General features: G+C 65.4%; 109 protein-coding genes and 9 pseudogenes (1 of these 118 running past the window's edge). 71 read left to right on the top strand and 47 right to left on the bottom strand.

What is annotated here, in order from left to right:
- Nucleotides 1-524 precede the first annotated feature (524 nt).
- Complete coding sequence (locus PSR88_RS37130; RefSeq protein ID WP_011599924.1) at nt 525-1,388, top strand: hypothetical protein; 864 nt, start codon at nt 525-527, stop codon at nt 1,386-1,388.
- Nucleotides 1,389-1,828: 440 nt separating this feature from the next.
- On the opposite strand, the gene PSR88_RS37135 is transcribed toward PSR88_RS37130, so the two are convergent.
- Both PSR88_RS37135 and PSR88_RS37140 read right to left on the bottom strand, forming a co-directional pair.
- Complete coding sequence (locus PSR88_RS37135) at nt 1,829-3,841, bottom strand: hypothetical protein (protein WP_011599926.1); 2,013 nt, start codon at nt 3,839-3,841, stop codon at nt 1,829-1,831.
- A gap of 175 nt (nt 3,842-4,016) precedes the next feature.
- A complete protein-coding gene (locus PSR88_RS37140) occupies nt 4,017-5,228 on the bottom strand; it encodes an IS110 family transposase (protein ID WP_342338958.1) in 1,212 nt (403 codons plus the stop codon).
- Between the two features lie 390 nt (nt 5,229-5,618).
- Here PSR88_RS37140 and PSR88_RS37145 point away from each other — a divergent pair, with 390 nt between their 5' ends.
- Complete coding sequence (locus tag PSR88_RS37145) at nt 5,619-6,995, top strand: IS4 family transposase (RefSeq protein WP_411755686.1); 1,377 nt, start codon at nt 5,619-5,621, stop codon at nt 6,993-6,995.
- Nucleotides 6,996-7,356: 361 nt separating this feature from the next.
- Here the strand turns inward: PSR88_RS37145 and PSR88_RS37150 are convergent, their stop codons facing one another.
- The 3 genes from PSR88_RS37150 to istA form a co-directional block, all read right to left on the bottom strand.
- A complete protein-coding gene (locus tag PSR88_RS37150) occupies nt 7,357-8,397 on the bottom strand; it encodes an IS30 family transposase (RefSeq protein WP_342338959.1) in 1,041 nt (346 codons plus the stop codon).
- A 281-nt stretch (nt 8,398-8,678) separates the two neighbouring features.
- Nucleotides 8,679-9,449, bottom strand: coding sequence for an IS21-like element helper ATPase IstB (istB, locus tag PSR88_RS37155; RefSeq protein WP_342338960.1), 771 nt, complete (start codon nt 9,447-9,449; stop codon nt 8,679-8,681).
- 8 nt (nt 9,450-9,457) lie between these two features.
- The gene (gene istA / locus PSR88_RS37160) at nt 9,458-10,972 is read right to left on the bottom strand and encodes an IS21 family transposase (RefSeq protein WP_342338980.1); all 1,515 of its coding nucleotides are present in this window, start codon (nt 10,970-10,972) and stop codon (nt 9,458-9,460) included.
- 232 nt (nt 10,973-11,204) lie between these two features.
- Between istA and PSR88_RS37165 the strand changes: the two genes are divergently transcribed.
- The 8 genes from PSR88_RS37165 to PSR88_RS37200 all read left to right on the top strand — a co-directional run bounded on the left by PSR88_RS37165 (nt 11,205) and on the right by PSR88_RS37200 (nt 16,974).
- Complete coding sequence (locus PSR88_RS37165; RefSeq protein WP_342338961.1) at nt 11,205-12,104, top strand: alpha/beta hydrolase; 900 nt, start codon at nt 11,205-11,207, stop codon at nt 12,102-12,104.
- Nucleotides 12,104-12,991 (top strand): hypothetical protein, encoded by an 888-nt coding sequence (locus tag PSR88_RS37170; protein ID WP_011599928.1) that lies wholly within the window; start codon nt 12,104-12,106, stop codon nt 12,989-12,991. Before PSR88_RS37165 ends, PSR88_RS37170 begins: the two co-directional genes overlap by 1 nt.
- Before the next feature lie 56 nt (nt 12,992-13,047).
- The gene (locus PSR88_RS37175) at nt 13,048-13,242 is read left to right on the top strand and encodes a hypothetical protein (protein WP_041813591.1); all 195 of its coding nucleotides are present in this window, start codon (nt 13,048-13,050) and stop codon (nt 13,240-13,242) included.
- A 272-nt stretch (nt 13,243-13,514) separates the two neighbouring features.
- Complete coding sequence (locus PSR88_RS37180; protein WP_016880422.1) at nt 13,515-14,462, top strand: C40 family peptidase; 948 nt, start codon at nt 13,515-13,517, stop codon at nt 14,460-14,462.
- Nucleotides 14,463-14,602: 140 nt separating this feature from the next.
- Nucleotides 14,603-15,019, top strand: a complete 417-nt coding sequence (locus PSR88_RS37185) for a hypothetical protein (protein ID WP_011599930.1) — start codon at nt 14,603-14,605, stop codon at nt 15,017-15,019.
- A gap of 117 nt (nt 15,020-15,136) precedes the next feature.
- A complete protein-coding gene (locus PSR88_RS37190; protein WP_011599931.1) occupies nt 15,137-15,709 on the top strand; it encodes a 3'-5' exonuclease in 573 nt (190 codons plus the stop codon).
- A gap of 123 nt (nt 15,710-15,832) precedes the next feature.
- A complete protein-coding gene (locus PSR88_RS37195) occupies nt 15,833-16,225 on the top strand; it encodes a hypothetical protein (protein ID WP_007299950.1) in 393 nt (130 codons plus the stop codon).
- A complete protein-coding gene (locus PSR88_RS37200) occupies nt 16,222-16,974 on the top strand; it encodes an RES domain-containing protein (RefSeq protein ID WP_011599932.1) in 753 nt (250 codons plus the stop codon). The genes PSR88_RS37195 and PSR88_RS37200 overlap by 4 nt, the downstream gene beginning before the upstream one ends.
- A gap of 154 nt (nt 16,975-17,128) precedes the next feature.
- Here PSR88_RS37200 and PSR88_RS37205 read toward each other — a convergent pair whose 3' ends face one another.
- Nucleotides 17,129-17,983, bottom strand: a complete 855-nt coding sequence (locus PSR88_RS37205; RefSeq protein WP_016880421.1) for a phosphoadenosine phosphosulfate reductase family protein — start codon at nt 17,981-17,983, stop codon at nt 17,129-17,131.
- A gap of 126 nt (nt 17,984-18,109) precedes the next feature.
- Between PSR88_RS37205 and PSR88_RS37210 the strand changes: the two genes are divergently transcribed.
- Genes PSR88_RS37210 through PSR88_RS37225 form a run of 4 tightly spaced genes read left to right on the top strand, consistent with a single transcriptional unit; the run spans nt 18,110 to nt 20,788 of the window.
- Complete coding sequence (locus tag PSR88_RS37210) at nt 18,110-18,787, top strand: hypothetical protein (protein WP_016880419.1); 678 nt, start codon at nt 18,110-18,112, stop codon at nt 18,785-18,787.
- Nucleotides 18,784-19,200, top strand: a complete 417-nt coding sequence (locus tag PSR88_RS37215) for a hypothetical protein (RefSeq protein ID WP_011599935.1) — start codon at nt 18,784-18,786, stop codon at nt 19,198-19,200. Before PSR88_RS37210 ends, PSR88_RS37215 begins: the two co-directional genes overlap by 4 nt.
- Nucleotides 19,197-20,066, top strand: coding sequence for an RAMP superfamily CRISPR-associated protein (locus PSR88_RS37220; protein WP_029537850.1), 870 nt, complete (start codon nt 19,197-19,199; stop codon nt 20,064-20,066). The genes PSR88_RS37215 and PSR88_RS37220 overlap by 4 nt, the downstream gene beginning before the upstream one ends.
- On the top strand, nt 20,063-20,788 hold the full coding sequence (locus PSR88_RS37225; protein WP_016880415.1) for a hypothetical protein: 726 nt from the start codon (nt 20,063-20,065) through the stop codon (nt 20,786-20,788). Before PSR88_RS37220 ends, PSR88_RS37225 begins: the two co-directional genes overlap by 4 nt.
- 25 nt (nt 20,789-20,813) lie before the next feature.
- Here PSR88_RS37225 and PSR88_RS37230 read toward each other — a convergent pair whose 3' ends face one another.
- Nucleotides 20,814-21,164 (bottom strand): hypothetical protein, encoded by a 351-nt coding sequence (locus tag PSR88_RS37230; protein ID WP_237723812.1) that lies wholly within the window; start codon nt 21,162-21,164, stop codon nt 20,814-20,816.
- A gap of 31 nt (nt 21,165-21,195) precedes the next feature.
- Between PSR88_RS37230 and PSR88_RS37235 the strand changes: the two genes are divergently transcribed.
- From PSR88_RS37235 to PSR88_RS37250, 4 genes are all read left to right on the top strand, one after another.
- The gene (locus PSR88_RS37235) at nt 21,196-21,852 is read left to right on the top strand and encodes a hypothetical protein (protein WP_029537864.1); all 657 of its coding nucleotides are present in this window, start codon (nt 21,196-21,198) and stop codon (nt 21,850-21,852) included.
- A 54-nt stretch (nt 21,853-21,906) separates the two neighbouring features.
- A complete protein-coding gene (locus PSR88_RS37240; RefSeq protein ID WP_029537848.1) occupies nt 21,907-23,376 on the top strand; it encodes a DDE-type integrase/transposase/recombinase in 1,470 nt (489 codons plus the stop codon).
- A complete protein-coding gene (locus tag PSR88_RS37245) occupies nt 23,373-24,188 on the top strand; it encodes an ExeA family protein (protein ID WP_029537845.1) in 816 nt (271 codons plus the stop codon). The genes PSR88_RS37240 and PSR88_RS37245 overlap by 4 nt, the downstream gene beginning before the upstream one ends.
- Nucleotides 24,189-24,468: 280 nt before the next feature.
- On the top strand, nt 24,469-25,506 hold the full coding sequence (locus tag PSR88_RS37250) for an alpha/beta fold hydrolase (protein WP_072943914.1): 1,038 nt from the start codon (nt 24,469-24,471) through the stop codon (nt 25,504-25,506).
- Between the two features lie 254 nt (nt 25,507-25,760).
- Here the strand turns inward: PSR88_RS37250 and PSR88_RS37255 are convergent, their stop codons facing one another.
- Together PSR88_RS37255 and PSR88_RS37260 are read right to left on the bottom strand one after the other, a co-directional pair.
- Complete coding sequence (locus PSR88_RS37255) at nt 25,761-26,033, bottom strand: helix-turn-helix domain-containing protein (protein WP_244163527.1); 273 nt, start codon at nt 26,031-26,033, stop codon at nt 25,761-25,763.
- Nucleotides 26,014-27,465: an NF041680 family putative transposase gene (locus PSR88_RS37260; protein WP_244163528.1), complete on the bottom strand. Its 1,452-nt coding sequence runs from the start codon at nt 27,463-27,465 to the stop codon at nt 26,014-26,016. The genes PSR88_RS37255 and PSR88_RS37260 overlap by 20 nt, the downstream gene beginning before the upstream one ends.
- A 208-nt stretch (nt 27,466-27,673) precedes the next feature.
- Between PSR88_RS37260 and PSR88_RS37265 the strand changes: the two genes are divergently transcribed.
- The 3 genes from PSR88_RS37265 (at nt 27,674) to PSR88_RS37275 (ending at nt 30,687) form a co-directional block, all read left to right on the top strand.
- The gene (locus PSR88_RS37265) at nt 27,674-28,522 is read left to right on the top strand and encodes an IS5 family transposase (protein WP_029537058.1); all 849 of its coding nucleotides are present in this window, start codon (nt 27,674-27,676) and stop codon (nt 28,520-28,522) included.
- Nucleotides 28,519-28,974, top strand: coding sequence for a hypothetical protein (locus PSR88_RS37270; protein WP_016879880.1), 456 nt, complete (start codon nt 28,519-28,521; stop codon nt 28,972-28,974). The genes PSR88_RS37265 and PSR88_RS37270 overlap by 4 nt, the downstream gene beginning before the upstream one ends.
- Nucleotides 28,975-29,586: 612 nt before the next feature.
- Nucleotides 29,587-30,687: a hypothetical protein gene (locus PSR88_RS37275; RefSeq protein ID WP_016879881.1), complete on the top strand. Its 1,101-nt coding sequence runs from the start codon at nt 29,587-29,589 to the stop codon at nt 30,685-30,687.
- Between the two features lie 259 nt (nt 30,688-30,946).
- Here the strand turns inward: PSR88_RS37275 and PSR88_RS37280 are convergent, their stop codons facing one another.
- Both PSR88_RS37280 and PSR88_RS37285 read right to left on the bottom strand, forming a co-directional pair.
- Nucleotides 30,947-31,165 carry a DUF4383 domain-containing protein gene (locus tag PSR88_RS37280; RefSeq protein ID WP_081437581.1) on the bottom strand — a complete coding sequence of 73 codons (219 nt, stop codon included), beginning with the start codon at nt 31,163-31,165 and terminating at the stop codon, nt 30,947-30,949.
- Nucleotides 31,166-31,336: 171 nt separating this feature from the next.
- Nucleotides 31,337-31,459 (bottom strand): hypothetical protein, encoded by a 123-nt coding sequence (locus PSR88_RS37285; RefSeq protein ID WP_016879883.1) that lies wholly within the window; start codon nt 31,457-31,459, stop codon nt 31,337-31,339.
- A 67-nt stretch (nt 31,460-31,526) separates the two neighbouring features.
- On the opposite strand from PSR88_RS37285, the gene PSR88_RS37290 reads away from it, so the two are divergent.
- The 5 genes from PSR88_RS37290 (at nt 31,527) to PSR88_RS37310 (ending at nt 36,163) form a co-directional block, all read left to right on the top strand.
- Nucleotides 31,527-31,985: a hypothetical protein gene (locus PSR88_RS37290; RefSeq protein ID WP_016879884.1), complete on the top strand. Its 459-nt coding sequence runs from the start codon at nt 31,527-31,529 to the stop codon at nt 31,983-31,985.
- A 464-nt stretch (nt 31,986-32,449) separates the two neighbouring features.
- Complete coding sequence (locus PSR88_RS37295) at nt 32,450-32,665, top strand: hypothetical protein (RefSeq protein ID WP_007298551.1); 216 nt, start codon at nt 32,450-32,452, stop codon at nt 32,663-32,665.
- The gene (locus PSR88_RS37300) at nt 32,662-33,015 is read left to right on the top strand and encodes a hypothetical protein (protein WP_011599068.1); all 354 of its coding nucleotides are present in this window, start codon (nt 32,662-32,664) and stop codon (nt 33,013-33,015) included. Before PSR88_RS37295 ends, PSR88_RS37300 begins: the two co-directional genes overlap by 4 nt.
- 351 nt (nt 33,016-33,366) lie before the next feature.
- Entirely contained in the window at nt 33,367-34,890 is a 1,524-nt protein-coding gene (locus PSR88_RS37305) for a M15 family metallopeptidase (RefSeq protein WP_016879885.1), read from the top strand.
- A gap of 13 nt (nt 34,891-34,903) precedes the next feature.
- On the top strand, nt 34,904-36,163 hold the full coding sequence (locus PSR88_RS37310; RefSeq protein WP_011599071.1) for a DUF4185 domain-containing protein: 1,260 nt from the start codon (nt 34,904-34,906) through the stop codon (nt 36,161-36,163).
- A gap of 80 nt (nt 36,164-36,243) precedes the next feature.
- Here the strand turns inward: PSR88_RS37310 and PSR88_RS37315 are convergent, their stop codons facing one another.
- Both PSR88_RS37315 and PSR88_RS37320 read right to left on the bottom strand, forming a co-directional pair.
- Nucleotides 36,244-37,410, bottom strand: coding sequence for an alpha/beta fold hydrolase (locus PSR88_RS37315; protein WP_016879886.1), 1,167 nt, complete (start codon nt 37,408-37,410; stop codon nt 36,244-36,246).
- A gap of 232 nt (nt 37,411-37,642) precedes the next feature.
- The gene (locus tag PSR88_RS37320) at nt 37,643-38,638 is read right to left on the bottom strand and encodes an alpha/beta fold hydrolase (protein WP_016879887.1); all 996 of its coding nucleotides are present in this window, start codon (nt 38,636-38,638) and stop codon (nt 37,643-37,645) included.
- A gap of 390 nt (nt 38,639-39,028) precedes the next feature.
- On the opposite strand from PSR88_RS37320, the gene PSR88_RS37325 reads away from it, so the two are divergent.
- The 4 genes and pseudogenes from PSR88_RS37325 to PSR88_RS37340 all read left to right on the top strand — a co-directional run bounded on the left by PSR88_RS37325 (nt 39,029) and on the right by PSR88_RS37340 (nt 41,473).
- Complete coding sequence (locus PSR88_RS37325) at nt 39,029-39,388, top strand: hypothetical protein (RefSeq protein ID WP_011599074.1); 360 nt, start codon at nt 39,029-39,031, stop codon at nt 39,386-39,388.
- A gap of 101 nt (nt 39,389-39,489) precedes the next feature.
- Nucleotides 39,490-39,711, top strand: a complete 222-nt coding sequence (locus PSR88_RS37330; RefSeq protein WP_029537070.1) for a hypothetical protein — start codon at nt 39,490-39,492, stop codon at nt 39,709-39,711.
- Nucleotides 39,712-40,224: 513 nt separating this feature from the next.
- Nucleotides 40,225-40,873: pseudogene (locus PSR88_RS37335) on the top strand (ScbR family autoregulator-binding transcription factor).
- 423 nt (nt 40,874-41,296) lie between these two features.
- Nucleotides 41,297-41,473 carry a hypothetical protein gene (locus tag PSR88_RS37340; RefSeq protein ID WP_157234286.1) on the top strand — a complete coding sequence of 59 codons (177 nt, stop codon included), beginning with the start codon at nt 41,297-41,299 and terminating at the stop codon, nt 41,471-41,473.
- Nucleotides 41,474-41,513: 40 nt separating this feature from the next.
- Here PSR88_RS37340 and PSR88_RS37345 read toward each other — a convergent pair whose 3' ends face one another.
- The 6 genes from PSR88_RS37345 to PSR88_RS37370 form a co-directional block, all read right to left on the bottom strand.
- Nucleotides 41,514-43,160, bottom strand: a complete 1,647-nt coding sequence (locus PSR88_RS37345) for a flavin-containing monooxygenase (protein WP_011599078.1) — start codon at nt 43,158-43,160, stop codon at nt 41,514-41,516.
- 151 nt (nt 43,161-43,311) lie between these two features.
- Nucleotides 43,312-44,457, bottom strand: coding sequence for an acyl-CoA dehydrogenase family protein (locus PSR88_RS37350; RefSeq protein ID WP_011599079.1), 1,146 nt, complete (start codon nt 44,455-44,457; stop codon nt 43,312-43,314).
- Between the two features lie 148 nt (nt 44,458-44,605).
- Nucleotides 44,606-45,256 carry a helix-turn-helix domain-containing protein gene (locus PSR88_RS37355; protein WP_083395504.1) on the bottom strand — a complete coding sequence of 217 codons (651 nt, stop codon included), beginning with the start codon at nt 45,254-45,256 and terminating at the stop codon, nt 44,606-44,608.
- A 21-nt stretch (nt 45,257-45,277) separates the two neighbouring features.
- Nucleotides 45,278-45,670, bottom strand: coding sequence for a sigma 54-interacting transcriptional regulator (locus PSR88_RS37360; RefSeq protein WP_143051356.1), 393 nt, complete (start codon nt 45,668-45,670; stop codon nt 45,278-45,280).
- A gap of 26 nt (nt 45,671-45,696) precedes the next feature.
- Nucleotides 45,697-46,101 (bottom strand): hypothetical protein, encoded by a 405-nt coding sequence (locus PSR88_RS37365; protein WP_083395506.1) that lies wholly within the window; start codon nt 46,099-46,101, stop codon nt 45,697-45,699.
- A 373-nt stretch (nt 46,102-46,474) separates the two neighbouring features.
- On the bottom strand, nt 46,475-48,103 hold the full coding sequence (locus PSR88_RS37370) for a long-chain fatty acid--CoA ligase (RefSeq protein WP_011599080.1): 1,629 nt from the start codon (nt 48,101-48,103) through the stop codon (nt 46,475-46,477).
- A 201-nt stretch (nt 48,104-48,304) separates the two neighbouring features.
- Between PSR88_RS37370 and PSR88_RS37375 the strand changes: the two genes are divergently transcribed.
- From PSR88_RS37375 to PSR88_RS37395, 5 genes are all read left to right on the top strand, one after another.
- Nucleotides 48,305-49,204, top strand: coding sequence for an SMP-30/gluconolactonase/LRE family protein (locus PSR88_RS37375; RefSeq protein ID WP_011599081.1), 900 nt, complete (start codon nt 48,305-48,307; stop codon nt 49,202-49,204).
- Nucleotides 49,205-49,206: 2 nt separating this feature from the next.
- Nucleotides 49,207-50,181, top strand: a complete 975-nt coding sequence (locus PSR88_RS37380) for an NAD(P)H-dependent flavin oxidoreductase (RefSeq protein WP_174705516.1) — start codon at nt 49,207-49,209, stop codon at nt 50,179-50,181.
- A 20-nt stretch (nt 50,182-50,201) separates the two neighbouring features.
- Nucleotides 50,202-51,086 carry a crotonase/enoyl-CoA hydratase family protein gene (locus PSR88_RS37385; RefSeq protein WP_007298971.1) on the top strand — a complete coding sequence of 295 codons (885 nt, stop codon included), beginning with the start codon at nt 50,202-50,204 and terminating at the stop codon, nt 51,084-51,086.
- A gap of 439 nt (nt 51,087-51,525) precedes the next feature.
- Complete coding sequence (locus tag PSR88_RS37390) at nt 51,526-51,906, top strand: hypothetical protein (RefSeq protein WP_011599083.1); 381 nt, start codon at nt 51,526-51,528, stop codon at nt 51,904-51,906.
- A complete protein-coding gene (locus PSR88_RS37395) occupies nt 51,876-52,175 on the top strand; it encodes a hypothetical protein (RefSeq protein WP_016885011.1) in 300 nt (99 codons plus the stop codon). Before PSR88_RS37390 ends, PSR88_RS37395 begins: the two co-directional genes overlap by 31 nt.
- A 23-nt stretch (nt 52,176-52,198) precedes the next feature.
- Here PSR88_RS37395 and PSR88_RS37400 read toward each other — a convergent pair whose 3' ends face one another.
- The gene (locus tag PSR88_RS37400) at nt 52,199-52,690 is read right to left on the bottom strand and encodes an IS110 family transposase (protein WP_011599085.1); all 492 of its coding nucleotides are present in this window, start codon (nt 52,688-52,690) and stop codon (nt 52,199-52,201) included.
- On the bottom strand, nt 52,680-53,081 hold the full coding sequence (locus tag PSR88_RS37405) for an IS110 family transposase (RefSeq protein WP_237724236.1): 402 nt from the start codon (nt 53,079-53,081) through the stop codon (nt 52,680-52,682). Before PSR88_RS37405 ends, PSR88_RS37400 begins: the two co-directional genes overlap by 11 nt.
- Before the next feature lie 40 nt (nt 53,082-53,121).
- Between PSR88_RS37405 and PSR88_RS37410 the strand changes: the two genes are divergently transcribed.
- Entirely contained in the window at nt 53,122-53,859 is a 738-nt protein-coding gene (locus PSR88_RS37410) for an MFS transporter (RefSeq protein WP_011599087.1), read from the top strand.
- Nucleotides 53,860-54,016: 157 nt separating this feature from the next.
- On the opposite strand, the pseudogene PSR88_RS37415 reads toward PSR88_RS37410, so the two are convergent.
- A pseudogene (locus PSR88_RS37415) lies at nt 54,017-54,432 on the bottom strand (hypothetical protein); the annotation flags it as partial.
- Nucleotides 54,433-54,441: 9 nt separating this feature from the next.
- On the opposite strand from PSR88_RS37415, the pseudogene PSR88_RS37420 reads away from it, so the two are divergent.
- Nucleotides 54,442-54,989: pseudogene (locus PSR88_RS37420) on the top strand (hypothetical protein); the annotation flags it as partial.
- Nucleotides 54,990-55,212: 223 nt separating this feature from the next.
- Here PSR88_RS37420 and PSR88_RS37425 read toward each other — a convergent pair.
- On the bottom strand, nt 55,213-56,688 hold the full coding sequence (locus tag PSR88_RS37425; RefSeq protein ID WP_011599089.1) for an aldehyde dehydrogenase (NADP(+)): 1,476 nt from the start codon (nt 56,686-56,688) through the stop codon (nt 55,213-55,215).
- 162 nt (nt 56,689-56,850) lie between these two features.
- Here PSR88_RS37425 and PSR88_RS37430 point away from each other — a divergent pair, with 162 nt between their 5' ends.
- The 9 genes and pseudogenes from PSR88_RS37430 to PSR88_RS37470 all read left to right on the top strand — a co-directional run.
- A complete protein-coding gene (locus tag PSR88_RS37430; protein WP_011599090.1) occupies nt 56,851-57,987 on the top strand; it encodes a CaiB/BaiF CoA transferase family protein in 1,137 nt (378 codons plus the stop codon).
- A 49-nt stretch (nt 57,988-58,036) separates the two neighbouring features.
- Entirely contained in the window at nt 58,037-59,155 is a 1,119-nt protein-coding gene (locus PSR88_RS37435; protein WP_011599091.1) for an acyl-CoA dehydrogenase family protein, read from the top strand.
- 6 nt (nt 59,156-59,161) lie between these two features.
- Nucleotides 59,162-60,358 carry a CaiB/BaiF CoA transferase family protein gene (locus tag PSR88_RS37440; RefSeq protein WP_016885009.1) on the top strand — a complete coding sequence of 399 codons (1,197 nt, stop codon included), beginning with the start codon at nt 59,162-59,164 and terminating at the stop codon, nt 60,356-60,358.
- Nucleotides 60,355-61,509, top strand: a complete 1,155-nt coding sequence (locus tag PSR88_RS37445; RefSeq protein ID WP_011599093.1) for a zinc-binding dehydrogenase — start codon at nt 60,355-60,357, stop codon at nt 61,507-61,509. The genes PSR88_RS37440 and PSR88_RS37445 overlap by 4 nt, the downstream gene beginning before the upstream one ends.
- Nucleotides 61,506-62,630 (top strand): glycoside hydrolase family 88 protein, encoded by a 1,125-nt coding sequence (locus tag PSR88_RS37450; protein WP_011599094.1) that lies wholly within the window; start codon nt 61,506-61,508, stop codon nt 62,628-62,630. The genes PSR88_RS37445 and PSR88_RS37450 overlap by 4 nt, the downstream gene beginning before the upstream one ends.
- 58 nt (nt 62,631-62,688) lie before the next feature.
- Nucleotides 62,689-63,870, top strand: a complete 1,182-nt coding sequence (locus PSR88_RS37455) for a GAF domain-containing sensor histidine kinase (protein ID WP_016885008.1) — start codon at nt 62,689-62,691, stop codon at nt 63,868-63,870.
- On the top strand, nt 63,867-64,505 hold the full coding sequence (locus tag PSR88_RS37460) for a response regulator (RefSeq protein WP_007296717.1): 639 nt from the start codon (nt 63,867-63,869) through the stop codon (nt 64,503-64,505). Before PSR88_RS37455 ends, PSR88_RS37460 begins: the two co-directional genes overlap by 4 nt.
- A gap of 122 nt (nt 64,506-64,627) precedes the next feature.
- Nucleotides 64,628-65,947, top strand: a complete 1,320-nt coding sequence (locus PSR88_RS37465) for an MFS transporter (protein ID WP_016885007.1) — start codon at nt 64,628-64,630, stop codon at nt 65,945-65,947.
- A 128-nt stretch (nt 65,948-66,075) separates the two neighbouring features.
- Nucleotides 66,076-66,544: pseudogene (locus PSR88_RS37470) on the top strand (Hsp70 family protein); the annotation flags it as partial.
- Between the two features lie 88 nt (nt 66,545-66,632).
- On the opposite strand, the gene PSR88_RS37475 reads toward PSR88_RS37470, so the two are convergent.
- The 7 genes from PSR88_RS37475 to PSR88_RS37505 form a co-directional block, all read right to left on the bottom strand.
- On the bottom strand, nt 66,633-67,364 hold the full coding sequence (locus PSR88_RS37475) for a class II aldolase/adducin family protein (protein ID WP_342338962.1): 732 nt from the start codon (nt 67,362-67,364) through the stop codon (nt 66,633-66,635).
- Nucleotides 67,361-68,602 carry an NAD(P)/FAD-dependent oxidoreductase gene (locus PSR88_RS37480; protein ID WP_342338963.1) on the bottom strand — a complete coding sequence of 414 codons (1,242 nt, stop codon included), beginning with the start codon at nt 68,600-68,602 and terminating at the stop codon, nt 67,361-67,363. Before PSR88_RS37480 ends, PSR88_RS37475 begins: the two co-directional genes overlap by 4 nt.
- Nucleotides 68,602-68,796 carry a ferredoxin gene (locus PSR88_RS37485; RefSeq protein WP_005256000.1) on the bottom strand — a complete coding sequence of 65 codons (195 nt, stop codon included), beginning with the start codon at nt 68,794-68,796 and terminating at the stop codon, nt 68,602-68,604. Before PSR88_RS37485 ends, PSR88_RS37480 begins: the two co-directional genes overlap by 1 nt.
- 37 nt (nt 68,797-68,833) lie before the next feature.
- On the bottom strand, nt 68,834-69,640 hold the full coding sequence (gene hcaB / locus PSR88_RS37490; RefSeq protein WP_342338964.1) for a 3-(cis-5,6-dihydroxycyclohexa-1,3-dien-1-yl)propanoate dehydrogenase: 807 nt from the start codon (nt 69,638-69,640) through the stop codon (nt 68,834-68,836).
- Nucleotides 69,637-69,948 carry a hypothetical protein gene (locus PSR88_RS37495; RefSeq protein WP_342338965.1) on the bottom strand — a complete coding sequence of 104 codons (312 nt, stop codon included), beginning with the start codon at nt 69,946-69,948 and terminating at the stop codon, nt 69,637-69,639. The genes hcaB and PSR88_RS37495 overlap by 4 nt, the downstream gene beginning before the upstream one ends.
- Nucleotides 69,945-70,496: a 3-phenylpropionate/cinnamic acid dioxygenase subunit beta gene (locus tag PSR88_RS37500; protein ID WP_007297301.1), complete on the bottom strand. Its 552-nt coding sequence runs from the start codon at nt 70,494-70,496 to the stop codon at nt 69,945-69,947. The genes PSR88_RS37495 and PSR88_RS37500 overlap by 4 nt, the downstream gene beginning before the upstream one ends.
- A gap of 71 nt (nt 70,497-70,567) precedes the next feature.
- Complete coding sequence (locus tag PSR88_RS37505) at nt 70,568-72,013, bottom strand: aromatic ring-hydroxylating dioxygenase subunit alpha (RefSeq protein WP_342338966.1); 1,446 nt, start codon at nt 72,011-72,013, stop codon at nt 70,568-70,570.
- 202 nt (nt 72,014-72,215) lie between these two features.
- On the opposite strand from PSR88_RS37505, the gene PSR88_RS37510 reads away from it, so the two are divergent.
- Complete coding sequence (locus PSR88_RS37510; protein ID WP_072943894.1) at nt 72,216-73,010, top strand: IclR family transcriptional regulator; 795 nt, start codon at nt 72,216-72,218, stop codon at nt 73,008-73,010.
- Between the two features lie 47 nt (nt 73,011-73,057).
- On the opposite strand, the gene PSR88_RS37515 is transcribed toward PSR88_RS37510, so the two are convergent.
- The 6 genes from PSR88_RS37515 to PSR88_RS37540 all read right to left on the bottom strand — a co-directional run bounded on the left by PSR88_RS37515 (nt 73,058) and on the right by PSR88_RS37540 (nt 78,611).
- On the bottom strand, nt 73,058-73,723 hold the full coding sequence (locus PSR88_RS37515) for an N-carbamoylsarcosine amidohydrolase (protein WP_007297304.1): 666 nt from the start codon (nt 73,721-73,723) through the stop codon (nt 73,058-73,060).
- A 75-nt stretch (nt 73,724-73,798) separates the two neighbouring features.
- Nucleotides 73,799-74,614 (bottom strand): ABC transporter permease, encoded by an 816-nt coding sequence (locus PSR88_RS37520; protein WP_342338967.1) that lies wholly within the window; start codon nt 74,612-74,614, stop codon nt 73,799-73,801.
- Entirely contained in the window at nt 74,611-75,312 is a 702-nt protein-coding gene (locus PSR88_RS37525) for an ABC transporter permease (RefSeq protein WP_342338982.1), read from the bottom strand. Before PSR88_RS37525 ends, PSR88_RS37520 begins: the two co-directional genes overlap by 4 nt.
- A 104-nt stretch (nt 75,313-75,416) precedes the next feature.
- Nucleotides 75,417-76,229 (bottom strand): ABC transporter ATP-binding protein, encoded by an 813-nt coding sequence (locus PSR88_RS37530; RefSeq protein ID WP_072943897.1) that lies wholly within the window; start codon nt 76,227-76,229, stop codon nt 75,417-75,419.
- A gap of 14 nt (nt 76,230-76,243) precedes the next feature.
- Nucleotides 76,244-77,230, bottom strand: coding sequence for an ABC transporter substrate-binding protein (locus tag PSR88_RS37535; RefSeq protein ID WP_143169022.1), 987 nt, complete (start codon nt 77,228-77,230; stop codon nt 76,244-76,246).
- A gap of 646 nt (nt 77,231-77,876) precedes the next feature.
- Nucleotides 77,877-78,611 carry an IclR family transcriptional regulator C-terminal domain-containing protein gene (locus PSR88_RS37540; RefSeq protein WP_029539798.1) on the bottom strand — a complete coding sequence of 245 codons (735 nt, stop codon included), beginning with the start codon at nt 78,609-78,611 and terminating at the stop codon, nt 77,877-77,879.
- A 164-nt stretch (nt 78,612-78,775) separates the two neighbouring features.
- On the opposite strand from PSR88_RS37540, the gene PSR88_RS37545 reads away from it, so the two are divergent.
- Genes PSR88_RS37545 through PSR88_RS37565 form a run of 5 tightly spaced genes read left to right on the top strand, consistent with a single transcriptional unit; the run spans nt 78,776 to nt 83,965 of the window.
- On the top strand, nt 78,776-80,041 hold the full coding sequence (locus tag PSR88_RS37545; protein WP_016884995.1) for an aromatic ring-hydroxylating dioxygenase subunit alpha: 1,266 nt from the start codon (nt 78,776-78,778) through the stop codon (nt 80,039-80,041).
- Nucleotides 80,038-80,508 (top strand): aromatic-ring-hydroxylating dioxygenase subunit beta, encoded by a 471-nt coding sequence (locus tag PSR88_RS37550; protein ID WP_005256013.1) that lies wholly within the window; start codon nt 80,038-80,040, stop codon nt 80,506-80,508. The genes PSR88_RS37545 and PSR88_RS37550 overlap by 4 nt, the downstream gene beginning before the upstream one ends.
- On the top strand, nt 80,505-81,521 hold the full coding sequence (locus PSR88_RS37555) for a PdxA family protein (RefSeq protein ID WP_016884994.1): 1,017 nt from the start codon (nt 80,505-80,507) through the stop codon (nt 81,519-81,521). The genes PSR88_RS37550 and PSR88_RS37555 overlap by 4 nt, the downstream gene beginning before the upstream one ends.
- The gene (locus PSR88_RS37560) at nt 81,518-82,528 is read left to right on the top strand and encodes a 2Fe-2S iron-sulfur cluster-binding protein (RefSeq protein ID WP_016884993.1); all 1,011 of its coding nucleotides are present in this window, start codon (nt 81,518-81,520) and stop codon (nt 82,526-82,528) included. The genes PSR88_RS37555 and PSR88_RS37560 overlap by 4 nt, the downstream gene beginning before the upstream one ends.
- 57 nt (nt 82,529-82,585) lie before the next feature.
- Nucleotides 82,586-83,965: an MFS transporter gene (locus PSR88_RS37565; RefSeq protein ID WP_039951230.1), complete on the top strand. Its 1,380-nt coding sequence runs from the start codon at nt 82,586-82,588 to the stop codon at nt 83,963-83,965.
- Nucleotides 83,966-84,750: 785 nt separating this feature from the next.
- On the opposite strand, the gene PSR88_RS37570 is transcribed toward PSR88_RS37565, so the two are convergent.
- A complete protein-coding gene (locus tag PSR88_RS37570) occupies nt 84,751-84,954 on the bottom strand; it encodes a hypothetical protein (RefSeq protein WP_007297316.1) in 204 nt (67 codons plus the stop codon).
- 105 nt (nt 84,955-85,059) lie between these two features.
- On the opposite strand from PSR88_RS37570, the gene PSR88_RS37575 reads away from it, so the two are divergent.
- Together PSR88_RS37575 and PSR88_RS37580 are read left to right on the top strand one after the other, a co-directional pair.
- Nucleotides 85,060-85,296, top strand: coding sequence for a pentapeptide repeat-containing protein (locus PSR88_RS37575; protein ID WP_230990387.1), 237 nt, complete (start codon nt 85,060-85,062; stop codon nt 85,294-85,296).
- A gap of 136 nt (nt 85,297-85,432) precedes the next feature.
- Nucleotides 85,433-86,269, top strand: a complete 837-nt coding sequence (locus tag PSR88_RS37580; RefSeq protein WP_342338968.1) for an IS5 family transposase — start codon at nt 85,433-85,435, stop codon at nt 86,267-86,269.
- Between the two features lie 143 nt (nt 86,270-86,412).
- Here PSR88_RS37580 and PSR88_RS37585 read toward each other — a convergent pair whose 3' ends face one another.
- A complete protein-coding gene (locus PSR88_RS37585; protein WP_244163532.1) occupies nt 86,413-87,567 on the bottom strand; it encodes an IS30 family transposase in 1,155 nt (384 codons plus the stop codon).
- Nucleotides 87,568-87,775: 208 nt separating this feature from the next.
- On the opposite strand from PSR88_RS37585, the gene PSR88_RS37590 reads away from it, so the two are divergent.
- The 5 genes and pseudogenes from PSR88_RS37590 (at nt 87,776) to PSR88_RS37610 (ending at nt 93,876) form a co-directional block, all read left to right on the top strand.
- Entirely contained in the window at nt 87,776-89,416 is a 1,641-nt protein-coding gene (locus PSR88_RS37590; RefSeq protein ID WP_011599118.1) for a flavin-containing monooxygenase, read from the top strand.
- 37 nt (nt 89,417-89,453) lie between these two features.
- Nucleotides 89,454-90,515: an alpha/beta fold hydrolase gene (locus tag PSR88_RS37595; protein ID WP_011600043.1), complete on the top strand. Its 1,062-nt coding sequence runs from the start codon at nt 89,454-89,456 to the stop codon at nt 90,513-90,515.
- 116 nt (nt 90,516-90,631) lie between these two features.
- Nucleotides 90,632-90,943 (top strand): EthD family reductase, encoded by a 312-nt coding sequence (locus PSR88_RS37600; protein WP_005564687.1) that lies wholly within the window; start codon nt 90,632-90,634, stop codon nt 90,941-90,943.
- 93 nt (nt 90,944-91,036) lie between these two features.
- Nucleotides 91,037-91,965 (top strand): annotated as a pseudogene (locus PSR88_RS37605) (AMP-binding enzyme); the annotation flags it as partial.
- 177 nt (nt 91,966-92,142) lie between these two features.
- Complete coding sequence (locus PSR88_RS37610; protein WP_342338969.1) at nt 92,143-93,876, top strand: sigma-54-dependent Fis family transcriptional regulator; 1,734 nt, start codon at nt 92,143-92,145, stop codon at nt 93,874-93,876.
- Nucleotides 93,877-94,462: 586 nt separating this feature from the next.
- On the opposite strand, the gene PSR88_RS37615 is transcribed toward PSR88_RS37610, so the two are convergent.
- Nucleotides 94,463-95,467 carry a nucleotidyltransferase gene (locus PSR88_RS37615; protein WP_237723823.1) on the bottom strand — a complete coding sequence of 335 codons (1,005 nt, stop codon included), beginning with the start codon at nt 95,465-95,467 and terminating at the stop codon, nt 94,463-94,465.
- Nucleotides 95,468-95,989: 522 nt separating this feature from the next.
- Between PSR88_RS37615 and PSR88_RS37620 the strand changes: the two genes are divergently transcribed.
- The 5 genes and pseudogenes from PSR88_RS37620 to PSR88_RS37640 all read left to right on the top strand — a co-directional run bounded on the left by PSR88_RS37620 (nt 95,990) and on the right by PSR88_RS37640 (nt 102,690).
- Nucleotides 95,990-97,447, top strand: coding sequence for a class I adenylate-forming enzyme family protein (locus tag PSR88_RS37620; RefSeq protein ID WP_011599125.1), 1,458 nt, complete (start codon nt 95,990-95,992; stop codon nt 97,445-97,447).
- 146 nt (nt 97,448-97,593) lie between these two features.
- A complete protein-coding gene (locus PSR88_RS37625) occupies nt 97,594-99,459 on the top strand; it encodes a DUF3556 domain-containing protein (RefSeq protein ID WP_011599126.1) in 1,866 nt (621 codons plus the stop codon).
- Nucleotides 99,460-99,463: 4 nt separating this feature from the next.
- On the top strand, nt 99,464-100,879 hold the full coding sequence (locus PSR88_RS37630; RefSeq protein WP_011599127.1) for a phytoene desaturase family protein: 1,416 nt from the start codon (nt 99,464-99,466) through the stop codon (nt 100,877-100,879).
- Complete coding sequence (locus PSR88_RS37635) at nt 100,876-102,210, top strand: PucR family transcriptional regulator (protein ID WP_051004106.1); 1,335 nt, start codon at nt 100,876-100,878, stop codon at nt 102,208-102,210. The genes PSR88_RS37630 and PSR88_RS37635 overlap by 4 nt, the downstream gene beginning before the upstream one ends.
- Nucleotides 102,211-102,384: 174 nt before the next feature.
- Nucleotides 102,385-102,690: pseudogene (locus PSR88_RS37640) on the top strand (hypothetical protein).
- Nucleotides 102,691-102,754: 64 nt separating this feature from the next.
- On the opposite strand, the gene PSR88_RS37645 reads toward PSR88_RS37640, so the two are convergent.
- The gene (locus tag PSR88_RS37645) at nt 102,755-103,018 is read right to left on the bottom strand and encodes a hypothetical protein (protein ID WP_016880456.1); all 264 of its coding nucleotides are present in this window, start codon (nt 103,016-103,018) and stop codon (nt 102,755-102,757) included.
- Nucleotides 103,019-103,284: 266 nt separating this feature from the next.
- Between PSR88_RS37645 and phoU the strand changes: the two are divergent.
- Both phoU and PSR88_RS37655 read left to right on the top strand, forming a co-directional pair.
- Nucleotides 103,285-103,930: pseudogene (gene phoU / locus PSR88_RS37650) on the top strand (phosphate signaling complex protein PhoU).
- 1,073 nt (nt 103,931-105,003) lie between these two features.
- Complete coding sequence (locus PSR88_RS37655) at nt 105,004-105,543, top strand: HdeD family acid-resistance protein (protein ID WP_016880458.1); 540 nt, start codon at nt 105,004-105,006, stop codon at nt 105,541-105,543.
- Nucleotides 105,544-105,587: 44 nt separating this feature from the next.
- Here PSR88_RS37655 and PSR88_RS37660 read toward each other — a convergent pair whose 3' ends face one another.
- Complete coding sequence (locus PSR88_RS37660) at nt 105,588-105,752, bottom strand: hypothetical protein (RefSeq protein ID WP_016880459.1); 165 nt, start codon at nt 105,750-105,752, stop codon at nt 105,588-105,590.
- 258 nt (nt 105,753-106,010) lie between these two features.
- On the opposite strand from PSR88_RS37660, the pseudogene PSR88_RS37665 reads away from it, so the two are divergent.
- The 3 genes and pseudogenes from PSR88_RS37665 to PSR88_RS37675 all read left to right on the top strand — a co-directional run.
- Nucleotides 106,011-106,394, top strand: a pseudogene (locus PSR88_RS37665) (hypothetical protein); the annotation flags it as partial.
- 190 nt (nt 106,395-106,584) lie between these two features.
- Nucleotides 106,585-106,764, top strand: coding sequence for a hypothetical protein (locus tag PSR88_RS37670; RefSeq protein WP_016880461.1), 180 nt, complete (start codon nt 106,585-106,587; stop codon nt 106,762-106,764).
- 46 nt (nt 106,765-106,810) lie between these two features.
- Nucleotides 106,811-107,083, top strand: a complete 273-nt coding sequence (locus tag PSR88_RS37675; RefSeq protein ID WP_016880463.1) for a hypothetical protein — start codon at nt 106,811-106,813, stop codon at nt 107,081-107,083.
- Nucleotides 107,084-107,515: 432 nt separating this feature from the next.
- Here PSR88_RS37675 and PSR88_RS37680 read toward each other — a convergent pair.
- The 6 genes and pseudogenes from PSR88_RS37680 to PSR88_RS37705 all read right to left on the bottom strand — a co-directional run.
- A pseudogene (locus PSR88_RS37680) lies at nt 107,516-108,481 on the bottom strand (cutinase family protein); the annotation flags it as partial.
- Between the two features lie 205 nt (nt 108,482-108,686).
- The gene (locus PSR88_RS37685; RefSeq protein ID WP_016880466.1) at nt 108,687-109,484 is read right to left on the bottom strand and encodes a hypothetical protein; all 798 of its coding nucleotides are present in this window, start codon (nt 109,482-109,484) and stop codon (nt 108,687-108,689) included.
- Entirely contained in the window at nt 109,484-111,304 is a 1,821-nt protein-coding gene (locus tag PSR88_RS37690) for a hypothetical protein (protein ID WP_016880467.1), read from the bottom strand. The genes PSR88_RS37685 and PSR88_RS37690 overlap by 1 nt, the downstream gene beginning before the upstream one ends.
- Nucleotides 111,301-111,696, bottom strand: coding sequence for a hypothetical protein (locus PSR88_RS37695; RefSeq protein WP_016880468.1), 396 nt, complete (start codon nt 111,694-111,696; stop codon nt 111,301-111,303). The genes PSR88_RS37690 and PSR88_RS37695 overlap by 4 nt, the downstream gene beginning before the upstream one ends.
- A gap of 185 nt (nt 111,697-111,881) precedes the next feature.
- Nucleotides 111,882-112,070, bottom strand: a complete 189-nt coding sequence (locus tag PSR88_RS37700) for a hypothetical protein (RefSeq protein ID WP_016880469.1) — start codon at nt 112,068-112,070, stop codon at nt 111,882-111,884.
- A gap of 178 nt (nt 112,071-112,248) precedes the next feature.
- The gene (locus PSR88_RS37705) at nt 112,249-112,506 is read right to left on the bottom strand and encodes a hypothetical protein (RefSeq protein WP_007299273.1); all 258 of its coding nucleotides are present in this window, start codon (nt 112,504-112,506) and stop codon (nt 112,249-112,251) included.
- A 329-nt stretch (nt 112,507-112,835) separates the two neighbouring features.
- On the opposite strand from PSR88_RS37705, the gene PSR88_RS37710 reads away from it, so the two are divergent.
- Complete coding sequence (locus PSR88_RS37710; RefSeq protein WP_016880470.1) at nt 112,836-113,867, top strand: sensor domain-containing diguanylate cyclase; 1,032 nt, start codon at nt 112,836-112,838, stop codon at nt 113,865-113,867.
- Nucleotides 113,868-114,182: 315 nt separating this feature from the next.
- On the top strand, nt 114,183-114,184 hold a 2-nt sliver of the coding sequence (locus PSR88_RS37715; protein WP_016880471.1) for a hypothetical protein. 679 nt of this gene lie beyond the right edge of the window; just 2 of its 681 coding nucleotides fall inside the window; only part of the start codon is in view: it crosses the right edge, with 2 bases visible at nt 114,183-114,184; its stop codon lies off the right edge, out of view.

A 114,184-nucleotide genomic window follows, 5' to 3' on the forward strand; every position in this document is an offset into this window, starting at 1 on the left:
CAGGTTGTTCGTGACGGTTCCGCACTGAGCGCTTGTGGGCGGCGATTCTGCGGTAGTGGTGGCCTGCGTGGCAGTCGTCGCCGGCTGTGTCTCGGATAGCCGGGTCTGAGCGTCTGTCACTCCTGGCTGACCTTGACCCACGGCGGTGGGGTTCGCCGACCACTCGACGCGTGTGGTAGCAGCAGTTGGTTCGGCTGACGGGGATGCGGTCTCGGCTTGTGTGCTACTGCACCCGGTGAGGATGGCGGCCGTGATGAGGGACAGTGCAGCAATTTCGCTGGTGGTTCGTCGATTCATGAGTACTCGCTTCTATTCCAGTCCGACAGGGAGGACGCAATGTCGAGCCCAGTGATATGTGATGACCTGGACAGAACGACGCCCGCCGAGACCACCGCCGCACTAGCGCGTCAGGCTGCGGCTTCTCGAAGGCCCTCCCAGCTCGGTGGTGCTGAGACTGTCCAGGTGGACGGCTAGTGTCGATCCGTCCCTGATGTCTGTCGCACAGTTGCGGAGGAGTGCCCACGATGACCGAACCGACTTCCGAGCTTGCGGGCAGTGGTTCAAGTGAGGAGCCACAATCGCCGGCCGTCGGTGCTGGAACTGCGGCAGGGCAACGAAGTGACCAGCTGTCGGCGGCGGTGTATGCGCCTGCTGGGCTTGTCGTCGTCGCGAGTGTGGTGGTGTGGTTCGCGGCGCGGTGGATTGATGCCGAGTACGGCACCGCCGGGCTGTGGTGGCCGGCCGTCACCAGTGCCGCGGCTGGCGCGGCGTTGAGCGTGGCGACGGCACCGATGATGGCCAGGCTGTGTGCTGCCGTCGAGATCCCGACAGAGGGCTGCTCCCGGCGGTTCGGTCCCGCGGCTCTGACCGCAGGAATGTGGTTCGGCGCCGTGCTGTTCGTCGGCGGCGACGCGATCTTGCCTGCCTGGCTAGCACTGAGCCTGCTGTGCGTGTGGACGGCGTGGATCGATCACTTCACGCTGCGGTTTCCGCTGACCTTGATCCGGCTGACCACCGCAGTGGGCCTGATGTTGGGGGCGTTCGCGGTGGCGATGGATCAAGATCCTGCGGCAGGCGGGCGCGCACTTCTCGCCGGAGCGTTGGTCTTCACATTCAACCTTGCCTTCGCGATCATCACGCGCGGCTATCCCGGGCTCGCCGACGTGCGGCTGAGCTTCATCCTCGGTGCAGCCCTGGGGTGGGTCGGCTGGATGAATGTGCTCGCGGGCATGTTGCTACCGAACGTCCTGGCGCTCTTGGTGATGGCGGGGGTGAAGTCGATCCGGCGTCAGAAAGACCTGGGAGAGTTCGGTTTCGCACCGTTCCTCATCGCCGGAACCGCCCTGGCAATGGCCGTCCCGCCGCTGTGGTGGATCGTCTGGATCTGAACGCCTTCGACGGGAAGGTGTCTAGGATCGGTTGCATACTGGTCTCCAGAGAGCGGCGAGGTGTATTCGTATGGACGAGGTGGCTCACTCCGCTCCGATGCCGTCGATCGTTCAAACGGAGTTGCCGTGTGAGTTCTGCGCGGGTCATCCCCAGTACTTCCCGGGTGACCCCGTCGGCTTCGTGCGTGCGGCCCGCTGGGCGGCGGTGGTCAAGGACTGCTGTCACTTCGATGCTCGGGTGGACTACCTGCTGTGTGACGAGCACTGGGCAATGATCCGACACCAACAGCTACCCGGGCAGTGCCCTCGATGCGGGGCGATCGCCTACTCGGTCGAGGACATCGTGTGTGCCGAGGTCCCCCTGGGGAGGACTGTCGACCAAGTGTGGCCCATGATCGGTCGATAAGATGTCGCGGGGTGAAATGGTGTTCTGCGGCACGTCATAGGCGTCTGATCAGACCGGTGTATCCCGCTATGACAAGGGTGGCGAATGCCCATCCCAGTAGTTGGAGTATCCAGCTGAGAACCGTGATGACCTGGCCCGTTGCGGCTGTTGTATCTAATTTGCAGCGGTCACTGGCGGGTAGTTTGATCAGCGGCAATCCGATTTGAATTCCGAGTGCTAGGCGCTCAGTCTTGGTGCACGGTTGTCCTTCGTTACTGGTCAGACGCGAATGCTGAGCGACGTAGACACCGGGTCCTGGCGTGTCCGCGTGAATATTTCCGGAGGCCCAGCCGAGCCCCATCGACAGAATTACCACAATGAACAGTCCCAGTGCTGCCCTCCATGTTTGGTACCCATAGCCGGTCGTTTTACCCGTGACCCATGACAGTGCCCGGCGAAAAGCGATACCGGCCTTGTCACCCGTGCCCTGCGTCTTGAGCCATTGACGGTGATACGTCTGTTGGGCGATGAGAACTTTCCGAGCTTCCTGGTCGTGACCCGAGGCGGTGTACGTCGAGGCGAGCTGCCGCCACGGTTGCATCGCGTATTCCGCGGTGTGCCGCTGGAGGCATTCGATCCATTCGTCAGCGGACATGTCCTGTGGAACGTGCGGATACGTCAATCCATCTACATTGAGCCATAGGCCCGAGCCGGGCCCAAAACCAGTCGGAAGCAGCAGGGAATTGACTGATGCATCCCGGAGATTCAAACTGCTGACACAAGGTTTTCCATTTGCTCCGGCTCCGCATATGAGCTGGCCGCCGATGTTCGCCCCGATCAGCCGCACCGCGTCAGCGTCGGTGCTAGTGGCTGTGAATTGCTCGTCGCAGAACATGTCGGCTGCCACGCTTAGGCTATCGGCCTGTAGGGCTGTGCCGGCTTTGCTTTCCAGGTGGGCACCTTTGAAGTTCAGTTGGCCGCCGATGTTCGCCCCGAGTAGCGACACCGCATCCTTCTTGGTGCTGGTGGCTTTGAATCCTTCGTTACAGAACATGCCGGCGGTGACCCTCAGGCCGTGGGCCTGTAGGGCTGTGCCGGCTTTGCTGTCCACGTGCGCACCTTTGAAGTTCAGTTCGCTGCCGACGGTAGCTCCAGGTAGCCGCACCGCATCCTTCTTGGTGCTAGTGGCTTTGAATCCCTCGTTACAGAACATGCCGGCGGTGACCCTCAGGCCGTCGCCATCAAGGGCTGTGCCGGCTTTGCTGTCCAAGTGGGCACCTTCGAAGTTCAGTTGGGCGCCGATACTCGCACCAGATAGCGACACCGCATCCTTCTCGGTGCTGGTGGCTTTGAATCCCTCGTTACAAAGCATGTCGGCTGTTACGCTCAGGCCGTCGGCGTGGAGAGCCGTACCCATCTTGCTTTCCAGGTGCGCACCCCCAAAGGTCATTGGGCCGCCGACGGTAGCCCCAGGCAGCCGCACCGCATCACCCCCGGTGCTGGTGGCCGTGAATCCCTCATCACAGAACACGCCGGCGGCGCTCAGGCCGTCGGCCTGTAGGGCTGTACAGGTGTCGCTAACCAGGTGCGCTCCTCGGAAGTTCAGTTGTCCGCCAATGCTAGCCCCAACCAATTGCACCGCGTCCGCGCCGGTGCTGGTGGCTTCGAACCCTTCGAAGCAAGCATCATGGGTGACCTGGAGTCCGTTGGCGTTGAGCGCGCTGCCGTCGACTGTGGTCCAGTGGCAATTCTTCAGGGTCAGCGAGGTCAGGTTCGCGTCCTCCGCTGATATCGAATCGGACGACGTGCAATCCTCCAGTGACAGAGGGATTTGTGTCACCAGATAGCAAAGGTCCAACTCGCCGCAGATCTCCGCACCTACCAGACGTAACCCGTGGGGATCTGGAATCAAGTCGGGATCGACGACCCCGCGGAGCACATCACGGATAAACTGTCCGGACACCCGCCTCCGCGAACCGTCAGAAGCGCGGCAGTCTGTGGCGACCCCGGTAACAAGATCATCCAGTATCTGCTGCTCGGTCTTCGTCAGCGGGCGCGTTGTCGGCATGACGATATCTTCACCAACGCGCAACGCGGGGCGTGGCCGACACTCCCAGCTGGGTTTGGCCTTTCCGTCGCGGCAGCTTCATGCCGAAGCAGATCACGCCAAGAGACCGCGATTGTGAGTTCTCGATGGGTTAACCCCAATGCCGCGCAGTTAGACATCCCAGGGCCGTAGGACGTCAAGCCGCCCGGATGGTGCGGTGATCCCAGGCGATGTGTTCGTCGTAGTGGGTGTGGTGGCGGAGGCAGCCGTGGAGGAGGCCGACGAGGCGGTTGCCGAGGGCGCGGAGCGCTTGGTGGTGCAGATCGCCGGCGTCGCGTCGCTGGTCGTAGAACTCCCGGGCACCGGGACTGGACAATAAAGCGCAGAACGCCCACTGGTCGATAGCGTCGTAGAGACGCCGGTTGCGGACGTGGCGGGCGAGTACCGCACGTTTCTTGCCGGACGCGATCGTCAGCGGGGAGGTGCCGGCGTAGTTTCTGCGAGACTTGCTGGTGGTGTAGCGGTCGGGGTCGTCCCCGAACTCACCGAGCACCCGGGCGCCGAGCACAACACCAAGTCCTGGCAGGGAACGGTAGATGTCGGCGTCCGGGTGTGACTCAAAATGGTCGGCCAGTGTGGACTCAAGTTCGATGATCTGCCGGTTCAACTCGACGATGAGACCGACCGCCGCGCGGGTGGTGGCGGCGAACGCGGCGACGACCGGCGCCGGCGCGGCGAGCTGCTCGACCCGCAACCCGGCCCGGATTTCGCGGGCCCGGGTATCGAGATTTCGTTGCCGACCAGCCCTTTTGAGCGCGGATCGGATCGCCGGCAGGGTCAGGTGCGCGGCCTCGGCGGGAGTCGGGGCGCGACCGAGTACGGCGAGGGTGTCGCGGTCGTGCAGGTCGTCGAACACCTCCAACGCGGCCGGGTAGTACTCGCGCAGCGCCGAGCGCAGCGCGTTGGTTTGCCGGGTCCGGGCCCAGATCAGGTTCTGGTGTCCGCGGGCGAGGACCTTGATCGCCTCCACGTCCGGGCTGTCGCCGGCGATCGGGCGATGATTGTGCCGGTCCGTGCGTACCAGGTCCGCGAGCAGTTTGGCGTCACCGGCGTCGGACTTCGCGCCCGAGACGTGGTGACGGTCGCGGTAGCGGGCGACCGCGAGGGGGTTGACCGGGTACACCTGATAGCCGGCGGCGGTCAGCGCCTGTACCCACAGACCGCGGTCGGTTTCGATGCCGATCACGACCTGACCCGGCTCGTCGGCGTGGCCGGCTATCAGTTCGTGCAATGTGCGGATGCCGGCGAGTCCTTCCGGCAGCCGACGCGACGACAGTCGCCTGCCCGTGTCGTCCATCAAATGGACATCGTGATGTTGTTCGGCCCAGTCGTCTCCGACGAAGATCATCGATCGCCTCCTTTGGTCTCCTATTCTTGATGAAACCTGTTCGAGCCCAGAGGCACCCGGCATCGACCTAATGGATCAGTGCTCATACGGCACGACATCCCATCAGCGCTATAGGCGACCTCACCGACCGGCCGGGGCACAATCTAACTCTAGGAGTCAACCCTCACTCCAGGCGAGAGCAGTGCTCACCGGCCGGCGGCTCAGTGATCAGCTTGTCGTGGACGGGCAGTCACCTGTCGAAGGCTCGCCGATCGACTCCCATTAGGCGTGTGACTGTTGGGTCAAATGGGACACACGTGAGGAAAGGGCGTGTCGGTGCGTGTGGGACAGCGGAACTCCCGGTATCGAGGGCTTGTCCTCGCAAGACAACCCTTTACCTTGGGAGTTCCGCTGTCCACACAGTCTGTCATCCGCCGCCCCGTCGAGGTTGCCGTAGGCCGGTTCGCGCCCGGTCACCTCGGCGAGTTGACCCAGATCGTGCCGTTCGAGATGGTCGACGACGCGCTCGCGTCGACGTCGAGTGTGCAGAAACGGGTGCGCGATCTGCCCTCGCGGGTGGTGGTGTACCTGCTGCTCGCGGCCGGACTGTTCGCCGAGGGCGGCTACCAGCAGGTGTGGGCACGGCTGACCGCCGGACTGGACGCGCTGACGCCGGCCCGGCCGGGCAGTTCCGCGCTCGCCCAGGCTCGCCGCAGGGTCGGGGCCAAACCGTTGCGGGCGCTGTTCGAGCTGCTCGCCGGGCCGGCGGCGGGGGCGACGCGTTGGCGTGGGCTGCTGGTCTGCGCGGTCGACGGCACCACGATGTCGGTGCCCGACAGCGCGGCGAACCTGCGCTGCTTCAGTCGCCAAAGCGGCACCCACGGCGGTTCCGGATACCCGCTGATGCGGATGTTGACCATCGTCGCGTGCGGCACCCGCACCGTCATCGACGCCGTGTTCGGCTCTACCCTCATCGGCGAAACCACCTACGCACCACGCCTGTTCGGTTGCCTACGGCCGGGCATGCTGCTACTGGCCGACCGCAACTTCGCCGCACAGAACATCATCGCCGGCATCGCCGACACAGGTGCTGACCTGCTCATTCGCTGCAAGGACAACCGCAAACTCCCGCGGATCGGGCGCTGCCCGGACCGGTCCTACCTGACGGTGATCGCCGGAGTGACACTTCGAGTCATCGACGCCGAGATCGCCATCACCGGCACCGGCGATCACCAGCGCAAACGTCGAGTCGGCCGCTACCGGCTCATCACCACATTGACCGACCACCAGGCGTTTCCGGCATCGGCGATCGTCGAGCTCTACCACCAACGCTGGGAGATCGAAACCTCCTACCTGGAGCTGAAGTCCAGCATCCTCGGCGGACGGGTGCTGCGCGCACGCACCCCCGCCGGCATCGAGCAGGAGGTCTACGCCCTGCTGACCACCTACCAAGCCCTCCGTCTGGCCATCGCCGACGCCACCGCCACCGACCCGACCGCCAGCCCCGACCGGGCCAGCTTCACCGTCGCTCTCCACGCCGCCCGCGACCAGCTCATCCACGCCGCCGGCGTCATCGCCGGTACCGTCATCGACCTGGTCGGCGCCATCGGCCGCGCCGTACTCACCGATATAATGCCCACGCGCAGAACACGAGTCAGCCCCCGCGTAGTGAAGCGCGCAATCTCCAAACACCGAGCCAAGGGCGACATCGACCGCACCAACTACCACGCCGAGATCAGCATCAGCATCCTCATACCAGCACACTTGACAACAGACCCGCCGCCCTAACTGCGCGGCATTGGGGTTAACCCAAGAGGTGCTGTTCAAGCAATGTCACACAACTCCGGTGGAGTGGATCTTCCTCCAAATGAGAGGGAGTGCCGATTGCTCCGGACGGGAGGCGTACGTGATGCAGCGAAGCTGGGGAACGCTCGTAGTTCAGGCGGGGCAGTCCAGGTCCGAACTTATGGTCCTCGCAATTGCTGTGTCAGGACTGAGGAGTGGTACCGATGAATGTCGAAGTTCGCCGCATCCACCCGATGGAAGCAAAGATGATCCGCCAGTTGGGGGGTCGACGATGAGTGTCCCCACCGGTCGCACGCATTGAGTTTCGTCAAGTGATCTGGCCCCAGTGATCGGCAGGCAGAATCTAGCGAACGTCGCAACAGTTGGGCCTGTCGTGGTTTGACGGTATCTCAGTGAGGAGCGAAGCCGGAGTTGCCCACTCCAGGGTCTTGCGGGGTCGACTATTCAACTGGGAGGCAACCTCGACCAGACGCTCCGGCGTATAGATGCCGAGGTCGCTGCTCTTGGGAAAGTATTGACGCAGAAGCCCGTTGAGGTTCTCATTGCTGCCGCGCTGCCACGGCGAGTGGGCGTCACAGAAGAACACGTCCAGGCCGGTCTCGGCGGAGATCTGCTGGTGCAATGCCATCTCCTTGCCCTGATCCCAGGTCAGGGTCTTCCGAAGCTGCGGCGGCAGTGCTGCCATCGCCGCCGCGATGCCGTCACGAAGTTCCTGGGCACGGTTTCGGCCGGGAAGGTGAATCAGCATGCAGTATCGGCTTCGTCGTTCGACCAGCGTGCCGATCGCCGTCTTGTTCCCCGCTCCCATGATGCAATCACCTTCCCAATGCCCGGGCACGCTGCGGTCGGCTGCCTCGTCGGGTCGTTGGTCGATCATCGTCATATTCGTCAACCGGCCGCGACGTTCCAAGCCCGACAGGCGGCGGCGACGCCGGTATCGGCCGGTCCGCAAGGACCGTTTCGCGGGCCGTGTCAGGCCGCACCGTTGGTCATAAATCGCCTGGTAGATGCTCTCCGGGCACAGATGCCGGTTTCGTTGGCCGGGGAAATCGACGCGGAGCTGATGCGCGACTTGTTCCGGGCTGAACTTCAGGTCGCTGAGCAACTGTGCGACGTGCGCGCCCAGGACGGCGTCGGTATCGAGGCGGCGGGCGCGAGGGCGCCCGATCCGGTGCACGGCCAGCCGCTGGGCAGCGTGCGGACGGTACTCATTGTCGGTGGCGTTGTTGCGTAGCTCCCGGCTGATCGTCGACGGTGATCGGTTCAGCTCGGATGCGATCGCGCGGACACCGCAGCCGGCCCGGCGGAGATCTGCGATCATGATCCGTTCGTCCAGGGACAGGTAGCGGGGCGAGCGAGGCCGCGTGCGAACGTCAGAAGTCACTGGCGGATAGTGCACCGGCTCGCCGGCCGTGTTGGTGATTGTGCGCCCGAACCGCCATCGTGTCCCGGTCCGGCGGTTGATTCCGACACGGCGGCACGCCTCGGAGTTACCAACCCCTTGCCGGATCAGCCGAGTGAACTGTTCGCGCTTCTCCGTCAGAGCAACACCGGGGTGCCCACTGTTGGGCTGTGTCGAGTCGTGCATCGCAACCTCCGATTAGCGTCGGGTGTTGCGACGTTCACTGGAATCCGCCGCATGAATTGCGGCCCCACTGGTGGGGGTCAGGCACGTTTTCGGTGGTGGGTCTTGCTGGTGCGCAGGCGATAGGATTGGGTGCCGGTTTCGAGAATGTGCGCGTTGAAGGTGATGCGATCGACGATCGCGGCGACCAGCCGGGGATCGGGAAAGACGGTGCCCCACTCCGAAAACGGCAAATTCGATGCGATCCCAATACTCGCCCGTTCCTCCCGCTCAGTGATGATCTGGAACAGCATTTCCGCTCCACGGGGATCGATCTGGACGTAGCCGAGTTCGTCGAGCAGCAGCAGATCCAGGCGCCCGTAGCGGGCGACGACGCGGGAGAGGATCCGTTCGTCGGCGGCCTCGACGAGTTCGTTGACCAATTGGGCGCAGGTGATGTAGCGAACTCGGCGGCCTTGTTCACAGGCCGCCATGCCAAGCCCGATCAGCAGGTGCGATTTGCCGGTGCCGGAATCACCGAGCAGCACCACCGGTTCGCCGGCGTCGAGATAGCCGCCGACCGCGAGATGCCCGAGTGTGCCCGCAGAGATCCCGGGCACGGCCTCGACGTCGAAGTCGGCGAGCCGTTTGATGCGCGGGAACTTCGCGTCGTTGAGCCGGCGCGCCCGGCGTCGCTCGGTGCGGTCGTCGACCTCGGCGGCGAGCACTTCGGCGAGAAACGCCAGATGTGATTGTTGTTCTCGGACAGCGATTTCGGCGATCCGGACCGCTTCGGTTCGGATGGTCGGCAGATGCAGCTCGCGGGTGGCCGCGCCGATCGCGGCCTGGGCTGCGGCGTCGGAGGAGACCATGTGAGACCTCAGCTTCCGGTGAGCAGGGTGTCGTAGGCGGTCAACGACGGAACAGGACGGTCGTAGCGGGTGAGCACCCCGATCGGGACCGCGGGGGTGGAATCGGTGCGGGCCAGCCGACGGGCATCGATGAGGACGAGCTGGGGATCGACGCACCCGGTCTCGATGGACCGGTCGAGAGCCTGGCGGAGAACATCGGGCGCCAGGCTGCGGTGCGCGAGCAGCACCTCGATCAGCGCGCGGGTGCCGGCGCGGTCCCCGAGCAGGTTGCGGGCGCTGTCCCAGTACCGCTGGTGGCTGGCGGTGAACGCCCCGGCCGCCTTGGCCTGCGCCAACGCGGTCGCCCCGGGGAAGGCGCCGGGTTTGCGGACCAGCACCTCGAGGTAGTGATCGAGGGTCAGGACCTCGGCGAACCGGCCGAAAGCCCGATCGTGTACCGCGACCATCCGAGACCCGTCGAGCACCTCGACCCGGCCCGCGCTCAGCCGCACCGGCAGCCGTCGGCCCGCGTAGCGGGCGGGCACGGAGTAGAAGTTCTGCCGCATCGACACCCGCGCATGGGTGTCGACCCGCGCATACAACAGTCGCGCGCAGTCGAACCGCTCGGCAGGCAGCCCAAGCAACTCCGGTTGCTCGCCGGCGAACGCGGCCGCCACCGTCACAGGACGGCCCCCGATGACCCGGGTGTCGTCGAGAAGGTCCGCGGCGGCGACCTTCTCGTTGAGTTCGGTCAACGACGCCACCTTCGGCACCGGCACCATGTGCCGACGCCGGAACCGGCCGATCTCGCCTTCGACGCCGCCCTTCTCGTGCGCGCCCTTCTGTCCGGGAATGCAGAAAAACGAATCGAAGCCGTAGTGGCTGCGCAGGGCGACGAATCGGTCCGACTCGACTCGGTCACGACCCCGAAGTACCCGCACCACAGCAGGTTTGAGGTTATCGTAGCGGATGCGGTGCGGCACCCCGCCGAACCACTCGAAGGCCCGCACGTGTCCCTCGAAGAACGCCTCCTGTGCCTGGGTGCCGAACACCACGTGGCAGCCTCGTCCGGAGTGCGATAGGCGCATCACGAACATCCAGCACTTGGTCATCTCCCCGGCGACGACCGCGTAGACCTCCCCGAAATCGACCTCCGCCTCGGCGGCCGGCAGATGGGTCTGCGGCACCGTCACCTCGATCTCGACCAGCCCCAGCTCGGCGCGGCGGCGGCGCACATACCGGGTCACCGTCGCTTCCGACATCGTCGCCCCGTGCTCGGCGACCAACCGCTGCCACACCCTCCGCGCGGTATGCCGCTGCTTACGCGGTGCCTGCTGGTCGGCGATCAGCCAGGAATCGATCAGCTCGGACCAGTCGTCGATCGCCGGTCGCACCCGTCGGCGATACGGTTTGCGCGGCGGTGGCACCGCCGAGGCCAACGCCTGCCGCACCGTGCGTCGATGCACCCCGTGCCGCTGGGCCAACTCCCGAATCGACAATTTCGAATCCCGCCGATCACGGCGGATCTGCTCGAACAATTCCATCCGCGAACCCGATCTCTTCACCGGTCCTCCCTCGCTGAAACATGTCCAACGAGGAGAATCCGAACCCGGGTGGGGCCAAGATTCGTGCCGACACGCCGCACCACCCGTTCGCGACCACCAGCCACCTCAGCCGGGGCCGGAATTCGTGACGATCAGTGGCCGTACTGGGGCCTACTCAGGTGACCACACCCACACGCATTTCATCCGCACCGCTGATGGCACCTCCTTGGCTGTGAGTGAGGTCGGATCCCGGACGGCGCCGGTCACTGTGATCTTTGCGCACGGATTCTGTCTCCACATGGACGCATGGGCACCGCAACGGGCCTACCTGGCCGAGGTCTGGTGGGGGCGTGCCCGGTTGGTCTTCTTCGATCACCGCGGCCATGGCAGATCTGGCGGGGCGGACGTCGGCAGTTACACGATTGTCCAGCTTGGACGGGATCTGGATGTGGTGATTCGCACGGTGGCGCCAAAGGGGCCGATTGTCCTCGTCGGGCATTCGATGGGCGGGATGGCCGTGATGTCCTACGTCGCCCATCACCAAGAGGCCGCGGCCGCGCAAATCATCGGGGTCGGGTTGATCTCGACCGCCGTCGACAATGTCGCCGGCGCCGGCATCGGGCGCGCTCTGAGAACGCCGGCGGTGACGTTGCTGCGGACGGCATCAGCTCACGCCCCAGGGCTCGTTGGCCGCAGCTGGGATCTCTCACGTCGCATCTTGTCGCCGGTGGTCGGCGCAACTTGCCCGCTTGCTCCGAGTGCAAGTGTCCGTGCCGCCGCCACGTCCTACGGGATGGTTCACGCGACGCCGATCGCCACTGTGGCCGCCTTCCTGCGTGATCCGCGGATATACGACGCTTCCCCGGCGCTCGACGTGCTCGCGCGGGTGCCGGCGTCGATCATCTGTGGAACCCGGGACAGGGTAACCCCGATCGGACACTCACAGCGACTCGCAGCGGCTCTTCCACTCGCCGAACTCATCCCGGTGAGCGGAGCGCGACACATGGTCGGCCTCGAGCGCCCTGCCGTGGTGAGCGAGAGTCTCGATCGACTGCTCGGCCGCGCGGTGGGGCGCCGCGAACAGGCCACCACCCGCAGATCCAAATACACCCTCGTCGGGCGTGAGATCTGATGGGACGCAGCCATGACCGGATCAGCCCAGACCGCGGCAACGGTGTTTTCGATCCCGACCGGGGCGACAGCGACGTCGCCACCCGCAAGGAAGGCGCCCTGATCTCGCAGCACGCCTACGACACCCGCGCCGATCTCCGCAGCGGAGCACGAGAACTCGACACCGCCACCGAGAACCTACCCGGATTGACCCGGGCGCAGCGGGACCTCAACCGTGCCTATCCACGGCCCACGCCGGCGGCAATCGGAAACTCTCGGCTACGCCCCCGGCTGCCACCAGCGATCGAACTCCGTCGCACACTCTCGGCACGGCAACGGAACACCCGATCCGCGGCGAAGCGCCGCGTCCTCGACGCTATGCCGAAAGCCCAGTACACGGCGCTGGCGGCGTTGACGTCGGACCCGAAGACCTGGCGGGAGACGAACAACGCCCTCTCCGCGGTGGCCGGCGACGCTGTCGAGCTCGACGATGCTCGCCGCAAGCAGGTCCAACGAGTGGACAGGGCAATCCAACGATACGAACGCGAATCCGGACGAGGGCATTTGGTGTACACCTCGGTGAGCATCCCCAACGCGGTCGTGAACCCGTCAGATCTGCCCTCGACGCTATCGCCGGGGACGGTCCTGTCCTTCGACCGGTTCACTGCGGCAACCCATTCGCTGCACGAGCTGGACTTGACCGCCCGGCCCTCCGATGTCGTCTTTGAGATCCAGACCGACCGGGGCATGTACTACGGGCAATCTTCCCGCGTAGTCAACTCACACCATCTGCTGCCACGAGGAATGCAACTCCGGGTGGTGGGGGCTCATTTTGTGCCGTACGAGCGGCCCGGACAGCCGCCGGGGGAGCGCCTGGTCGTCCAACTTGTCGATCACGAGACGCCATGACGAGTCGAGGCGGGGCGTTCGAGACAGATTCAAATCACCGGAAGGATCACACAGTCATGACTGCGGACAAGCTGCGCCACCGGCGCCCCGACCTGACCTTTCATCCCGATATCTTCGCTGCGCCCGCGCAATTCAGAGTGGTGAAAGCCGCGCCACACGACGATGCGGTTCCGGCCGCGGACACAACGCAAGGGAAGGAGGGCTCCGGCGCCGACGCTTATACCGGACGACGAGATGGCAAGGGGCTGTGAGCAGAAAGAAAAGTCGGAGGCCACCTACAAGATGGTGTGCCTCCGACTCACCCGGTGCATTCTCAGTACCCACACCCTATTTGATCTTCCGCATCCGGTCCAATTCTCCACGCCCTGTTGGTCGATGTGGATGCCCGACTGGGTTGCCCCGGTTGTGAGTTCGGTCGAGTTGTACAGGTCTCTCTCTACTGTCGGTGATCGCACGACACCCTCGCGGTCATCGAGACAGTACTTCCGCCCTTGGCCGCCACACCAACGGCAAAGGAGAAATCATGGATTTCGCATCGATCATCGTCGGCGTCGCAGTGGCCGGCGCATCAGCTGCCCAGGGCGGCGGAGTGGACCCCGCGATCACCGACAGCGTCACGTCGGTCGCACAGGAACTACCGCCCGCTCTCGCCCAGTATGTCCCGGACCCGCAGCCCTATCTCGACGACGCGGCCCGGGCAGTGCAGCAGGCGCAGGAGCAGTTGCCCGCCGAGTGGCAAGCCGAGATCGAGGACGCCATTCCACCGGAAGTCCAGGATGCCGCTGCAGGCGCCAGGGAACAGCTCCCGCCCGAGGCGCAGGGCCTGATTCCCGAGGTGGTCCTGCCCGCCCCCAGTCCGGAACTCCGGCCCGCCGGCGGTGTCACCCACCCGGCAGGCCCCGCAGCTCCGGCATCGTCATCGGATCCGCAGCAGGAGACGAAGCCGGTAGTTCTGCCTCCTGTCGTCAGCGGAGCACCCACCACTGCGGCCGGCATCCCCTCCCTGACAGGAATGCTCGCCCCGACCGCAGTCAGCGAGCTGACCTTCGATCCCCGCTTTCCCCGCAACCTCGAGTTCGCGCGTGCGGTCATCGACGCGGCGATGCGTGCGATCGGATTGCCCTACCAATGGGGCGGAGGCCTTCTCACCGGACCGTCGATGGGCGACGGCACCGGAGGAGCTACCGCCGGCTACGACTGCTCCGGGCTCACGCGCTTCGCCTACTACATCGGTACCGGCGGCACGAAGGTCTTGCCGCGAACCTCACAGGAACAGTTCCGGGCAGGCCAGCAGATCAGCATGGACCAAGCCCAGCCCGGTGACCTGCTGTTCGGGAACTGGCAGGCAGACGGGGCCAACCACGTCGCGATCTACCTCGGTGGCGGAAAAATGCTCGAGGCACCGCAGACCGGGCAGCTCGTCCAGATCAGCGCCGTCCGTCCGGACATGGTGCCCGCCCGCTTCCTGTGACCCCAGTCGGCACCATCAGGGATGGTGCCCTGCGCTTGATCCCGAAGCGGAACAATACGATCGCCACTATAGACCCAGACCGGCAACAGGTCGTGTCGCGACGTGCGGCACGACCGCAGAGAAGAAGGAGACAGTGACACATGACGATTACGCCAGCAGCCCACAAGAAGGCAATCGAGGCCGCACGAAAGAATGCGGAAGCACTGGCGCAGAAGGCAATCGAAACACGAGTCGCGCTTGTCGGAGCCATCGGGGAAGCGGTGGAAGAGCTTGCCGCGCTCGATTCCGCACGCGAGGCAGCTGTAGATGCAATCAGGACGGCCCACGAGAACGCGATCGAAGGCGGATGGACGGCCAAAGAGCTCGCAGCCATGGGTTACACCGCCCCGAAGAAGCGGAAGAGCACATCCGGTAAGGCCGTGCGTGGTGGCGCCGGCAAGGACGCGACTGAGACGACCGACGTCGCAGATGCTGCTGCACCGCAGGGAGGCGATCAGCCGCCGAGCACCGACGGGCAGATCTCCAGCGAGCGCGAACCTGAGCATTCCTACAGCTAGGAAGCCCGGTGGTGTGGCCCCGAGGGCTACCAGGAACTTCGCCGGGCTGGCATGGGGGCCGGAGTCAGAGCCACATGTCAGAGGGTGCCGTCACGATGATCACGAGAAGGAGGTGGCATGACCAGTACACAGACGTCTCCGCAGCAGTGGGCACGGGGCATGCTCGTCCCCGGCCGGGCAGTGGTTCTGGACGTTGAATCGACCAATTTGGACGGCAGCATCATCGAAATCTGCGTTTTGGACGCCGCGACCGGGGATCCACTGCTCGATACCCTGGTCGATCCGGGCGAGGTTCCGATCCACCCGGACGCGTATGCCGTGCATGGAATTGCCCCGGCCGATCTGATCGGCGCACCTGGCTGGTCTACTGTCCACCAGGCTCTGATTGCGGTGACCACTGGGCGAGTGACGCTCAGCTACCACAGTGAGTTCGACAAGGGTCGCGTTCTCCATGATTGTGCTCGGCACGGTCTCGACCCTGCGCACCTCGCCGACTCCGAGATGTGGGGATGCATCATGCGGATGCGATCGCAGGCCGAGGGCACCGAGAAGAGCATTCGGCTCGATGGCGGACACCGAGCCCGCAGCGACGCTGCGGCCGCCCGCACCGTCCTGCTCGGCATCGCGGAGGGCGCCTCGGCGGCATCCACCACCGTGGACCCCGCCACTACCTCCCACTTGCCGGCGTAGTCCACCGTGCCGCACATCTCGAGGCGGGTCCGGTAGCAGTCTCCTTGTGGGTCTGCTCTCTCGGCTGGTGTCCTTGCTGGGATCATGATTGTGATTTACCCTGGGATCTGGAGGTGGTTCGTGATGACCGCAGCACATCCCCGGCCGGATCTGGAGGCGTACAACCAGGCCGCCCGTATGTCCCAGCCCGAGCTGGTCACCGCGTTGCGGGAGCTGCTGGGCGCGAAGCTGGTCGCCTATCTGGGGCGGGTCAAGGAGACCCGTGCAGTGCGCCAGTGGGCAGAGGGCACACGGACGATCGGTAGCGACTCGGATGTGGAACGGCTGCGGATCGCGTACCGGGCGGCACGGCTGATCACCGCCCGCGACACCCCGGCGGTGGCGCAGGCCTGGTTTCAGGGTTTGAATCCGATCCTCGACGACCGCGCCCCCGCCTTGTTGCTGCGCGAGGGGGAACTCGCCGATGTCGGGCCGCAGGTCCTCGCCGCGGCCCGGCAGTTCGCCGCCGTCGGATGACCCAGGTCGACCATGCCCTCGTCGCCACGGCGCAAGGGTCGATGTGGTGCGCCCACCGATATGGGTGCGAGGTCTATCGGGTCGGGTTCGCGCCGTCGCCGTGGGAATGGACACCGTGGGTGTACGCCACCGACGGCCGGTTCACCGGCCGGTGGGACGACCCGGACGGTGTGTGGCGCACCCTCTATGTGGGTGCCAGCCGATTGGCCTGCTACCTGGAGGTCCTCGCCTACGCCCGGCCGAGCGCGCAGGTGATCGCGGATCTGGACGAGATCGTCGTCGACGACGAGGATGCCGCCGCATTCCCCACTGTCGAACCCGGCCGGGTGCCGCGGTCGTGGTGCGTGCCTCGCATGGCCGCCCACGGCGCGCTGACGGGGTGGTTTGCGGTCCCCGGGCATCCCGAGACGCTGGCCACGCTGCGTGTCGGGTTTCGGTCGGCCGCGATCCGGCACGGACTCGATGATCTCGACGGCGCCGCGATTCGGGACGGCCGCCCGCGGGCGTTGACGCAGGCAATCTCCAAGTGGATCAATACCCTTGGCGGTCCGGACGGATATCCGATCACCGGAGTCGAGTTCGACTCGCGGCACGGTGACGGGCTGCGGTTGTGGGCAGTCTACGAGCGACCGGGTGACCCGGTGGTCAGCCCCCACGTCACCGCACTGGATCAGATGCCGGTGGCACCCGACGACGGTGACCTTGCCGGGGCGATGCGTCTGCTCGGACTCGAATGGGACGACACGTGAGTCCGGCCGCTGTGGGATCACGAGATTCTCCGCAGCGTCGCGGTGGAAACCACAGTCGCGACACCGGTTGTGGCTGGGTCGGCGGAGGTCCACAGCGACGTGACACCGCGCTAACTTCTCTCTCTTGTCGCGGTCCCGTGATACCCGCTCGCCATCAGACGAATTCGCGGATCCGGGGGAGGACGTGGGCGAGTTCTTCGAACAGTGCCGGCCATCCACGGCGCAGGCGGGTGATGCGGCCGTGTTCGAGGAAGGCACCGTCGAGCATGTGCGAGACCCGCAGGTGCCCCTCGGGGGTGCCGAGTCGGCGGAGTGTGTCGTAGACGGGGTTCACCGGTAGCTGGTGGTGGGCGATGTAGGCCCAGATCTCATCGACGCTCCAGTCCCACATGGGCCCGAAGACATGTGTTCCGTCGGCTCGGTCGATGAGGCCGCCGTGGTGTCGGCGTTGCTCGGTGGTGTTGGTGCAGCAGCCGTCGCAGTCGCGTGTGACGTGGCTGCTGAGTGCGTTGTAGTACAGCGACCAGCGTCCGGTGCCCTTCGGTGATTCGTCGGCGCGTACGCCCCAGATTTCTCCCGGCCCGTGGGCTGCGTGCGCCGCGCGGGAGGGTGCACCGATGAGGATGTCGCGCAGCTTCTGGCCGGTGGCTCGGGTGGGCTGTTGGTGGTCCCATTCGCCGGACTGGGCGAGGACGGTCAGCAGTGGTGGGTCGGCTCGGTGGGGTTCGAGGTTGAGGTTCCAGGTGTCGGCGAGTGCGGTGATGTAGGTGTAGGTCTCGGGGTACTCGAGGCCGGAGTCGAAGAACACGACGGGGATGTTCGGTTCGACCTGCAAGGTGAGGTGCAGTGCGACGAGTGAGTCCTTGCCGCCGGAGAAGGCGAGGTATCCGTCGTGGTCGTCGAGGTGCTGCTCGATGCGCCCGGTGAGGGCCCTGAGGTCGCGGCGGGGCCGGCGCAGTGCCCGGAGAGTGTTCAGGTCCAGGCCGTCGGGTTCGGGCTTGCCCGCCACACGTCCTCCTTCGCGGTGTCCGGTCGGTATCGAGATCTCGCAGTTTCTGTCACACAGTGTTCGCCCGGTGGATCTTCCTCCAGGCGTAGGGCGTTTGAAGTCGCCTGGGCGTGTGAGGAGTGTGGTGTGGGGAAACTGTGCGAGGTGGCGGGCCGGCAGGACGTCGTCGCGGCGGCATTCGCGTCGACGAAGACGCGTGAGGTAGTCGAGGTGGCGAGGGTGGGCCGGTGTGCGAGATGCGCGGCGTTCCCGGTTCCGGTGGAGGCGGTGACCAAGGTGGTCTCCCGAACGTTCACGGGTTTCGATTCGTGGAAAGCGCCCGCGGAGGGTGGGCTGTGCACGTCCTGCGCGTGGGCCTACCGGCACCCGGATCTGCGCAGAAGCATGCATGTGGTCACCACACGATCAGCAATGAGGGCAGTGACCGCGGCGGATCTCGAACGGATCTTGTCGCGGCCGCTCGAGCCGGATACCGCCGTGGTGGTGCCCTTGCGGCCCGGCCGAAAGCACATCCTGCCGCATGCGCGGTGGGGCGGGATTGCGGTCGAGGACATGTGCCTGCCCTGGACGTCGCGTGATGTCGTGGCGGTGACAGCGATGCGCCGACTGCGGGCGCTGGGGTTCGGTGCCCGCATGCTCGCCGAGCCTGCGGCCCCGTATCCGGTGCTCACCACGATCGCCCCCAGGCGGTGGCCGGCGGTCTTCGCGGACTGGGACCGTCTCGCCCCGTACCGCCAGATCGGGCAGTGGTGGGAGCTCGCACTGCGAGCCACCGTGTCGGCGAGTGCGAAAGGAACGAAATGACCAGCCCGACCGATCGATGGCTCGCGGCCGCACCGGCGGGGCTGCCGCCGCTCAAGGGGCCGGCGGCAACAGCAGAACGCCTGCTGCTGTTGCTGCACTACGGGATCGACTGGGATTCGGGATGGGTCGGCCGGCGACGGGAAACGTACTGGACCCAGCACCTGCCGAACCGTGTTCGGGTTGCCACCTATATCGGTGGCGGCGATCTCGACCGGTGGTGGTCGGTGGTCTCACGGTCCCTCGAATCGGAACCGACGAACACCGACCAACGGCTGGAGCTGGCGACGTTGCTGCGTGAGGAGTCCGAGCCGGTGCTGACGTTGCTGCGAGAGCGTCCAACGTCGTACGTGCTGCGCACACGGATCGTCGCCGAAGCCGTGGCCGCCGCTCGCACTTCGGGAAGGAAGAAATGATGAGGTCGACGGTGCGCTGGGATGTCGAGCTGACCGCGCTGTCCTCGATCTCCCAGAAGGGGGAGGACTCCGGAACGACGACGACACTGTTCCGGCGCGAGCCGGTGATCCAGCCGGATGGCAAGCCGGTGCTGGTGCCGATCGTGTCCGGGAACTCCCTGCGCGGCGGGTTGCGCAGGATCGCCGAGGAGCTGTTCCGCGATGTCATCGGCTACGAACAGCAGATCCCGCTCTCGGCGGCGCACGCGCTACGCAACGGTGGCTCTCTGACGAAGGTCACCGGCGACGGTCTGACCGGTCGTCGGCGGCAGCGACTGCGGGAGCTGGTTCCCCCGATCGGGGTGTTCGGCGGCAACGGCGGAGGTCAGCCACCGATCGATGGCTGCCTGAAGGTGGGCAAGGTGGTCCCGCGGGTGCGTGAGACCGAGACGATCATGACCCGGGCGTATGACGGCCGGCTGATGAGTCAGTTCGAGTTGGTCTCCCTGGAGAGCTACAGCCGGTTCGACGACACCGACACCCGGGCGTTCCCCGAATCCTCCGCGGGGGGCGGAGCCGGCAAGGATGTCGGCTCGTCGATGCTGATGCGATTCGAGGTCGAAACACTCCCTGCGGGAACCCGTTTCGAAACCTTCTTGCGGCTGGACCGGGCCACCGAACTCGAAATCTCGTTCTTCACCGATGTGTGGGGCAGATTCGCGCGTGACGGATTCCTTGGAGGGCGCAGCGCGATAGGTCACGGGCGGGTTCGCGCCGAATCGGATCGGGTGGTGTTGGCCGGTCCGGACCCGCGGTCAGTGGACTGGCGTGTCGAGCTGACGCCACTGCGCGATGAGGTCATCGAAGCATTGTGCTGGCTGACATGACGGGCACCGAGGAGATGGCACCGTTCCTGGTGCGGGCGCACCTGTCGTCGGGACTGGCGCACGCGACGCCGTGGGGAATCAGTCTCGACGGGATCCTCGCCGCCGAACTGTGGGCCGATCACAAAGCCGCGGCATGGGGCCGAGGCGAGTATGTGCCGGCGCTGACACCCGGGAGCGCCCCGCCGGATCTCAAGCTGCCACTGGCGCGATGCGAGCTCGCCGGCGAGGACTGGCATTGGTGTGCGACGTGCTCGTTCCCCGAGGACCCGGCCGGTGATCCCGTGGTGCGGCACTGGGCGTCGCGGGCCGATCACCGCGGGCTCGAGCAACTCAGTCACACGCTGCCGGCGGTGATCTCGGATCGGCAGGGCCGCTACCGGGCTCGTTACATGCCCCTGATGATCACCAGCACTCGCACGGTCACCTGGCGCGGAGTTGGAGATCTCGACGCCGTCGCCACGATCCTGGGTGGCCTGGATGTCATCGGTAAGAAGCGGGCCCATGGTGAGGGCAGGGTCCTGCGGTGGGAGTTCGAACACTGCCCCGCCGCCGACCGGTGGGCGTCGGCGCACCTGCATAGCGACGGCACTCTCGGGCGCACCACACCACCGGCCTGTCTGCCCGATCTACTCGAACCGGAATCGGCCGGCTTCGGGTTGGCCGGTCTGCGGCCGCCGTACATGCACCCGACCCGAATGCGGCAACTCCACCTACCTCGATGAGCCGCCGCGTGGTGCGGCTCGCCGACTATTCGGAACGCGGGAGGTCGGGCACAGCGACCGGTTCGGGCAACGTCCAGCGAGCAAGTGGGGTTTTCGATCCGTTCGGAGGATAGAGCGCGACCTCGGCGATCGACACGTCGTCGGTCAGCTTGTCCCCGATTCCGGGGAACAGGACGAGGCCTTCGGCATGGCCGTCGAGGGCGTTGTCCTGTTGAGCGTCGCTCGGGGTGCCGAGCAGCGGGTGGGTGTTCGTCAGTGAGGTTGCCGATCGGGTTGTCGGCGTCAGTGTGGGGTTGATATTGGTGGTCTGCACCGTCAGTGTGACGAGGAACTGACGGGTGCACGGCGCCCCCGCTGAATTCTTGGCGGAGCTCACGGGGGCACCGTGCGTAGTGCGGAAGGCACTGATGGTCACGGTAGAGGTCGATCCTGCGTGCGTCGAGTCCCGGCTGTCGAGCGGAGAGATGTCCTGCCCGTCGTGCTCGGACGGGGTGTTGGCGGGGTGGGGTTTCGCCCGGTCCCGCCCGGTGGCGGGCCTGGTCGCTCCGGTGCGCCCGCGACGGGCCCGTTGCCGGGGGTGTGCGGTGACGCACGTGCTGCTGCCGGTGACGTTGTTGCTGCGCAGGGCGTATCTGGCGGAGGTGATCTGGGCGGCGTTGGCGGCGAAGGCCCGCGGGAGCGGGCATCGCCCGATCGCGCAGCGGTTGGGCATCCCGGGGTCGACGGTGCGCGGCTGGTTGCGGGCGGCGGCGGCCCGCGCGGATGCGGTGCGCAGCTGGTTCCTCACGGTCGCGGTCACGGCGGGTGTCGATGTCATGGTGCCGAGGGCAGCGGAGTCGGTGTGGGGCGACGTCCTCGCCGCGGTGGACGCGGCACGGACCGCGATCACCGGGCGCTTCGGGAGTGCCGCGGTCCTCGGCGCGGTGACGGCCGCGCAGGTCGCGGTCGCGGCCAGTGCTGGTCTGCTTCTCTCACCGGGATGGCCGCCGGCCTCGAGTTCGGATTCTGCAACACCAGTTGACCCTGCCGCCGAAGAGGGTAATGCGTCATCGTCGCGGGTGTGACTGCCCGGCAACAGGTTCGGGCAGCGCGAGCACCGGACGAAGGGGAGAAACTCGTTGCCTACCGACGATGAGAAACGACGTGAGCGAAGCCAGGCGGTCGGGTTGTTCCGCTACCAACTGATCTGCCCGGCGCTCGATGCCGGGTTGTCGACGAAGGCCCGGGGCCGGCTGGTGCGCGAGATCGCGAGCCGCGAACACACCGACCCGTTCGGGGCGCGGGTGCGGTATTCGCGGGACACGTTCGACCGCTGGATCCGCCGCTACCGGGCCGGCGGGTTCGAAGAGCTGATTCCCTCCCCGCGGGCGCGGTCACCGCGGACCGACACCGCGACCCTCGAGTTGGCGGCCGCACTGAAACGCGAGAACCCGGCCCGCACCGCCGCCCAGGTCGGGCGGATTATGCGGGCCTCGTCCGGCTGGGCGCCGTCGGAGTCGACGCTGCTGCGCCACTTTCACCGGCTGGAGTTGATCGGCCCCGCCGCCGGGGACGCCCCGACGGTGTTCGGGCGCTTCGAAGCGGAAAACCCGAACGATCGGTGGACCGGGGACGCCCTGCACGGGCCGAGGATCGGTGGCCGCAAAACGTATCTGTTCGCCTTCTTGGATGATCATTCCCGGTTGATCACCGGCTACCGGTTCGGGTTCTCCGAGGACACCGTCCGTCTCGGGGTCGCGTTGGAGCCGGCGCTGGCGGCGCGCGGTGTCCCGGGATCGGTCTACGTCGACAACGGTTCGGCGTTCGTCGATGCGTGGCTGCTGCGGGCCTGCGCGAAACTCGGTATCCGGCTGGTGCATTCGACCCCGCACCGCCCGCAGGGCCGCGGGAAGATCGAACGGTTCTTCCGCACGGTGCGGGAGCAGTTCCTCGTCGAGGTCGCCGACTCCACCGCCGAGGACCTCACCGCCGCGGGTCTCGATCACCGTGCCGCATTGTTGGAGCTCAACCGGTTGCTGACGGGATGGATCGAGACCGAATACCACCGGCGGGCGCACTCGGAAACCGGGCAGCGTCCACTCGATCGGTGGGAGGCCGGCTGGTCCCGGCTGGGGCGGACACCGGCGATGCCGACGGCCGCCGATCTGACCGAGGCGTTCCTGTGGTCGGAGTATCGGACGGTGACCAAGACGGCGACGGTGTCGTTGCACGGCAACACCTACCAGGTCGATCAGGCCCTGGCAGGGAGGAAGGTGGAGTTGGTGTTCTCCCCGTTCGACATGGAGACCGTCGAGGTCCGCTACCGCGACGCCTCGCACGGGCGGGCGGTGCCGCACACCATCACCCGGCACGTGCACCCGAAAGCCCGGCCCGAAACACCGGCGCCGCCGACGCCGGTTGCGACCGGTATCGACTATCTGGCATTGACCGCGCACCTGCACCATGAGCAGGTGCGCAGCGATCGGCGGATCGGGTATCACGCCCTCTACGGACCCACCGACGACGACGGTGATGGGCAGGTTCCCGGGCAGCTGAGCATCGACGACATCATCGACGGGTGCACCGATCACCGCGGGCGGCCGGCATGAGTATCCAACGTCTGCAGTCGTACTACGGGTTCACGAAGATGCCGTTCGGTCGCGGTCTGGCACCGTCGATGTTGCACCGGCACCCCGGCCACGCCGAAGCCGTCGCCCGGATCTCCTGGTGCGTGGACCAGCACGCGCTCGGGGTGATCACCGGCGAGGTCGGCGCCGGGAAAACCGTCGCCATCCGCGCCGCGACCTCCGCGTTGGACCCGGCCCGGCACGTGGTGATCTACCTGCCGAACCCCTCGGTCGGAGTGCGTGGAATGTTGCATCACATCGTCACCGCGCTGGGCCGGGTGCCGAGTTTCTACACCGCGACATTGGCGCCGCAAGCCGCCGAAGCGCTGGCCGCCGAATACGCCGAGCGAGGTCGCACCCCGGTCGTGGTGATCGACGAGGCGCATCTGCTCGACAATGCACAGATGGAAGCGATCCGGATGCTGACCAACCACGACATGGATTCGGGGTCGCCGTTCGCGGCACTTTTGGTCGGGCAGCCGACGTTGCGGCACCGACTGCGGCTCGGAGTGCTCGCCGCGTTGGATCAGCGGATCGCGGTGCGTTACGCGCTGGCCGGGATGAGTCCGCCGGATTCGGCGGACTACATCACCCATCACTGCAAGATCGCCGGCCGGACGGATCCGTTGTTCTCCGATGATGCGGTCACCCTGATTCACAATGCGGCGCGGGGGTATCCGCGGGCGGTGAACAACCTGGCGGTACAGGCATTGACGGCGGCGTTCGCCGCGAAAGTGTCCATCGTCGACGAGAAGTCCGCACGGGTGGCCGTCACCGAAAGTGGCCACGACTGAGTCACTGATCGCGCGACGTCACCACGCCGACGATGCCGTCAACAGTCCGACGAAGGCCCTCCCCGCAACCGCGGGAAGGGCCCTTCTCATATCCGCATCATCGGCATCGACAGTGACGCCATCATCGGCACGTTCAGCGACGGACAACAACCTACTACGGGGCACGGGAGGAGGCAACAACCCTCCAGATGTCGACACCCTCGGGTGGGGCGTGTCGCCACGTGTGTCGACGGTGCGCAGCGAAGAATCGACGAGGAACGCGACAGTCGAGGAGGGTGCGATGAACCCCAGTCGCATGCGCAAACTCAGGCCGGTGCCCGACGCCGAGCCGCAGATGATGTTTCGCACCATCCACGGGTACCGGCGCGCCTTCCGCATGGCCGGTGACGGCCCCGCGCTGCTGCTGTTGCACGGCATCGGCGACAACTCGTCGACATGGACCGAGATCATCCCGCACCTCGCCGAGAACTACACGGTGATCGCACCCGATCTACTCGGCCACGGTCGCTCCGACAAACCCCGTGCCGACTATTCCGTCGCCGCCTACGCCAACGGCATGCGCGATCTACTCTCGACCCTGGGAATCGACCACGCCACCGTGATCGGACATTCGCTCGGCGGCGGCATCGCGATGCAGTTCGCCTACCAGTTCCCGCAGATGGTGGATCGGCTCATCCTGGTTTCCGCCGGCGGTATCACCACCGACGTTCACCCACTCCTGCGCCTCGCGGCGACACCGAGCGTCAACGAGGCACTGAAATTGCTGCGCCTGCCCGGAGCGGTGCCCGCGGTGCGCTGGGTGGGAACGGTGTTGACTCGGCTGCACGGCACCGCCCTGCGCCCCGGTGCGGCGCTGCACGACACACCGGATCTGGTGCGGATCTTGACCGAACTTCCCGAGCCCACCGCGTACGAGGCCTACCTACGCACCCTGCGGGCGGTGGTCGACTGGCGCGGACAGACGGTGACCATGCTCGACCGCTGCTATCTGACGGCAAGTCTCCCTGTTCAACTCATCTGGGGAGATCGGGATACGGTCATCCCCGTCAGCCACGCCCACACCGCGCACGCGGCAATGCCGGATTCGCGGCTGGAGATCTTCGAGGGCGCCGGTCACTTCCCCTTCCGGGACGACCCCATGCGCTTTGTCCACACCGTCGAGAAGTTCCTGTCCGCTACGCGCCCATCGCCGTTCAACGAGGCCCGCTGGCGGCAACTGCTCAACATCGGAACCGTCGAGAAGGCCCTCACCCCCGACGCTTCGGCGCGTGCCGCCGTGCTCGATGCGGTGGGATCCGCCGAACGCAGCGCCACCTGATTCGGGCTCAGGTGACCGACGCCGGGCACAACACCTGCCCGGTACCTGGGGTAGGTTCCACGCCCGCACGGTAACCGGTCGCGGGCAGGCGCCACTGTGGCGCCGACAGCGGCTCGAGCATGGCGCGGTCGGCACGGACTTACGGCGCGGCACCGGAATCTGAAGTCCGTGCGCTTTCTGCAAGGCGAGTAGGCATATCCAGTCTCGAAGTGTCCTCGAATAGAGGATGTTTGCGTCCGTCAGAACCCCTGCGCTCACCCGACGAGGAAAGACGCAGGGTCCTTGTGGACTCCGAGCACCGGTCGGTACGTCATGCCTTCTGCGTCTTCGAAAGCGCGAAGGTCGTCGAACGCTGCTCGCTGTTCGGCACGCAGCCGCTCTTGGTACACAATCACATCACTACTCTTCAAACGGGTGTGGGTGCCGACTTTGTAGGCGAGGATCTCCCCCTCGCCGATCAGCTTCATCAGTGTCGGGCGGGATATGTCCAGCATCTGAGCTTGTTGTTTAACCTGGTTGGGTTTCACTTTCTGGCTCCGTCATGTCGATTTTGGTGCGTTTCCCGACGTGATGGTGCTGGGCGGGGCGGCGGTTCCTCGTGCCGGGTGGGCGTCCGGGACCGGGTCGAACGGGTTTCGGTGCGCCGGCCGGATTGGGCATGGTCGCGCGGATGCGCCGAAACCCCCGACGGACCCGGGCCGGCGTCAACCGTCGCGGTGGGGCGGGTCGTTCCCACGGTCGGCGTAGGTCTTCGGCGAGCGGCCGGGCGAGTCGGAGTTGGGTGTGCGCAATCAGGACGATCCACGTCCATCGGTCGGCCGCCTCGGGGTTGCGGATCTTCGGGGCGGTCCAACCCAACGTCTGCTTGAAGAGCCGGAACGTGTGCTCGATGTCGAAGCGCCGCAGAAACATCTGCCACAATCGGTCGACGTCGTCGGCGCCGACGTCCGGGTCCGAGTACCAGAGCCACACCGGTTTGGGGTGCCGGTTGCCGGGCAGGTGATCGACCGTCAGTCGGATCACCGTGCCTTCGACGATCGGCGGCGGACCCGGGTGGTCCGCCCACGATCCACGGTGAGTGATCCTCGGGTGCAACCGATTCCACGCCGCAGTGACGGCTGTTCCGTAGCGGTCGGTGTCGGTATCGGCGGCGCTGTCGGGTTCGGGCCAGGTCAGGGGGTCGGCGAATTTGAATTCGGCACCGTGCCGGGGCGGGCGCCCGGTTCGACCCGGCGGCGGCGCGGGGAAGTGCAGCACCCGATCCGAACGCATCCGACCCAACACCTGAACCGGTAGATCAGCGAGTAGGAACGCCACCCGTGCCAGTTCGTACCCGGCATCGAAGACGAGCACGATGTCCGGGTCGCCGTCTCTCCAGTGCCCGGCCGATTGCAATCGCCCGACTACTTCGCGGACTTGTGTCGTGGTGACCGTAGTTTCGTCGTCGTCGGGCCGCAGGCGCACCGCATCGAGTACCGCCGTCCACGACGTGCGTCCCACCTCCAGCGCGGCGACGAAGGAATACGGCCACCCGGGGATCAACTGTGCTTGATTCCTACCGCGACCGTAGACGTGACAGAACGCTCGCTGGGAGCTGGTTGGCGCATCCGGGCGCAGCCACGGGCTGATATCGATGGCCAGGACGATCCGGCCATCGCCGCTTCGCGGCAGGGGAAGTGCTCCGACTGCGCGTCGCAGTCGATCGATATCAACCCGGCCGCAGTTCAATCCGTCGTACAAGGCGCCGTGACCGCGCCGATGCTCAGGGGTCAGCGACAAGTCGACCAGTGTGGTGACCGGGTCCCCGGAACACAGCAACGCATCGGTCAGCTCGAACACCGCATCGCTGCGCGCCGACAAACACCGGTAGAACTCTTCGCGGAACGACACCAGCTCGACCCGGTCATCCGCGTACGACCCTTCCCCGACCACCTGCGTGTAGGGCACACTGACACTCACGACCACCGCTTGCCTTTGTCTCGAAAGTTCTGTGAGAGGAACCTCAAGATGATCAGGCGGTCGTCGCCCCATGCCGCGGCGACACGCCGAACAACATCATCACCAACTGCCCCACGCGACGGCAAAGGTTAAAAGTCAAGCTGAGAGAGTGTTTTGAAAGTGTTCGATTCGGGTGCGGCGGACCGGCCGGTGGCGGCATGATGGGTTTGTGGTTGCTCGCAAGAAACGTCGCAAGCCGACGCCATATCAATCCGATCTGACCGACGCCCAATGGGAGTTGGTCGCACCGATGGTGCCCACGGCGCTGCCGGGCGGTCGCCCGGCGATCCACGATCGCCGGCGGATCGTGGAAGCGATCCTCTACGTCAACCGCACCGGTTGCTCGTGGCGGCAGCTCCCGCACGACTTCCCGCCCTGGCAGACCGTTTTCGGGTACTTCCAACGATGGAACGAGTCCGGGGTAACCGACCGCATCCACGACGCGCTGCGGGCAAAGCTCCGTGACCGCAGCGGCCGGGATCCGATGGCGTCAGCGGGGATGGTCGACGCGCAGGCGGTCAAGGGCGCCGACACGGTCGGCACAGAAACCCGCGGATGGGACGGCGCGAAACGGGTCAACGGCAGGAAGCGACACGTGGTCACGGACTCGCTGGGCCTGTTGGTGGTCGTGCTGGTCACCGCGGCGAGCGTGCAAGACCGCGACGGCGGGCGCCTGGCGTTGTCCCGGGCGAAGACAGAAATGCCGTCGATGGTGATGGTGTGGGCAGACGGCGGCTACGCCGGACGCCTCGTCGCGTGGGTCGCGGAGCATTGCCGGATGACGCTCGATATCGTTCGGAAACCGAAGGGGCAACAAGGATTCAGTGTACTTCCACACCGCTGGCTGATCGAACGGACCCTGGCGTGGATCGTGCGTTGCCGTCGACTCGACCACGACTACGAACGCCTCCCGGCGCACTCGGAAGCGATGATCAAATGGGCAATGATCGGATTGATGACCCGACGAGTCGCCCCCGCACGCGGACGACGACCCTGGCAGTCGACCCGCGCAGCGTGACACTTTCAAAACACCTTCTCAGCCTCGCCCTGTTGCAGGCCGCCTTCTCCCACAACGGACTCGCCCAACGATTCGACGGACAACACGACGGCGCGTTCCGTGCCGTCCTCGCCGAACACCACGTCAACGGGCCCGTCCTCGTCACACACACCAAGAACGACCTCGCCGTCGGCGTCGCCTACCCCCTCGCCTCCCGCATCGCCCACGACAACGCCGCCGCGCTCGGCGACCACAACGACCCCTACGGCGGCATGGGCCGCAACGGCGCCCAACACACACCCGAAACCGACCCCACCGAACAACTCCTGCGGAAGGTGACCCCCACCCACCAGTACACGTTCGTGCCCGGCAAGGTCTTCAACCTGAAGGCCGACGCGACGATCACCGACCACGGCGACGTCGCCAACCACGCCGTCGCACAAGCCCTGCGCGACGTACTCCGATCGCGCTGACCCACGCCCGTGTCACGACATCTCCCAGAAGCTGGCGCACCGACATGGTGTGTCCTTGGCCGCGAATCCGAAGCACCCGCAGCCTCGGAATCCGACACCGGCGTACCGCGGCCGATTCCTCACTACGAGCGGCGGGCACCGCGTGCGGTTCCAGGGCTCAGGCCGAGCGGGCCATCGGGCCGCGGCGCGAGGTCCGACCGAGCCCCGACGTGCTCGGCAAGGGCGAGCCAACAGACAGCGCGACAACCGAAGACAGGTAGTGGCCTACGCGTGATCGAGGGACTCGTCGGCGGCAGCGTCGGAATACAAGAGCGATACATGAGCGGAGAGTTCCGGGGTTGGGAGTTCCGATGCGAGCGACAAGTCACGTTCCGGCAGGAACCGCAAGGCCGATTCCGTTCGCTGCGATCGCCGCGGCGCTCGCCGTGGCGGTGGCAACACTCGGCGCCTGCAGATCCGACCCCGCACACCCGCCGAGCCAACCGGCCCCACCTGCGGCGCCCGCTCCAACACCCACTGCGTCGGCCCCGACGAGCATGTTCTTCCCTACCGTCGAACAGCACCGCACCCGGCCGGTAGGGACCCAACCGACGACACCGGAGAACAAGCTCGGTGTTCCGAGCGCACCAACACAACCGACGCTGCCCGGCCCACCACCCGGTACCAACCCGGATACCGATACTCCCGTACCGTCGCCTCCGGTCCCGACGACCGCGCCGCCCACCGACGGCGGCACACCGCCCGACGAGTGAGAACTCGACGCCAACGACACCGATCCACACCTGGATCGGTGTCGTCACCACGATTCTCGCCCCGACCACCCTGATCACGGCGCTGTGCTACTACTTCGGATACATCTACACCCGCAAGAAGCTCGCCTTCTTCGGCGTCGACTGCGATGCTCTCGGATTCACCTCCAGCGATTACGTGCGAGGCAGCGTCACTGTGCTGTACGCGCCGCTCCTTTTTCTCCTCGTCGGGTGGTTCGCGGCGGTCTGGGTCGGGGACTACGCGCGCCGCTCGATCAGAACCGGACAGCGGCCGCACCTTGTTCGCACCATCGGACGAACCGCACTCGCCGTCGGGACAGCTTTCATGCTCACCGGGATCGTCGGCGTCGTGGCGGCCGGGTACACGGCCTCTCTCGCACTCATCTCCTGGGTGTTCTCGCCGATCGCGCTCGGGGTGGGTGGTCTTCTCGCGGTGGGAGGTTACTGGGCACTGACCATCTCCACCACCACACCGAGCACGCACGACACCACTCCGACCGCACGAGTCAGCCAAGTCCTCGTGATTTCGGTGATAGTGCTGGCACTCTTCTCCGTCATGCACTCCTTCGCGTCCTGGCTCGGCGACAACGACGCGCAGACCATCGCCCACAACCTCTGGGCGAAGGAATCCGTGGTCTCCGTCGTCAGAGCAGAACGCTTGGATGTGCCAGCGAATCTGATCGCGGAGACTCTGGTCGAGACCCCGCCAGGGCAACCACCTCTCTTCCGGTATGAGTGTTTCCGAACTCTCGTTGCACGAAGCGATCTGTGGGTCCTTGTTCCAGCAAAGTGGTCAACTGACAACGGATACGCGGTGATTCTTCCCGCCGACTCCTCGCTCGTCAGCCTGTCCCGGTCGACCGATTTCAAGGACATCGCCGAAGCCCACACCGACATCGTGACCACGCCCTGGCAGTGCCCTGAACGCGCGCCGATCCCCTAACCGAATCAGCAGAACCGTACAGCGGTTGCACACCGCCTTCGCATCCAAAGGGCACCCCGATCCGGTCACGGGTCGAGGTGCCTTCCGTGTCATGCCGTTCGCCCGCGGTAGGCGCCGGTCGGTCGAATAGTCCTCCCCGAGAATGCGGCACGGTGCTGCGTCCCGCCTCCTTCGCCGGCATCGGGGGCGAAGTCGTCATCCCCACCGACGACGAGGCGGTGTCCCGGCTCGACCAGAGGGCCATCGACGCCCTGCGCGCCTACGAGAAGGCCGAGAAGGCCACCGGATTCGACCCGGCTCCTGGCCCGTCCCGCAGCCGCGGCAGCAGGAGGCCGAGGACAACCATCCCCAGCCCGAGGGCGAAGTGCAGCCAGTTGTCCGCAGTGTTGACCGGCACAAAATTCGCGCAGCTGTCCTGGTCGGTGGTCACCGCGGGGATGAACCCGAGCACCCCGACCATCAGGAACACCGCACCCATGAGCAGGACCGCTGCCTGGACCGGGGTGGCGAACAGGGAACCACGTTGGGCAGGCTGTGCGGCATCGCCGAAACCCTCTGTCTCACTCAAAAGCTGTACACATCAGAGAGCCACTGAACGGAATACCCGAGAGCCCGACCCCGAACCCGAGTCCATGACGGATCGGGGACCCTATTCCGGTCGCGGATCGGGGAACTCCGGGGTGGGAGCGTCGACCAACGAGTTGGGCCAGGTCAGCGCCTCGATGAGGGCGGTGACCCGCACCTCGGAGTCAGGTTCACGTTCGGCGGGCACTCAGGTGCACCCCGGGCGGCGCCGGGATCACCGGCCAGCAGGGAAGCACCGACCGCGCCACCCGGCTTTGCCGCGCAGGCAACTGTCGGGCATCGACGACCTGCCCGGCGCCCGTGCGGACCTCGAGGACGAACGACTCCCCCTCCCCGCGACACCCCGTCCGAGTCGGCGCCCCGCCCCGTCAAGGACCGAGTGTTCGTCATCGGGCGCCGATGACCACCTGCAGTCGGCTGGTGGCCAGGCCTGCGGTTTCGACCTCCAGACCGTCTACAACGACGTCGGCGGGCGACTCGAGGGTTTCGTGCACACCGCGGACTTGGGCCCGTACGCCGACCGGATCGGAGTCGCCGCCTCGGCGAAGCTCTCCCTGCGGGCCTGTGTGCTGGCTCGGACCTCCGGAAGAACGTTCCTCGAATTCGTCGACGTCAGCCAACCCGCCCACCCCGACGCCGGCAGTCCGGAACTGTTCCCGTTCTGGAACCGTGCGCGTGAGGAACTGTGCCCCCTGTATCGGCACGGCTGGTGACGAACCGGCGTACGGCGGTGTCGCGACGCTTCCAGGCCAGGGACCGGCCACGACCACGATGGACCATCCTTACCCTGATCTCACGCCCATTCGCCAGTTCCGGCACGCTGCAAGGGGTTCAGCAGACCGGGCCGCTGACGATCGGTACCGGTCAGCCGTGATCAACGCAGATCCGTTCCGGTGACACCCCGAGCTCGAGCCCGAGCTGAGCGTGCTGTGCGGTCAGGCCTTGGTGATCGGTGGACACTCGTGCATACCTGATGTACATCGCTGATTACCGGTCGCGCAGCGGCTCGGCCGGTCCGGAGCGCGGGCCATCGCAGTCGGCATCGAGGGTGCGGACGTGTTGCCGCCCGTCCTGACCGGTTCTCAGCCCTACCCGGAGACCGATGCGTATCTGAGCCGTACCTGGTACGGCTTTCGAGGTAGACTGAACGGGCCGAGATCACCCTCAGGAGGACATCATGAGTAAGGACGACGTTTCCAAGGTCACCGCGAACCTGCCCAACGACGACATCAAGACGCTCGACGAGATCGCCAAGCGGCACGCCTCGACCAAGACCAGCGCCCTGGTCCGGGCCATCCGCACCACCGCCTACATCGACGAGGCCGCCGCCAACGGTGCCAAGGTCTTCATCGAAGAGCCCGACGGCACCAAACGGGAGGTCGTCTTCAAGTGACCGAACCCGACGGGCCCACCGTGCCCGCTGAGGACGATGTCACCGCCCGGGACGCCACGACCGTCGACGAGGTCAACGTCGGCAGCACCGACCCCCAGGTGACCGAACAGCCCGAGGTCACCATCCGGCGCCTCGACGAACGCCAGGAGGACACCCGTAAGGCCCTGGCGATCGGCCTGTCCGTGGCCACCTTCCTCGTCGGCCTGATCTACCTGCTGGTGCCGCTGTGGGCCGGCGCCGACAAGTGGGATCGCGCCAGCAGCCCATTCCAGGTGGTCTTCACCGCGATGGTGGGCCTGACCGGCAGCGCGATCGGCTACTACTTCTCCTCGCGCAATCCCCCGTCGTAACCGATTGGGGAACACGGAGCAGCCCCGCGCCGGGGTCCCGTCCCCATCGATCTCGATCCCCCCTGCTCACTGCTACGCCGACCCTCAGAGGCGTTCCACAGCACCGCGGTCATCCGGCTCGGCCCGCCGGGGCAACGCGCCGACCGACTCCGACCGGGCCCCGGGGAACGCGTACGGCACGCCTCGCCAAATTTTCCCGGCTCGGGCGTCACACTGAAACTCGGCAGAACCGGGCGAGGCGTTGGTGTCGGTATGTGGTCCTATCGTCCGGGATGCACGAAGCGACACACAGCCGCGGCGGAAGCGGAAGCAGTGCAGCCAGGACCGTGGTAGCGACGGAGGGTGAGCGCGATGGGATTTCGCAGCTACAAGGGGAACACAATCTCCGAGAACGGCTGGCGCATCTGCGATACCGGCGAAATCGTCAAGCCGCTGGTGCCCGGCACCGACAACGTGCGGCCGGAGGTGCGCCGGGGCGCGGCGGCGACGATCCTGATTGCCTGGGCGGCGCTCTGGCACCGGCGGGTCTGGCGAATCGACAGCTACCGGCCCCGCGACTACTGGGGATTCAGCTGGGACAACGATATAGCCAACAGCAACCACCTGAGCGGGACGGCCGTGGATCTCAACGCCACCCGGTTGCCCTGGAAGGTGCGGGCGTCGGTGAACATGCCGGCCGACAAGATCGCCGCGGTCCGGCAGATGCTCACCGAGTTCGAGGGCACGGTATTTTGGGGTGAGGACTGGGCCACCAAGGACCCGATGCACACCCAGATCAACCTCCCCGAGGGTGACACCCGCCTGGATGCCTTCGCGACCCGGCTCGAAAACGGCTACCTCTGGGTGTATGGGCCACCCGACCTGGACGCGTTCCCCCTCCCGGCGGGGTACTACTACGGCCCGCTCGACGGACCCGCCGAATCGATCAGCGGCCTGTTCCCCACCGACCCGCAATCCTGGAAGGACGGCCTCAGGCGCTGGCAGAAAACCTGCGGCATACCGGAAACCGGAATCTGGGACACCGGCACCGCCCGCGCGGCAACGGCGCTGCAGATCGCGAACGGATGGCCGGTGACCGGCTATGTGTTCGAGGGCGAATGGAATGTCGTGATCCGCCACGGGCAACGCCCGGATCTCGGCGGACCGGTCACCCCGCCGACACCGCCGGTGGTGCGCGGCAAGACCTGGGCGGATGTGTCGCAGTATCAGATCACCCCGGTCACCGACGCGTACCCGTACGACATCTTCTGTTTCCGGTCCAACAGCGGGAACATGCGGGATACGAAGTTCGCGGCGAACCACGACTGGGCGGTGCGTGCGTGTCAGGACGGCCGGCTGCGGTTCTTCATCGTGTACTGGTTCTTCCGGCCCGGTCAGGCGAACATCGACTTGCTGATGCAGATGGTCACCGAGCAGGGCGGGCCGCATCCGCGGATGGTCGTCATGGCCGACGTCGAGGACGCGGCCGGGGCGATCACCGGGGACCAGTCGGCGGAGGTCAACGACGAGATCCGGCGGGCACGCGAATGGCTCGGCGAGCGGCGGGTGATCGGCTACTGGAACCCGGTGTCGAACGCGGACCTGTGGCGCACCCGCCCACCAGGTCTCCGGTTGGTCACCCCCAGCTACGGCCGGGAGCCCGGATCGCCGAAGATCAAGCCGGACGGCTATTTCGCGCACCAGTACACCGACAACGGCCCGTGCCCACCGTTCGGCCGCTGCGACCTCAACTACACCCACCTGAGTACCGACGAACTCGACGCGATGCTCGGCCTGGGGCAAAGCCCCCCGCCCCCGCCTTCGGTTCCGGAACCGTTCCCGATCGACGACGCGGCGCTGTGGGACTACATCGCCGGGGAGGTTCTCGGCCGATGACACTGGTGCGGTCATGAAAATCAGGGATCTCACTCCGGTGCCGCAGTTCGGTGTCGGCGGGACCGACCTGGGCATCCCGGTCCGGGTGCCCACGGGAGAGATCGGATTCTTTTTCGGTGACACCTTCGCCGAGAACCGGGTCGGCGGCCCCGGCTGGCGCAGCCCGGTACTGCTCTACAGCCACACCCACGACCTCGATGACGGGGTGCGGTTTCACCGCGCCGCCGGGGGCAACCCCGCGAAACAGCTCTGGGACTACCCGCACAACAACCCGGAGTTCAGCACCGTGCTCCCCACCGACGCGATCGTGATCGGCACCCGGATCTACCTGCACGTCCTCGTGGTCCGGGGCCTGCCCGACACGCGGTGGACCGAGATCCAATACTCCGACGACAACGGCGAGACCTGGACCCACGGCGGACCCAAGGCCCGGTGGGAAGGATGGGAATTCGGCGGTCACCGCCGGATGCTGACCTGGGAACGCGGCGGGGACGGGTTCGTCTACGTAATGACCACCGGCGGCCTCGAACGTGACAAGAACGTGCTGCTATTCCGCTGCCCCGAGGACCAGCTGCTGAACCGAGACTTCTACGAGCCCTGGGGATTTCGCAACGGTGCCTGGGCATGGGGCAATCCACCCACCCCGATCCTGCCGGTCGGCTCCAAGGTCGGGGAGCTGTGCCTGCGCCGAATGCAGAACAACTGGGTGCTCAGCTACTTCAATGAAGCCGAATACAACATCACCATCCGCGTCGTCGGGCAGATCACCGACAACTGGCACACCGCTCCCACGTTCCGGCCGGTGAGGGGACCGTCGGGGAATGGCGGCCCGGACGTCGTGGCCCGCCTGTACGGCGGATACGTGCACCCGGACAGCACATTCGACAACTTTCACATCATCGTGTCCGAATGGGCCGAATCCGGATGGCCGTACCGGGCCATGCAGTTTCGGGTACAGGTACAACCCGCAGTACCGATCGAGGAGGACGAACACATGAGTGCACGCGAAGTCGCCGCCGCGTTCCGGGACGACCACCCGGTCGCCCTCTACGACGGATCCGGCCGCAAGCTCGATCTGCGAGAGGCCATCGCCGAGATCTTATGGAAGGAGGTCACCAACCTCGGTCTCGAAGGCCGCCCGGTGCCGGCGGACCGCAAGGACGATCAGTTCGGCCACATCCTGTCCACTCACGCCCTGGCCGAGCAGAACAACAAACTACTCCGGGCACTGTGTGAGAAGGCGGGCATCGACGTCGACGAGGTCCTCACCTGAACGGTCCGGATCAGACCTGGAATCGCCTTGCTGCTAGCGACATTCGTTCACAGGGGGACTCGGCCGCGCCGGGATCGGGGTCAGCACCGTGTCGGGGCGGGCTCACCCCGGAATCGTGCCGCGATGAACTCGTACGCATCCGGGAAACCGACCACCGCGGTGGTCATGTGCTCGGAGATGTCGTACGGCACGAACGTCAGCCTCGCACCCGCCGCGCAGTACCGGTGCGCCACCTCCGCCACCGAATCGAACGGGGTGAGCCCATCGAGCGTGCCGTGCCACATGTACACCGGCGCCGTGGGCACCCCCTCGAAATAGCGGAGGCTGTTCTCCCGCAACACCTGACGCGCCGCCGAACTCGCCATCAGACTCCTCGACGCGGCCAACTGCCCGGCGTTGCGGAACGCGCCGTGGAACAGCAGGAACCGCCGGCACTCGTTGCTCATCCAGTCCCGCAACCACAGACCGGTCTCGTTGAGTTGCGAGGACACCGGCAACCGATCCGGGTACTCCCGCTCGAGGCCGATCGCCGCCGCGAAGGCCAGCCCGAACCCCGGGTGCGGGTTGAACCCCAGCCTCTCGGCCATCTGCTCGAGATCGGCCGGAACTCCGCCCTGCACCACCGCCGCCAGCGTCAGCTCCGGCGCGTAGGTCGGGGCGAGCGCCGCCGCCCAGGCACTGGCCATTCCCCCACCCGAGTAACCCGCCAGGGCGACGGGACTGTTCGTCAGGCCCAGTTCGGTCACCCGCTGCACCGCACGGACACTGTCCAGGGTGATCATGCCGCCGAGCTTGGCGGCACCGTACGCACCGGTCGGGCCGAGGTGATCGGGCACCGAGACCGCCCACCCCCGCTGCAGACCCAGCAACATTCCCGGCGATTCCTGCATCTCCAGGTTGAACAGCGCCCGCGAGGGCGCGCACTTGGTTCCCAACGAGTTCACGATCGCCTGATACGACACCAACGGCGGATTCGCCACACCCCGGGGCAGGAGCACCGTGGTGACCGCCAGAATCGGGTTGCCGGCCGAGTTCGTCGACCGGAACGCGACCTGCCACCCGTCGGAGTTGGCGTACATCCAGGTGTCGATCCGCCGCGTCCGCACCACATCACCCGGCGCCGTGGCCCCGAGATCGGCGGGAGCGAGGTAGAACGGATCCGGGTCCGGCCACGGATACAGCGGTTCCGCGCTCGCCGGCACCGGAACCATCATTGCGAGGAAGAGGACACCGAGCACCGCCGCCATCAAGACCCTGAAACCTCGCCGCACCACGTCCTGCTCCCTCTGCGCCCCCTCGTCAGGACACGGTGACTGTATCCGCGCGGGCACCCGCACCGTTACCGGCTCGATCCGCGGCGACCTCAGCGACAGGGCCTAGCGAACACCCGCGTGCAGGTTTCCGCATCCCGCTTCATGCCAACGCTCACCAGCCGCGTCGCCGTGGTGCGGCGACCCGTCAGCCCTGACACCGTCCCCATCAGAACTTCTCGGTGAGGATCATCTCCAATACCCCCGTGCCCGCCGGGACCACGGTGCAGGGCGGCGGTGTCGCCGCCTGTGCGGGATCGAGCACACCCATCACCAGTTGCAGGGTGTACTCGTCGTAGGGCATCCGGAAATGCCCGGACTGATTGGACGGGCACAGGTCCCCGATCATCAGGTTCGTCGCCGACCCGTCGCGCAACGCGATATTGGTCGCCGGCTGAATGACCTCGTCGAGCCGCGAGCCGATCGTCGTGTACCGGGTCCCCGGCACGGTGTCACCCCCGCCGTTGAGGTCGGCCAGGAACGATGATCCCTGGGCCTGCTGCTCCAACGCGGGCGACACCAAGTCCGGGGGGATTGCCCTTCTCGCCCACTGCATGCCGCCGGGCGTCTGCTCGAGGACCGGAACGAGACCGAACAGGGTGCCCCCGTATGTCGGTGAGGCGAGACCGATCCACTGATCGACTATGGCTGCACCACCGAGCCGGTTGACGTAATAGCGGGCCACCGTCGCTCCTTGCGAGTAGCCGACGATATTGACCTCGGCGGCGGCGGTCGCGGCGCGGACGGCAGCCACGAACTGTGCCAGCTGGCCGGCGCTGACCGTCATGTCCTCGGTTCCGTAGTTGTCGCCCCCGGGCTCGCCGCCGTAATTGAGCGCGAACACGCAGTACCCCGCGGCGGCCAGTCGCGGACCGAGAGCTGCCCAGTCCGAGTACGCGTTCGAGTCCGTGCCGTGCACCAGCACCACCGGCCTCGGATGGTCGTCGGTGGGGATACAGGTGAAGTCGTTGACGCCGGGCGGCACCGATCCCGGGTGCTGCCGCGCGTACCGGGCGGCATCGGGATGCTCGCTCTGGGCGGGACCGGCTCGGTCCGGGACCTGCCATACCGAGCTCGCCCCGGGTAGGTCCGGAACCTCCTCCGCCGCCGCGACCGGCGCCCAAAGAAGGCCCGCGGCCAACCCGAGACACCCGCGGCCGCCCACCTCATCTGTCGATATGCCCGCATCCTGCCGCTCCCTGCCCTGCCTCCACGGCCCGAACATTCGTGCCGACACCACTACCCGAGCACCCCGGAACCGGGTCGGCTCCGGGGACAGTGTGGAATACATTGAGCGCAAACGCTATTAGGTCAACCGTCCAGTTACGCTGGGTCGCATGCCATCCGGGAACACTCCAACAGTGCAACCATTGGCGCATCCGACGAGGCCATCCTGCGGGTTCGATCACTACCGCCCAGTAATGTGACGTATGCCACAGCTAGCGTTGCGGAGATGCCTTACCCTGCTGAGAAACACACACCCCATAAGGCTTCCCCAAGAATCGACACACAGAGTGAGTCGGAACCCGCGCCCACTCGATGAGGTGCGGTCGCCATGACCACAGAACAGCTGGTCCGCAACCCCATCGTCACGGGCCGGGTCACCGCCGATATCGCCAGCCAGTCGCCCCGAGACGTTGTCGCGGCAATGTTCTCGTTCGACCTCGACGACGGGAAGGTCGACCTCGACGCAGTCGAACGGATCCGAGAGCGCGAATTCGACGACTGGATTTCCGCCACCGCCCAGTCCGGCCTCTTCTCCCCGCAGGAGATCGAGGCCCTGGCCCGGTCATGGCACGCCGACCCCCGGTCGCTGTTCGAGGCGCTCCTCACCGACGCCGACGACATGACCCGCAAGCGCTACGAGATCGCCTGGGACTCGCTCGACGAGGCCGACTCACTCGAATACGCCTGACGGTGGCGACAACCGACGATGGAACGCCTGATAGCCAACACACCCACCCACAATGAGCGACGAAAAACGTTGAGGTGAACGGCAAGGGAGGACGGAACCCGATGACGAACTCGACCGTTCCAGACCAGTTGCTGCACGCCGTACAGGACCGCACCACCGAGATGCGCCGATGGTTGGAAACCGACAACAACAGCGAAACGCTGATGGCGCACCTCCAACACGAGCCGGTCGACGCAGCGTGGCTGCGCACCTATCAGCGCCTGGGTCGCGACCTCATGTCGGCCGTCGGAAACGCGCAGGAGCAGTTGCCGCGCCGTCGATGAACGCCGACCAGGCCTGTGCGCTCGAACGGGTACGGGACACGCGCGCGGTCTGTCGAACTGTCACGCCCGCCGAGCACACAACGGTTTTCAGTTGGGCCGACTGACAACCACCCCTCAGCAACGGCCGAGACCTGAAGTCCCGTTCATCAATCCATCGGGAGTCGGGCGACCACTGCTCAAACTCTGTCAAGGCGAGGGTGTCGTGTTCGTCGTAGTCGGCGAGCAGTGTGATGAAGTCCCACTCCCGGCCCTCGCGTCTCCCGGAACTAGCGGGGCGGGTCATCGGTGAGCCCTCCGATGTCGGGGCGCCGACACCTTGCGCCTGAATCCCCCGTTCCTGGGGTGCGCTGGGGACGACGTCCTGGGGCCAGTCGGCCTCAGAGGGGGCCACGCCGAACATCATGCGACGAACCTCCACATCGGGTATGCATATGCAGGGCGTCGTTCAATCCCATTCAGGACGGTTCACGACAGCCGTCCCGTCGATGATCTCGGTACTCGAAGGGCAGGCGAATGGCCACCCAGAAGCGGGCGGAAGTCACTCGTCGCGCATTGCTGTACGCCGCGGCCGAGGTGTTCACCCGCCACGGCTACGCAGACACGAAGCTGAGCGAGATCCTCACCCAGGCCGTGGCCACCAAGGGGGCGCTGTACTTTCACTACGCCTCCAAGGAAGAACTGGCCCGCGCCGTCATCGAGGAAGGCACGAGGCGGTTCACTGCCGTGTGCACCCCGTATCTCGACTCCGCCACGCCGGCATTCGAGGCCATGCTCGGGATCTCCTTCGTCACGGTCGACGCCGCCCTCAACGACGCGGTGATGGGGGCAACCTTCCGCCTCATCACCGAAATGGGCGACTACCGCAGTTCCGAGACGGACACCTTCGCGACCTGGATATCCACCTACCAACTCCTGGCCCGCCGAGCAATCGACGAGGGTGACCTGCGCGAGGACACTGATCCGGACGCTGTCGGTCAGCTCCTGGTGGAACTCTTCGCCCGGGGCACGCCTGCTGGCGACGGCCACCGACAACCCCGCCGCCCTGCCGACGCGGACGGCGATGGCGTGGGATCTGCTGCTCCCGGTGCTGGTGACCACCCCGAAAGTCGACTACTTCCGACAATTCCTCACCCGGAGGCTGCCCACGGTAGGCCTGCCATGAAGGGTGCTGCGGCAGGAAGCTTCGTCTGAAATGCGGCCTGACCGCCACCGAACGCAGCCACGGCAACCGCAGACCGGACCTCGCGCACTGGTCCGCGCCACCCGACGCGGGGTCAGTGGCCGCGTTCGCATTGACCCGATTTTCTCCCCACCGCGATCACTCGGATATTCCTGTGGCACACCACCGTCTAACAAAGTCCTACTGGGAAGGCACGCCGGGTCCCGCATGTGGTCGGCTACATCCCGAACCGGCCTGCCGGCAAACTAGTGGAATTGGATCGCTTCCACGACATCGCCGAACTGTTCTTCGACATCGTCGAAGGTGAAGAACAGGCCTGGATTTCCGAGCCCTGGACAACCTCCCTCGCTTCCGATGCGCATTACCTACTCGCCGTGGACAAGGGCGGTCCCCCATCGTCGACTCGTGGTCACGTCCGTCCGCGACGGCCGGCAGCTCGACTATCGTGTGGTCGCCTTCGGGGACAATCCCCAGAATCTTCCGGAGCGGACCGGTTCGGCATCGGTCCGACACCCGGCAGAGGCCGCGGCGATCCTCGTCGACCCGCCGCTCCCAACGCACGGTCGGGACGACGCCGCGTGAGCCACGGAGATGCACCGTGACCCACGCGCCCACACTTCGGTCAGTTCGTCTCGAAGGCGGCGTAGCCGTTGGCCTTGATCTTGTCCCACCGCGCGAAGTACTGGGGAACACCGCCCGAGTAGTTGAGCATCTGCGCAGGCTTACCGGGCACATTCGCGCCCCAGTACCACGAGCGGGCTTTCGTGAACATCGAGTTGACGAACAGTTCGTCGACGTGTGCACGCCACTGCTTCTCCGATTCTTCGGTGTTCTCGAATCGTGTAATGCCGTTGTCGCGCAGGTGCTGGAGGAACTCGACGACGATCTCACCTTGGTACTCGGCGGAGGTCGGGCCGTTGCAGAAGCCGGATGGACTCTGGGGGCCGTAGAGGAACATCATGTTCGGGAACCCGCGGGTGGACAGGCCCATGCAGGTGTCGACGCCGGACTTCCACTTGTCCTGGATACTCAATCCGTCGACGCCGGTGATGTCGATGGCCATGATGCCGCCGCTGTTGTTGTCGAAGCCCGTGGCCAGTACGAGCAGGTCGCATTCGATGACGCCGTCGTCGGTCTCGATCCCGTGGGGCAGCACCCGGCGGATCGGGGTCAGGTTGGAGTCGATTACCTCGACGTTGCTCTGGTTGATGACGTCGAAGTAGTCCTGCTCGAGGGAGGGGCGCTTGACGCCGTAGGGGTGCGGCGGTGTCTCGGGCGCCACGATCGCGGCCTTCTTCGGATCGGTGACCCGCTCGAGGACCTTGTTGCGCCAGAAGTCGTAGAACGTGCGGTTGGCGTCCTCGTCGACGAGGATGTCCTGGAAGTTTCCGAGCCACATCTCGAAACCACCCTCCGCCCACATCTTCTCGTAGATCGCGTCGCGTTCCTCCATGCTCAGGTCGGCGGCGTTCTGCGGCAGAAAGTCGAAGTCGAATCCAGCAAAGGCCTTGTAACGTGCCTCGAACCGCTCGGGCAGTCCCTTCCGGAACTGTTCGTTGTCGTCGTGCGTGAGTGCACGTTGTTGCATAGGAATCGCCAGGTTCGGGGTGCGTTGGAACACCGTGACGTGTTCGGCGACGTGACCGGCTTCCTGGACGACCTGCACGCCGCTGGACCCGGTGCCCATGACGACGACCTTGCGGCCCGTCATGTCGACGCCTTCCTGCGGCCAGCGAGCGGTGTGGTAGCAGTCGCCGGCGAACAAGTCGAGCCCCTCGAGGTTCGGATACAGCGGCTTGGCACCGAATCCGGTCGCGACGATCACCTGACGCGCATTCTGCACCTTGCCGTCCGCGGACCGCGCGGTCCACTGCCGGGTCTCCTCGTCCCATGTGCAGGACTCGGCGAAGGTGTCGAACACGACGTCGCGGGTGAGATCCAGTTGTGAGTCGACATATTCGAAGTAATTTCGGACTCCGTCGTGCCCTGGATACAGTTCAGCGAAGTCGTACTTCTTCCACAGGTCTTTGTGCGAGAACTGGTAGATCTGCCCTGTGCTGTCGGTGCGCGCGCCGGGATAGCAGTTCCACCACCAGATTCCGCCGAGTCCGCCAGCGGCGTCCCAGACCTTGGCGGTGAAGCCGAGGTCGCGAATCCGGTCCAGCGCATACAGGCCGGAGAAGCCTCCACCGATGATCAGGACGTCGAGCACGTCGTTGTTCGAGTGTTTGCCGGTGCGGGTGGCCGTGTCGGCCTGGGATGCCGTCATGTCGTTCCTCCTCGAGATTTCCCGGGACGTGTATTCCCGCCCGGACACTTAAGACGTTAGAAGCGATCGTGTGATGTGAAGTGTCCGAAATCGAATCACGGACACACGCCAGGTTGCATCCACATATTCAGTGCCAGAACGTTATCCGGGTTCAGAATCCGAGATCGCGGCCGATCAGTTCCTTCATGATCTCGTTCGAACCCGCCCAGATCCTCGAGACGCGCGCATCCCGCCACGCCCGCGCCACCCGGTACTCATTCATGTAGCCATAGCCACCGTGCAGCTGCACGCAGTGGTCAATCACCCGGTTCTGCACGTCGGCGGTCCACCACTTCGCCTTCGCCGCATCGACGGAGGTGAGCTCACCGGCCGCGTGCGCCGCGACGCACTGATCGACATACGCCTGCGTGACCTCGATCTGCGTCACCAGGTCGGCGATCAGGAACTTGTTGTGCTGGAAGGTTCCAATCGATTGGCCGAACGCCGTTCTCTCCCGGCAGTAGTCGACGGTCTCGACGAGGATCTGCGCAGCATGTGCGAGGTTGGAGACGGCACATCCCAATCGTTCCTGGGGTAGGAACGACATCATGTGAATGAACCCGCGATCGAGCTCACCGATCACGTGGGCGTCGGTGACCCGCACGTTGTCGAGGAACAATTCTGCGGTGTCCGCTTCGTCCTGGCCGACCTTGTCGAGTTTACGGCCACGCTCGAATCCGGGCAGGGACGTCTCAACGCCGAAGAGAGTGATGCCCTTGGCCTTCTTCTCCGGCGAGGTCCGCGCCGCGATCACCACCAGATCCGCCGAATACCCATTGGTGATGAACGTCTTCGCACCCGACAGCAACCAGCCGTCGCCGTCGCGAACTGCAGTGGTCTTGAGCGCAGCCAGGTCCGAACCTCCGGCGGGCTCGGTCATGCCGATTGCAGTGAGCACCTCACCCGAGCACACTCCCGGCAGCCACCGAACCTTCTGCTCGTCGGTGGTCAGCTGCACCAGATATGGCGCCACGACGTCACAGTGGATACTGACACTCGACGCCAGAGCTGCGTTGACCTTGGCCAACTCCTCGATGAGCACCGCGTTGAAGCGGTAGTCGCCCGCGTCGCCACCTGTGTACTCGGCCGGGACTTCGAGACCGAGCAGATCGTGTTTGCCGGCTTCGAGCCAGAAGTCCCGGGGCAGCGCTTTATCGGCCCGGATGTGCTCGGCGCGCGGTTCGAAATACCGCACCAGGAACTGACGGACGGAGTCCCGGTAGGCCTCGTGGTCGTCGCCGTAGACTGTGCGTTTCATCGTTGATCATCCCTTCGGGTCGGTCCGACGTCACCGCCTGATGAGGTGGCGCGAGGAGCCGGGTAACCGAGGGTCGCCCGTCCTGCGCCCATCGTGTCCGCTCCGAGCCGGACTGGGATGTCCCGATATGCGACAGGGGCTCCCGAGGTCAGGATCCGAAGCGTTCGTTCTCCAGACCGAGCGCGCGAATCTCGCGGTACAGCGTCGACCGCGCGACCCCGAGCCGATCTGCGGCGAGGGACTTGTTGCCGTCGGCTTCGTCGAGGGCACGCACGATCGTTTCCCGCTCGCTGCGTTCGAGGGAGGTGAGCTGTCGACCCGACCCGAGTGCGCGATAGTCGTCAGGGAGGTGCTCGAGTCTGATGTCGAACCCCATCGACCTCGAGACAGCCGTCGACAGCACGGCATCGAGCTCGCGGACGTTGCCCGGCCAGTGGTGGGCGATCAGCGCTCGATGCGCGGCCGGCTGCAGTTGCGGCGTGGGACGCTCTGGGAGCTGGGCGGTGAGGAGCTCCCGCGCGAGGTCGTCGAGGTCCTCGATCCGCTGCCGCAATGGCAGCACGGACACGCTCCGGCGCACGTGGGTGTCGAGCTGGTGGCCACCGCCCGGTGCGGTCGCGGTCGCAGTCGCGACCAGCGGCGCGGCCATCTCGGCGGCGGCGTCCAGCAGCCGGCGCGTGGGAGCGACCGCGTCGCCCGATACCTCGTCCACGTGCTCGACGATCCACGGGGCATTGTTTGACAGGCGTGCGCGCAGGTCCGCGACAGCGGTCGGAGTCAACGTGGAACCGTCGATCACGAAGACATCGCCACCGCGCCCCTACCGCTGCTGGATGTGCCGGGCGACATGCGACTTGCCGACCCCGGACTCGCCGGTCACCAGGACCGGACCCACCGTGCCCGCGATCTCGCCGATGCGGCTTTGCAGCCGGTACGTGGCCAGACTACGGCCGACGATCCGCCCCACGGGCTCGACGGAAGGACCCCGATGCGACGCGGGAGCTACGGCCGTCCGAGGGCGGAAGTGCGCGGAGGAAGCCATCGGACGCAGTTCGAGAATCGCACTGAGCGAATCTCCCGATTCGCCTACCCGACGGGCATGAACCCGCACGTCGATGCCCTCAGCGAAGCGCAGTGGGCCCTCCCATTCCTGCCTGGTGCCCAGGTGGCTGCTGATCCAGTCCCAGATCATCATCTGGTCGGTCGAGTTCATCAGCCGCGACGCCGTCGGAGTCGCGATCACGGTGTCGCGGCCATCGCCACCACCGCGGCGTTGCCGCGGCGCTTGCTGCGCATGTATTCGCGCAGCAGAACCTGCTCGCTTCTCGCGGACTGAGCGAAGAGCCGCTCTTCGACGTCCCGGACAGCGGAGAGGATCAGCGGGGCCATCAGGTCGCTGACCTGGTCGATGTTGCACGTGATGTCGAGGATGCCCGTTACCATGCGTGAGACCGGGTCGACGATCGGCGAGCCGACGCACACTAGCGACTGCAGGGACTCGAGCATGTGCTCGTCGCCGCGCACCCGGAAGGCTTTGCGTTCCTCGAGCGCGGTGCCGATGCCGTTGGTACCCGCGTACTGTTCGGAGAACATGAAACCCGGCGCGACCTGGGCGCGGTCGAGACGCCCGAGCAGGGATCTCACCCCCCGTGCGCCGGTCGACGATGGTGGCGTCCTGATCGGCCAACAGAATCGTCACCGGCACATCCGCGAGCTGCTCGGCCAACCGATCCACCACGGGGCGTGCAGCACGGACGAGCTTCGAGTCGGTGCGCGTGTCGTCGACGAACCGCAACCGAGAGCCGTCCGCCGCCGCCCCGATCGCACGGCACCGGCGCCACGACTGCTCGATCTCCGGCCGCAACCCCAATGGAGCACCCTCGTGCGCGTCGATGTCACGATCATCCACCAGCGCGCGGATCCAGTCGGTCACCACACATCACCATCTCGGAACACATCGCAGCCAGTACCCCCATTATGTAACCGAGGTCACATCAGCTGTGAGTGTCCCAGAACGCTACACCTCGACGCCCGCGCGCCACCGCTGCCGCATCCGCGCCTTGTCGAGCTTGCCCACCGACGTCTTGGGGACCTCGTCCACCCGCACGAACGTGTCCGGAAGCCAGAATTTCGGCAGGGTCGCCGCCAGATGCGCCCGCAGTCCGTCGTCGGAGACGTCGTCGGTCAGCCGGACCCACGCGACGGGGCGTTCCTGCCACGTCTCGTGCGGCACCGCGATGACAGCGGCCTCGAGCACGGCCGGGTGCAGCAGCAGCGTGTTCTCCAACTCGACGGAGGAGATCCACTCCCCGCCGCTCTTGATGAGGTCCTTGACCCGATCGCGGATCTCGACCTGACCGTCGGGGTGGATCACCGCGACGTCGCCGGTCCGCAACCAACCGTCGTCGAACGCGTCGCCGGTACGGTCGTCGTCGAGGTACGTGCCGGTCACCCACGGTGAGCGAGCTTCGAGCTCACCGGTGGTGAACCCGTTCCACGGTAGACTTCGCCCGTCCTCGTCGACGATGCGCACCTGGAACAGCGGCAGGGGCCGCCCCTGGCTCGCCGGGACGTGACTGAAGGTCCCCATCGGCGAGGTCTCGGTCATACCCCACCCGTTGACGGTCGAGACTCCGTGCGCGGCCCACCAGTTCACCAGCCCCGACGGCGGTACCTGACCGCCCAGCCACAGGGTGTGCACGCTCCCGAGGTCGTAGCGGGCGGGCTCGGCGTCGAACCGCTCGCGCATGAGCGCGGCAACGGCCGGTGCACCGACGACCACGTCCGGGGTCTGCTCCGTCGTGATCCGCAGCAGCTCGGCCGGCGAGGGGTGCGGCCCGGGAAGGACGAGACGGGCGCCCTGCAGCACCCCCGCGTGTGGAACACCCCAGCTGTGGACGTGGGACATCTGCGTGGCCAGCAGATACGAGCGTGACCCCTCGATCGCGACACCACCGGACGCACTGATCGCCAGGGCATGCAGCACGGTGCTGCGGTGGCTGTACACCACTCCCTTGGGCAACCCGGTGGTACCGGAAGTGAAGCAGATCGACGCAGCGGTGGTCTCGTCGAACTCCGGAAACTCCTCGATCGGTTCGGCATCGTGCAGGAGCCGATCAAACGACCACCACGTCACCGTCGCAGACAGTGCGCGATCGATGCCGTCGAGAGTGCCGAAAACGACCACGTGCCGGATGCGCGGCAGGCGCGGGAGGACTTCGGTGAGCACCGGCAGCAGGTCGGCGTCGATCAGGACCACCTCGTCCTCGGCCTTGTCCATCGTATAGGCGATGTGGTCGGGCGACACCCGGTGGTTGACAGTGTGCAGGATCGCCCCGGACGCCGGAACGGCATAGTAGGCAACCAGGTGTCCGAAGGTGTTCCACGCCAGCGTCGCAACCCTCGTCCCGAACCCGATTCCCAGGTCGTCGAACGCACCGGCGAACCGGCGGGTGGCCGCGCCGAGATCGCGGTAGGTGAACTCCCGGTCGCCGCGGCCGGCGTCGCATGAAACCCCGACCCGGTCGGCGAAGACGTTCTCGGCGTGCCACAGCAGCGAGCTGATCAGCAGTGGACGATCCATCATCGTGGCGAGCATGGCGGTATTCCTCCGGATCCGGTGGGTGAGCGTGCGACCAGCGTCCATGCCGAACCGCCCTGCAGACCGTCCGAATTCGCGACAGCACCCGGATCCACACGCCGCTCTGCAACGCACTGTTGCGTTGTGGGACACCCACACCACAGCGCACGTCGCGAGACTGGGCTCACACCACCCGTACGTGTCAATCGACCTTCGACGGATGGCACGGCACGTGGCACGAGCAGAACCCAGGAAAGAGGTACCGACATGTCCGATCCTCAGCTCACCGAGATCGCGGCGGGCTTCACCTACACCGAGGGACCCCGCTGGCATGAGGGCCGGCTGTGGTTCGTGGACTTCTACACCCACTCGGTCAACGTCGTGAACGCCGACGGATCCATCGAACGGGTCTGTACCGTCGACCACCAGCCCTCCGGTCTCGGCTGGCTCCCCGACGGACGCATGCTCGTCGTCTCGATGAAGGACCGCAAAATCCTCCGCAGAGAACCCGACGGCTCGCTCGTCGAACACGCCGACATCTCCGTCCACTGCCGCGGCTACGCCAACGACATGGTGGTCGCCGCGAACGGACAGGCATACGTCGGCGAATTCGGGTTCGACCTCATGGGCGGCGCCGACCACGAGCACGGCGTCGTCGTCCTCGTCGACACCGACGGCACCTCCCGCGTGGCCGCCGACGGGCTGTCCTTCCCGAACGGCATGTGCATCTCCCCGGACGGAAAGACGCTCTACGTCAACGAACTGTTCGGCAACCGCATCTCCAGGTTCGACATCGCAAGTGGCGGAACACTCGGCCACCGAGAAGATTTCGCCTCCTTCGGAGACCTCGGCGACGAACCGAACGTCGAGAAGCGGCTCGCGGCATGCACGATCGCCCCCGACGGCCAGGCCCTCGACGCCGAGGGCGCTATCTGGATCGCCGACTGCGTCAACCAACGCGCGGTCCGATTGGGTGAGGGCGGAGTCGTCCTCGACGAGGTGAGCACCGCACCGCTCGGCGTGTTCGCGGTCGCCCTCGGCGGAGACGACGGACGAACCCTGTTCCTCTCCGTCGCACCGGATTTCGACGAGGCCAAGCGCAGTGCCGCACGGGAGGCCAAGGTCTTCTCGACGACCGTCGACGTTCCGCACGCAGGAAGGCCGTGACCATGCTGAATACACGTTTCACCGAGATTTTCGGTGTCGAACACCCCGTTGTGTGCGGGGGTATGACCGGCGTGGGCACCGCGGAGCTGATCTCCGCCGTCGCCGAGGCCGGCGGACTCGGGTTCCTCACCGCATTGACCCAACCCACACCCGAAGCACTCACCGCCGAGATCGCCCGGTGCCGCGAGATGACCGACAAGTCGTTCGGCGTCAACCTCACTCTTCTCCCGACGGTCAATCCCGTCCCCTACGACGAGTACCGCGCTGCAATTATCGACAGCGGCATAACTATCGTCGAGACCGCCGGCAGCAATCCCCAGGAGCACGTCGCCGCGTTCAAGGCCGCAGGAATCAAGGTCATCCACAAGGCGGTGGCAGTTCGGCACGCCGTGAAGGCCCAATCAATGGGCGCCGACGCGGTGAGCATCGACGGGTTCGAGTGCGCCGGCCACCCCGGCAACGAGGACATCCCGGGGCTCATCCTCATCCCCGCCGCGGCCCGCGTCCTCGACATCCCGATCATCGCCAGCGGCGGGTTCGCCACCGGGGACGGGCTCGTAGCAGCACTCGCCCTCGGGGCTTCCGCGATCAATATGGGCACCCGGTTCGTCGCGAGCGACGAAGCGCCCGTGCATCCGAACGTCAAGGCCCAGATCGTCGCCAACGACGAACGCCAGACCATCCTCGTGTTCCGGGAGTTCCGCAACACCGCTCGTGTGGCCCGGAATTCGATTTCCGAGGAGATCGCAACCCTTTCGGCCCGGCCGGGCGCAGAATTCGCCGATGTCGCGCACCTCGCATCCGGGGTACGCGGACGCACCGAGGTGTTGCAGAACGGCGACATGGACGGCGGAATGTGGTGGGCTGGCCAGTCCCAGGGCCTCATCGAGACCGTCCTGCCCTGTAAGACGATCATCTCGGACATCGTGAGCGACGCCGAAGCCGCCATCCGCAGGATCGCCGCCGACCTCACCTGACATGTAGGCAAGGAACAATCATGGAATACACCACCATCCGCCACGAGATCGAGGACGGCATCCTCACTGTCGTGCTCGACCGTTCCGACCACCTCAACGCATTCACCGTCGAGATGGCCGACGAACTCGAGCACACCTTCGTGTCGGTGAACGATAACGACGAGGTCCGAGCGGTGATTGTCACCGGGGAGGGACGCGCGTTCTGCGCCGGCATGGACCTGTCGAGCGAAGGAAACGTGTTCGGTCTCGACGAGTCGAAGACGCCGTCCCTCGCCGACATGCACGATCTCGGCGACCCGGGGCTGCACCGAATCCGCGATACCGGTGGCCGTGTCACTCTTGCGATCCACGCCTGCCGGAAACCGGTGATCGCCGCGATCAACGGTGCGGCCGTCGGGATCGGAGCGACCATGACGTTGGCGATGGACGCGCGCCTGTTGTCGAACAGGGCGCGGTTCGGGCTGGTGTTCGGCAAACTCGGGATCGTGCCGGAAGCGTGCTCGACGTGGTTTCTGCCCCGGCTCGTCGGCATGCCCGCGGCACTCGATCTGGTGTACCGGGCCGACATCCTCGACGCCGACGCCGCACACGCAGTCGGGCTGGCGCAGGCCGTTTACGAACCCGATGCGCTGCTCGGTGCGGCACGAGCGCTGGCGGACGCGTGGACACGCGACCGGTCGCCGGTGTCGGTGGCACTCATGCGCCAGATGATGCTGCGCAATTCCGCAGCGCCGCACCCGGTAGAAGCTCATCGCGTCGATTCCCTGGCCATGTTCTACACCAGCATCGCCGACGGGGCCGACGGCGTGCGCGCCTTCCTCGACAAGCGCCCACCCAGCTTCCGTGGAAAGGCATCCGAGATGCCGCCGTTCTACCGGGAATGGGTCGATGCCCCAGTCCCGTGAACACCCCACACTGGCCAGCCGGACGGTGGGGATGATGCGATCGTGACGTTATGGGTGCACGCGGGCATCGCAGCATCGGAGGTCATCTGTTGCCACGGCGAAGCACCTCAGTGTGCTGACACTGCGCGGGCTCAAGACCCGATCCGGTTACGCCGATACGCGCCGACGAGCCGTACCGAATCGAAGCGCGCTGAGCGTGCCGCAGAAGCTCTGATCGAGGCGGCCCGTCGCGCGCACGCTCAGGCCGGAACACGCTCAGGCCGGAAACTGAACATGAGGCTCGATACTGGCGGCACTTGCAACGGCGCCCCCGTAAATCCAGGACGATATGTGCGTGCCCGGCTCCGGGTCGTGACATTTCCAGCCGCCTGCCGCCGCCACACCGAGGGCCCAGGTAGAAAAACCAGGTGTGGCGGAACGCTCGGATCAGGAGACCCCGATGCCACGACCATCATCATGGGTGAGGACGACGGCCTCCGCCCTCGGTGAGGAGCTGGCACGCATCGGTCTGACCGTCCCCACCGACCGACTCGAGGACCTGCTCACCGACCGAGTCGCCGCCGCCGTAGCCGAGCAGATGCACATCACCGAACGCACCGCCCGCCGGTACTTCGATCCTCACGCACTGCGCACCCTCGCCCGCGAACTGGCCCTGTGCATCAAGGAAGAGGCACCCGGCGCCGACCTGCTGACCCTGCCCCGCACCATCGCCATGCCCCTGCCCACCTCGGTGCGACGATCGCCGCCCTCGCCGGCACCAACAACGGTCCCGACAAGCCGGCACCAGCGATGGCACTGTTCTCCACCCTCGATGTCCTGACCCGAGACCACGACGGCGACCTCCCCACCGTCCGGCTGCCGAAACCGCTCCTCATGCGAACGGTCCGGCTCGTCGAGAACACCGCCGACCTCGTACACCGGGGCTGCACACTGCCACCAGACGTCGCCGAGGACGTCCGACCCGTTACCGTCTTCGTGGTCCCGTTCCGCGGGACTGCGGTCGCCATGTTCCGTATGACTTCTTGCCCCTGTCTCTCGAATGATCCGGGGGTGGTGTCGCCGAACCTGGTGGCGTCGATGGACCGCTGATAGGGATCCGATCAGCGTAGGAGTCAAGCGGCGGTGGGTTCGACTGGGTGGGCCGAGCCGGGGAACGCCTTCGATTCCTCGTAAGTTTGGCCGGTTCGAAGACAGTGGTAGAGCTGGCCCAGAAGTCGGTTGAAGAGATTGCGCAGTGCGGCGGCGTGCCGATCGCCCTGCGTTCGGCGTCGGTCGTAATGGTCGTTGATCGGGCCTGGTCGCGGGATCGCAGCGAAAGCCCATACGAAGCCCACGGCAGCGAGCCTGTTGTTCTTCACGTGCCGGTGAATCACGCAGATGCTGCGCCCAGACGCCCTGGTCACCGGTGCAGAGCCGGCGAAGGCCTTGAGCCCACGGGCATCGGCGAACCGGCCGCGGTCGTCACCGATCTCGGCCAGTACCCGGGCGCCGGTCGCCTCCCCCAGTCCCGGGAAGCTGGTGCTGACCCGGTGGTCCGGCTCTTGCCGAAACGCCTCGGACGCCGCCCCATTGAGGTCGTCGGCGTTCGCGCATTCAGTATTCAAGGTGCCGAGCAGGGCCCGAGCCTGCCGGCCGAGTGCCTGCTCGACCAGTGCCGGTTGCCGCAACTGCGGGCGGCGGAGCGCGCCGAAGGATGCGGGTGGCGGTGTCGTCGAGCCGACGGCGTCGGCCCGCCCGACGCAGCGCGGTGACGATGCGGGCCTTGGTCAACCGTGCGCCCTGCGCCGGGGTCGGTGTGATGGCGAGTATCGCGCGGGCGTCGGGCGTTGCGAGGTTGGTGTGCCCGCTGCCGGCGAATGCCGCCAGGAAGCCCGGGTAGTACTCGCGCAGGAGTGCCCGCAGCTCCTGCGTGGCCTTGGTTCGCCGCCAGATCGCATCCTGGGCGGCGCGCGCGAGGACCGCGATCGACCGCGCGAGGTCGCTGTCAGCAGGCAATTTTGCAAGTTGGTTCAAGCCCAAATAACTCGGCAAAGTCATGGGACTGTTCACCTCCGCCACCTCACTCGGCACCGTCATCGCCAACACCGTCGTCCCATGGATGATCAACCACTACAGCTGGCACGCCTCCTACCATCTTTTCGGTGCCATCTCGGTCGTGACCGCAGTCGCCTGCTATGTAATCATCCGACCGGGACCGGTCGTCAACCAACGCGCCACGAACCGTGACGGCAAACGCCCCTCCGCCTGGAAGACACTGACCACCAACCGTGACCTGATGCTGCTCTCACTCGCGGGGTTCGGCGGCTTCTGGGGCACATACGGATTCGTCACCTGGTCTGACGCCCTCCTCATCAAAGGACATGGAGTCTCCAGCACCACCGCCGGATTCATCGTGGCCATCTTCGCGGGCGTGGCGGTGTTCAGCAAGCCCCTCATCGGAATGCTCGGCGACAAAGTCGGCAGCGCCCGAAAGCCCGCAATCGTCATCCTCGCGCTGTTCGCCGTGATCCTGATCTTCTTCGGCACCCTGGACAACGTCCCGGCGCTCCTGATTGCGGCACCCGTCCTCGGCCTGGTCGGATACGGATACCTGCCGCTGATCGTCGCGATGATTCCGCGTCTGGTTTCGAGCGGGGTCACGGTACCGCCGCCGGCGCCTCCAACGCCTTCTGGCAGATCGCCAGCACTCTCGTCCCTCTCGCGATCGGCGCGGTCTTCTCCGCCACCGGCTCGTTCCTGGCGGCGTTCTCCGCCCTCGCCGTCGGACCGATGATCGGCGCAGTCGTCCTGTACTTCGTCGACGAGGACGGCGGAAGGATCACGGTCGCCGACCCGGCACCGGAACCTCCCGACACCACCACACACTGATACCCACTTCCCAACGACACGAAGGACTCCCGAGGGAGGCCGTCGTATTGTTGGTTGCAGCGCACTCGGGCGTGATCGTCGTTAGCCAGCGCGGCGGCAAGTTCGCGGGACTCGTCGCTGGTGACGGTGTGTCCGAGTTTCGCGAAATCCAAGGTGCGGACCCAGTAGTCATATCCCTCGTCGGCGTGTTGCGGAACATGACTCCGCCCAAGTCCCGGACGACCGCTGTCTTCGGTGTTCCGTCCGGACGCAGCACGCCCGCGCGCTTCATGATGTCCTGGGCCGTGACGTTCTCGAGCTTCTTGCTGGCTTCGGCCCCCAACTCGTTCGTCTCCCCGGACCGGTATCGGGACGCAGCGGAGCGGGACCGCCCGATCCTGGCAGCAACGACATCGACACCGCCCATGCGTTCGATCGCCGCACCTCGCTGCGCATGCCGGACGACGTCAGCGTGTGGAATGCGACCCTGCTGCGGCAAGCCTCGACGATGCGCCAACGCACCCGCGGTCCACGGCCGAACGCCGCGATCACCTACCTGGCGAGGATGCACCCACTCTGCTGCCGAGGCGTGCAGGTGACACCCTCGTCGTGTACACCTTCCGCGACGCGGTGCGCGCACGTGACCTCGCCGATTGCGCTCGCGTACTATGTCTAGGCCGGTGTCCGGGTCCTATCGTCGCCGAACCTGCACACAGACGTGATCGCCACCAGTAAGCGGTCGGTCATCGGCTCCGCGAATGCTTCCCACGGCTCGACCATCGCCGATGAGGCCGTGGTCATCACCGATGATCCTGACACCGCCGCCGACAACGTGGGTCTACCCGCCGGCAGACGTGGACTCAGACGCCATCGCGATCCCCCATACCCACAGAACCTTCGGCCACCTCCGGCTAGCCCGAACAGACATACAGCCGATTTCGTTGCGGACGCCGAGCACCAGCTCGCCGACCTCGCGCACCCCAATCCCCGAGTCACCACCGATCACGAAATCGTCTCCGCCAGCTGCGCGCCGCACTGCTCCAACTTTGGAACCTTCGAAATACTGCAACCATTACCCGTGTTGAGCAGTGGGAACGACATGTCCCCCAGCAGCGGCTCACCGACATCGCGCCCGGACCTGACCACCCCGCCGCTGCATCCTCGCATTCCGGAAGGGGCTTCCTCGCCGTGGCCGGGCCGTCAGATGGCAGCGGTGAATCGGCAGAGCTCTCTCTTGGGGGCAGCTTGGTGCACCCAGAAAATGCACGGGCCGTGGGCCCTACGACAGATGGCCGTTCACCCGGCGTGGGATACCCCACGGGTTCGCGTCGACGAGTGCGGGAGGCAGATGCGCTTCGTGCACCGATTGGTATGCGACCGGCCGCAGGAACCTCCGAATTGCGGTAGCTCCGACTGACGTGTGAACAGAGTTGGTGGCGGGGTACGGACCACCGTGGTGCTGGGCCCAACTGACGGCGACACCGGTGGGCCATCCGTTCCAGATGACGCGCCCCGCGTAGCGCGCAAGCGCGTCGAGCAGTGCTGCGGCATCGTGGTCATCGTCGGTGCCGTGGACGGTCGCCGTCAGCGTGCCCGGCAGGACAGCCATCGTCGCGTGAAGTTCCGCGACCGATGTGTAAGTCACGATCAATCCGAATGGACCGAAGCACTCTTTGATCAGGGCCTGTGAGTTTCGATGCAACGCCCGAGCGTCGGTCACGCCGATCACCGGGCGGACCGACAGATCGTCCAGATCGCTCTGCTCGGGCGATGACACCGGCCGGACGTCCGGGTGCTCGAGGATCTCCCGGGACACATCGAGGAACGATTGGCGAATTCCTCTGTGCAGCAGACGGAAAGAATCGTCCGCGACCGCAGTTCGGACGAGCCACTCGATCGAACTCTGGTCGGGGACGAACAGAATCCCCGGTTTGGTACAGAACTGACCGGCGCCGAGGAGTAATGATTCGAGGAATTGGCCCGCAATCTTTCCCGACCGTTCCGCAGCCGCAGCAGGTGTCACGAACACCGGGTTGATACTGCCGAGCTCGCCGTAAAACGGGATAGGGTACGGCCGACCGGCTGCCAGGTCTGCAAGAGCCCGGCCACCCGATGTCGAACCGGTGAATCCGACGGCCGTGATGCGCGGATCCTGAACGAGCAGACGTCCGACGTCCGCGCCCTGCACTACCCCGAACGTGCCGTCCGGGGCGCCGCCCGCACGAAGTCCCTCGTCGATCGCCCGCGCGTAGGCGGCGGTCAATCGCGGCTGAGCGGGATGCGCTTTCGCGACGACGGGACAGCCGGCGGCCAATGCGGACGCGGTATCTCCGCCCCCGAGCCCGAACGCGAACGGAAAGTTACTCGCACCGAACACCGCGGCGGGTCCGGTGGGTACAAGCATCCGCCGCAGATCGGGGCGCGGAGCGGGATGCGCGTCCGGATCGGCTGTGTCGATGATGGCCTCCAGCCAGGAGCCCTCTTCGACGACATCGGCGAACATTCGAAGCTGCATCGTGGTTCGCGAGACTTCGCCGCGAAGGCGAGCCTCGGGGAGCGAACTGTCGGCGGCCGCCAGCGGCACCAATTCCGCGCCGTTTGCGTCGAGTGTGTCGGCCATCGACCGCAGAATCTGTGCCCGTCGGCTCGGGTCCGTTCGGGCGAGTGACGTCGCGGCGGTCTCCGCGGCCGAGAGAATCCGCTCGTAATCCTCTGTGGTGGTGTCTGGAAGGGTCTCTATCGCAGTGGTTTCCATTGCTATTCCTGTCGAGTTCGGAGCGTCCCGTGCTGAGGATGTGGGCTTCAGTGTGCGGGAGAACGGGTGTGACGCCATACCTCCACATGGAGATGGTGTGAGTGCAGTCACGACGCCAGGATTGACATCACACGAGGTACCGAATGACTTTGGAGGACGACGATGACCGCAACGACGGGCCCACTTGCGGGGGTTCGGGTACTGGACATGACACGTCTGGCACCCGGACCGTACGCGAGCATGCTGCTCGCGGATCTCGGTGCAGACGTGATCGCGATCGGTGGTGGTCGTTCCGGGCTTCCGGTGCCGGCACTGTCCCGAGGCAAGGAATTCATATCGCTGGATCTCAAGACCGAGGACGGCCGCCAGGCCCTGCGAACGCTCGTCTCGGAAGCTGACGTTTTCATGGAGGGATTCCGGCCCGGTGTTGCGGACAGGCTGGGCGCCGGCTACGCGGAACTGTCGGCCCTCAATCCGGGACTCGTCTACTGCAGCGTAACGGGCTACGGCCAGGGCGGACCGATGGCGCAACGCGCCGGTCACGACATCAACTACCTCGCGATCGGAGGCGCCCTCGGGGTCTTCGGCCCATCGGATCAGCCGCCGGTCCCGCCTTTGAACCTGGTCGCCGACTTCGCGGGGGGTGGGTTGCTGTCGGCTTTCGGCATTCTGGGCGCGTTGTACGACAGGACTCGAACAGGTAAGGGCCGGTATATCGATTCCGCCATGGTCGACGGCGTCCTGTCGATGATGGGAATGAACTTCGTCGATTGGCAGACGCCGACGCTGCCCGGCCGTGGACGTGGCGTACTGGTCGGGTCGATGCCGTTCTATCGGTGCTATCGCTGTTCCGACGGTCGATACGTCGCGGTCGGCGCCCTGGAGGTGGCATTTTTCGAGCGGTTGTGGACCACCCTCAACCTCGGAGCCGTACCGAATCATTTCGACGAGTCCACCTGGGACCTCATCGAGAAGTCGCTGACCGCCGAGTTCGAGAAGAAGACGATGGTGGAGTGGACCGCGGTGTTCGCCGACGTGGATGCGTGCGTAACACCGGTGCTCGAACCGCACGAGCTGTCCACGTTCGACCAGATCGTGGCCAGGGATCCGGGATTCGCACTGGATTCGGTCCCGGTGGTCCCAGTGTTCTCCGGCGGACCGAAACGGCGCATCACCGACACCCGCATCAAGACCGAAGAAGTCCTGCGCCGCGCCGGACTTCCCGAAGATGTCGCCGGCCGTGCCGCCGCGGACGGCGTCCCACCCTCCGTGACGGGTCTGAGCTGGCCACCACTGTGACCGCCGACCCCCGAATCATCACATTCCCCGCAGAAACCAGGAGCAATTCATGAGTATCGAACACCGCGAGTTCCGCGCGAGCGTCCGCAAACTCGCGCAGACCAAGATCGCACCGCATGCCGCCGACGTGGATGACAAGGAGCGATTCCCGTCGGAATCGTGGGCGGCCCTGTGCAGCAACGACCTTCCCGGACTTGCACATCCCGAGAGCCTCGGTGGGAGTGGAGCCGATCTCCTCTCCCAGGTCATCGCAGTGGAGGAAGTCGCAGCATCCTGCGCAAGCTCGGCGCTGGTGATGCTGGTCAACTGGGCGGGCACGTCCACAGTGCTGAGTCAGGGCTCCAACGAGTTGAAGCAACTGGTGGTACCGGGTGTCGCGTCGGGCTCCGCCGGCGCTGCGTGGTGCATGACCGAGCCGCGCGTGGGTTCGGACCTGTCGGCCATCGCGACGACCGCAGTACAGGATGGTTCCGACTGGATTCTGAATGGGCAGAAGCGATTTATCAGTAATGCGCCGTGGGCCGACTGGTACGCGGTCCTGGCGAAGACCGGCGACAAGTCGCTCGGTGTCTTCATCGTGCACAAGGACGATGACGGCGTCAGCTTCGGTGCGCCCGAGAAGAAGATGGGAATGCGCGGCAGTCCGACGGCCGATGTCGTCCTCGACGGATGTCGGCTCCCCGCCGTTCGTGTCGTCAATGATCCCTATAGGGGGTTCCGGTACATCTCCGCGGAACTGAACGTCAGCCGCGCACTCATCGCGGCGCAGGCCCTCGGAATTGCGCAAGGCGCTTTCGATGCCGCCGTCTCGTACACGACGAACCGCGACCAGTTCGGCCAGCCCATTTCGCGCTTCCAGCTTCTGCGGGGCATGGTCGCCGATATGGCCGTCAAGATCGAGTCGGCTCGTTCGCTGCTTTACGACGCGGTCCATCTCATTCAGGACGGGGATCCGGCGGCGCGTGCGAAGGTGGCCATGGCGAAGCTGCTGTGCAGCGACAATGCCATGTCGGTGGCCACCGATGCGCTACAACTGCACGGCGGCTACGGCTATGTTCGTGACTATCCGGTGGAGCGGATGATGCGCGACGCCAAGATCACTCAGATCTATGAGGGCACCAATCAGATTCAGCGACTTCTCATCGCCAAATCGGTTTACGGAAAGTAGGGCGTCGTGCAACACATTCAACAGCAAGCGCTGAGCGGCATCCGAGTACTCGATCTCGGCGAGATCATGCAGGCCCCCATTGCGGCACAGGTTCTCGGCGACCTTGGCGCCGAAGTGATCAAGGTCGAGCGAGGTGTCAATGGAGACATGCTGAGGGGCCTGGATCGCGATTCACTCGAGGCAGGTCGCCCAGGCGCCTACTTCGCCGCGGTCAACCGCAACAAGCGCAGCATCGCACTCAATCTGAAATCTGCTGAGGGGAAAGATATTCTGCATCAGCTGCTCGCGGAGACGGATGTTCTCATCCACAGCTACCGGACCGCGGCGGTCGAACGGCTCGGGTTGACATACGACGACCTGCAGGAGCGTTACCCCAGGCTTGTCTACGGTACCGCGACCGGATTCGGGGAAACCGGACCGTATGCCCACAAGGCCGGCCAGGACATGCTCGCGCAGGCGCTCAGCGGGATGGCGAGGTCGTGCGGCGACCCGTCGATCTCGGCGTACGTGCATCCGGTACCGACGGTCGATTATGCATCGGGTATGGCTCTGGCGCAAGGGATTTTGGCCGCACTGTTCGAACGCGAGCGTTCCGGCCGTGGCCAGAAGGTCAGCGTCAACCTCTTCGATACGGCACTGTCGCTGCAGACCCTCGAAAGTGCCTCGCTGCTCATGGACCGGCGTGAGACCAACTGGGTGACGGATTGGTACAGCGGCATCTTCGAGACGACGGATGGTCTGCTGCTGGTGCTCGGCCTGTTCCGCGACAACCCCCTGCAGCTGGCGTGCAAAGCACTCGGCATCGACGATCTGTCCGTCCAGCCGTCCTTCGCGTCGCCACAGCTCCAGGCTGAGAACAAGGAGGCCGCCAACGCGGTCCTGCGTCCACTGATCGCGCGGCTGAGCACCACCGGGGCGGCGGAACAGTTCGACGGGGTCGACCTGCTGTGCGCACCGCTGCTCACCCTGCAGGAGGCGCTCGATCATCCCCAGACGCGCCACAACGGCACGCTCGTCGACGTCGAGGTCGAGGGTGTGCGGACGACCCGCCTGATCGGCAGTCCCGTCACTTTGTCCCGTACGCCCGCACAGGTACGCCGAGGGGTGCCCTCGGTGGGTGAACATTCCGACGAAATCCTTCGCGAGCTCGGGGTATCCGAGTCACGTGTCCAGACATTGCGCAGCAAGGAAGTGATCCGATGAGTAATGCGACGCAGACGGACCCGGCGAGCCGGACCACCGGCACGGCCACAGCGATGGTGCTCGAAGGGTTCGGGCGGGCCATGGCGCCGAGGACGTTCCCACGCGTGGATCCCGACGCCGGCGCGGTCGTCGTCGACGTGACGCACGCGGGAATCTGTGGAACGGACATCCACCTGCAACAGGGTCGCCTGGCCATTCCGGTGCCGGTCATCCTGGGGCACGAGGCGGTCGGTCGAGTGCACGCCCTCGGCGAGGGTGTCACGACGGACGCGCGTGGCGAGGAGCTTCGCGTCGGAGATGCGGTGTCGTGGGCATCCAACATCCCGTGCGGGCACTGCTACTACTGCGAGGATCAGCAGGAACCGTCACTGTGTGAGACCCGCAAGGTGTACGGCATCAATCAGTCTTCGGCTGACTGGCCCCACCTGTCGGGTGGGTGGTCCGAGCAGATCTACCTCCAGCCCGGCTCGACGATCGTCCGCATCCCGTCCTCGGTGACACCGCAGCAGGTGATCGCTCTCGGCTGTGCCGGACCGACTGCCGTCCACGCGGTGAACAGGATCGCCAAGCCTGACGCAGGCAATGTCGTCGTGGTACAGGGCAGCGGACCGGTCGGACTGGCGTGCGCCATGTACGCCACGCTCGCCGGGGCGGCGAAGGTGATCATCGTCGGCGGACCGGCCAACCGTCTGGAGGTCGCGCGGACGGCCGGCATCGGCGACATCCACATCGACATCTTCGCTGAGACGGATCGAGCGGCCCGCCTGGATCGAATTCTCGCGGAAACGACGGGCGGGCGCGGTGCCGACGTCGTCATCGAGGCCGCCGGTGTACCGACGGCGGTGTCCGAGGGAATCGACATCGCCCGGCGCGGCGGCAAGTACCTCGTCGTCGGCCAGTACACGGACCACGGCACCACGCCGATCAACCCCCACTACATCACGAAGAAGCAGCTGCAGGTGCTGGGAAGCTGGGCGTTCTCCCCGCACAACCACCTCGAATACGTCGAATCGCTACCCCGACTCGCAGCACGGTTCGACCTCGCCTCGATGGTCACCGAGTACCCGCTCGGGAAGGCGGAAGAGGCTATGGGTGACATGCGGGACGGGCGCTCGCTCAAGTCGGTTCTGGTGACCGGAGGTCAGTCGTGACCGGCTCCCGGTACACCGCCGCCATCGAATCGATGCTCGAGCGTATCGACTCGACCGCCAAGCAGAGCAGCGGCAAGTTCCCGCACTACGGTGACCCTGAATCCGGCGAATGGACCACCACTGCCGATGGAAACTGGACGGGCGGATTCTGGGGCGGACTGGCCGCACTCGGCTTCGTGGCGTCCGGTGAGGACCGCCTGTCGCGACTCGCCGACGAGATCACCGAGCAGGTCCTGCCCCGGGAGAGCTCCGATACCGCCTTCCGCGGCTTCCTCTTCTGGTATGGCGCGGCGGTCAACCACCTCGTCACCGGAAGCGCGAGCGCATCCGAGATCGCGCTGGCGGGTGCCCGCGGGCTGCTCGCCAGCTTCAACGATCGAGCGGGCGTGATCCCGCTCGGCGCGGAAGCGGAGGAAGCGGAAGCGGTCGGCGAGGGCGCCGCGAACATCGACGCCGTCCCGGGCACCGTCGCCCTGCTGTCGTGGGCGTCGGCGCAGACCAGCGACCCGCGGTTCCTCGACGCCGCGATCCGCCACGCGGAGCGGCACATCGAGCTCTGCATCCGGGCGGATGGTTCGGTCTGTCAGTCGGCACTGTTCGACACGACCAACGGTGCACTCTTGCGCCGCTACACCCACAAGGGCATGAACGACGACACCACCTGGGGTCGGGCGCAGGCGTGGGCGATGGTGGCGTACGCCCAGGCCGCGCAGTGGGCGTCGCCGTCCTTCCTGCCGACCGCCGTCCGGCTGGCCGACTGGTGGCTGGACCGCACGCCGACTGCCGGAATCGTGTCATGGGACTTCGACGCCGGCACCGGACCGCACGTCCCGATCGACACGTCCGCCACTGCCATCGCCGCTGCCGCGCTGCTCAAGCTCGCCCGACTGGTTCCCGACCGGACCGACTTCCGGGACAGGGCCGTCGCCCACGTGAATGCGCTCCTCGACCACCTCACCCCGACCGGACCGCACGACAGCAGACTGGCAGGGATCCTCATGGACGGTTGCTTCGACAAACGCCGGGACTTCGCTACCCGGAACGAGTTGATCTGGGGCGACTACTTCCTGCTCGAGTGCCTGATCAGCCTGGACGGCCGGTCCGATACTCTGACACTGTGACCCAGCCGACATGAACGGGTTGTCCAACGCCGGGGGGAAGAAAGATCGAGGAAAGCCGGTGTCGGAAAGTACGCATACCGCAGCTCACGAGTTCAAACACTCGGACGTCAGGACGTCCATCCTCGACGACCTCGCGCTCTCGCGTGCCGAACTGCTCGTCCTGACCGACGAAGCATCGGCCATGACCACGGCAGGTCAGCGCATCCGGGAGATCGACGCCTTCGACATGTCGCTCGTCGGGCGCATCGAGGTCGACGGCGCGATGGTTCACCGCAGTTGGCAGGGGACGCAGAGCAACGCTCTGCACCGACTGGTGGTGCCGGAGGGGGTCGGACTCGGCGGAAAGAGCATCATGCTGCAGAAACCTGTTTGGGTCCGGGACTACCTGTCCGACGCCGGAATCACTCACGACTTCGACGCGCTCGTGGCGCAGGAGTCACTGCGAGGAATGCTCGCAGTGCCCATGGTGTACGAAGGTCGTGTCCTCGGTGCCGTGTACGTCGGCACCCGCGAATATTCGTCATTCGGTGATCGAGTCATCGCGGAGATCCAATCGACCGCCGCGACTGCCGCCGTCACTCTCGTCAGCGCGCAGAGGGCCGCAGCCCAGACGGAGCTCGCGATCGAGGCCGAACGGAATCGGCTTGCCGAATCCCTGCACGATTCCGTGAGCCCGGTCCTCTTCCGGATCGGTGCCGAACTGCAGAGTCTGCGTGCACTGGGCGACGCTCAGGCGATCCACGATCGGCTGCAGGAGATCACTGATCAGGTACACGCCGTCAATGCGTCGATTCGCAGGTCGCTGACCGACCTCAGCGCGCGACCCCCCGAGCGGGAACTCCCAGTCGGCATCGAGGAGGACTGCCAGTCGTTCGCGCTTCGGACCGGTATCCCGGCCCGTTTCGTACCGCTGACCGAATCTCCGGATCTCGACGCGAGCCGCGTCGAGGCCCTCCAGCGACTGGTCCGGGAGGCGCTCGTCAACGTCGAAAAGCACGCCGACGCATCCACCGTGGTGGTCAGCCTGTCGGTTCGGTCGGGCAGAGTGACGGTCGTCATCAGCGACGACGGCCGGGGCGTGGACGGGGCCGACGACCCGGCGAGAGGAAGCCAATTGGGGCTCGGGCTGGCCGCAGGACGGCTCGAGCGGCTCGGTGGCGGCATGTCCGTAGTCAGCGACGACGAAAACGGCACCACCGTGCGCGGCTGGGTAGACGCAATCGACGGGTCGGGTGCATGACCGAGCCGTCGAAGACGATCCGCATCCTCGTCGTCGACGATCATCCGATCGTGCGCGGGGGGGTCGAACTTCTCGCGCGAGAGGACGAGAACCTCGAAGTCGTAGGAGGTGCACTGACCGGCGCCGCGGCGGTCGAGCTGGCCCGCACCCTCCCCGTCGACGTCATCCTCCTCGATCTGCGACTTCCCGATATCCCTGCACCCGAACTCATTCCGCGACTACGGCGGGTCGCGCCGCACGCGCGGATACTGCTGTTCACCGCATTCGCCGATCACGGCGCCATCGATCTGTTGATGGAGGCGGGTGCGGACGGATGCCTCGTCAAGGACATCAGCGGGCAGGACTTCGCCACGGCCATTCACCGCGTGTCCGGCGGAATCCGGGTTGTCGACCCAAGACTGGCCGGATCGCGAAGAGTCGTGACATCCGAAGCTCTGTACCGGGCCGGCCTGACTCGCCGCGAGTACGAGGTGCTGCGTTTCGCGGCAATGGGTAACAGCAACCCCGAAATCGCTCAGGAACTGTCCCTTGCGCGGAACACCGTAAAAACCTATTTGCAGAGCGCCATGCAGAAACTGAACGCGCGCAATCGCGTCGAAGCCATTGCGCGTGCCCACGAACTTCGCTTGCTCTGAACGTAATTCGTTCACCAGGCAACATATCCCCACCTCTCCACCTGGAGATGTTGTGTGTCCTGGATCACCCATACATTCGAGCCACAGGAATCATTCCGCAATCGTGGCAACGGAGGCCATACATGTTCACAATGTCCCAAACCTCGAAAGTCGGATTTGCCAGCGGTGTCGGTACGACAGTCGAATGGTACGACTTCTTCATCTACGGCACCGCGGCCGGACTCGTGTTCAACAAGATCTTCTTCCCCGAGTTCGACTCCCTGATCGGCACTTTGCTCGCCTTCGCCACGTTCTCCGCCGCCTTCGTTGCGCGTCCGATCGGCGGAGTGGTGTTCGGCCACTTCGGTGACCGGATCGGACGGAAGTCGATGCTCGTCATCACCCTGACCATCATGGGCTTCACCACCCTCGGAGTCGGGCTGCTCCCGAGCTACCAGTCCATCGGCGTCGCCGCGCCGATCATTCTCGTGACCCTGCGCTTCGTGCAGGGCCTCGCGCTCGGTGGCGAGATCGGCGGGGCGATTCTCATGGCCGTCGAACACGCGCCCGCCGGCAAACGCGGCTACTACGGCAGCTGGGTGCAGATGGGGGTGCCGGCGGGATTGATGTTGGGCAACACAGTCTTCCTGTTTATGGCCGGACTTTCCCCCGAAGCGTTCGAATCCTGGGGTTGGCGAATTCCCTTCCTGATCGGGGGTGCGTTCGTCGCGATCGGCCTCTTCGTCCGACTGCACGTCGGCGAAAGCCCGAACTTCGATCGCGTCAAGAAGAACGCAAAGTTGGAGAAGCTGCCCATCGGGGTGGTCCTTCGCCACTACCCCAAGCAGGTCCTCCTGACCTGTGGTGCTTACTTCGCCATCGGGGTCACCTTCTACGGCACCACGGTATTCGGTCTCAGCTACGGCGTCGCGCAGGTCGGCTACACGCGGAACCAGATGCTGACACTCGTCCTCGTCGCCATGGCGGTCACGTTCGTCGCGCTGCCGTTCTTCGGCAAACTGTCTGACTCCTACGGCAGGAAGCCGGTGTTCCTGGCAGGAGTCGTCGCAATGCTGCTGTTCACCTTTCCGTGGTTCTGGCTGGTGAACAGCGGATCCTTCCTGCTGGCGATGGTCGGGTTCGTGTCGTTCTGTCTCGCCTTCTCGACCTCCTACGGCCCGCTCGCAGCCTTCTTCGCCGAAGCCTTCGACACCCGCATCCGCTACACCGGAATCTCCTTCGGATACACGATCGGCACCCTTGCCTCGAGCGCTCCCGCGCCAATCGTCGCCACGTACCTGCTGGATCGCACCGGATCCTACGGCGCCGTCGCGCTGTTCATGGTCGCAATGTGCGCCATCTCCGTCGTCTGCGTGATCGCCATGCGGGAGACCTACCAGCAAGATCTGTCCGACAACGACGAAGCCGCGGGACAGGAGCGGTTGTCACCGACTTCCACGTAGGCGGCTTCGCCGCCCGTGCGCCCCTTTTACTGACTTCTCCGTGGGTCGGGTCGAGTAACTGTGGTCACCCCCGAGGCTGAGTGTCGCGAGCGCGATAACCGGTCTCGGGGGCGTGGGGCCCGCAGTGTCAGCAGACCCATCAACCCGTACTGGTCTTCGACCTCGGCGGCGGCACCTTCGATGTGGGCCTGCTCGACGTCGGCGAGGGAGTGGTCGAGGTCCGTTCCACGGCCGGCGACTCCCACCTCGGCGGCGACGACTTCGACCGACGCCTGGTGGACTACCTCGCCGACGAATTCCAGCGTGCGGAGAATATCGATCTGCGCAAGGATGCGCGGGCGTTGCAGCGCCTCTTCGAGGCCGCGGAGAAAGCCAAGGTCGAGTTGTCCTCGGTGACACAGGCCCAGGTCAACTTGCCCTTCGTCACCGCTGACGCGAACGGTCCAAGCACCTCACCACCACGATCATGCGACGAAGTTCGAGGATCTGACGGCGGATCTGGTGGAACGCTGCCTCGACCCCGTGAAGCAGGCGATGAGTGACGCCAAGGTCACCGCCAACGACATCGACGAGGTGATCCTGGTCGGTGGTTCGACGCCCCCGTGTTTAGACGCCGCACTCGTAGGGAATCAACACGCACGTGTCTCAAGTAGGTTGACAATTACCGTCGGTACCCACGATTGGCCTATACCGTCGCTGCGCGTGCGACCTCGTGTCGCCAGACTGCGCCGGTGTTGAAGTTGGCGCCCAGGTCGGGAAGATCCTCCCAATCGGCGTCGTCGATGTCGACGAGCGTGCCACCCGCGCTCACGACAGCCAAGGACATGCGCGCCAGCTCTTCCAGGCTGGCGGCCTGCAGAACCGACTGTTGCACCGACGACGCGACGGAGGTGATGCCATGTCCGCGGCAGATGACGACGGGTCGATCGCCCATCGCCGTCACCATTTCCTTGCCGAGTTGGGTGCTATGAATCAACACTGCGCGGCGGTACACCGGCACCCCACCCCGCGCGAGAACTGCACCGGGGATGTCGTAGGCCCCGTAGATGGGCCGCAGCGAGATACCCGCTAGGTCGGCTGCAACAATCGACGGGGGGTGCAGGTGCGCTACAGCTCGGATGTCCGGCGAGGCCCGCATCGATTCGACGTGAACGGGCAACTCCTTGGGTACCTGATAGCCGTTGTCGAGTTCACCTGGAGCGCCGGCTGTTCCGTCGAACCGTACGAGTCGAATGTCGGACGGGCGTGTATAGGCCACGCCGGTGTCGTCTGCACTGCGACACCTGATGAGCAGAAGGTCAGGGGAGACTCTGAAGCTGATGTGGCCCAGGATGCCCTCCATCAAACCCCGGGCAGCGGCAACCCTGCACGCCTCGGCTACGACGACCCGTGCACCCTCGATATCTTTCTCGTTCACGTGGTTTCCTTGACCGTGGTGCGGGCTGATACCGTCATTGCCTCGAGACGTGCCGCAAACTCGGCATATTCGACCCCGAGTGCGATCGCTTTGCGGGCGGTGACAAGCGCTTTCGGCCAGTTGACGACGACGACCCCGGTCAGTTTGCCGTTCTCGTCGGGGTAGCAGACCGCGAATCGAGCCTTGTTCGTCACCTCGCCGATGACAGTGTGCGTCGACGAGCCCGCCAGTCCGACCGTCTGTATCTTCCAGTCGTACTGATCACTCCAGACGTATTCGACCGGTTCGTGGCGTATCTTCTCGTCCGGGCGAGCGATGTTCCGGGCGACCACGACGGCTTGCTCCACCGCGTTCGTCCAGTGCTCGAGCCGGGTCGAGCCGCCGCGTCGGGTGTTGTCGAACCGGCACACGTCGCCGACTGCGTAGATGTTGTCGTGACCGATTGCACGGCAGTACACGTCACACACCACACCATTGCTCACCTCGAGACCGGAGGACTCGAGCCAGTCGTCGTTCGGTATCGCCCCGATTCCGACGACCACCGTGTCGGCGGCGAGCGTCGACCCGTCGGACAAGCCGATCGCGAAGGACCTGTGCTCACCGTGCACGGACTCGACACCGACCCCGAATCTGGTGTCGACGCCGCGACACCGATGGAGGTCGATGAACAGCTCGCCGATCTCCGCACCCATCACGCGTGCCATGGGCACGGGTTCTGGATCCACCAGCGTCACGCGTATCCCGAGTTCGACCGCGGTTGCCGCGGTCTCCGCGCCGATGAAGCCGCCGCCGATAATGACGAGGTGGTCGGTGGTGCCGAGATGGCGTCGTAGTGCGCGGGCGTCCGCGGCTGTTCGTATCACGTGTAGGCCGTTCGGCGTTCCCCATGGTGACGGTCGGGCGCGAGCGCCGGTGGCGAGCACCAGGTTGTCGAATGCGACCCTCGTACCGTCTGCGAGTTCGACATCCTGGTTTGCCGTGCTCAGCCGTATGGCTGGTTGGCCCAACCGAAGCTCGAGATCGAGTTCCCGAGCCTGTTCGGTGGTCAACAACGTAATCTCGGCCATCGTAGAGTCACCTGCCAGGATCGACTTCGACAATGGCGGCTTGTCATAGGGCAGTTCGCCTTCGGCACCGATGAGAACGATGGCGCCCGGATACCCTTCCGACCGCAGTGCCTGTGCAGTTCGGACACCACCGATCGATGCGCCGACGATGACCGTGGTCGATTCCGGCATCAGTCTTCGATCCAGAGCGCGGAGACCGGGCAGGAGCGGGCAGCACTGTCGACGCGTCCCCGTTCCGATTCGGGGACCTCCACACTCAACAGTTCGACGACACCGTCGTCGTCGATGTCGAAGTAGTCGTCGGCAGCGACGACGCAATTGGCATATCCCTGACATGCACCAAGATTCGCTTTGACGACAGCCATCGCGGTTTCCTCTCTTTCCGAACTGGTCGAACTCGTATCAGCGGGTCGAAGGTTTGGGGGCTCCGATTCCGAAGCCGCCGTCGGGATGCGTCGCGCCTGCGGTGATTCCTCGGGATCTGTCGGAAGCGAAGAAGACGAAGCTCCACGCGTGGTCCTCACCTGAGAGGGCCACGTTGAGCGGTGTCCGCGCCGCCAACTCGCGTGCACGATTCGGATTGTCGTCGAGTCGATCGGCGTCGCGGCCCAGGCTCGCCAACCCGCGCAGGTCGGTGTTCAACGTGCCGCCTGGGGCGACTCCGTTGACGCGAATATCTGGGGCGAGCTCGTAGGCCAGGGTGGTGACCAGCCCGCGTACGGCAAATTTGGATGACACGTAGAGCACTCCGCCTCGTCCGGGATAGAACGACGAGGCCGACTCCGCCAGCACGATCGACGATCCGCGGTGCTTGCGGAGCTCCGGTACGGCGGCCTTGACCGAGTGCATGTGGCTGAGCACGTTGGTTCGGAAGATCTCGTCGAACGCCACGTCGAGTGTGTCCGTGGGGATGTCCTCTATGCCCTGGTAGAAGTCGAAGATCCCGACACAGTTGACCAGTGTGTCGAGCCCTCCGAACTCGGCGACCGCAGCCGCGACGGCAGCGTCGTTGTCCGCCGCGCGTGTGGCGTCACCTTCGATGACCGGTACCTGGGGTAGGTGTTCGCGCAGCACTCGACACTTGTTCGGGTCACGCTCGAGTACCGCGACGCACGCGCCTTCGGCGAGGAACGCATCGACGACTGCTCGCCCGATCCCCGATCCCCCGCCAACGACGAGTGCCCGCTTGCCGTCGAGCCAGCCAGTCATTCGTTGTCTCCCTCTGCGATCAACGGAGCAAACATGTTTCCCACCATCGCGGCGAAGGTGGCCGGGTTCTGCCAGGTCAGCGCCTCGAGTTCCAGCGGGTCCACACAGACCCACTGTCCGGACTTCGGGGCGTGCACCAGCAGACGTACGCCGTTGCGGGTCGCCACCTTGTGCACGTTGACCTCGGCGAATTCGTTGGCGATGGTCAGCGGATCACCGACGGCACCAGCCAGGAGCTGCGCGAACTCGTCTGTGGCACGGCGCGCGGCGCGTGCGTCCTGCTCCTCGCCTTCCCACTGCAAGCTCATAGGAACACCGCGAGATTCTGCATCCGCATCACGGACTCGTCGACAAAGATGGTGCGTCGTGCGAGCTTCCATTCGTCACCGACGCGCCTGAGCAGATCCTCGCGTCCACACGAGACGAGTGCCGACTCATTGACATCGCCTCTGCTGCGGAACAGCAATTCGGCGCTTTCGACGACGAGGTGGTCCTCGGCGTCGGTGAGGAAGGTCCGGATGTTGGTGATGTAGTGGCGCAGTCGTGACGGGGGATCCTCGGTCCACGCGTGCTCGGTGACGAACCGCGCGACCCGCCGGCTGAGCGAATACTTGTTCTCATCGAAATGTGCCATTCCTGGTGAGGTGTCGAATCCCGAGTTGAGCGCCGTGGTTACCCGAACCGGCATGAGGTAGTGGATATCGTCGGTGATGTTGTCGAGCCAGGTTTGGTATTCCTGTGCGTCGAGCAGATATGCCTCGTCGATCAAGAATTGGTGCGCGTCCAGGTGCCGTCGATCGTCGAATCGCAGCGGAGTTCCGGTGCGCGTGACGCGCGATGCATGGTCGCCCAGCACGGCTTGTTCCGAATAGGTCGAGCCTTCACCGACGCGGCTGTAACCGGTATTGGTAGCGCGCACAGAGGTGGTCATGCCAGCACCGCCCCGTTGACAGTCGCGTCCTTGCTGTGGGTGCCGGCGGCGTGGTCGCAGCTGCCGTTCGTCGGAGTCAGCGGCCTGATTCCGTCGGGATTGTCGGTTCCCACCGATGTCGGCCCCACCTCCAGTGCCGGCTTTTCGAGGTAGTCCGCCCACATTTCGAGAAGTTTGCGCTGATTGGCCTCGTTGTATCCGACCTGCGCCGTCCCGGGGCCGTGGAACTCGTCGGCGGTGAGCTCATCGGAGACGCGTGTCCCGTCCTCGAGCAGACCCATGCGACTGTTGAGTAGCAGGCGCCGCGCCATCGATCCTGCGGAGGTGTTCGTCAGCGATACCCAGTTCTCGACATCGTCCTGTTCGAACATGCCGGTGGATCCGAAGCACATCAGGTATGCCTTGTACGACTTCTTCTTGAATTCTTCCGGCGCGCTCCGGTCGACCGCGAAGAAGGACAACACCTCGGTCTCGTTCTCACTGATCGGTTGCCAGAGTCGAATGGAGATGAACGGCAGAACGTCGTCGCCGTCCTCGACCTTCGGCCAGTTGTGCACGAAGCTCAGGTTCGGAAACACCGATGCTGCCGAGATCATGAAGCCGTCTGCGCCGATTACTCGCTGCTGCTCGTCCGACCACACCTCCTTGGCCCGGTCGGTCATCTCCGCGGTGTATCCCACGTACTGCATGCGCTCGTCGAAGGTGCCGTCGGGCAACTTGTACGTCGTTCCCCCACCTGGTCCTGCCCAGTAGGTTGCTCCGTCCTTGCGCTTCTCCGCTTTGGGTTCGCGGAACAGGCCGATCTCGACGACCGAGGTGTGTGTCTGCGGCGTGTGGTACATGTCGCCCGCGAAATTCTCGGCTCCGATCTTCCAGTTCGCTTTGACCCTCCAACGCTGCGGGCCCCGTACCTCGAGCCCCGACTCGCTCTGCTTGGTGTAGTAGTCGAGGTAGAACTTGAAGTCACCCAGATAGTCCGACAGCGAATCCGCGTTCGGATCCATATTGATGAAGATCATTCCGTTGTAGCTGTCGAGATTGGGTGCAGGGAGGAGTGTCTGGCCCTTCTTCTTGAAGCCCTCCTCGCTCCCGTACGCCTCCTCGTGGAACGGCAGTCCGATGATGCGGCCGTCGTTTCGGTACGACCAACCGTGATAGGGGCAGCGAAAGTTCGACGCGTTTCCCATTTCCGCGCGACACACCTGCATCCCGCGGTGCAGACACATGTTGAACATCGCCCGAATCCCCCCTTTGGAGTCGCGGGAGATGATGAACGAATCCTCGAGCACCCGGCGGACAACGTAGTCCCCCGCCTGCGGTACCTCGGATTCGTGCGCGACGAACAACCACGATCGACTGAAGACGGTCACCTTCTCACGCTCGAAAATCTCTTTGTCGTTGTAGATGTGCGCCGGGATCATGCCGCGGCGAATGTCTTCCATCGCTTGTGTGTGGTGGGTCGTCCGGGGTTCCAAGGTTCATTCCTCTTCGATCGACGATGGCGGTCTCTCTGCTATGCAGAAGCGCCTTCTGTTAGCTAGATGTTGCTCTCTTCAGCCCGACGAGTCAACCCCCTGCGCGTACGCGGATTCCACCCGCTGGCAGGTCGACCGCACACCCGACCTGACACGTATGCTCTCTGCTATGCAGAACCACGGTCCACGGCAACAGGCGCCGGAGGCGACACCACCGCAGTACCCGATCGAATCCGTCGACAACGCACTTCGTCTGCTGTTGCTGCTCGGTGAACAGACCGAAATTCGGCTGACCGAGGCGAGCCAGTACCTCGGAGTTGCGTCGTCGACGGCTCACCGACTTCTGGCGATGCTCCAGTACCGGGGCTTCATTCGGCAGGATCCGACCAGCAAGGCCTATCGTCCGGGCCCAGCGCTGACGGGGGTCGCGTTTGCGATTTTTGCCAGGCTCGACATTCCTCAGACGGCGGCACCGATCCTGCGCACCCTCAGCGAGGAACTGCGTGAAACTGTCCATATCGGGGCACTCGACGGTCGAACCGTGCGCTTCATCGCCGCCCTGGAGAGCCCATCGGCAGTCCGGGTTGCGTCCCGGTTGGGCAAGGTCATGCCAGCGCACTGCACGTCCACCGGGAAGGCCATGCTGGCGGAACTTTCCCTCGACGAACTGCATCAGCTGTACCCGACCGAGGAACTGGAACAGGTGACTCCCCAGTCCATCAGCACGCGGACCGAGCTCGAAGCCCAACTGGAAGAGGTCAGAAGGAAAGGGTACGCGGTCAACCGGGAGGAATCCGAGGAAGGCGTTGCCTCCGTGGCCGTCTCGGTCCCGACGAACGCCCCCGGCATGCGCCTGGCAATGAATGTTTCAGCGCCCAAGCACCGCCTGCGCCCGGCACAGGTACGCAGCATCGGCCGCGCCCTGACGGACGCGGCTGATCAGCTAGCGGCAGCGCTCGGGTGAGTGTCCGGTCCACCCGGCGAGGTACGTTCTCGCGGGCACTGTGACCGTCAGCTCGACGACCGAACGCTCTCGAGGTAGGCGCTGGCCTCGTCGAGTCCGACGACGTCACCGTATTTGGCGTCGATATCGAAGAGGCTGGCAGTGTGCGGTAGTGCCGCCCGGTCCCCCACTGCGTCCTCGACCACTATGGTGTGGAACCCGTACGAGCAGGCGTCTACCGCGGTGGCACGAACACATCCGCTCGTGGTGCAGCCCACGATGATCACGGTGTCGATCCGGCGGCTGATCAACCGAGCGGCCAGGTCGGTGCCGAAGAAGCACGATGCGTACTTCTTCACCAATGTCGTCTCACCTGGCTGTTGTTCGAGCCGCTCATCGATCTCGACCCATTGACTGCCCTCGACCAGATACTTGTTCGAGGGGATCTTGCCGATCCAGGCGCCGGCCTCTTGGAGTTCCGCGTCGTAGGCCACTGTGGAGAAGATGATCGGCACCTGGGCCTTTCGCGCGAGCGCGAGGAGAATCTTCGTTGCGTCGACTTGGGTATCGAGGTCACCTGCGAGCGGTGAACGGCGATCGGTGAAGCCCGTGATCAAGTCGACCACCACCACTGCCGGCCGCACGCCGAAGCCGATGCGGCCGCCCAGACCTTTCTCCCGGAATTCGGTGCGCAACCGCTGGTATTCCTCTGCTGCGGCAGTCAGGGCGCTCATCAGTGTCCTCCGGAAAATGGGTGTGGGTATGGGCCGGAAAGGCCCACTGTCGATTCGGATAGTTGCGTGCGGCGATCAGTTGACCGCGTCGGTGATCTTCCGTTCGATGGCCCACAGGGCGATGTTGCCCATCAGCGCCATCGAGACCAGCAGCATGATCACTCCGTACATCGTCGGTAGATCCAACTTGCCGTACGCAAGCATCGCCATCTGCCCCAATCCTGCTCTGGTGGCGAAGAACTCGGCGATCAGTACATTGATGAAGGCAATGCTGAAGCCGATTCGGATACCGACCATGAGAGAGGGCGCCATCGCGGGCACCACGATCTTGCTCATTGTCTGAAGCGGACTTGCACCGGTGGCCCGGCCGAGTTTCAGCAGGATGGGGTTGATGGCGCGCACTCCCGCCGCCGTCGAGACGATGATGGGGAACACCGCCGCCAATGCGGCCATTGCCGACTGTGCTCCGAGTCCCAGGCCGAAGATCTGCAGCAGGATCGGAAAGAAGATTACGCGCGGTATGGCGAAGGCACCCGCGATGATCGGATCGAACACATCACCGAGAAACTTGCTTCGCCCGATGATGTATCCAGTCGGGAAACCCACCGCTGTTGCGATGACGAATCCGAGTCCGACAGCACTCATCGTGGCATTGAGATTCCTGTAGATGAAACCGTCTGCGAACAGTCCCCATACCGCCGACATCGACGCGCCCGGGGACGGCACAAGTTCGCTGGTCGCTGCAATAAGCGCCCAGACACCGATCAACCCGATGACGATGAGTATTCGCAGGAGGTTGTCAGTCCACCGCTGTGACAGGCGGAACCGCTGTTCCGTATTCTGTTTGCCTGCTTCGACTTCGGATCCGGCGCTGAGCGTGGTGGCGTTCACAACATGTCCCTTCGAATGGCTCGTTCAGCCAGGCCGAGTGCACTGTTCACTGCGATGCTGAAGACCACGACAATGGCGATGTAGGCCCACATGTCCGCGACGTAGAGTTCGCGGTACATAAAGCCCGCACGAAACCCCAGGCCTTTCGAGGCCAGAATGAACTCCATCGCGATGGTGCCGATGACTGCATAGATGAATCCGAGCTTGATCCCGGGAAAAATGAGCGGCGTGGCGGCCGGGAACAGCACCTTGAAATATTGCTGCCGGCGCGAGGCATCGACCGATCGCGCCAGCTTGTGCAGCACCGGTTTGACGTCTCCGAGCGCCACCATCGTGGTCAGCGCTATTGGAATGAGGGCCATCGTGCTCGCGATGACGATGATTGGTCCCGCGTTGAGTCCGAGCACCGCGACCAGAATCGGGTAGAACAGCAATGTCGGCATCGCGTACCCGGTGACGATGAATGGCTCGAGGACTCGGCCGATGACCCGGACCCTCCAGAGCAATACCCCCAGGGGCACCCCGCCGAGCACGCCCAGTGCGAACGCCGCCAGTATGGTCATGCTCGTCCGCGTCAGATCGGTGACGAAGTGGGTGCTCGGGATGATTGCCGCGACGTGGGCGAGTATCTCGGACGGCGCGACCATCTGATTGCGGTCGATCCAGCCGGTTCGCGTTGCCGCCTCGAGCAACAACACCAGAGCAACCAGCAAAGTCCAACGTACGACGCGTGCCCGATGTTTCGCTCGTCGGAATCCCGACCTTGGCGTTTCGTGGAGGGCCGCCTGCGGCGAGGTCACAGTCATGCGGCATCCGTCCCGTGCCCCAGTGTCTTAGCGGCCTCTTCCTTGATGATCGACCACAGGTGATCCTCGAGTTCCTTGAATCTGGCCATGGCGTGTGTGCCGCTCGGGCGTGGACGAGGGAGCCCGACGTCGATCACCTCTCGGACCACCGATGGACGTGCCGACATCACCCAGATCTGATCCGACAGATAGATCGCCTCTTGGATGTCGTGGGTAACGAAGAGCACCCGATTGTGGGTCTGCTCCCAGATCTTCAAGAGCTCGCGCCCGATGAACTGTCGCGTCTGCTGATCCAGAGCGCCGAACGGTTCGTCCATCAACAGAATTCGAGGATCCGTGGCGAGTGCACGGGCAATCGCCACGCGTTGACGCATACCTCCGGAAAGCTGCCCGGGCCGGTGCTTCTCGAAACCCTTCAACCCGACCAGTTCGATCATCGCACGCGCTTTTTCCAGGCGCTCGTCCTTGTCGACGTGCTTGATCTCCAACCCGAAAGCCACATTGTCGAGAACACTCCGCCAGTGCAGCGTCGAATCTTCCTGAAACACCATGGCGGTGTCCTTACGGGGCCCTGTGACAATCTCCCCATCGATGGTCACCCGTCCACGTGAGGGAACAAGTAAGCCACAGGCCATGTCCAGCAAGGTGCTCTTTCCGCATCCACTCGGACCGATGACCGATACGAACTGGCCCTCCGCGATCGATGCCGTGACGTTACGCACGGCCTCGGTCCGCCCGGTGTCGGAATCGAAAGTCATACCGATACCGTCGAAAGAGACGTTCTTCGATTCGACTTGTGTAGTGGTCATGTTCTCTTCCCGCCTTATAGTTCGACTACAACTGAGTCAATATCGACCTTGCCGCCGAGTCGTCCGGCCTCGACGCCCGAGGCCACGACCGCTTCGAGTTGCGGGCGCGCGAAGTCGAGACTGAAGAAGCCTCGCGAATTCTCCAACGCCGCCAGGGCGATCTCGGGCTTGTACTTGATTGCGCGGCCATAGATTTCGGCCGCCCGCTCGAGATCCGTATCGATCATCTCGATACCGCGACCCACGGCACGCATCCACCCCGCCAAGACGTCCCGATTCTTTTCGATGAACGGGGTGGTGGCACATAGGCAGGTGTCCGACCAGTCCTGGACGTAGTCCCGGGATCGCCAGATCACCTTCGCGCCGGTTTCGGCGATGATGCGCTCGGACAGCGGGGACGCAGTCCAGGCGACATCGACAACGCCCTGGGAGGCGACGGTCCACGAATCGCTCGCGGATCCGACGCTGAGCAGCTCGACGTCGACGCCGGGTGTCAAACCCGCCAATCGAAGCGTCTTCTCGGCGAAGTCGGTCGAGTTCGATCCCGGGCTGCTCACACCGATGGTGCGGCCCCGAACATCTTCGATCGTGTTGATCGGGGAGTCAGCGGGGGCGATGAAGTCCACAGATGCCGCGGTGTAGACGTTCCCGAACGCCTTGACATCGAGTCCGCGCTCCACGGCGATGAACACCGGAATCGTCGCCGAAGTGCCGAACCCGATCCCGGAGCCGATTCCACGCACGGTGTCCAGCCCACCCGGGAACTGAACGTTCTCCAGCGCCAGCATCTCTTCTTCGTAGTAGCCCTCGGACGCTGCGATCAGAAACGGGGCCGAATGGATCAGGCTCGCCAACCCGGTGATGGCGACGTCACCTCGATAGACGCCGTCCCTACCTCGCGACTGGGTAGCACACCCGGCACCGGCTCCCACAGCGAGGAGACCCCCCAGAGCCGCCGTCACTCTCATGAAATCCCGCCGACTCAGCGAACTACTGCCCATATCGACCCGATTCCTTCTGTAGTCCCGTCACACCTGGCCCCGAAAGTGAAGCACATCACGCGACTGTTGTACAGAAGCTAACTCTGGTCTGCAGAGAGACAGTGTTGCGGGTGTCCCTAAATTCCACACTGCACCGTGGGTGCGCAGAACCTCGCGCTTTCACGATGATTGAGCAGAAGTCCGCCCCTGCGACACAGCCCCGTTCCCAGCCAGACCCAACGGGTCACGGCTCCATCCCCGAGGTCTGGTGGCGGAAAGGCTGACCGTGGTGTTCGTGACGGCGTCGGCCGACTCGATGTACCCGATCGGCAAGTCCCGCGAACATCCGAAGCACGTGGGGTCCTGGCGCTGCTCGGTCTCCCGGTTCCGATCGCCGTCGATCATCGCACTCGGCTCCGTCATGTCGCCTCCGTACCCGCATAGGTCCTGAAAGGCTCGGCCCTCCTGTGCGCGCTCATGGCCGCGTCGCTGTTGCCCGCGTCGGTTTCGCCGCCCTCATGACGTCATCAGCCACGACAGACAATGACTCCAGCACAACCGAAGTCACCTCCCGCAGGGGAGCCCCGCATGCGTCGACACAGACACGCTGGGAGCGTCGCATCCTTCTCCGTAACGCGGGGGTGTGAGTTGCCGTCGGGGTGGGATCTCACAGAAGCCGGCCGAGTCTTGCTGCGTACTTGTTCAGTACGGGCACGGCTGCCTCACGGATGTCGTGCAGGGTGGTTCTGGCTGTGGACGCACTGACACTCATTGCCGCCACGGTTTCGCCCCGGGCAGTCCGCACCGGTACGGCTATCGACAGCATGCCGAGTTCGATTTCTTCGTCGGTGCAGGCCACGCCGCTCTCCCTCGCGGTCAGGATTCGCTCGCTGATGGCATCGACATCGGTCAGTGTCTTGGGTGTGCGCGGCTGCGGGTGGCATTCTCGGAGGTAGTCGTCGAGTTGCGTATCGGGCAGTCCGGCCAGCAGTACTCGACCGGTCGCGGAGCTGTGGGCGGGCAGTTTGGCGCCGACCCGGACTCCGGTCGCGACGATCCGTGCGGCCTCGGCGCGGGCGACGAACAGGGACCACCCGTCTTCGAGAACCGCGAGCGACACCGACTCGCCCAGCGCATCGCGGGCCTCGACCAACTGCGGCTGGGCAAGTTGCGGCAGTGGCGCGGTGTCCAGATAGGCGCCGCCGAGCCGAAGCATCCTGGGTGTCGGTCGGAAGTTTCCGTTGTCGTGGGTCAGGTAACCGAGCTCGACGAGAGTGAGCAGGCAGCGGCGCGCCGCGGCGCGGGAGGTGTTCGTCCGCTGAGCGGCGTCGGTGACGGTCAGTTGCGGGTGGCGGATGCCGAAGGCCTCGATGACCGCCAGGCCCTTCGCCAGTCCGGCCATTCCCTCGGGAGCGCGGGCGGCACCCTTGACACTTCCCTCATCGTCCGGCTTAATTGTTCGAGAATTGCTCATATGTTCGTTATACGAACAGCCGCGGGGCTTGTCAAGTCCCGCCGAGCGAGTTCTCTGATGTCCCGACTGGTTGTCCAGACTGAGGAGAAATTATGGAAAGCAGCGTTGTCGACACGGTCCGCGAGACCCCGGCGGATTGGACCGACGACCTCACCCGGGTGCCGTATCGGGTGTTCCAGGGCGAAGACGTCTACGCGGCCGAGCAGACCAAGTTGTTCCACGGCCCGTACTGGAGCTACCTGTGCTTGGAAGCCGAGGTAGCCGGCCCGGGAGACTACTGCTCCACCTTCGTCGGCGAGACACCGGTGATCGTGGCGCGCGACCGAGACGGTGAGCTCTACGGCTTCGAGAACCGGTGCGCCCATCGCGGCGCCCTACTCGCCCTGGACGACCGCGGAAACACGAAGGACTTTACGTGCGTCTACCACGCGTGGAGCTACAACCTGCAGGGCGATCTGACCGGAGTAGCATTCCAGGACGGAGTCAAAGGCAAAGGCGGAATGCCTGATTCGTTCTGTATGGAGGACCACGGACCGCGCAAGATGCGCATCGCCGTACTTCACGGCCTGGTTTTCGGTAGTTTCTCCGATGACGTGCCTGACATCGAGGACTATCTCGGCGAAGAGATCACGAGTCGGATCGCCCGTGTCCTCGCGGGACGCACACCCGAGATCATCGGACGCTTCACACAAATCCTTCCCAACAACTGGAAGCTGTACGTAGAGAACGTCAAGGACTCCTACCACGCCAGCATCCTGCACCTGTTCTTCACGACCTTCGAGCTCAACCGACTGTCGCAGCGCGGTGGGATCATCGTCGACGAGAGCGGCGGTCACCACGTCAGTTACTCAGCGATCGACCGAGACGCCGAGAAGGACGTCGCGTACTCGGATCAGAACATCCGGTCCGAAAGCGCCTACACACTGGCCGATCCAACCTTGCTCGAGGGGTTCAGCGAGGTCGGTGACGATACGACGCTGCAGATCCTCTCCGTCTTCCCGGGCTTCGTGTTGCAGCAGATCCAGAACTCCGTGGCTGTGCGCCAGATCCTGCCGACCGGGGTCGAACGAACACGGCTGAACTGGACGTACCTCGGCTTCGAAGAAGACACGCCCGAGCAGCGGGAAGTACGACTCAAGCAGGCCAACCTCGTGGGCCCCGCAGGCTACATCTCGATGGAGGACGGCTGTGTCGGAGGGTTCGTGCAACGCGGAATCGCAGGTGCGGCAAGCCAATCTGCCGTGCTCGAAATGGGAGGCAGTCTCGCCGAATCCAGCGAAAGCCGTGTCACCGAAGCATCGGTCCGCGGCTTCTGGAAGGCATACCGGGCCGCGATGAACCGACAGGAAGAGGCATGAGCGTGAACGACTTCCAGCGAATCGGCCGCGTGCAGGCCGACTACTCCCGCTGCATCGACGAGGGGCCGCTCGAGCAGTGGCCGGACTTCTTCGTCGAAAACTGCATGTACCGGATCACCACCGCACAGAACTACAGCGAAGGCCTGCCCGCCGGACTGGTGTGGGCCAACACTCGCCGGATGCTGGTCGACCGCGTATCGGCGCTGCGTGAAGCCAACATCTACGAGCAACACACCTACCGTCACATCCTGGGCCAGCCCTCGGTCCTGGAAGAGAACGGTGACGGTATCCATGCCGAGACCAGCTTCCTGGTGGTACGGGTGATGCGCGACGGCCAATCCGACATCTTCGCCAGCGGGCGGTATGTCGACCGGTATGTCGACGTGGACGATCAGTTGAAGATTGCCGAACGAGTCGTGGTGTGCGACAGCACCAACATCGATACCCTGTTGGCGCTCCCGCTATGAGTGGGTCCCCCCCACGGGTCCTGCTCACGATCGGCGATCCGAATGGAATCGGCCCCGAGCTCGCGGTGAAGGCCGTCATGGCAGCGCAGGAGCATCCCGCATTCAATCCGGTCCTGGTGGGCGATCGATGTGTCGTCGAGCCGCTCGCCCACCGGGCAGGCATGACGGTCCGCGAGACAGCCGACGGCTTGGCCACGCCCATGGCCGATGTCGTCGACCTGCTTCCGGTGCCCTCGCTGCCCGCCGGGGCCTTCGCCCCGGGCCGGGTGACAGCCGAAGCCGGGAAGGCGACGGTGGCGTACCTGGAACGGGCCGTGCGCTGCCTGCAGGGCGGCGGAGCCCGCGGCATCGTCGCGTGCCCACACTCGGAAACCGCGGTCAACGCCGCCGGCATCTCCTTCGACGGATATCCGAGCTTGCTGGCCGAACTCGTCGGCGCGCGGCCCGATCAGGTGTTCTTGATGTTGATCGGTGCCGGTTTGCGCATCGTGCACGCAACGTTGCACGAATCGCTGCGGGATGCGCTTCGGCGCCTCACGCCCGAGCTGGTGCACGGGGCGGCACATGCCGCGGTGGAGACGTTACAGGCGCAGGGCATCCCGTCCCCGCGCATCGGCGTCTTCGGCATCAATCCACACGCCGGCGAGGGCGGTTTGTTCGGTGACGAGGACCTGCGGGTGACAACGCCAGCGGTGGAGCGGCTGCGCGCCGCAGGGATCGACGCCTCGGGACCGGTCGGGGCCGACCTCATGCTGGCAGACCCCGGCTTCGACGCGTTCGTCGCCATGTACCACGATCAGGGCCATATTCCCGTCAAACTCCTCGCTGGGCGCAGCGCAGCCGCGATGACGATCGGCGCCGGAGTGCGGTTCTCCAGTGTCGGCCACGGCGCGGGGTTCGACATTGCCGGCAAGGGCACAGCCGACCCGGATGCGGTAGTCGGGGCGTTGCGACTCGTCGGCGCCGCCGAAACCCATATGTCCGCACCCGGCCCCTTTGGAGCTACCTCGTGACCTACACAGTAACTGTCACCGGAACGGACATCAGCTTTCCGTGCGAGCCCGATGAGAGCGTGCTCGACGCGGCGGAACGTTCCGGATACGCGATCCCGTACTCGTGCCGCAAAGGCGTGTGCTCGAGTTGCGAAGGCGCACTCGATGCCGGCCGCCTCGATGTGCGCGGCTGGGGGATGTCGCAAGGCCCTCAGAGTGGAGTGCTGTTCTGCCAGGCCCGGCCGAGCACCGACACCTCGATCACGCCCAAGCGGATCACCAAGCAGGACACGGTGATACGCAAGACCCTGACCGCAAAGGTCCATCGGATCACCCGTCCGGCGCCCGATGTCACGGTGGTGCAGCTGCGTCTCCCCACCGGGGTGCGTGCGAAGTTCGCTGCCGGGCAGTACCTGAAAGTCTTTCTCGACGACGGTGACAGCCGGAGCTATTCGATGGCGAATCCGCCGCACGAGAACGACGGAGTGCAGCTGCACATTCGTCGGGTGCAGGGTGGACGCTTCTCCGATGAGATGCTCGGCGGGCTCGAAAGGGGAACCAGACTGAGGATCGAGCTGCCCTACGGCGAGTTCTCACTGAACCCCGACTCGGACAGGCCGGTCATCTTCGTCGCCAGCGGCACCGGCTTCGCCCCGGTCAAATCGATCATCGAGGACCACCTCAAACGTGGTGGAGAACGGTCCGTGCACCTCTACTGGGGCGCACGAGGACAGGGCGACATCTACCTACCCGAGTTGCCCGCGAAGTGGGCCTCGGATCCGGGTCGTGTCTCCTTCACTCCCGTCCTGTCACATCCCGCGGAGGACTGGACCGGACGCACCGGGCTCGTTCATCGAGCGGTGCTCGAGGACTACGCGAACCTCAGCGACCACGAGGTCTATGCATGCGGAAGCCCCGCAATGACCTCGGCGGCACGCGAGGATTTTGTCCACGAGGCCGGTTTGGCGCCAGACAATTTCTATTGCGACGCCTTCGTACCGTCGGGCGAGCCCGTTGTCACCGCGTGATCCGCTACCACGACCACATCATCCGGGCAACCGGGCATCAGATATTGTGAGGCAATCATGTCCTTAGCACCATCGCGCGTGACACTGCCGGATTTCATCGATTCGCGGCCAGTGAGTCGATACCAGTACATCGTGATCGCCCTGTGTGGGGTGGTCATGTTCATCGACGGCTTCGACACCCAGAGCATCAGCTACATGGCGCCCCACATCGCCGAGGAGTGGGGCCTGTCGAAACAGGTGCTCGGGCCCATCTTCTCCGCCGCTCTCGCCGGTCTCATGGTCGGCTATCTGGCGCTCTCGCCGCTGTCCGAGCGGTTCGGCCACCGCCGGATGATCCTCACGAGCACGGTCATCTTCGCGCTCGGCACGTTGGCGGCGGCCTGGTCACAGAACGTCACCGAACTGATGGCGTTGCGCTTCATCACCGGAATGGGGCTCGGTGCCGCCGCGCCGAGTGCCATCGCACTGACGGGCGAATTCAGCCCCAAGCGTCTTCGAGCAACCTTCGTCCTGGTGATCTATTGCGGCTTCTCCCTCGGATTCGTCGCGGCAGGGCTGGTCTCCGGTTGGCTGATCCCGATCCTCGGCTGGCGGTCGGTACTCGTCGTCGGCGCAGTAGCACCGCTGCTCCTGCTCCCGGCGTTGCTGCGCTACCTGCCGGACTCACTCACCTCAATGATCAACCGAGGCGCGGAGCCCAACAGAATCCAGGCGATCTTCCGCAAAATGGATCCCGCCCTCGCCGTCGGCCCCGACATCACCTACGAGGCCGAGAAGCGGACCGACGGACAACGCACTGCACTGAGGAGCCTGTTCACCCGTGACCGGGTCTTGGGAACCCTGCTGCTGTGGCTGGTCTTCGTCATCAACCTCGGCGAGTTTTACGCGCTGCAGAGCTGGCTACCGTCGATCATGACGAGCCTGGACTACAACATGGGTACCGTGGTCACCGCCACCACCCTCACGACTGTCGGCGGCATCGCCGCTGCATTTGTCACCGGGCCCTGTATGGACCGACTCGGCGCGTACGTCACCCTCGGAACCGTTTATGTCGTCGGATTCGCATTCGTTGCGCTGACCGGTGTCGCCTTTACGGCGCCGTTGTGGGTCCTATTGACGGCCAATTTTTTTGCGGGGGTCTGCATCAGCGGTGGACAGAAGAGCCTCATCGCGCTGTCCGCGGTGTTCTATCCGACACCGATGCGGTCCACCGGGGTTGGATGGGCGTTGGGTGTTGGCCGCCTCGGCGGCATCGTCGGGCCGATCGCGGTCGGAGCGGCACTCGGCATGGGCTGGTCCGCCAGTGCAGTCTTCTACGCAATGTCAGTCCCCATGCTCGTCGCCGGAGCTGCGGTCTTCCTCCTCGGCCGCTGGGTCCGAAGCGACAATCACCCCGATCGCAAGTCGGCAGAAAGTCATTCGCTCGCCCGCAAGTAGTGTGGATCGGCAACACCGGCCGGGTGATCTCAAGGCCTGCGATCTCCAGCTGGGTCGGCTACCACGACCGCGGTGCACAGGCAACGCGCTGCCACCCCGCCTGGGCGATGTCACCCCCTTCGTGATCTCGCGGCCGTCCAGTCCGAGACCGAGCTCGCCGAACCGTGGGACGGCGGTACCGTGGATACCGAGGACATTCTGGGCCGAAACCCAAAGACCCGGCCTCGGCGTCGAACCTCGGATTTCGCGTTCACCGCCACACCCCAAGGGCGAAGATCTGCAAACTGTTCGGCCGCCCGGCCTGGACGGCACCCGGCGCTGTTCCAGGCCCTCGACGGCCCGAGTTCTGGTGGGTCATCGCAAAAGTACAAGACGTCAACCTTTTGAAAAAGTGGAGTCGGCGGACGAACTCCATGGAACCCGCAGTTCGTCAAGTCAAATGAGCACCCAGTTCCGTTCCCGGGACGCCTCGCAGGCCTGAAAATGGGGTCGGGTCGCCCGCCGACGCCGACGTTTTCTTGGGAGTGTAAGCCCGTAAATAAGCCTGGCGCCGGGGCCCGACCTTGGAAGGGTCACGCACTGTTGCTTCGAGCACGCCGGTCAGAATTTCGGATTCCCTCGACCGAGGCCCCCAGGCGGCCCGCCCGTGGAGAGTTCCGACGCGACTGGAGGACAAACAAAGTGGAGCCGGAACTGGAAGAGATTCCCGACGATGATCACGAGTTGGTGATCGATCGGGTTGCTGCGATCGATGTGGCCAAGGCGGCGGGCAAGGTGGTGGGACGTCAGCGCCGCCCGATCCCCGTCGCCGGCGCACACGTGACGGTCGCTTCAGCGCGTCGAGGACGGCGACGTCCTCGATGGTGGAGGGCACGGTATTCCTCGTGGTCGGCGATCTGCCGCATCGTCTTGCGCAGGATCTTGCCCGAGCGGGTCTTGAGCAGCGCCTGCACTACCGTCAGCGACGCGTCCGGGAACCACCGGTACATTCGCCTCCCCCTCGTATGTCGCTTGCCAGGGTGATGGGACCACCTCGTTGCCACGAGCATTGGACCATCCGTAGGTGTCATCGAGCATCGCCTTCTGAACTGCCAATGGGACTGCCCCGGCTCTGGTTGACACCCGCGCAACCACCGAAGCCAGATCCACAAGAGCAAAAAGCGCGCATTGCAATATTGAGTGCGATCCGGAAGCGCCCTCGGGGAGACCAAAATCGCTGGGCGGGTTGCCGATTCGACTTGTCATCTGCAGACCTACCATCTGCAGACCTGTCCGGCGCGGACCTGCTCAAGGCAACTTTGACCCACGCGGACCTGACTGACGTGTTTTAGAGCGCATCTGAAAACTCGGGGTGATCGGCGTGTGACTGGTGAGGAATGGGTGAACTCCTGGTAGGTCAGTAGGTGCTTACGCCACGACCCGACCAGGAGTTCACTTGCCATCATCGCTCATCGCACTGTGTCCGTCATGCCTACCCCGGATCCGGGGATCGGGCATCGGTGCGCGGTCTACTCGTCATCCTCGGTGACCGATGCTCAATGGGCGATTCTCGAACCACTGCTTCCTCCACCCGGCAACACCACCGGCAGCGGTGGTCGTCCCGAAAAGCACTGCCGCCGTCTGCTACTCGATGCGATCTTCTATGTCGTTCGAGGTGGGATCGCCTGGCGGCAGTTGCCGGCGGAGTTTCCTCCCGCGACCACGGTGTACGCGATCTTCGTCCGCTGGGTCCGCGCGGGAGTATGGCAGCGGATCCACGACGCGCTGCGCGATCGAGTGCGGGTCCAGGGCGGCGGCCACCCGTTGCCGTCCGCGGCGATCGTCGACGCCCAATCGGTGCAGGGCGCCGACACCGTGCCCCGGTCGAGTCGTGGATACGATGCGGGAAAGAAGACGAACGGCCGTAAACGGCACATCGCTGTGGACTCGAACGGGCTGCTGCTGGCGGTCGTGGTGACGATGGCCGGGATTCAGGACCGTGACGGCGCGTTCCGGCTGCTGGCTGCGTTGCGCGCCCAGTTCTCGACAATCAGCCTGGTCTGGGCGGACGGTGGCTATGCCGGACGGCTGATCGACTGGTCGAAACGAGTTGTGTCACTGACGGTTCAGGTCGTCAAGCGCACCGACGATGTCAAAGGGTTCAGGGTTCTTCCCCGTCGGTGGGTGGTCGAGCGGACCTTCGCCTGGATCTGCAAACACCGCCGATGCGTCCGCGACTACGAGACTCGACCCGACCACCACGAAGCCATCGTCTACATCGCCATGATCGCGACCATGTCACGCCGACTCGCCCGCACAGCGTGACCCGAGCCAGAGTTTTCAGATGCACTCTTACACCGACGAAACGGTATAGCCAGCCGGTTTCACTCCTCCACCGAGCCGCGTAGCACCGACCGAACGTTGGGGCGATCGGTTCCCGGTAGCGGAACGGCGGATTCTGGCGGTCATCACAACAGCAGTCGTTCCATCTCTTCGATGGGTGTGCGAAATTCTAACCGTTTCCGGGGACGCTCATTGAGTTGCCGTGAGACCCACTCCAGGTCCGCTTTCGAGTGCACACTCAGGTCCGAACCTTTGGGGAAGTACTGACGGAGAATGCCGTTCGTATTCTGGTTGGTCCCGCGCTGCCAGGGTGCGTGTGGATCACAGAAGTAGATGTCGATCCCGGTGGCCGCGCTGACGCTCTTCCAGTCCCGCATCTCCGAACCCTGGTCCCACGTCAAGGTCCGGCGCAGGCTCGTGGGCAGCGTCTCGAGCTGTTCGGTCAACGCGGGCGCGGTCTGCTCGGGCTTGTATCCGTCGGGCAGATGAACGAGCATGACGGTGCCGGTCGAACGTTCGACGAGTGTGCCGATCGCGCTCAGATTCCGTTTGCCGACAATGAGATCACCCTCCCAATGTCCCGGTACTGCACGGTTTTTCACGTCTTTGGGGCGGTCCGCGATGTTGGCCATGTCGGGGATCCGATTCTTGCGCTGGCCGGCCTTCCGACTGGGCCGGCGCAGCCCACGTCCGGTCCGCAGCGATCGGGTGAGGGTGTGTTCGAGTCCGCCGCGGGCGGGTTGGTAGAGCGATTGGTAGATGGTCTCGGTGCTCACCCGCATCTGTGGATCGTCGGGGAAATCGAGTCGGAGGCGGCCCGCGATCTGCTCGGGTGAATGGCGCTCGGTCAGGGATTTCTCCACCGTCTCACGTAGCGACGGATTGGTGGCGAGCTTGGACGGCTTGGGCCGCGAGGCCCGATGGTAGGCGGCTGCGTGAGCCGATCTGGCTCGGTACCGCCCGGACGGCTCACGATTGCGGGCGATCTCGCGTGAGATCGTCGAGGGACTCCGGTTCAGGGTTTTCGCAATGTCACGAAGCGTGTGACCTGCGGCGATGCCGATGGCGATCTCTTCCCGTTCCGCGAACGTCAAACACCGGCCCTTGAGGTTGCGGCCACGCCGGGGACGCACCCCACCGCATGCCGCAAGCCACCGAGCACCCTGCTTGCGATACGAGCCGGCCGCCTCGGCCGCGTCCGTGATGAACTCACCCGCAGCCATCCCGGCCCAGAACGTCTGAAAGATCTCCGGAACCATCCGATGAGAATATTTCGCCATGTGCAACACCCTTTGATCAGTGGTGTTGCGATCACCGCACGAACCCAAGGAACGCCTACCGGGGCACCGTCCCGGAAAGGGGCGTTCACCGGCATAGGCAGTAGCTTCCGAACACGGGCCTACCGAACTGTCCGAAGCTGGGACAGTTGGCGGTGGCGGTTGTCACAAAAATGACTTCTCAGTGACCTGAACCACAGAAAGGTATGAGATGTCGACTACGGCTTCTGCGCCCACGGAAACTTCGGCAACGGAATCGCTCGAACTGGATGCGCTGATCATCGGCGCGGGGGTTGCCGGTCTGTACCAGCTGCACCAGCTCCGCGAACAGGGTCTGCGAGTGCGGGCCTACGACACCGCCGGCGACGTCGGCGGCACGTGGTACTGGAACCGCTATCCCGGTGCGCGCTTCGATTCCGAGGCGTACATCTACCAGTACCTGTTCTCGGAAGAGCTGTACAAGAACTGGAGTTGGAGCCAGCGTTTCCCCGGCCAACCGGAGATCGAGCGCTGGATGCATTACGTCGCAGACACCCTCGACCTTCGCCGCGACATCCAACTGTCCACCATGATCACCAGTGCGCACTACGACGAGCGGGCCGACAAGTGGATCGTGCGGACCGATCGCGGCGAGACGATCACCACCCGGTTCCTGGTCACCTGCAGCGGAATGCTCTCGGCTCCGATGTCGTACGTGTTCGAGGGCCAGGAAGAATTCAGCGGGCCGATCTTCCACACCTCCCGCTGGCCGAAAGAGGGCGCCGATCTCGACGGCAAACGTGTCGCCGTCATCGGCGTCGGTGCCACCGGCATCCAGGTGATCCAGACCGTGGCCGACAAGGTCGAACATCTGAAGGTCTTCATCCGCACACCTCAGTACGCCCTCCCGATGAAGAACCCCACCTTCGACGAGTCGGACGTGGCGGCGTACAAGAGCCGGTTCGCCGAGCTGAAAGAAACATTGCCGAATACGTTCAGCGGCTTCGAGTACGACTTCGAGCACGTGTGGGCGGATCTGACACCGGAGCAGCGCAACGATGTACTCGAGGAGATCTACGAGAACGGCTCGTTGAAGCTGTGGCTCGCCTCGTTCGGTGAGATGTTCTACGACGAGGAGATCAGCGAAGAGATCTCGGAGTTCGTTCGGCGCAAGATGCGCGCACGGCTCCAGGATCCCCACCTGTGCGACCTGCTCATCCCCACCGACTACGGCTTCGGAACACATCGTGTGCCGTTGGAAACGAACTACCTCGAGACCTATCACCGCCCGAACGTCGAGGCCATCGGAGTCCGCGACAACCCGATCACCCGGATCGTGCCCCAGGGCTTGGTCCTGGCCGACGGAACGCTGCACGAGGTCGATGTCATCGTGATGGCCACGGGCTTCGACGCCGGCACCGGATCTTTGACGCGGATCGACATCCGCGGGCGCGGCGGCCGGGCACTGAAGGACGACTGGAATCGCGACATCCGCACGACCATGGGCTTGATGGTGCACGGCTACCCCAACATGCTCACGACCGGTGCCCCTCTGGCGCCTTCCGCGGCACTGTGCAATATGACCACCTGCCTGCAGCAACAGACCGAGTGGATCGCCGAATGCATCCGGTACATGCGGGCGCACGACCACACCGTCATCGAGCCGACGCGGGCCGGTGAAGACGAGTGGGTTGCCCATCACGACGAGACCGCGAATGCCACGCTGGTCTCGAAAACCGACTCTTGGTACAACGGCGCCAACGTCCCGGGCAAGCCTCGGCGAGTGTTGTCCTACATCGGCGGAGTCGGCACCTATCGGGAGAAGACCCTCGCCGCAGCGGCCGCCGGGTACAAGGGTTTTCAACTGAGCTGATCCGACATCCATTTCATCGGCCCAAAGGAGGACGACAATGATCGAGAACCCGTACTACACAAACGAATTTCATGGCGATTACGAACTGATCGGCATCGGACAGCTCGACTTGGAGGAAGGCGGTTCCATCCCCGACTGCCAGTTGGCGGTGGCAACCTTCGGCGTATTGAACGAGGCCAAGGACAACGCGATCCTCATCCCGACGTGGTATTCGGGTACACACCAGATCTGGCGGGATGTCTACATCGGCCCCGACCACGCGCTCAACCCGGAGAAATACTTCATCGTCTGCATCGACCAGATCGGCAGCGGGCTGTCGGTCTCCCCACATAATGCCGCCGGCGCCAACGCCGGTATTGCGATGTCGAAGTTCCCGCACGTCCGCATCGGCGACAACGTGGTCGCGCAGGAGCGACTGCTGCGTGAGCACTTCGGCATCGAACGCCTCGCCCTGGTGACCGGCGGGTCGATGGGCGCCCAGCAGACCTACGAGTGGGCGGTGCGCTTCCCCGACAAGGTGCTGCGCGCCGCGCCGATTGCGGGCACAGCACAGAACACGCCGGGCGACTTCCTCATCGCCGAGGCGATGCGCGAAGCGATCCAGTCGAGTCCGGGCTGGAACGGCGGGGAATACACCTCCAACGAACAGGTCGTCGACGGGCTCATCCGGCAGGCCCACATCTGGGCCATCGTCGGATTCTCCACCGAGTTCTGGAAGCATGAGGTGTGGCGGGCGATGGAGTTCGACTCCAAGGAGGCGTTCCTGAGCGGATTCCTCGAGCCCTACTTCACTGCGATGGACCCCAACGCGCTCCTCACGCAGTCGTGGGCGTGGCAGCGCGGTGACGTCGCCCGCCATACCGGCGGTGACCTGGCGGCAGCACTCGGCCGCATCACCGCCAAGACCTTCGTCATGCCCATCGACGAGGATCAACTGTTCCCGGTCCGGGACTGTGTCCCGGAGCAGGAATTGATCAAGAACAGCGAACTGCGGGTCGTCGAGGACACCCTTGGTCACTTGGGTCTGTTCGGTGTTTCACCGACCTACATGCCCCAGATCGACCGGCACCTCGGGGACCTCCTCGACATCGAGGTCTGAAGCCGGGCCGGGCGCGGCGTCGAGCTTGATCGACACAGCCAGCTCATCCGCCGCGAACCACCCGGTCGCCCGAGTCCAATAATCCTGCTGTCTGACAACCCTTTCGGAGAAAATCGATGCATCATCTGATCGTCTGTTACGGCCACCCGGACGAACCCGCGTCCTTCGACCAGTACTACAGCACCACCCATCGCCCACTGGCCGACAAGATCCCCGGTGTTCGCACCTGGCACGCCGGCAAGGTCAGCGCCCTCGACCAGTCGCAGGCGCCCTACCACCTCGTTGCCGTCTTGAGCTTCGACTCCCGGCAGGCACTCGACGACGGACTCGCCTCACCCGAAGGGCAGGCCGCCGCCGCCGACATCGGAAACTTCGCCACCGGCGGAGCCACCCTGTTCGTCACCGACGACTTCATCCCCTCCGCCTGACCTGAGGCCGCGCACATCCCGGACCGTGAACGCCCCGCGGTCCGGGATGCGCCGTTCGGTGGCTCCGCCAACCACCCGTCACACGCAATGTCCGCTCTCTGGCGGGTCATTTCCGAATACGGAGCGAAAGCCCTGTTCACCGCCCTACCGCGCTGCGCGCGGTCAGAAAGGTGGATCCCGAGGCGGCCGAGGTGGCGCACTACGATCTGTCGAAGTTCCGGTCGTTGTTCCTGGCCGGTGAGCGGCTGGACCCGGAGACCTACCGGTGGGAGCAGGCCAAGTTGGGTGTACCGGTGGTCGACCCCTGGTGGCAGACCGAGACCGGATGGCCGATCGCGGCGAACCTGCGCGGGTTGGCACCGATGCCGATCAGGCCGGTTCGCCGTCGGTGCCGGTGCCCGGGTACGACGTGCGGATTCTGGACGAGGACGGCACCGAGATGGGGCCCGGTCAGGAAGGCGCGGTCTGCCTGAAGCTGCCGATGCCGCCGGGCACCTTGCCCACCCTGTGGGGCGCCGACGAACGGGTATGTCGCGTCCTACCTGACGCGGTTCCCTGGCTACTACCTCACCGGTGACGGCGGATACCTCGATGAGGACGGCTACCTGTTCGTGATGGGACGTACCGACGACGTGATCAACGTCGCCGGGCACCGGCTCTCCCCTGGGTTGATGAAGGCGGTGCTGGCGGCGCACCCGGCAGTGGCCGAGTGCGCGGTGATCGGCGTGGCCGACCGGTTGAAGGGTCAACTGCCGCGCGGGTTCGTGGTGCTCAAAGATGGAATCGACATCGATCACGACACGCTGCAGGGCGAGTTGATCGCCGCGACGCGTCGAGACATCGGCGCCGCGGCAGCCTTCCGGCAGGTGACCATCGTGGAGCCACTGCCGAAAACGCGATCGGGCAAGATCCTCCGCAAGTCGATGCGGGCCATCGCCGACGGCCACGACGAGCCGGTCCCCTCCACCATCGAGGACCCTGCGGTGCTCGACGCGCTGAGACCGGCGCTCCGCGGCGAATAGCTCGGCGCTGCGAATCCGCAGTGCCGGCATCCGCCCGGACGGTCGGTCGCGGGTCGACGCAGGTTTCCGATGTCCTATTCTGGGACACTCAGGGAAAGTGACCTGCGACACAGTAGTGGGGTGAGCCGGAGACACCAGGACGGAGATTTGATGGACAGCGACCCTAGGCGGCGGCGAGTGACTACCGATCGTCGCCCCGCTTCATCCCTGTCCGCAACGGACGAGGTCTCCAGCTTCATCGCCCAGTCGTGGCAGCGATCTCGTCAGGCGGGCGTGGTGCCGGACGGTTCGAGCCCTCCTCGTCTCCAGTTCGTCGAAGACCTCGACCTGCGTCGCCGGCTGGTGCAATGCGCCTCACCGATCCTCGATCGCCTGCACGACGACCTGTCCGGAATGTCACTCAGCGTCGCGCTGACCGACGAGCATGCCCAAGTCATGCTGCGGCGCGACAATGATCCTGTCCTTGCCGCCAAGCTCGACAGCGTCTATTTCGCGCCCGGGTTCAACTACTCCGAGGAACTCATCGGCACCAATGGCGTCGGCACCGCCCTCGAGACCGGCATGGCCGTCTACGTCGACGGCCGCGAGCACTTTCACGAGGCAATCCACGATTTCACCTGCGCCGGCGCGCCCATCCACAATCCGATCCTCGGACGTGTCGAAGGATTGATCGATATCAGCGGTCTCGCCCGAGAGGCGAACCCGCTGATGCGTCAACTCGCGCTCGGGGCTGCACGGGACGTCGAGTCGGCACTGCGTTCGACAGGATCGGCGAAACAACAGCTCGTGCTGGGAGAGTTCCTCGCAGCCTGTCGACGTCGACAGGTCGCGGTGTACTCACTGAGCTGCGGCGTCTTCATGTCGAACACCATCGGTTCTCGCCTGCTCGATCCGATCGACGAGGCGTTCCTCCGCGAGGAAGCACATTCGCTGCTCGGCCCCTCGCGGATCACCCAGCTCGCCCTTCACCTCCCCTCGGGCGGCACCATCACGGTCAAGCGCAACATCATCGAGGACGGTGCCGAGGTCGCGGGAGTGATCCTCGAAGTCGAACGGCCTCCGCACCCCAGGTCCTCGACCACGCACCACCGCAGCCTTCCTGCGCTGCCCGGATCGACCGGATCCTCACCGCAATGGACCCGGTGCAGCAGGGAGCTGATCTCCCTGGCATCCACCGATGCCAACACGATCCTGCGGGGAGAAGGTGGAAGCGGCAGGCTCACCCTTGCGCGCGGGGCACATCTGTACAAGAACCCCCAAGCACCGATTGCCGTCGTGGACTGTAACCCCACGGAATCCGTCGAGGAACGCCTGAGAAGCGCGCTGGATTCCGCCGCCACCACCGTCGTTCTCCGCGATATCGACCTGCTCGACGCACGCCTGGACCGGGCCGTCTCCGATGTGGTGTCCGCCGATCAGCGCAGCTATCCGGCACGGTGGATCGTTGCCACCTCGTCCACCGACGGAGATCGGCTCCTGCACTCCGCCCTTGCTCGCAACTTCACCACGACAATCGATGTCCCCGCGTTGCGACACCATCCCGGCGACGTACCGGCAATCATTCGAATGTGCTTGGGGCAGCTCGCACCTCACCGCGACGCCGACATCCCCGACGACGTGTTACGGGTGCTGAAGAAATACCACTGGCCGGGCAACATCACCGAACTCGTGGACACGCTCAAGCACGCTCTGCGCGCCAAGCCGGCGGGGGTGATCACCGCAGTCGACCTGCCACCCGCACTCAGTTCGGCGCCTCGGCGAACGATGACGGCGATGGAGAGCGCCGAACGCGATGCCATCGTGGTGGCGCTCCGCGAATGCGGCGGCAACCGCGTGGCAGCCGCGAAATCACTGGGGATCGCCCGGTCGTCGCTCTATCGAAAGATCGACACCTTCGGCATTCACCTGTGACCTCCTCGGCGCAGGCTCATCGGTCCAGACATCCGATGTCTCGACGCCGGAAGTCGACGATCACGACCGAGGGTGTCGTGAATCTTCATAAACCTGTCCCGCTGGTTCTAGTTTCGCCGCACCGCCGGGCAGAGAGGCCGCACCGCCGGGCAGAGAGTGTGACAGCAGCGCTCAGCAGATCGCAGACCGCGACGGCAGGGCAGTACCGTGGATCACCTGATCCCGGGTGGGCAATGCGGCCCGCGGAATGGAGAAGACGATGACAGCACGAGACGACGAATACCGGCTCCTGAACTGGCGGACCACGAAGCCGCAGGCGAGAGGGTGCAGCGGTGGGAGCAGATGCTGTCCACGACCCACCTGCCGTGGTCGGTGACCGTTCCCGACGACACCTCGCGGCCGTTCGACGCCTACGTTCGGCGCTGCGCTGCCGATGCTTGTACCGAATCCCTATTGTGTAGTGCACGCTCATCGGCGTTGGTTGCAGAGTGACTGGCCAGACCAGAGTCCCGGACTTCACGGCAGGTGCAGGCTCGTCGGGAAACTGCTGCCGTAGACGAATAGCTGTTGAGTGATGCTCAGCTGCCTACCGTGCGGTTTCGCCACCAAAGAACCTATGTGCCGGGACGGCGGTTGCCGTCGATGCTGTCGTGAGGAGCCCCCCGGTTGAGAAGTGGACGTTCCCGTTTTCCCGGGCGGTGTTGGTCCGTGCGCCGAGCGTTTTCAGGGCCTCTTCGACCGGGGCGTTGCCGAAAGCCTTCGCGATCCGCTGGTGGAGCGCGACGACTCTCTTGGTCTCCAGGAGGAATTCGTTGAGATCGCGCTCGACAGTCGCTCGCCAGTCTTCGAACTTCAGGCGTCGAGTCTCGTACTCGTTCCACTTGTCGGCGAAGTTTTCACCGTCACAGGCGGGGTTTTCCACCCAGTACCGCCCGCTGCGCTTTTCGATGTGCTCGGGCATTCGCTGTACTGCGCTCATGGTCGCGTCGACGAGGTCCGTTTCGCCCTCGTATCCCTTGCCGGCGAGGGTCGTGATGAGGCTGGACGGGGGGCGGTCGTCGAGGTCGTTGGCGAAGTAGATGTCTCTGTGTCGCTTGAGGATTTGTACGACGCGGTGGAGTGGGGTGCGTACGCGGTGATTGGGCACCGCGTCGACCGAGCCGTACGAACTGGCCAGTATGGCGCGTTCTTCCTCGAACTGCTTGGCGCACTGGGTGCGGAACCACTCGACGTAGGCCAGCGGGTTGGATTTCTGCCAGTTCCGTAGGTTGCGGTCCGTGAGCTCGATCGCGGTCGCCGATGGGGAATCGGCATCCGGAATGGCGGGAAGCACGTCCATGTGGAAGTTGTCGTAGTGCAGGCACCAGGAGCGTCGGCCTTCGGAGACTTTGCCGGGGCTCTCGCACGCCTGACCGTCATGATCCTTGCGGTAGTCGTCAAGCAGTGCGCCTACCCTGTTTTTGAGTTCCTGCTGCGTGGTAGAGGTCTTTGCGACGTCGAGTTGGGACACGAGGTCCAGGTCGTACTCGTTTCGCTCTCCCACACACCCCAGGCAGCCTCCAGGATCGACCACAACCGGCGCAACGACCACCCCGATAGGGAAGACCGACCCGGCGGCACCCGTCCCGGTCGACAACCGCAGGGAGCTACCGCCCCGACCCCGGGGTCGCAAACGAAAAGACGTGTTTGCAGCACCCCCGGACCCGGCACGGTCCTGACGCACCCAGCCGACGGGACGCCCACCACCTCCACACCCGCCCTTGCAGGCACCCTGCAAACCTGCAAAACGACCCGCAACCTGCAAACGCCCCCCTTCGGACCTAGGAGTTCGTCGTAGATACTGCGGCGCGGGGCCGGCTTTTTCGCGCTGAGTGCGACGAGGTTCGCCGTGGTTGCGACGAACTATGGATGCCGGCGAGCCGCCAGGGCAGTAATGGCTGCTATCGCGACCACAGGTGCACACCGGCGGGGCGGAGGCGTTCGGGGGTCTCGCCTTAATTGTGCACCGTGCACTACTGCTCCTATGAAGTTCGTCATCGCAGCCAATGTATTGCGCAGTAGCCCGCCGTAGTGTTCCAAGTCACATACATCCATCTACTGCACAGGAGTGCACATGGCACCGGCTTACCTCCCTTGGCTGCTGGCTGAGCCGTTCGGGTCTGCACCCGCGATCCGAGACGACCTCCGCGAGTTCTCATTCGAGCAACTCGACGCGAGGGTGGCCGCCGTTGCCGCCCAGTTCGCCGGACGAGATGTGGGTCGTGGCGACGTTGTGGCCGTGATGCTGCCCAACCGCAGCGAGCTTGTCGTCGCCATCTTTGCCGCCTGGCGCCTTGGCGCCGCCGTGACTCCGGTCAACCCAAATTTCACCGAACAGGAGGCCACCCATCAGATCGCCGATGCCGGCGCCACGCTGGTCGTGAACGCCGGTCCCGGCGCCCCCACCGGCGGCAAGCCAACAATCGCCGTGGACGACCTCGCCGAACATTCCACCGGGGAGGTGCCTGCACCGGTCGTACTCGCAGACAGCGACATGGCCCTGGTGATCTACACGAGCGGCTCCACCGGCCGACCCAAGGGCGTCATGATCACACATGGCAACGCCGACGCCATGACGGCTTCGATCGTCGAGGTGATGGCGCTCACCACCAGTGACCACTGCCTTCTCATCCTCCCGCTGTTCCACGCAAATGCGCTCATGGTGAGCCTCCTCGCGTCCCTGCGCGTGGGCGCCCAACTGACCGTGGTGGGCAAGTTTTCTCCAGACACCTTCTTCCACGCCGTCGAGAAGCACCGCCCCTCCTACTTCTCGGGCGTCCCCACCATCTTCGCGCTCCTGGTGACCAAGGCCGCCGAACGCGACACCGACCTGTCCTCGCTGCGCTTCGCCATCTGCGGCGCCGCCCCCGCCACCCGCGAACTGCTCCAGGCCTCCGAGGAGATGCTCGGAGCCCCGCTGCTGGAGGGCTACGGCCTCACCGAAGCCACCTGCGCGTCCGCCATCAACCCCCTCGTCGGCCTCCGCAAGATCGGCACGGTCGGCCCATCCCTTCCCGGTCAAAGCATCCGGGTGGTCGACGACGAGCTGCGCGACGTGCCCACCGGCGAGACCGGCGAGGTGCTGATCACCGGACCCGTCGTGATGGCCGGCTACCTCGGGAACCCCGAGGCTACCGAGAAGACCATCGTCGACGGCTGGGTCCGCACCGGCGACGTGGGCGTGCTCGACTCCGACGGCTACCTGACCCTGGTGGACCGCATCAAGGACATGATCATCCGCGGGGGAGAGAACCTCTACCCCAAGGAGATCGAGAACGCGATCGGCAGTCTGCCCGGTGTGCTCGAAGTGGCCGTGATCGGCAGACCTGACGACGTGATGGGAGAAGTGCCTGTCGCGTTTGTGGTCCCGTACCCGGACGCCTCACTGACTCCCGAGACCGTGATCGAGCACTGTCGCAACCTGCTCACACGGGTCAAGGTGCCCGTCGCCGTGGACATCGTGACCGAACTCCCCAAGAACCCCGTGGGGAAGATCGACAAGCCCGGACTGCGCAAGGCGCTCGTCGGCTGACCTCGCGCGAGGGCGAGGCCACTCCGTCGTCGTACGACCTCCCCGTGTCCCTTCCGTCCCTTCTTTTCTCATATCGACAGTCGACGATCGTCGATTTTCGTTTCTTCGTGCCCAAACGCACCACTCAACTCGCCCCAGGAGGAGTCATGGGTTTTCGCCAAGCCGACGTTCCCGACGTGGACCCGGCAGAATTCGAAAAGATACCGACCATGGAGCGGATGAAGCTGCTCTGCCTGCACTGGGTGGACTATGGCTTCGGCGCCCCCAAGATCATGCACTCGTTGTACCTGGTCAAGGGCCTGTTCTTCATCATCGCCGGCTGGCTTCTCATCGGCCTCACCACTCCCGGCTTGCCGCTGCTCGACCTGGGCGCCTGGTGGGGCGAGATGATCGTCCTACAGAAGTCCATGCTGTGGGTGGTGCTCTGGTCTGCCACCGGCTTCAACGAATCGTGGGGCCCGCTGGCGTTCAAGTTCACACCCAACACTGCCGGGTACCGCTACTGGATCCGCACCGGTACCCTGCGGCTCCCGCCCTGGCCCGGCAAGATCCCGCTGACCGGCGGTGACGAGCGCAAGGCCATCGACGTGTGGCTGTACCTCGGGATGCTCGCCTCCCTCGTCGCGGGCCTGGTGTTGCCCGGCCAGCAGACCGCCGCCGCCTACAGTGAGCCCGGCCTCCTGCCGATGTGGCCCTTCATCGCCTTTATCGCCTTTCAGCTGGTCATGGGACTGCGGGACAAGGTCGCCTTCCTGGCCTCCCGCCCCGAGCAGTACTCCGTGATGCTGCTCGCCTTTGGTGTCCTGACCAACTACGCCGCCGGGCACGTGGACATGATCGTGGTAGCCAAGATCGCGATCTTCGCCGTCTGGTGGGGCGCGTTCCTGTCCAAGATCGGGCATCACTTCACGCCCACCGTGCAGACTATGCTCACCAATTCGCCGATCAACAAGTCCAAGACCCTGCGACGCGCGCTCTACCGCAACGTGCCCGAGGACCTGCTGCCCTCCCGTCTCGCCTGGTTCTGCGCACACGTCCTCGGCACGGTCGTCGAGTTCCTGGTGCCGATAGTCCTGCTCTTCACCACCAACTGGGTGGTGGCAGTGCTCGCCGCAGCGTTCATGACGTGCTTCCACGCCTTCATCTACTCGATGTTCGCCGTGGCCATGCCGCAGGAATGGAACCTCTACTTCGGCTTCCTCTCCCCGTTCGTGTTCCTCGGCTTCTTCGCCGGCGACGGCTACGCCGTGTGGGACGCGAGCAATCCCTGGATCGTGGTGGCGGCCGCGGTCTTGACCCTCACCCTGCCGATCGTAGGCAACTTCCGACCCGACCTGATCTCGTTCCTGCTGTCCATGCGTCAGTACGCCGGCAACTGGTCGTCCGCCACCATGGCGTTCCGGAACAACGGCTGCGAGGCCAAGCTGGACAGCCCCGACTTCATCACCGAGATCACCTCGCACAAGCACCAGCTGTCCAGCCTGTTCGGGCCTGAAGCCGCCGAGATCTTCCTCCAGAAGACCGCCGCCTTCCGGCTCTTGAATTCTCAAGGACGGGGCCATATGTCGCTGATGATGGATCACCTCGACGACCTGGACAATTACCGGTTTCGCGAGGGCGAGATGATGTGCACGTTCTTCGTGGGCTGGCAGTTCGGCGACGGGCACCTGTTCAACCCCTTCACCATCGCCGCCATCCAGAAGCGGTGCCACTTCGAGCCCGGCGAGTTCATCACCGTCTGGACCGAGTCGCAGCCACTGCACAAGAAAACCCTCGAGTACAAGGTGATCGACGCGGCGCTCGGTGTGGTCGAGACCGGCTACTACGTGGTGAAGGACGCGCTCGCAGAGCAGCCGTGGCTGCCCAACGGGCCGATCAACTACACCGTCACCTGGCGCGATCCCGACTATGTTCCCGCAGGGGCCAGTCCCGACTATGTTCCCGCAGGGGCCAGTCCCGACTATGTTCCCGCAGGGGCCAGTAGGGATCCCATACCAGAGGTGGCAGGCTGAACTGATGACCACCGCCGTCGTCGTCGGTAGCGGGCCCAACGGCCTAGCCGCCGCCCTGACACTCGCCGCCGAGGGAGTGGACGTGACCGTTCTGGAAGCGTCCGACTCCCCCGGCGGCGGCACCCGGTCCGGCGAGGTGACGTTGCCCGGACTCCTCCACGACCACTGCTCCGGCTTCCACCCGCTCGCGTTGGATACCGGATTCAGCCGACAGTTCGACCTCGCCGCGCACGGTCTCGAGTGGCTGTGGCCCGAGGTCCAGTACGCGCACCCGCTCCACGGCGGGCGGGGGGCCGCGGTGGTGCGGTCCGTCGAAGAGACCGCCGCGGGGCTCGGCGGTGACGGTTCCTCGTACCGCCGGATGTTCGGCCCCCTCTCCGCGCATTTCCACGACATCGTGGGCGAATTCCTCCAACCGATGGTGCACGTGCCCCGCCACCCCTTCGCCCTGGGCTGGTTCGGTGTGCATGCAGCGTTGCCGGCCACCGTGCTCGCGCGGCGCTGGCGGACCGATGGGGCGCGGGCCCTGTTCGGCGGGGTGGCAGCGCACGCGTTTCGGCCGTTCGGTTCGGTGATGTCGTCGGCGATCGGCGTGGCGCTGGGGACCGCGGCGCACCGCTACGGTTGGCCGGTCGCGCGCGGGGGCTCGGCTGCGATCTCGCGGGCGATGGTCTCGGCGCTCGAGTCGTACGGCGGACGGGTGGAGACCGGAGCCCTGGTGCGCGACCACCGCGAGCTGGGCCGGCCCGACATCCTCATGCTCAACACCGCGCCCGCCGCAGCTGCATCGGTGTTGGGCTCTGCGCAGCCCCCGCGGATCGCCCGCGCCTACAGCCGGTTCCGGCACGGGCCCGGCGCGTTCCAGGTGTCGTATGCCGTCGAGGGCGGCATCCCATGGGAGTACGAACCCTCCCGGCGTGCGGGGACCGTGCACGTGGGCGGGAACTTCGAAGAGATCGCCGCCGCCGAACGCGACGTGGTGCGCGGCGTGATGCCCGATCGGCCATTCGTGTTGGTGGGGCAGCAGTCCGTCGCGGACACTGGGCGTGCATCGGACGGGGTGCATCCCGTCGACGTCTACGCCCATGTGCCGTCGGGTTGGAGCGGCGACGCCACCGAGATCATCACCGCGCAGATCGAGCGGTACGCTCCGGGCTTCCGAGCGCGGATCCTGTCGACGCGTTCGCGGTCGGTGGCGCAGATCGAGCAAGCCAATCCCAACTACGTGGGCGGCGACATTATCACCGGTGCGAATACGGCCCGGCAGTTGGTGTTCCGTCCGCGCGTGACTCTGCAGCCGTATGCCACCGGCGTCCCCGGCGCCTACCTCTGCTCGGCCGCCGCCCCACCCGGAGCAGGCGCGCACGGCATGGCCGGCTGGAACGCCGCCCGCGCCGCGCTGGCAGACCTGGCGCGATGACTGAGTCTTGGAGCCTTCCAGGCAAGCTCAGCGTGGATCCGCAGAATCTCGAGCGGCTCCGTGAACTCACCAGGAAGATCGGGGAGCGCCTCCAGCGAGAGACCGATGCGATCAGTCACGGGATGACCGCCGAGATCGCGGCTGCGGTCGGTGAGCTCGACGACCGGGCGATGCGTGACGCTCTCCACTCCAGCGTCACGGACAATGTCGAGGTCATGATCGATCAGCTTGCGCACTCCAAAGCGGTGTCCGACCTGCCTTCGTTGCCGCATGCGCACCGGTACGCCGAGGAGCTCGCGCGGCAGGACGTTCCCGAGTCTTCATTGCGTCGTGCCTATCACGTGGGATCCCACTACTTGCTGGCTCGCATCTTCGACCAGGTGCAGGAGATTGACTGTCCGCCTCACGAGCAGCCGCCGCTCTACCGTCACCTGGCGGGCTGGCTGTACCAATACATCGACGCGATCACGCGCCAGGTGATTGCCACATATCAGGAGGAGCAGCGGTCCTCCCACGAGCGGGCTGCGCGCACCACTTTCACCTGGGTCAATCGTGTCCTCGAGGCCGAGGACGTGTCCCCTAGAGAGTTCTCCGCTGCCACCAAATACCGGCTCGACCAGGTACACGTGGCATGCCGAGTGTGGGTCGACGATCGCGCCGACCAGCCCGCGCATACCCCCGCGCTCGCCCCTCTCATCGACCAGGTCCGCGCGATGCTTGGAGGTCGCGACGATCCACTCGTGGTAGTGACCGGTCGGCGCGAGGCGGACGTGTGGTTTGGTGGCGTGCACCGCGTCGACACCCGTGCTTTTGACTCGGTGGTAGCTTCTGCAGGTGGGTCCCGCCTCGCATTCGGTTCACCTGGGTTCGGACCGGACGGATTCCGCGCAAGCCGGTCCCAGGCGCACCAGGCGTCGCGGATCGCGCACGTCGCAAGTGACCCGACCGCGCGCGTGACCTCCTATGCGGACGAGGGGATCCCGGTGATCTCCCGACTCATCGACGACCTCCCCGCCACCCGCGCCTGGGTTCACGATGTGCTGGGGGAGTTGGCGGTCGACTCCGACGCCGCCGCTCGTCAGCGTGACACCGTACGCGTGTTCCTCGAGTCCGCGTTCAGCTACTCAGCGACGGCGTCGCAGCTCATGCTCCACCGCAACTCGATCCGCTACCGGCTGGAGAAAGCCTCGCTGCAACTGGGCCGCGGCGTCGCCGACAAGCCACTCGACACGCAACTCGCGCTGGCCCTGTGCCGCGTCCTCGGCTCAGTCGTACTCGTGCCCGAGAGCCGGCCCGGGACAGCCGGCGCATCATCTCCCGCGCGGGAATGAGAGCCACCGGCTATAGCGCATGTCCGGAAGGGATGGGGCTTGACCTGCGATGCCCTGCGGCGGGATTGCAGGACATCACAGGTCAGGGAGGTCAGTCGAGCCTGAGTGCCGCCGGTCAGATCGAGTTGACGATACGGGTCCCGCCGGTGAGGTGGTCGGCACCGTCCCGCCACCATTTGTGTTGCGTTCCGCACCGCCATCGCGTCGGCCAGTCATCGCGCCCGCGATGATCTTCGCGGGCGGTACCGCCGCCGCGGTACCGGCACTGAGCGCCGGGGCGTCCGGCAATGTGGTGGTGACGGTACCCGCGGGCGAGAACTGGACCGCTTCGGATTCGACTCGGGCTTCAACTTCAAGACCGGTGCGTTCGGACCGGGGGTTGCGGGAAAGCTCAGCGGTTTCGCGAAGGGAAACGCGACCGTCTTCTGCTTCGGCGCCGCGGCGCCGTTCTTCTTCACCGGCAGCGTGGCGGTGACGTAACCCAGCTCGGTCCGGTCGCCGGGGGCACGGTCTCTGACTGGTTCTTCCACCGGCCAGGTCCGGTCTACCCGGTGGATCCTTCCGTGCTCGGGTCGGCGGTGAGGTCGTCGGTGTCGGCGAAGACCAGACGCCCGTCGTCGAGGGCGACAGCCCACCGGTGCACCGGCGCCCAGGCGTGCCCGCGCTCCTCGGTGTCGGTCAGCTCTGCGTAGTCCTCGATGATCCGACCGGTCTGCGCCGGTTCGGACGGCCGGTGCACCAGCACCCGCGCGCCCGCGCCGAGTGGACCGGGTTCGGGTCTCGGACTGTGATCCTTCTTCTCGGGCATCGGTCTGCGCCTTCCGCTCGGCCTACCCCCGGATCGTAAGCACCTCGCCGACGAAACCTCATGCTCGACGCCGCCAGTGCCTAGCGATCGACAACGATCCGACCGGGCTCCGGTGGTTGCGCCTCGGCCAACGTCGGTTCCCATTGCTCGCTCGAGCACCAGCTCACTACCTGCCAGCGGACGGGGAACGCGGTCAGGCCCGACGCGAAGCGCTCGGGAGGAGCCTGAAACCCCGGCGCCCGGCGGAGTGCACGATGATGATGCGCATGCGGACGAAGTTTCACGACCAACTCGACGCGCTAACAGACCGATTGGCGCTGATGTGCCACTTGGCCGGTGAGGCCATAGGAGTTGCCACAGATGCCCTCGTCCAGGCCGACCTGCCGCTGGCGGAGCGGGTGTTCGACCTCAATGAGCAAATCGAGGGGGCGCGGGGCCCGTGCGAGGAGCAGGCGCTGGCGCTGTTGGCGTTGCAGGCACCGGTGGCCCGGGACCTGCGGCAGGTCGTCACCGGTGTGCATCTGGTGACGGATCTGAGCCGGATGGGTGGGCTTGCGCAGCATGGCCGAGAGCCTGCGCCGCCGGCACCCCGACCACGTCACCTCCGGGGAGGCGAAGGAACTGCTCGCCCGGATGGGGCGGGTGGCGGGCGAGTTGGCCACAGTCGCCGAACAGGTCCTCCGCAAGCATGATCCCGAGCTGGCCGCCGAGCTCGGCAGGCGCGACGACGAGCTCGATGAACTGCACCGACGACTGCTCACCCTGATCCAGGACCCGGCCTGGACCGGCAGCATCCCGGCCGCTGTCGATGTGACCTTGCTCGGCCGCTTCTACGAACGCTTCGGCGACCACACCGTCGTGGTCGGGCGCCGGGTGATCTTCCTCGTTGCCGGCGAACAGTTGAACCCATAGATCACCGGCGACTGGAGGCGGCGGCGGTGATCTTCGGCAGAGGCTGTCGCCGCTTACCGACCCGGGACTCGCCGCATCGACTTGGTCTCGTGCGGAACTGGAGTCGCGACGAAGCCCTCCGGCAGTTGAAACCGGCCCTAAATTGCATATTCGAACCGACACTCAAGGCTCATCGCACTCCGCGGCGGTACCGACGATGAACCCAACCACACGACCCACACCCACCGCATCTCCTAGAGCGGGGGTGTTGAGAATCGATGGTTATCCGACACTCGATCTGAACGGGCGGATCTTGTGACCGTCGTCGGTAAGTGGCGGGCCTCCGACACCACTATGTGGGACACGCGGCACGCCAGGCTGCGCCTGGTGGTAGGACAAGTTCCCTCGATTGTGGTTCTGCTGTGCCGCAACCCGGCTGGCCACCATAGGCGGCGCGCAGCGCGGCCGCATCGGTGGCGAGAAGACGTCTACACCCGTCGCGGCAGGTCCTGGAGGGCAACTCTTTTGATGGACGGGGGACTTCGGACCCACGTACCAATTACGGCGCAGTATTCACATTTGGGACAAATATCTCTCGGCGAGTTTGGTTTAGAAAACATCTCCGCGGATGTGGATGATCAATTTTCAGTCGGAGCTCATTCCTCATGTGGATCGTACGAAAGATTCATGGACATGCGTCCACAAACGTGCCCTGAACTGGTCATTTGTTCATTTGACCCCCGGGTCTCGCCGATCCCGGTAGGTGGGTCGATTTTCTCGACGTCGGCGGATCAGTGAAACATATTTTCGGTTGCGGCCGATAAAGAGAATAGGTCGGGACATCAAATGATGAAGAGGTGAGTGTCAATGGGTTCCGCCGGAATCGACTTCAACGTGGCGTTCGGTGCGTTTTTGCACTGGCTCAGCGTCATGTTCGGCCTCAACGGGGGCGTCGGACTCTGATCCGAGGGCGCCGCGATCGACTCCTCGCCGTTGTCGGTGAGGAGTCGATCCTGTGTTCCCGGGACCGCCTCCGGTGGGCGCCGTCTCACCCGACATCAGCATTCCGGCAACGACAGCACTGAAGGAACATCGTGGTTACTGACACCCTGCCCGCCGACCTCGCCAGCACCATCCGGTGGATGACGTTGCCGCGCGGAATCCTGGCGGTCCTGTTCGGCGCCGGCGCGCTGGTCTGGCCCGGCATCACCGTGTGGGGCCTGACCATGGTCTTCGGCATCTACGCGATCACCGACGGGGTGACCTCCGTCGTCTCGGCGATGAAGTGCCGCCGTGACGGGCCGTGGACATGGTGGGTTGCCGGTGGCGTGGCCGCCGTCGTGGCCGGTGCGATGGCCCTGGCCTGGCCCGGCATCACCGCGCTCGTGTTGCTCTACGTGATCGCCTGCTACGCCATCGTTTCCGGGCTGTTCGGAGCTGTCGGCGCGCTCGAGGTCCGCACTCTTACCGGTCGACGGTGGATGCTCGCGGCCTGCCTTCTCGCCGTCCTGTGCGGCGTTTTCCTGTTGCTCGCCCCGGGTGCCGGCATCTTGGGCATCGTGACGGCGGTCGGCGGATACGCCATCGTGGTCGGCGCGGTGCTGATCGTCGGAGCAGTGCAGCTCCACAGCTGAAAGACCCCCACCCAGGTTGACTACGCAGCGCGCGGGACCGTCGCCTACTTCGGCTGCGGGGCGCGGTGGTAGACGGTGAGCACCCAGTGGTCGAACCGGGCACGTAGGCCGGCGTCGGGTTCGAGCTCGCCGAATCCGATGCTGACCTCGCAGTGATGTGGCTCCAACCGGACCCCGATCACCGCGGAACGCTGATCGGTCGCCAGCACTGCCCTCATTGTGAACCCGGCCAGCCAGCATTCGACATCGCCTGCAGCATCTGCGGCGACGGCCCCATCCTTGCCGGCAGACTCGCTGAGCTGGCCGAACAGGGAGATCTGACCAAGCCGGTCCAGCGATGGCTCACCGCAGCCGGATGGACCGTCACGCCTGATCTGCTATGCCCGGACCACGCGTGAGACGGGAACCGGCGCCGCTGCGGTGGGGGATGGAATCCGACACCTTTCGAATATCGCACCCCACCAGTCTTCCGGGCCGCCAGCCTGCCCGGCCCGTCCCGCCGCGGCACCGTTCCCGCGCACCTGTTCGCCTACCAACTCGATTACGGCGTCATCCCCCGGCTGGGGTGGTCCGGCGCCGACGACGCCGTGCTGTGTCATCAGTGCGACTTCGCCGGCTGCGTCAACCTACATCACATGCGCCTGGGCACCAACGCCGTCAACCGCAGTGAATACCACCTGCGGCGGCGTAACCTCGCCAGTCCCCTCGCCGACGTCCGCGGCCAGGCCGGGCGCACCCATGCCATCGCCACCGCGATCCGGACAGGCCTTGCCAGCGGCGACAATGCGGACGGCATCGAACAGCGGATCAGAAGCGCCAAAGCGGCGGGATTGCCCCTCACCCTCTGGTGACTGACCGGCACACCACGACGAACCTGAGGCAGCCCCGCTCCGGATCCCCACGACCGGCTGAAGGCCTGTCGGCTATCCGGCGAAGGACTCGTGGATCTGGGTACCGAGGCAGGGCGAGGCGCCGGGTGCAGTCAGCATCAAGACGGCAAGTTAGCTTGCAGTCCGTCGAGCGGCAAAGTAACTTGGAATAATGCAGTCGGAGCCGGTCATCGCCGAGAGCGCCTACAAGCACGGGATCGACTCCGCAGACATGGTGCATGCATTCAACAATGCGATCACCGCGTTCGATCTCGGCGAGGGGTTCATAATGCTCGTCGGACCAGCGCTCGACGCGACGTTGCTGGGGATCGGTTACGTCACGCCCACGTGATCGTCCACGCCATGAAGGCCCGACCAAGCTACCTGAGGTGATGACTATGCCACGCACAACGAAGGACATCCTCGCGCACGCCGACGAACTCGCGAAGCGGTTCGAGGACTACGAAACCCGAGAGGGGGACCGCCGGGACCCGGCCGCGCTCGCCGAGCTTCGCGCCGCCGTAGTCGCCCGCGCCGAAGCCGAGCGTCAGCTCGTCGACCACATCGTCGCGGCCCGAAAGCACGGCCTGCCCTGGTCTACGATCGGCGCCGAGGTCGGCACGTCCGGGGAAGCAGCCCGCCAGAAGTACGGTCCGCTGCTCGCCTCCTGAACGGGCACTTCGATCCCCGGGTGGGACGGCGGTCAGCCACCGCCGCGCCGCGGCGGCAGCGTGTGCGCGGGCGATGGCGCCCCGGATTGCGCCGGAACCGGGTCTGCACCACGAGAACCCTCAGCGCCGACGGGCATTCGTCGTATTTGGGCACGCAAGGCTGGAAACCGCGGGGTGGGGCTGCCTACAGGGGTGCTTACGCCCCGGAGACCTCCTACACGAACACTTCCCTCGGCTACTGCGTCGGGCACCCGAATTATGTCGGTGCCGGATCTGTCGATGCAACCGCGACCGTGGGCCAGCCGAAGACGGGGCCCACCCGGGCGATCCGAGCCGACGCGACGCGAGCCACAGGCCTCGTCGTCCGGCGAGTAATCCTGCAGCTCACTTCCAATCCCACCGCAATGAGATGGCTACACCAGGACCATTACAACCCACCGGGGCTCCGGCCAAGGTGCTGGTGACGGCGGCGTTCCCGGCGCCGGACTGCAACAGGTCGGCCAGTGGGCTGAGCGCCTTACTCAGCGAGGTCGCAATGTCGACGACCTGGTGCACATCAACCGAGCCGCCGGTGCCGGAGAGTTGTTTTCCGAGCGCGTCGACATTCGATCCGAGACCGGGCAGGTCGGCGTCGGTGAAATCCGAAGTCAGCGCGGCGGCGACCGCCGCATTACCACCCCCACCCTGATCGGCACCGGTGGTGCCGGGGGTCTTCGACAGGATCGACCCGAGCGATCCGAGGAACGGGTTGGCGCCCTTGCGGATCGAGCAGTACAGGTCTTTCGGATCGCAGATCGAGGCGACCCGCCCCGACAGTGTGCCCATGCCCTGCGACCGGGGACCGGCGATCCCCTCCCCGGAGGTCTTCGGCCCCACCGGTGCGGCGCCCTTCGTGCCGGCACTCGGGTCGGCGATCAGCGCCACACCGAGGACCTGGTCCGCCTCGACCGGCCCTTGATCGTTACCGATCGCCGACGCGAGATCGCCTGCAGCGTCTGCACCCTGGGAGTATCCGGTGATCGTGAACTTCGTGTTCGTGCACTTGCGCGAGACGTCGGTAAGGACCGCTGTCGCCTTGGTGAGGGCGTCGGTCTTGCTGTCGGCGTAGGTGTGGCCATTATCGAACGCGGACGCCATGTACGGCAGCGTGTAAATCTGCGCGCGGGCACCGTTCTGTGCCTCGATTGCCGCCGCGACCGGGGCGAGCATGCCTACGGGCTGGTTCGGGTCGGCGTTCTCGTTGGTCTCCCACGTGCCGGGGATGAGCAGGTTAAACGTCGCCGCGCAGCCCACCGGGGCGTTGGCGATCGCGGGTGCGGTAAGAGCGACGCCGACGACGACGGTCGCAGTGGCGGTCAGTGCGACCGTGCGACGGGTTCTCGAACGTCTGGCGGGCATTGGCACCTCGATTACCGGAAGGGACACTGATGCCTACCTTCACCCATTTCGGTGTTTCCCCTCAACGGGGTGTCGGGGTGCCCCCGCTCCTCTTTTGGGCGCTGACCGGCGAGAACGGGCCAGAATCGGGGGTTTTCACATGCGATGCAACAAGGGCCACCCGACCCGACCCGCGGCGGGCTGCCGGGGCGTTGTTCCCAGCGTTTTAGATCCAGTCGATGTGGACCGAATCGATGTGGTCGAAGTGGAATCCGAACTGGTCGCTGTACTTGTCGAAGCCCTTGTTCTCCGGGTAATCGAGGGTGGCGTGCCGCTCGAGCAACGCCACGACCCGGGCGTGATCGTCATTCGCCAACGCGGCGGCCAGTTCGCGGGACTCTTCACTTGTGAACGGGGTATCCGAGTTCGCGAAATCGAGTGTCCGGACCCGGTAGTCGTAGCCCTCGTCGGCGCCGTTGCGGACCATGACACCACCTTTGACCCGGATGACGGCCTTCTTCGGGGTTCCGTCGGGCCGTAACACTCCGGCGCGTTTCATGATGTCCTGGGCCTTCACGTTTTTGAGTTTCTTGCTGGCGTCCGCCCGTAACTCGTTCGTTTCCCCGGACCGGTACCGGGAGACTGCGGAGCGGGATCGCCCGATCTTGGCTGCCACCGCCTCGATGCCGCCGAGGCGTTCGATCGCTGCACGCCGCTGGGCACGCTCGAGAACATCCGGGTGCGGGATGCGGCCCTGCTGCGCCCACCGGCGCAGTGTGCGTGCGGAGGGGGGTGTGCGGCCGGCATCGATCGCGGCCTGCCGCAACCCCTCGTTGCCGAGTTCCTTGCGCAGTTGTTTGACCGAGACCTTGCTGGTCAGCCCCGCCAGACCCCCGGACTTGACCTGCTTCGACTTCTCGACACCGCTGGTCGCGGCGTTGGCGACGGAGACCTTGAGGCCGTCGAGACCGACCGCCTCCTGCGCGGGCTTCTTGGTGCGCGGCTTCGGGAGATGCAGGGCCATCAGTCGTCTTCTTCCTCGGCGAACGCCGCCTTGATCGCGAGGTTCACGTCGTGCACGTCCTGCGCCGAGGTGAAGGCGGACCGGAGTGTGTTGGTGAGGACCACGTCCTTCTCCACCGACATCTTGCCCAGCGCCTCGCTCGCGTCGGCGATGTCCTCGCTGTCAGCGAGGAGGTACATCCAGGAGTCGGTGACGGTGCGGACCGGCCAGCGGCCGTGTTCGCGGGCGATCCGCATCGCCACCCGGCGGCCGCGCCACCGGCAGTGCGCGATGATCGACGCGCGCCAGAGCGGTTGGTGGTGATGTTGCATCCGGGTCGCGGTCCACATGTCCGGGTTGACCATTCGCCCGATATAGCCCTTGTAGCAGGAGCCGATGAACCGTTTCGTCGCTTCGTCGTCGGTGTCCACCGAGGCCTTCCGGGCCTCGCGCAGGATCTTCGCCCACTTGTCCAACACCCGCCCCTGCTGTGGGTACACCCAGGCCTCGGTGATGTCCAGGTCGTCGAGTTCGGCGCCGATCCCGCCGTCCGCCACCGGTGAGCACAGCCCGTCGAGGCTGACCGTGCTCACCCACGTCTGGACCGGTTGGTCCGCGAGCATGTGGGGGTGCGGCAACGGGAGTTTCTCGGGCAGCGACAGTGTCTGCCCGGGTGGGAGGGTGATCCGCCACAGCCCGAACGGGGCACCCTTGTCCCCCACCGCCGCCACGGCCGCCGCCTGACCGGTCAGATGTTGGGGTTGCCCGTACCCGAATTCGAGCATCCCGGCCGAGGCCAGGTAGGCGGCGCGTTGGTCGATGGACACCAACCGGCTCGTCCCCTCGAGGTCCTGTTCGTCGGGGACCCGGGTCCAGCCGACCGCGGGTTCGAGGTCTCCGCGCGGGGCGCCGTCCAGCGGTGGCACCGGGCCGGCGGTCGCCACCACAATGCCCTTGCCGGATCGGGTGCGTTCGCGCTTGATCTTGTCGACGATCGCAGCGCCGGTGCGCGCCGGCGTCGGCCCCGGGAGCACCCCGAGGTGTTTCGCGGACCACGCCAACCGTCGACCCAACTCACGCGCGGCCCGCAGGTCGTCGTCGGGGAGATACGTTCCCGCGGTGGGTGAGCCGAGGATGCCCATCTCGCCGACCCGGTTGTTCCAGCCGAAGTCCTTGTTCCAGTACGTCCACACGTACGGCTCGATCACCACATCGACCATGGAGGTGAACTTGCCGATGCTGCGGGACAGGTGCACCACATGCCCCGGATCGCCGCGCAGCTCCCACCCCGCGCTCAGCATCGGCGTCAACGTCGCCTGCAGGACCCCGGTCAGGTCGGCGGCGGCGCGGGTGCGCAGCGCCTCCATGTCGTCGAAGTCGTCTTCACTGCCCGGGTCGATCACCCACCCCAACGCCTCACACGCGCCCTGCCCCACGATCCACACCTGAGGTGGGGCACCCAACGGCGTCAAGGCAGCCCAGCGAACCAGTTTGTCGAGCTTCTCCACCGAATCGACCGGACCGGTCAACTCACGACCGGACGGCGTGTACGTTCCCGCGGCGGTCACGATCAGGGCATGCCCGTCGGCGTCCTCCCCCACCGGCAACGTCTCCCACACCGGCGTCGGCGTTGCGACCGACTCGGCGGCATCGTCGGCAACGCTGGTCTCCGTTGCGCCATAGTCCGATGCTGTTTCATCGTCGAGTTCCTGGGGTGCATCGTCGGCTTCTGTTGCGTCCGCAACGGGTGAGTGTTGCACCGCAACGGCGGAATCGGGAGAGGTCGGCGGGGTCGCCTCGGGCAGTCCGAACAGAGGAATCTGCTCCCACGGCCCGCTCATGCGTCCTGCTCGGCGATCCGGCCGTCGAGATCTGCCGGAGGGACGCGGTAGCGGTCGAAGAACTCCTGCAGGGCCACGTCCACGACGTTGGTCACGGTGGATTGGCGATTGTTCACCAGCCAGTTCAGCCGGGCCTCCGTCGAGGCCAGTACCCGGGTATTGAGCGGAACCTTGGTCGGTCCCTTCCGCGGTTCCAGCTTGGCCGTCAACTCCGGGCTCGGCGTGCCCGCGTCGGGGAAGCCTTCCGCACCTGGACCGCGTTCCCCCGGCCCCGCGGCGCCTCTGCGTCCGCCCCCGCTCGGGCGGCGGGTGCCGCCTTCGGACTTTCGCACGTTCGCCATACCCACCCACTCGTGTTCCGCGTACTGCCGGTGTACTTCCGCGGAGATCACCCTACCCACTACGTGCCTTCTTGCGCGTATCTTCGCATGCAAATTTGCTCGCACAGTTGCCGCAGTGTGCGGTGCCGAGTGTGTTGCGGACGGTTCCGATGGGTGGCCGTCGCGCCGATCCATGATCTCGCAGCGCCGCCGCGGCGCGAAGACGGCGATCCCGCCGGGGTATCCAGCCGAACTCGTCACTCCACCAGCGTGATGGGCACCCCGGGCGTGATGTACAGGTGGTGTCGAGCGCCGCCATGGGTGAGGGACATGGCCACTCCCCTGGTGTGTCCCTCGGCGAACCGGGCGAGCAGCTCGCGGGTAGCCTCGAATCTGGTCTGGCTGATGTCATAGGTGACACCGTTGAAAATGAGGCTGGCCACCATACCCTCCTTTGCTGACGGTGGATCGTTGCCGAAAGTCTCGCTGACATCCCGTCCTCGACGAGACGGACACACCGCCGCGGCCCGAGGGGTATCGGCTGACGGCGGGGCTCCCAGCGGTGGAGAACGCTCGGGTTCGGCTCGTCGCTGCCCCGAATCACGACCGGAGTCGCCGGCGGAATCAGCAGGCCCACCGCCGAGTTCTGGCCGACGAAACCGCCGTTGCCGTTGTCTGCGAAGATGCCCCGGCGTCTTCGAATCCGTGTGCGCCGGCCGCATCGGCGATGCGGACAACCGTCGTCGATGCACCACCGGGAGACCAGGAATGCCTCGGTCGCCCCAGCGCTGCGGCGTGCTCGCGCAGGTACGCACTCAGATACGGCATGGTGACGTCGAGCATCTCGTGACCGACCGACGCGATCAGCTCCGCGTCGATCACGCGCAACCGGTACTGGCTGGCCTAGGTTCGCGATCTGGCCGATCCGGCTCGGGGGTGTGGTGCTTAAGGCTAGGCAACCTGTCAAGGGGGGTGGTTGGTGATGATCAAAACTGGAGACGACTGCACGCCCGGGAGAGGCTCCTTCCGCAGGACGCACCCCTCGTGGGGAGTCGATCCTCCAGCCGGATGACCCAGGATCTGGGCGCATCGCCCATCGACTGATCGAACCCGTCGGTGTTCACTCGAATCACAAGCACTACGAAGGCTCGACCCGAACTGCTCGACACAATGGAGGCGCCCGTCATCGACGCAGGGGAAGGACGACCGGGATGAAACCGGATGCGGCGGAAGCCCGCATATTGCTGTCGGTGATCGAGCATGCCCAGAACCTGGTCGCCATCGCCGACTACGACACCGGTCGTCTGCTCCATCTCAACCCCGCCGGAATGCACCTGATGGGACTGACCGACGAGGCCGCCGTCGCGTTGATGGGGGTCAACTGCGCCTCGGTGGCCCGGGCCGAAAAGCCGGGCGGGGTGTTGCGGGTACTCGCCTACCGCGGTCAACCACCCGCCCCGGACACCTTCACCCCCGGTACCGAGTCCCAACCCGGCTACGCGGCCGCCACCGAGGAGATCATCATCTGCCCCGACCGGTACGGGGAGCGCCGGTTCTCCACCGAAGCCATGAACGCCCGGGGGCTGCGGTCCGGGGTGTGCGTTCCCATCGGTGCCGAGCCGGTGTGGGGTGTGTTGACCGCACACAGTGCCCGCCCCCGTGACTACTCCGACCGGGAGGTGATGTTCCTGCGCTCGGTGACCGCGGTGCTGACGGCGGCGATCCGGCGCATCGAGGCCGAGGAGGCGCTGCGGTATCAGAGCCTGCACGATCAGCTGACCGGGCTACCGAACCGTGCCCTGGTGCATCAGCAGATCGATGCCGCCCTGGACGCGGCAGCAGGGAGCGAACACCGGGTCGCGGCGTTGCTGATCGACGTCGACGAGTTCAAGAGCCTCAACGACCGGCTCGGCCACGCGGTTGGGGATGACGCCCTCATCCGGTTGGCCGAACAGCTGCGGTCGGTGGTGCGGCCCGCCGACACGGTGGCCCGGATCGGTGGCGACGAATTCCTCATCGTGTGCCCCGGCACCGCCTCGGTCGAGGAGGCCATCGCCCTCGCCACCCGGATCACCGACCTGCAAGTCGGGGCCGATTCCGCCGGGCGCCCACTTCGGTTCACCGCCAGCGTCGGCATCGCACTCGCCGGACCGCAGGAAACCCGGCAGACGCTCATCCGACGCGCAGACGCCGCCATGTACCACGCCAAAGCCACCGGCAGCGGCTACGCCCTCGCCCCCTGACCCGAACAGCCGCACCCTGCAGGTTCTCAACGTCGTGGCGGCGGGTGATTGTCCCGAACGTGTCGGAATCCCCGGCCCCGGCCGCTGTCGCGTCAGCGGATCCCTGACCGGACACCACCGGCGCCGAGGGAACACTGCGTACCGCATGCCCGGACACGTGCGATTCCCGCCGCTCGCCCACCCCAGCAGCACCGATCTACGCCGCTCGTGTCCCCACTTCCTGTCGGACTGCGACCGGGCCCCCGAAGGGGGCCCCGCACAACCCCGTGACGTTGGTCCCTTGCGAGGCGGTGCAAGGCCTCTAATGCTTGTCGTAT

Source organism: Rhodococcus sp. DK176, assembly GCF_038447315.2.
Taxonomy (GTDB): Bacteria; Actinomycetota; Actinomycetes; order Mycobacteriales; family Mycobacteriaceae; genus Rhodococcus_F; species Rhodococcus_F jostii_A.

What these genes read in the sequence shown, in the direction of transcription:
- PSR88_RS37130 (WP_011599924.1), top strand. Translation starts at nt 525, where the DNA reads ATGACCGAACCGACTTCCGAGCTTGCGGGCAGTGGTTCAAGTGAGGAG.
- PSR88_RS37135 (WP_011599926.1), bottom strand. Translation starts at nt 3,841, where the DNA reads ATGCCGACAACGCGCCCGCTGACGAAGACCGAGCAGCAGATACTGGAT.
- PSR88_RS37140 (WP_342338958.1), bottom strand. Translation starts at nt 5,228, where the DNA reads ATGATCTTCGTCGGAGACGACTGGGCCGAACAACATCACGATGTCCAT.
- istB (WP_342338960.1), bottom strand. Translation starts at nt 9,449, where the DNA reads ATGGTCTCCTCCGACGCCGCAGCCCAGGCCGCGATCGGCGCGGCCACC.
- istA (WP_342338980.1), bottom strand. Translation starts at nt 10,972, where the DNA reads ATGGAATTGTTCGAGCAGATCCGCCGTGATCGGCGGGATTCGAAATTG.
- PSR88_RS37170 (WP_011599928.1), top strand. Translation starts at nt 12,104, where the DNA reads ATGGGACGCAGCCATGACCGGATCAGCCCAGACCGCGGCAACGGTGTT.
- PSR88_RS37175 (WP_041813591.1), top strand. Translation starts at nt 13,048, where the DNA reads ATGACTGCGGACAAGCTGCGCCACCGGCGCCCCGACCTGACCTTTCAT.
- PSR88_RS37180 (WP_016880422.1), top strand. Translation starts at nt 13,515, where the DNA reads ATGGATTTCGCATCGATCATCGTCGGCGTCGCAGTGGCCGGCGCATCA.
- PSR88_RS37185 (WP_011599930.1), top strand. Translation starts at nt 14,603, where the DNA reads ATGACGATTACGCCAGCAGCCCACAAGAAGGCAATCGAGGCCGCACGA.
- PSR88_RS37190 (WP_011599931.1), top strand. Translation starts at nt 15,137, where the DNA reads ATGACCAGTACACAGACGTCTCCGCAGCAGTGGGCACGGGGCATGCTC.
- PSR88_RS37195 (WP_007299950.1), top strand. Translation starts at nt 15,833, where the DNA reads ATGACCGCAGCACATCCCCGGCCGGATCTGGAGGCGTACAACCAGGCC.
- PSR88_RS37200 (WP_011599932.1), top strand. Translation starts at nt 16,222, where the DNA reads ATGACCCAGGTCGACCATGCCCTCGTCGCCACGGCGCAAGGGTCGATG.
- PSR88_RS37215 (WP_011599935.1), top strand. Translation starts at nt 18,784, where the DNA reads ATGACCAGCCCGACCGATCGATGGCTCGCGGCCGCACCGGCGGGGCTG.
- PSR88_RS37220 (WP_029537850.1), top strand. Translation starts at nt 19,197, where the DNA reads ATGATGAGGTCGACGGTGCGCTGGGATGTCGAGCTGACCGCGCTGTCC.
- PSR88_RS37225 (WP_016880415.1), top strand. Translation starts at nt 20,063, where the DNA reads ATGACGGGCACCGAGGAGATGGCACCGTTCCTGGTGCGGGCGCACCTG.
- PSR88_RS37235 (WP_029537864.1), top strand. Translation starts at nt 21,196, where the DNA reads ATGGTCACGGTAGAGGTCGATCCTGCGTGCGTCGAGTCCCGGCTGTCG.
- PSR88_RS37245 (WP_029537845.1), top strand. Translation starts at nt 23,373, where the DNA reads ATGAGTATCCAACGTCTGCAGTCGTACTACGGGTTCACGAAGATGCCG.
- PSR88_RS37250 (WP_072943914.1), top strand. Translation starts at nt 24,469, where the DNA reads ATGAACCCCAGTCGCATGCGCAAACTCAGGCCGGTGCCCGACGCCGAG.
- PSR88_RS37280 (WP_081437581.1), bottom strand. Translation starts at nt 31,165, where the DNA reads ATGGGTGCGGTGTTCCTGATGGTCGGGGTGCTCGGGTTCATCCCCGCG.
- PSR88_RS37295 (WP_007298551.1), top strand. Translation starts at nt 32,450, where the DNA reads ATGAGTAAGGACGACGTTTCCAAGGTCACCGCGAACCTGCCCAACGAC.
- PSR88_RS37305 (WP_016879885.1), top strand. Translation starts at nt 33,367, where the DNA reads ATGGGATTTCGCAGCTACAAGGGGAACACAATCTCCGAGAACGGCTGG.
- PSR88_RS37310 (WP_011599071.1), top strand. Translation starts at nt 34,904, where the DNA reads ATGAAAATCAGGGATCTCACTCCGGTGCCGCAGTTCGGTGTCGGCGGG.
- PSR88_RS37315 (WP_016879886.1), bottom strand. Translation starts at nt 37,410, where the DNA reads ATGGCGGCGGTGCTCGGTGTCCTCTTCCTCGCAATGATGGTTCCGGTG.
- PSR88_RS37325 (WP_011599074.1), top strand. Translation starts at nt 39,029, where the DNA reads ATGACCACAGAACAGCTGGTCCGCAACCCCATCGTCACGGGCCGGGTC.
- PSR88_RS37330 (WP_029537070.1), top strand. Translation starts at nt 39,490, where the DNA reads ATGACGAACTCGACCGTTCCAGACCAGTTGCTGCACGCCGTACAGGAC.
- PSR88_RS37345 (WP_011599078.1), bottom strand. Translation starts at nt 43,160, where the DNA reads ATGACGGCATCCCAGGCCGACACGGCCACCCGCACCGGCAAACACTCG.
- PSR88_RS37350 (WP_011599079.1), bottom strand. Translation starts at nt 44,457, where the DNA reads ATGAAACGCACAGTCTACGGCGACGACCACGAGGCCTACCGGGACTCC.
- PSR88_RS37360 (WP_143051356.1), bottom strand. Translation starts at nt 45,670, where the DNA reads ATGAACTCGACCGACCAGATGATGATCTGGGACTGGATCAGCAGCCAC.
- PSR88_RS37370 (WP_011599080.1), bottom strand. Translation starts at nt 48,103, where the DNA reads ATGGACGCTGGTCGCACGCTCACCCACCGGATCCGGAGGAATACCGCC.
- PSR88_RS37375 (WP_011599081.1), top strand. Translation starts at nt 48,305, where the DNA reads ATGTCCGATCCTCAGCTCACCGAGATCGCGGCGGGCTTCACCTACACC.
- PSR88_RS37380 (WP_174705516.1), top strand. Translation starts at nt 49,207, where the DNA reads ATGCTGAATACACGTTTCACCGAGATTTTCGGTGTCGAACACCCCGTT.
- PSR88_RS37385 (WP_007298971.1), top strand. Translation starts at nt 50,202, where the DNA reads ATGGAATACACCACCATCCGCCACGAGATCGAGGACGGCATCCTCACT.
- PSR88_RS37390 (WP_011599083.1), top strand. Translation starts at nt 51,526, where the DNA reads ATGCCACGACCATCATCATGGGTGAGGACGACGGCCTCCGCCCTCGGT.
- PSR88_RS37395 (WP_016885011.1), top strand. Translation starts at nt 51,876, where the DNA reads ATGGCACTGTTCTCCACCCTCGATGTCCTGACCCGAGACCACGACGGC.
- PSR88_RS37410 (WP_011599087.1), top strand. Translation starts at nt 53,122, where the DNA reads ATGGGACTGTTCACCTCCGCCACCTCACTCGGCACCGTCATCGCCAAC.
- PSR88_RS37425 (WP_011599089.1), bottom strand. Translation starts at nt 56,688, where the DNA reads ATGGAAACCACTGCGATAGAGACCCTTCCAGACACCACCACAGAGGAT.
- PSR88_RS37430 (WP_011599090.1), top strand. Translation starts at nt 56,851, where the DNA reads ATGACCGCAACGACGGGCCCACTTGCGGGGGTTCGGGTACTGGACATG.
- PSR88_RS37435 (WP_011599091.1), top strand. Translation starts at nt 58,037, where the DNA reads ATGAGTATCGAACACCGCGAGTTCCGCGCGAGCGTCCGCAAACTCGCG.
- PSR88_RS37445 (WP_011599093.1), top strand. Translation starts at nt 60,355, where the DNA reads ATGAGTAATGCGACGCAGACGGACCCGGCGAGCCGGACCACCGGCACG.
- PSR88_RS37460 (WP_007296717.1), top strand. Translation starts at nt 63,867, where the DNA reads ATGACCGAGCCGTCGAAGACGATCCGCATCCTCGTCGTCGACGATCAT.
- PSR88_RS37465 (WP_016885007.1), top strand. Translation starts at nt 64,628, where the DNA reads ATGTTCACAATGTCCCAAACCTCGAAAGTCGGATTTGCCAGCGGTGTC.
- PSR88_RS37480 (WP_342338963.1), bottom strand. Translation starts at nt 68,602, where the DNA reads ATGCCGGAATCGACCACGGTCATCGTCGGCGCATCGATCGGTGGTGTC.
- PSR88_RS37485 (WP_005256000.1), bottom strand. Translation starts at nt 68,796, where the DNA reads ATGGCTGTCGTCAAAGCGAATCTTGGTGCATGTCAGGGATATGCCAAT.
- hcaB (WP_342338964.1), bottom strand. Translation starts at nt 69,640, where the DNA reads ATGACTGGCTGGCTCGACGGCAAGCGGGCACTCGTCGTTGGCGGGGGA.
- PSR88_RS37495 (WP_342338965.1), bottom strand. Translation starts at nt 69,948, where the DNA reads ATGAGCTTGCAGTGGGAAGGCGAGGAGCAGGACGCACGCGCCGCGCGC.
- PSR88_RS37505 (WP_342338966.1), bottom strand. Translation starts at nt 72,013, where the DNA reads ATGGAAGACATTCGCCGCGGCATGATCCCGGCGCACATCTACAACGAC.
- PSR88_RS37510 (WP_072943894.1), top strand. Translation starts at nt 72,216, where the DNA reads ATGCAGAACCACGGTCCACGGCAACAGGCGCCGGAGGCGACACCACCG.
- PSR88_RS37515 (WP_007297304.1), bottom strand. Translation starts at nt 73,723, where the DNA reads ATGAGCGCCCTGACTGCCGCAGCAGAGGAATACCAGCGGTTGCGCACC.
- PSR88_RS37530 (WP_072943897.1), bottom strand. Translation starts at nt 76,229, where the DNA reads ATGACCACTACACAAGTCGAATCGAAGAACGTCTCTTTCGACGGTATC.
- PSR88_RS37535 (WP_143169022.1), bottom strand. Translation starts at nt 77,230, where the DNA reads ATGGGCAGTAGTTCGCTGAGTCGGCGGGATTTCATGAGAGTGACGGCG.
- PSR88_RS37540 (WP_029539798.1), bottom strand. Translation starts at nt 78,611, where the DNA reads ATGGCCGGACTGGCGAAGGGCCTGGCGGTCATCGAGGCCTTCGGCATC.
- PSR88_RS37545 (WP_016884995.1), top strand. Translation starts at nt 78,776, where the DNA reads ATGGAAAGCAGCGTTGTCGACACGGTCCGCGAGACCCCGGCGGATTGG.
- PSR88_RS37550 (WP_005256013.1), top strand. Translation starts at nt 80,038, where the DNA reads ATGAGCGTGAACGACTTCCAGCGAATCGGCCGCGTGCAGGCCGACTAC.
- PSR88_RS37555 (WP_016884994.1), top strand. Translation starts at nt 80,505, where the DNA reads ATGAGTGGGTCCCCCCCACGGGTCCTGCTCACGATCGGCGATCCGAAT.
- PSR88_RS37565 (WP_039951230.1), top strand. Translation starts at nt 82,586, where the DNA reads ATGTCCTTAGCACCATCGCGCGTGACACTGCCGGATTTCATCGATTCG.
- PSR88_RS37570 (WP_007297316.1), bottom strand. Translation starts at nt 84,954, where the DNA reads ATGTACCGGTGGTTCCCGGACGCGTCGCTGACGGTAGTGCAGGCGCTG.
- PSR88_RS37575 (WP_230990387.1), top strand. Translation starts at nt 85,060, where the DNA reads ATGGGACTGCCCCGGCTCTGGTTGACACCCGCGCAACCACCGAAGCCA.
- PSR88_RS37580 (WP_342338968.1), top strand. Translation starts at nt 85,433, where the DNA reads ATGCCTACCCCGGATCCGGGGATCGGGCATCGGTGCGCGGTCTACTCG.
- PSR88_RS37585 (WP_244163532.1), bottom strand. Translation starts at nt 87,567, where the DNA reads ATGGCGAAATATTCTCATCGGATGGTTCCGGAGATCTTTCAGACGTTC.
- PSR88_RS37590 (WP_011599118.1), top strand. Translation starts at nt 87,776, where the DNA reads ATGTCGACTACGGCTTCTGCGCCCACGGAAACTTCGGCAACGGAATCG.
- PSR88_RS37595 (WP_011600043.1), top strand. Translation starts at nt 89,454, where the DNA reads ATGATCGAGAACCCGTACTACACAAACGAATTTCATGGCGATTACGAA.
- PSR88_RS37600 (WP_005564687.1), top strand. Translation starts at nt 90,632, where the DNA reads ATGCATCATCTGATCGTCTGTTACGGCCACCCGGACGAACCCGCGTCC.
- PSR88_RS37620 (WP_011599125.1), top strand. Translation starts at nt 95,990, where the DNA reads ATGGCACCGGCTTACCTCCCTTGGCTGCTGGCTGAGCCGTTCGGGTCT.
- PSR88_RS37625 (WP_011599126.1), top strand. Translation starts at nt 97,594, where the DNA reads ATGGGTTTTCGCCAAGCCGACGTTCCCGACGTGGACCCGGCAGAATTC.
- PSR88_RS37630 (WP_011599127.1), top strand. Translation starts at nt 99,464, where the DNA reads ATGACCACCGCCGTCGTCGTCGGTAGCGGGCCCAACGGCCTAGCCGCC.
- PSR88_RS37635 (WP_051004106.1), top strand. Translation starts at nt 100,876, where the DNA reads ATGACTGAGTCTTGGAGCCTTCCAGGCAAGCTCAGCGTGGATCCGCAG.
- PSR88_RS37645 (WP_016880456.1), bottom strand. Translation starts at nt 103,018, where the DNA reads ATGCCCGAGAAGAAGGATCACAGTCCGAGACCCGAACCCGGTCCACTC.
- PSR88_RS37670 (WP_016880461.1), top strand. Translation starts at nt 106,585, where the DNA reads ATGCAGTCGGAGCCGGTCATCGCCGAGAGCGCCTACAAGCACGGGATC.
- PSR88_RS37675 (WP_016880463.1), top strand. Translation starts at nt 106,811, where the DNA reads ATGCCACGCACAACGAAGGACATCCTCGCGCACGCCGACGAACTCGCG.
- PSR88_RS37685 (WP_016880466.1), bottom strand. Translation starts at nt 109,484, where the DNA reads ATGGCCCTGCATCTCCCGAAGCCGCGCACCAAGAAGCCCGCGCAGGAG.
- PSR88_RS37690 (WP_016880467.1), bottom strand. Translation starts at nt 111,304, where the DNA reads ATGAGCGGGCCGTGGGAGCAGATTCCTCTGTTCGGACTGCCCGAGGCG.
- PSR88_RS37700 (WP_016880469.1), bottom strand. Translation starts at nt 112,070, where the DNA reads ATGGTGGCCAGCCTCATTTTCAACGGTGTCACCTATGACATCAGCCAG.
- PSR88_RS37710 (WP_016880470.1), top strand. Translation starts at nt 112,836, where the DNA reads ATGAAACCGGATGCGGCGGAAGCCCGCATATTGCTGTCGGTGATCGAG.